Genomic DNA, 113880 nt, shown 5'->3' on the forward strand with positions numbered 1-113880 from the left:
AGTCGGGCCCCGAGGGCGATGCAGGACGGGGACCAGGGGGCCCCGGCGGAGACCGAGGCCGGTGCTCAGTGGGGCCGGGGGCGATTTCCAGTTTCGGATGGGCGCCGCGTCCGACCGCAGCCCTACGACCGCCGCCCGATGCAGGGCGTCGTGGAAGCCGTTAGCGTCCGGGCCATGAAGATCAGCGAGCAGCCCCGCGATCCCGGACAGCGCAAGCGTGACGCCCTCGCGCGGCTGGAGCGGGAGATGGACGTGTGGGTGGCCACGGCGGACACAGACGGACTGCCCTGCCTGGTGCCCCTCTGGTTTCTGTGGGACGGCGAGGCCCTGTGGCTGGCGACGCGGCTGAAGACACCGACCGGGCGCAATCTGCGCGACGCCGGGCGGGCTCGGCTGGCGCTCGGGGACACCCAGGACGTCGTGCTCGTCGACGGTGAGGCGGAGATGTACGCGTCGGACACCGTGCCGCCGGCCGCCGTGGAGGGGTTCCTGGCGAAGACGGGCTGGGATCCGCGGACGGAGAGCCTGCCGTACGTCTGGTTCCGGGTGCGTCCGCGCGCGGTGCAGGCGCGGAACGGTGTGCACGAGATGCGGGGCCGGTATCTGATGCGGGACGGCGACTGGGTCGTGTGAGGCCTACCGCTGTTCGACATTTCGTGTGCGCACGGGAGTTACCTGAGAGTAATCCCCGGTGGTTGGATGTGCGGCGCCACTCAACCCCCTTCACCCTCAGGGAGATCCAGTGACACCTCTCGCACCGCGCCGCACCCTGGGCGCGACCGCAGTCGCAGTCGTGTTCGCGGCCACCGCCGCACCCACCGCGACGGCCGCCGAACCGGCCCCGGCCGTACGGGTGTTGACGTACAACACGTTTCTTTTCAGCAAGACCCTCTACCCGAACTGGGGCCAGGACCACCGGGCCGCGGAGATCGCGAAGGCGGGGTTCTTCCACGGCAATGACGTCGTCGTGCTCCAGGAGGCGTTCGACAACTCCTCGTCGGACGCGCTGAAGAGCGCCGCCGCGGGCGAGTATCCGTACCAGACGCCGGTCGTCGGGCGGTCGAAGGACGGCTGGGACGCCACCGGTGGCGCCTACTCGGCGACCACGCCCGAGGACGGCGGGGTGACGGTGCTCAGCAAGTGGCCGGTCCTGCGCAAGGAGCAGTACGTCTACAAGGACGCGTGCGGTGCGGACTGGTGGTCCAACAAGGGCTTCGCGTATGTGGTGTTGAACGTCAACGGCAGCAAGGTGCACGTCGTCGGCACACACGCCCAGTCGACCGACCCCGGGTGCGACACGGGCGAGGCCGCCGCCATGCGCAGTCGGCAGTTCAGGGCGATCGACGCCTTCCTGGACGCCAAGAACATCCCCGCGGGCGAACAGGTCCTGGTCGCCGGGGACATGAACGTCGACTCGCGCTCGCCGGAGTACGCCTCGATGCTCGCCGACGGCGGTCTGGTGGGCGCCGACGCGCGGGCCGGGCACCCGTACTCCTTCGACACCCAGGACAACTCCATCGCCCACGACCGCTATCCGGACGACCCGCGCGAGGATCTGGACTACATCCTCTACCGCGCGGGTCACGCCCGGCCCACGGCCTGGAAGAACGAGGTCGTCAAGGAGGAGTCGGCGCCCTGGACGGTGTCGAGCTGGGGCACCGACTACACGTACACGAACCTGTCCGACCACTACCCCGTGATCGGGTACGGCGGCTGATCAATCCGCCTGGGCGTGCAGTGAGTTGAGGCGGGTCAGCTCCTCGTCGGTGAGCCGGATCGCGCCCGCCGCCACGTTCTCGGTCAGGTGGTCGGGGTTGCCGGTGCCGGGGATGGCCAGCAGGTGCGGGCCCTGGTGCAGCGTCCAGGCGATACGGATCTGCGCGGGGCTCACACCGTGCGCCTGGGCGACGGCCAGCACCTCGGCGTCGTGGTTCGCGGTGGCGCCGTGTGCGCCCGCGTCACCGGCCACCGCGTAGAACGGGACGTAGGCGATGCCCTGTTCACCGCAGATGCGCAGCAGTTCGTCGGGGTGGTCCAGGGCGTAGCGGTTCTGCACGCTCACCACGGGGGCGATGGCCTGCGCCTCGGCGAGGTGGCGGGGTTCGACGCCGGAGATGCCGAGGTGGCGGATCAGGCCCGCCTCGCGCAGTTCGGCGAGGGCGCCGAAGTGGTCGGCGATGGAGTCCTGGCGCATGCGGCGCAGGTAGACGACGTCGAGGTGGTCGCGGCCCAACTGGCGCAGGTTCTCCTCGACATGGCCGCGCAGGTCCTCCGGGCGGGCGGAGGTGCCCCACTCCCCCGTCCAGTCGCGGAAGGGGCCGACCTTGGTGGCGATGACGAGATCGTCGGCGTACGGCGCCAGCGCGGTGTTGATCAGTTCGTTGGCGGAGCGCAGGGCGGAGAAGTAGAAGGCCGCGGTGTCGATGTGGTTGACGCCGAGCTCGATCGCCTTGTGCAGCACGGCGATCGCCTGCCGTCGGTCGCTCGGCGTCCCGAAGTGGAAGGCGGCGCTGCCCGTCAGCCGCATCGCGCCGAGACCGAGGCGGTGGACGGACAGGTCGCCGAGCTTCCAGGTGCCCGCGGCGTCCGCGGTGATCGTTTCGGTGGTCATCGGTGGAGTGTCACACAGGGTTCGGTGGTGGACGCACCCTTTACGGACACATGGGTCAGTCAGCCGTCCCAGGACCAGTCCGCCACCTCCGGCAGGTCCGTGCCGTGCTCGCGGATCCACTCGTGGTGGCGCAGCCGGGTGTCCTCCATCTCCTGGCGTACGGCGGTGGCGCGGACGGCGAGGCCGGGGACGCGGTCGATGACGTCCATGACGAGGCGGTAGCGGTCGAGGTCGTTGCGGACGACCATGTCGAAGGGGGTGGTCGTGGTGCCGATCTCCTTGTAGCCGCGGACGTGCAGATGGGCGTGGCCGGTGCGGCGGTAGGCGAGGCGGTGGATCAGCCAGGGGTAGCCGTGGTAGGCGAAGATCACCGGCTTGTCCGGGGTGAAGAGGCCGTCGTACTCGAAGTCGCTCATCCCGTGCGGGTGTTCCTCGCTCGGCAGCAGCCGGGCGATGTCGACGACGTTCACGACGCGCACGGCGAGGTCTGGCAGGTGGCGGCGGAGCAACTGGGCGGCGGCCAGCACCTCCTGGGTGGGGACGTCGCCGGCGCAGGCGAGCACCACGTCGGGTTCGCGGGTGCCGTCCTCGGTGCCGGCCCAGTCCCAGACGCCGAGTCCGCGGGCGCAGTGGATGCGGGCCTGGTCCATGGACAGCCAGTCGTAGCAGGGCTGTTTGCCGGCGACGACGACGTTGACGTAGTCGCGGCTGCGCAGCACGTGGTCGGCGACGGAGAGCAGGGTGTTGGCGTCCGGCGGCAGGTAGACCCGGACCGCCTCGGGGCTCTTGTTGAGGATGTGGTCGACGAAGCCGGGGTCCTGGTGGGAGAAGCCGTTGTGGTCCTGGCGCCAGACGTGCGAGGTGAGCAGGTAGTTGAGGGAGGCGATGGGGGCGCGCCAGGGCAGTCGGCGGGTGACGCGGAGCCATTTGATGTGCTGGTTGACCATCGAGTCGACGATGTGGACGAAGGCCTCGTAGCAGGAGAACAGTCCGTGCCGGCCGGTGAGGAGGTAGCCCTCCAGCCAGCCCTGGCAGGTGTGTTCGGAGAGGATCTCCATCACCCGGCCGTGCCGGTCGAGGTGTTCGTCGACGTCGTAGGTGGCGGCCTGCCAGGCCTTGCCGCTGGCCGAGTAGACGGCCTGGAGGCGGTTGGAGGCGGTCTCGTCAGGGCCGACCAGGCGGAAGTCGCGGCGGTCGGCGGTGGCCTGCATGACGTGTTCGAGCAACTCGCCCAGGACGCGGGTGGGTTCGTGGAGGGTGGCACCGGGTTTGTCGACGGGCACGGCGAACCGTTCCAGGGGCGGCAGGGGCAACGACCGTAGGAGGAGGCCTCCGTTGGCGTGCGGGGTGGCGCCGAGACGGTGCGGTCCGTCAGGGACGTGGGTGAGGAGGTGGGGGCGCGGGCGGCCCTGGTCGTCGAAGAGTTCCTCGGGGCGGTAGGAGCGCAGCCAGGTCTCCAACTGCCGTAGGTGTTCTGGGTTGTCGCGTACGGCGGACAGCGGGACCTGGTGGGAGCGCCAGGTATCGGCCACGGGGAGGCCGTCGACCTCGGCGGGGCCCGTCCAGCCCTTGGGTGTGCGCAGCACGATCATCGGCCAGCGGGGGCGTTCGCCGGTGTCCTGTTCGCGGGCGGCGTGCTGGATGGCCGCGATGCGGTCGAGGGCGGTGTCCATGGCGTGGGCCATGGCGCGGTGGACGGTGGCCGGGTCGTCGCCGGTGACATGGAGCGGGTCGTGGCCGTATCCCCTGAGCAGGGCGTCGAGTTCGTCCTCGGGGATGCGGGCGAGGACGGTCGGGTTGGCGATCTTGTAGCCGTTGAGGTGGAGGATCGGCAGGACGGCGCCGTCGTGGATGGGGTCGAGGAACTTGTTGGAGTGCCAGGAAGCGGCCAGCGGGCCCGTCTCGGCCTCGCCGTCGCCGATGACGCAGGCGACGAGCAGGTCGGGGTTGTCGAGTGCGGCGCCGTAGGCGTGCGAGAGGGAGTAGCCGAGTTCGCCGCCCTCGTGGATCGAGCCGGGGGTCTCGGGGGCGACGTGGCTGGGGACGCCGCCGGGGAACGAGAACTGCTTGAACAGCCGGGCCATGCCCTGCGCGTCCCGGGTGATGTCCGGGTACGTCTCGCTGTACGCCCCCTCCAGCCAGGCGTTGGCGAGAACGGCGGGGCCGCCGTGTCCGGGGCCCCAGACGCACAGGGCGTCCAGGTCGCGGGCCTTGATCACCCGGTTGAGGTGGGTGTGGACGAGGTTGAGGCCGGGTGAGGTGCCCCAGTGGCCGAGCAGCCGTGGCTTGACGTGCTCCGGGCGCAGCGGCTCGGTCAGCAGGGGGTTGGCCATGAGGTAGATCTGGCCGACGGCGAGGTAGTTCGCCGCGCGCCAGTGGGCGTCCAGGGAGGTCAGCTCCTCGTCCGTGAGTACGCCGGGCTGCTGCCGGGTGGCGGCGGACATGGGTTCCCCTTCCGGTCGGTGTCGGGGTACGGCGGGCGCGTGCGGGTGGTGGTGTCCAGATTCACCCTGGTCCGTCGCGCCGGGTACCCGACAGGGCCGACCGGGCCACATGAAGGAAGGCCGACGGGGCCCACTCAGGGGGCGAACGGGACGCCGTACATGCCCCGTCCGCCGACGAGGGCGCGTTCGGTGACCAGTTCGGGCTCGATGCGGACGAAGACCTCCCGGGGAACGGGGACCCAGGAGAGGCGGGCCTGAGCGGGACGGCCGTGCGTGTGCGGCCCGGTCCGTGACGACGGCGGCGTGACCGGTGACGACGACACTCCAGCCGACGTGCGCGCCGGCGTCGACCTCGTCGACCTCGTCAGCCTCGAAGGCCACCACGGCACCATCGACGGCCCGGCCGGCTCGGACGCGGCCGCGGTGCGCAGCAGCACGGCTCCGTCACCGTCGAGGGCGAAGTGCACGGGCAGGAGGGCGGGGAGGGCCTGACGGGTGCGGACGATCCGCCCGATGGGCGCGGTCACCAACAGCCGCAGACACTCCTCCCGACCGAGCTCGCGGAATCCGTCGTTGGGGTACACGGGTCACCCTTCGCGAGATGCCGGTGTCTGCGGCCCATCCTCCTGCGCCCACGCGACGGGGTTCAGAGACGACGGACCCTCATCGCACGGACGGCGGTCCCGGGCTGCTGGGCGGCAGCTCCGGATACGGAAAGGACCTGCCGAGCGCGGCCCGGTCCGGCGGAAGCCCGCGGGATGATGGGGCCTTCGACCAGGCAGGGGCGGCGGAGGCTTCGGGTGGGGTACGAGGTGGAGGCGGCGATCGCGGGAGGCGAGCTGCTGCGCGCGGCATCGCGGGACGTACCCGGCGCGCACGTGGTGCCGATGCTCCAAGGCCTGTCGCTGCTGCCGATGATCGATGAGGTTTTGGACGCCGTTACGGACGGCAGCCCCGTGGGTGCCCTCGGGTTCTGGAAGCTGCCCGGCGGGTTCGAGGGGGTGCTCGCCCAGTGGTCCGCGGCCGGGCCCGTCGCCTATGTCGAGGCTGAGTATTTCGGGGGCGTCGGTCAACAGCGCGCCGCCGTCTGGGACGGCGGGACCCTGGCCCTCGGGCCACTGGAGAGAGCCGCCCGGCGCGGGCTTCGCACCGTCAGCCCCGTCAGCCCCGTCTCACAGGCCCTTCGTCTGCTCGGCGTGCGTCGGAGTCTCGGGGAGGACGAGTTCTCGGCTGTCGGGCTGGATCGCAACCGCCGTACCGACGACTGGATCCTGTCCGGTACGAGGTGAGGCCGGGCGGCCCGACGGCCTGCGCCCGCGCCTCAGCCCAGCCGCCCACCCCAACGCCCACGCCCAAGCCCAGCCGCCCACCCCAACGCCCGCGCCCAAGCCCAGCCGCCCACCCCAACGCCCGCCCGCACCGGCTCCTCAGCCCAGCGGCTTGTTCAGGATCGCCTTGCGGTGGCTGAACGTCTCGATGGAGTAGCGGCCGTGGTAATTGCCCATGCCGCTTTCGCCGACGCCGCCGAAGGGGAGGTCGGAGACGGTGAGGTGGGCGAGAGGGAGGCCGTAGCCGAGGCCGCCGGAGGAGGTTTCCGCGGCGAGGCGGTCGCGGGTGGTCCGCGACTCGGCGAAGACGTACAGGGCGAGCGGCTTGTCGCGGTCGTTGATGAAGTCGATCGCGCCGTCGAGGTCCGGCACGGTGACGATCGGGAGGATCGGGCCGAAGATCTCCTCCTGCATGACGGGCGACGCGGGGTCGACGTCCGCCAGGACGGTGGGGGCGATGTACTTCTGGGAGCGGTCGGTGTCGCCGCCCACGACCACGCGGCCCGAGTCGAGCAGGCCGGTGAGCCGGTCGAAGTGGCGTTCGTTGACGATGCGGCCGTACTCGCCGGAGGCGGACGCGTCGGTGCCGTACACCGCCTGGATCGCCTTGGTCAGCAGGGGCTCCAGGGCCGCCGCCGTCTCCGGGTCGGTGAGGACGTAGTCGGGGGCCACGCAGGTCTGGCCCGCGTTGAGGAACTTGCCGCGGGCGAGGCGGTCCGCGACGACGGCGAGGTCCGCGTCGGGGTCGACGAACGCCGGGGACTTGCCGCCGAGTTCGAGGGTGACCGGCGTGAGGTGCTCGGCGGCGGCCCGCATGACGATACGGCCGACGACGCCGTTGCCGGTGTAGAAGATGTGGTCGAAGCGCTCGGCCAGCAGCGCCGTCGTCTCCGGGACGCCGCCCTCGACGACCGCGAAGGTCTCCGTGTCGAGGAACTCCGGCAGCAGCCGGGCCAGGGCGGCCGACGTCGCCGGCGCCAGCTCGCTCGGCTTGACGACCACGGCGTTGCCCGCGGCCAGGGCACCCACGACCGGCGCGAGCAGAAGCTGGGCCGGGTAGTTCCAGGGCGCGATGACGAGGACGACGCCGAGCGGGTCGTACTGCGTCCAGGCGGTCGCGTCGGCACCGAGGTGCGCGGGGACCGGCGCGGACTCGGGGCGCAGCCACTCCTCGAGGTGGTCGAGGGTGTGGTCGATCTCGCGGATCGTGAAGTCGATCTCGGTGCGGTAGGCCTCGGTGGAGCTCTTGCCCAGGTCGGCGTGGAGGGCGGCGGCCAGGTCCGCGCCGCGCTCGGTGAGCATCTCGCGCAGGCGGCGCAGCTGTGTGGTGCGCCAGGTGAGGGGCTTGGTGCGGCCGGTGCGGAAGGCGGCGCGCAGTCGGGCCACGACGTCGGCGGGCTGCTCGGGGGCGGGCTGCTGGTTCACGGTGCCTCACTGGTGCTGCGCGGGCCGCTGGGCACGGCCTCGACGGTTAGATGCAAATGCCAACCTTTTCTGCGCCGGAATACATTCCCGTACCACGTACATAACTTTGCGCTACGACACGATCACACTCGGCTGGTCGCGTCGAGCGTCCCCGCCAGCCGCTCCAGCAGCCCCCGCAACAGCTCCTCGTCCCCGTCGCTCAGCGCGGGCCAGTCGGCGCGGACCGCGCGGTCGACGCGCCGCCAGTACTCCTGGCCGCGCGGGGTGAGGTGGGCGAGGATGCGCCGCCGGTCCAGCGGGTCCACCCGGCGGTGGACGAGGTTCTGGTCGACGAGGTGGTCCACGAGCTTGGTCAGCGTCGGCGGCGGCAGGAAGGCGGCCTCGGCTATCGCCGTCATGTGGTGCCCCTGCCCGTCGGAGAGCAGCCCGAGCACCCGCCAGGCGTCCAGCGAGCAGCCCTCCTCGTCCAGCACCGCCTGGAGGCGTCGCGCCGCCAGCCGCTCGGCCCGGGTCAGAAGCTGCATCAGGTCGCGGGGCTGACGCGGTGATGAGTGGGGCATCGCGCTCCTAGGTCACGGGGTGCGTACATCGTATGAGACAGGCTGGAGTTCACCGGGCGGACCGGAAATCATGACGCCATGTTCCGGCCCCGTCCGCCCGCCCCCGACTGGTTCACCGCCGACGCCTCCGTGCTCGGCGTGGCCCTGGTCTTCCCCTTGCAAGGGCCCGCCGGGATCTTCGGGCCGACCTGCGAGTTGTGCGCGCAGCTCGCGGCCGAGGAGGTCAACCGGGCGGGCGGGGTCCTCGGGCGGGAGCTGAAGCTGGTGCCCGTCGACGGGGGTGCCTCGCCGCGGGAGATCGCCGACCATGTCGAGGCGCTGGTGGACCTGGGGGTCGTGCAGGGCGTCACGGGCTGGCACATCTCCTCGGTGCGGCAGGCGCTGGCGCCGAGGATCGCCCATCGGGTGCCGTACGTCTACACCGCCCTGTACGAGGGCGGCGAGCACACCGCCGGGGTGTTCCTGACGAGCGAGACACCGCGCGACCAACTGCGGCCCGCGATGGGCCTGTTGGCGCACGAGCGTGGGGTGCGCCGCTGGTTCGTCGTCGGCAACGACTACGTGTGGCCGCGGCGTACGGCCCGGGCGGCCCACGCGTACGCCCGCGAGTCGGGCGGAGTGATCGGCGGCGAGGTCTATCTCCCGCTCGGCACGCACGACTTCGAGCCCGTCCTGCGGCGCATCGAACGCTCCGACGCCGACGGGGTGCTGATGCTGCTGGTCGGCAGTGACGCCGTGCGCTTCAACCGGGCGTTCGCCGCCTACGGGTTGGCCGCACGCTGTCTGCGGCTCAGCACGCTGATGGACGAGAACATGCTGATGGCGAGCGGCCCTTCGGCCACCGAGGACCTCTACAGCACCGCCGGCTTCTTCGCCTCGCTCGCCAACCAGGACACCCTCGACCTCCACGGCCAGTACGCCGATCGGTACGGGATCGAGGCGCCCGCGCTCGGCAGCCTCGGCGAATCCTGTTACGAGGGCGTGCTGTTGCTCGCCGCGCTGCTCAAGCGGGCCGGGACGCTCGACGTGACCGCGATCGGGGCGGCGGCCGGGACGGTGTCGTACGAGGGTCCGCGCGGCCTGATGCATCTGCGGGACCGGCATGTGCGGCAGCGGATCTACCTGGCCCGCGCGGACGGGCTGGACTTCGACGTCCTCACCGAGCTCGATCTCCACGGAACCCGCCCTTGACAGGTACCCGGCGACGCCAAGATACTTCCCACAGAAAGTAATTAGAATGCCTCGGGCGAATTGTGATTTCTGTTTCCGAATGCAGATCACACGCTGTCCGGGGCGTTTTTTGTTGCCTCCGGGAAAGTCGAGCGAAACACCCCGGAAACAGGGGGACTTGAGTCTGTGGACCGCACTTCAGCAGGCCGTTCACCCTAGGGGGTTGGTTTGTCCAGCGGTTCCAGCGGTTCCCGCAGTTCCCGTGTTCCTCGCCGTGGCTTCCTCGCCGTCGGCGCCGCCCTCACGGCGGTCGTGACGCTGTCCGCGTGCGGCGCCAAGACCGACGCGGCCGGCTCGTCGTCCGACAAGGCGGCGAAGATCGACGTCAGCGGTGACACCGTCAAGGTCGGTCTGCTCAACTCGCTGTCCGGCACGATGGCGATCAGCGAGGTGACCGTCCGCGACTCGCTGAAGCTCGCGATCGACGAGATCAACGCCTCCGGTGGCGTCCTCGGCAAGAAGATCAAGCCGATCAGCGAGGACGGCGCCTCCGACTGGCCGACGTTCGCCGAGAAGGCGCAGAAGCTCATCAAGGAGGACGGGGTCGCGGCCACCTTCGGCTGCTGGACCTCCGCCAGTCGCAAGGCCGTCAAGCCGGTCTTTGAGAAGAACAAGTCGCTGCTGTTCTACCCGGTGCAGTACGAGGGCCTGGAGGAGTCCCCGTACATCTTCTACACGGGCGCGACCACCAACCAGCAGATCGTCCCGGCCCTCGACTACCTCAAGTCCAAGGGCCTGAAGAAGCTGTACCTGGTCGGCAGCGACTACGTCTTCCCGCGCACCGCCAACAAGGAGATCAAGGCGTACGCGAAGGCCAACGGCATGACGATCCTCGGCGAGGACTACGCGCCGCTGGGCTCCACGGAGTTCTCCACGATCGCCAACAAGGTGAAGGCGTCGAAGGCGGACGCCGTCTTCAACACCCTCAACGGCGACTCCAACGTGGCCTTCTTCAAGGAGTACAAGTCCGCGGGCCTGACCGCCAAGTCCATGCCGGTCGTCTCGGTGTCGATCGCCGAGGAGGAGGTCAAGTCGATCGGAACGCAGTACCTGGCCGGGCAGTTGACGGCCTGGAACTACTACCAGACCACCGCGGGCGCGGCGAACGCGAAGTTCGTGAAGGCGTACAAGGCCAAGTACGGCCAGGACAAGCCGACCAGTGACCCGATGGAGGCCGCCTACACCTCGGTCTACCTGTGGAAGGCCATGGTCGAGAAGGCGAAGTCCTTCGACCCGGAGAAGGTGAAGGCCGCCTCCGACGGCATCACCTTCGACGCCCCCGAGGGCAAGGTCACCGTCGACGGCGCCTCGCAGCACGTCTACAAGACCGCCCGGATCGGCGAGATCGGGACCGACGGCCAGATCAAGGAGGTCTGGAACTCCGGTAAGCCCGTCAAGCCGGACCCGTTCCTCAAGGGCTACTCCTGGGCCTCCGGCCTGTCCTGACCGACCGTCATCCCCCGCGGGGTCCCCAGGGGCCCCGCGGCGGCCGTCCCCCGGAGCCGCCTCATGACCGTGATCCTCGGTCAGACCTTCACCGGCATCAGCATCGGTGCCGTCCTGCTGCTCATCGCGCTCGGCCTCTCGCTCACCTTCGGCCAGATGAACGTCATCAACATGGCCCACGGCGAGTTCATCATGGCGGGCGCCTACACGACGTACGTCCTGCAGAAGTCCATTTCGAGTGCGGGAATTTCGCTGCTCGTCGCTCTTCCCGTCGCATTTCTCGTCTCGGGCGCGCTCGGCGCGTTGCTGGAATGGCTGTTGATTCGCCGCCTGTATCTGCGGCCACTTGACACTCTTCTCGTCACCTGGGGTGTCTCGTTGATGCTCCAGCAGCTCGCCCGGGACATTTTCGGCGCCCCGAATGTGCAGACCCGCGCGCCGGACTGGTTGACCGGCAACATCACGGTCATCGGCGGGGACGACCCGCTCACCTTCGCCAACAGCCGGCTGTTCATCCTGGGGTTGGCGGTCGCGGCGGTCGTCGCGCTGTCGCTGACCCTGCGGTTGACGCCGCTGGGCCGACGCATCCGGGCCGTGGTACAGAACCGGGACCTCGCCGAGGTGTCCGGCATCTCGACCTCGACCGTGGACCGTACGGCGTTCTTCCTCGGCTCCGGGCTCGCGGGCGTCGCCGGGGTCGCGCTGACCCTGGTCGGGCCGATCGGGCCGACCATGGGCACCAACGTCATCATCGACGCCTTCCTGGTGATCGTGGTCGGCGGCATCGGACAGCTCAAGGGCACGGTCATCGTCGCCTTCGTGCTGGGCGTGCTCCAGTCGGTCCTGGAGTACTCCACGACCGTCAGCGTCGCCAAGGTGCTGGTGCTCGTCGCGATCGTCGCGTTCCTCCAGTGGCGGCCCCAGGGGCTGTACACGCTGCGCACGAGGAGTCTCGTATGAACGTCCTGAAAGGCCGCTCGGTGCGGGCGTGGGCCGGGTTCGCCGGTGCCGCGGTCCTCCTCTTCGCGATCGCCCCGCTCGCGCTGTCCGACTTCCGGCTCGGGCTGCTCGCCAAGTACCTGTGCACGGCCATGGTCGCCGTCGGCATCTGTCTGGCCTGGGGCCGCGGCGGACTGCTGACGCTGGGTCAGGGCGTGTTCTTCGGGCTCGGCGGCTACGCCATGGCGATGCATCTGAAGATCGCCGACGCCGGGCCCGGCAACCTGCCCGACTTCATGCAGCTGTACGGCACGGCCACCGAACTCCCCTGGTGGTGGAAGCCGTTCGAGAACCCGGCCTTCGCACTGGCGGCGACCGTGCTGCTGCCGATGGCGGTGGCCGCGCTGCTCGGGTTGTTCATCTTCCGGCGCCGGGTCAAGGGCGCGTACTTCGCGATCCTCAGCCAGGCCCTCGCCGCCGCGCTGGCCATCTGGCTGATCGGCCAGCAGGCCACGACCGGCGGCACCAACGGACTCACCGACATCCAGGGCTTCTTCGGGTACTCCCTCGACGACCCGGTCAACCAGCGGATGGTGTACTTCGTCATCGCCGCGGCCCTGCTGCTGCTCATGGCGATCGCCCGGCAGCTCATCAACAGCCGGTACGGCGAACTCCTCGTCGCCGTACGGGACTCGGAGGAGCGGGTGCGCTTCCTCGGGTACGACCCGGCGAACGTCAAGCTCGTCGCTTACGTGGTCGCCGCTGGCATGGCGGGGCTGGCGGGTGCGCTGTTCGTGCCGGCGGTCGGGATCATCTCGCCCGCGCTGATCGGCATCGTCCCGTCCATCGAGTTCGTGATCGGCGCCGCGGTGGGCGGCCGGGCGAGCCTGGTCGGCGCGGTACTCGGCGCGATCGCGGTCGCCTGGGCCAAGACCGCGCTGTCCGAGGAGTTCCCGGCAGCCTGGACGTACTTCCAGGGGCTGCTGTTCATCGTGGCGCTGGCCTTCCTGCCGGGTGGGCTGGCCTCGCTCGCGGTGCTCGTACGACGTCGTAAGGCCGTGGAACGCAAGACGGCCGTGATTCCCGTGGGAGAGGCGGCATGAGCGAACTGGAGATACGCGGGCTGCGGGTGACCTTCGACGGGTTCACCGCCGTCGACGGCGTGGACCTCGACGTCGCCCCGGGTGACCTGCGGTTCCTGATCGGGCCGAACGGCGCGGGCAAGACGACCCTCGTCGACGCGGTCACCGGTCTGGTGAAGGCCGAGGGCTCGGCGAAGTTCGGCGGCGCGGAGCTGCTCGGGCGGCCCGTGCACCGGATCGCCCGGTCCGGCATCGGACGGACCTTCCAGACCGCCACTGTCTTCGAGGAGTTGACGGTCCTTCAGAACCTGGACATCGCGGCGGGCGCGGGCCGGAGCAGGTGGACCATGCTGCGGCGCCGCAAGGACGTCCCGGAAGCGGTCGCGCAGGCCATGGAGACGGTCGGCCTCACCGACCTCGCCGACTCCCCCGCCGGCACCCTCGCCCACGGGCAGAAGCAGTGGCTGGAGATCGGCATGCTGCTGGTGCAGGACGTGAAGCTGCTGCTGCTCGACGAGCCGGTGGCCGGGATGAGCCACGACGAACGGCAGGCGACCGGCGAGCTGTTGCAGCGGATCAGCGAGGAGCGCACGGTCGTCGTCATCGAGCACGACATGGACTTCATGCGGTCCTTCGCGCGCAGCGTCAGCGTGCTGCACGCCGGCAAGGTGCTCAGCGAGGGGACGGTGGCGCAGGTGCAGGCGGACCCGAAGGTGCAGGAGGTGTACCTCGGGCACGTGGAGGACACCGCCGTGGTGCAGGAGGCGTGATGCTCGAGATCGACGACGTCCGGGTCGGCTACCACCGCAGTACGGTCCTGCACGGGGTGTCCGTGACCGTCCCCAAGGACGGTGTGGCGGCCGTGCTCGGGCACAACGGCGCGGGCAAGAGCACGCTGCTGCGCGCGGCCGTGGGCCTGCTCACGCCGGTCGGCGGGACGATCCGCCTGGACGGCGAGGACATCACCCGCCGCAAGCCGCACGAGCGGGTCGCGCGCGGGATGGCGTACGTCCCCCAGGGCCAGCAGTCGTTCCCGCACCTCACCACCGCCGAGAACCTCCAACTCGTCGCCGACGGCCGCAAACGCGGCAGGGCGGCGGTGGCGGAGGCGCTGGACCTCTTCCCCGCGCTCAGGGCGCTGTCGAACCGTCGCGCCGGGCTGCTCTCGGGCGGCCAGCGGCAGCAACTCGCCATCGCCCGCGCCCTGGTGACGGAGCCTCGGCTCCTGCTGCTCGACGAACCGACCGAGGGCATCCAGCCGTCGGTGGTCGCCGAGATCGAGGAGACGATCCTCGCCCTGGCCGCCCGGGGCGGGCTGTCGGTGCTGCTGGTCGAGCAGCACGTCGGCTTCGCGATGCGGGCCGCCGAGCGCTACTACGTCCTGGAGGCGGGCCGGGTGACCTCCTCCGGCGCCGGCGGCAAGGAGTCGGAACTCGCGGTGCGGGAGGCGCTCAGCGTGTGAGCGGCTCAGGAGCGTTCACCGTAGGAGCCGTGCGCCAAGCGCTCAGCGTGTGAAGCGTTCCAGGTAGGCGCGCTCGGCCGGACTGCGGCTCAAGGCGACGGCGGCCTCGTACTCCTCACGGGCCTCCGCGTCCCGGCCCAGCCGGCGCAGCAGGTCGGCGCGGACGGCGTGGAACACGTGGTAGCGGTCGAGGGCAAGGGTGTCGACGAGGTCGAGGGCCGGTTCCGGGCCCTCGACCTCGGCCACGGCGACCGCCCGGTTCAACGCCACGACCGGGCTGGGGGCCAGCGCCATCAGCTGGTCGTACAGCTGGAGGATCTGCCCCCAGTCGGTGGGCGGCACGTCGCTGTGGACGGCCTGGATGGCCGCCTGGACCTGGTACGGCCCGGGCTGGTTGCGGCGCAGACACCGTCGTACGCGCTCGTGCCCCTCGGCCACGAGCGCGTGGTCCCAGCGGTCGCGGTCCTGCTCGGGCAGAGGGACGAGGACCCCGTCGGCGTCCTCCCGGGCCGCCCTGCGGGACTCGACGAGCAGCATCAGCGCGAGCAGGCCCGTGGCCTCGGGCTCGTCCGGCATCAGCTCGGTCAGCAGCCGGCCGAGGCGGATCGCCTCCGCGCACAGGTCGGCCGAGCCCTCGTTGAAGATCAGGTAGATGACCGCGAGGACCCCCTTGAGCCGGTCCGGAAGGTCGGCGTCCCGGGGCACCCGGTACGGGATGCGGGCGTCGCGGATCTTCGCCTTGGCGCGGACCAGGCGCTGGGCCATGGTCGGCTCGGGCACCAGGAAGGCGCGGGCGATCTGGGGTGTGGTGAGCCCTCCCAGGAGGCGCAGGGTCAGGGCGACCTGCGCCTGAGGGGCGAGCGCGGGGTGGCAGCAGGTGAAGATCAGACGGAGCCGGTCGTCGCGCACGGGGCCCTCCTCGGCCGGTGCGTCGGGGGTGTGCAGCAGGGCGGCCTCGGCGTGCCGGTCGTCCCGTGTGGCCTCGCGGCGCAGCCGGTCGATCGCCCGGTTGCGGGCGGTGGTGATGATCCAGCCCGCCGGGCTCGGCGGCACGCCGGACTCAGGCCAGCGCTGCACGGCCGTGGTGAAGGCGTCCTGGACCGCTTCCTCGGCGAGGTCGATGTCGCCGAGGAAGCGGACGAGGACGGCGACGGCGCGGCCGTACTCCGCACGGAAGACGGCCTCGACGTCGACGGGCTCCGGTGTCACTCCTCCGCCTGGTGCATGAACGGGCGCACCTCGATGGGCAGCGTGGTGGCCCAGGTCGCCTTCCTGCCCCACTCCAGGGCCGCGTCCAGGTCGGGGGCCTTGATCAGGCAGATGCCGCCCAGGTACTCCTTGCCCTCGGCGTACGGCCCGTCGGTGATCAGGACATCGCCGTCGCTCGGGCGCAGCACGGTGGCCGTCTCGGGGCCGTGCAGCCCTCCCGCGAAGACCCAGGCGCCCGCCTCGCGCAGCTCGTCGTGGAAGGTGTCGAGGTTGCGGACGATCTCCGCCATGGCCTCGGGCCCGGGCGGCGTCCCGTCGGTCGGGGTGATCACACTGAGCAGGTAGTACTGCATGACGTCCTCCTTGGCGTCGTGTCGTTCTCTCACCTCCTACACGAACGGCACACCCCCGGATCGACACCGCGCACGACGAGATCGGGAGAATCCTTCCCATGACCACCTCGCCACTGATCGCCCGCGCCCAGGAACTCGCCGACACGCTCCTCGTCCCGAACGCGGAGCGAGTCGACCGGGCGGAGGTGCCCGCGAGCCACCTCGACGCGATCCGCCGCTCGGGCCTGCTCGGGGTGAGCGCGCCGGAGGCGTACGGCGGGGCGGGCGCCCCCGACGCGGTGGCGCGGGAGGTCCAGGAGATCCTGGCCGGGGCGTGCTGCTCGACCTGGTTCGTCCAGACCCAGCACCACACGCCGGTGCGGATGCTGGCGAAGTCCGAACTCCCGGTGCGGGAGCGGCTGTTGCGGCCGCTCGCGACCGGCGAGCTGCTGGCCGGGATCGCGTACGCCCATGTCCGCGCCTTCCCGCGCGTCGTCGTGCGGGCCACGGCGGAGCGCGACGGCTGGCGGTTCGACGGGACCGTGCCCTGGTACACGGGCTGGGGGCTGAACGACGTGATGCTGCTGGCGGGGATCACCGACTCGGACGAGATCGTGTTCGCGTTCGCCGACGCCCGCGAGCAGCCGGGGCTGCGGGCCTCGGCCCCGATGCGGCTGGCCGCGCTGACGGCCGCCCGTACGGTCTCTTTGGAGCTGGACGGGCTGTGGCTGCCGGAGTCGTCGGTGCTGCTGCGCACCCCGCAGGAGAAGTTCGCCCTTCTCGACATCCCCCGCAGCACCAACGCCTCACCGGCCGTCTTCGGGGTGGCGTACGCCGCGCTCCGGGTCGTGGCGGAGAACGGTGAGCCGGAGACGGCCGAGGCGTTGCGCGCCCGTGTCGACGAGGTCCGCCGGAGGGCGTACGCGCTGGCCGACCACCCCGTCCCGCACGAGCACGTCGAGGAGCGGCTCGCCCTCAGGACACGCGCGTACGACCTGATGCGGGCGGCCACGACAGCGGCGGTCGTGTCCGGCGGTGGCCGCACCATGGACCTGCGCAGCCCGGCCCAACGGCTGGCCCGCGAGGGGATGTTCCTGCTGATCCAGGGCCAGACGTCGGTCGTGCGGCGGGCCCATCTGGACGCTCTGAGCGGCTAGTTCAGGAAATCGAGCAGGGCGGCGGTCAGTTGCGCCGGTGCGTCCTCCTGTACGAGGTGGCCGGCGCCGGCGATGAGTTCGAGCCGGGCGCCGGGGATGCGGGCGGCGAGTTCGTGGGCCCTGGCGACCGGGATCCAGGTGTCGTCCTCGCCCCAGCAGATCAGCGTAGGGATCGTGATCTCGCCGTACCGGTCCTGGATCTCGTCGGTGTACGCCTGGTCCGCCTGGGCGATCTGCCGGTAGAAGGCGGCCTGCCCCTGGTCGCCGAGCCAGGGCTGGACGAGCCGGTCGAGGACGGCGGGGTGCAGTCCGGGGCTGCTGGCCGAGGTGACGTACTCGCGGACCAGGGCCCGGTGCAGTGCGGGCGGGAGTTGCTCGAAGACGTCCGAGGACTTGCCGACGAGGCGGAAGAACGGCGAGCCCCAAGGGGCGAGGGCAACCGGGTCGACCAGGGCGAGCGAGTGGTAGCGGGCGCCGTGCAGCAGATGGGCGCGCAGCGACACCGCGCCGCCGAAGTCGTGTGCCACCACCCGGGGTTCGTCCAGGCCCCAGTGCGCAAGGAGTTCGGTGAAGACCCTCCCCTGGGCCGCCAGGGAGACGTCCTGGCCGGCGGACATCTGCGAGCTTCCGTAGCCGGGCATGTCCCACACGAACACCTGGTGGCGGCGGGCGAGCGCGCGGGCCACGGCACGCCACACGTACGAGGAGAAGGGCGTGCCGTGGTTGAGGACGACCGGCGGGCGACCGGGCTCGCCGACGCTGTCCCAGCGGGCCTCCCCGGACGTGCTGCGGTAGGTCCTGGTCAGCCGCCACTCACCCACGGACTTGCTCCTCTCGATGCCCGCCGGAGGACCCGGCGAGCTCAGCTCGCGAACGGCACCTGTGCCGAGGAGGTGACCTCCTTCCCGGACGGGTGGTGCCACAAACCCTGCGCGGCCAGCCGCGGGAGCACTCCCTCACCGAACCAGTACGCCTCCTCCAGGTGCGGGTAGCCGGAGAGGACGAACTCGTCGATGCCGAGGGCGTGGTACTCCTTGATCCGCTCGGCGACCTCGTCGTGGCTGCCGACCAGGGCGGTGCCCGCGCCGCCGCGCACCAGGCCGATGCCGGCCCAGAGGTTGGGGTGGATCTCCAGGCCGTCCCGGCTACCGCCGCCGTGCAGCGCGAGCATGCGCTGCTGTCCCTCGGACTCGCTGCGGGCGAGTCCCGCCTGGACGGACTTCACGGTCTCCGGGTCGAAGCCGTCGAGGAGCCGGTTCGCCTCGGCCCACGCCTCCTCCGAGGTGTCGCGGGTGATGACGTGCAGCCGGATGCCGAAGCGCAGGGTCCGGCCGTGCTGCGCGGCCAGCCCCCGCACCCACGCGATCTTCTCCGCGACCTGGGCGGGCGGTTCGCCCCAGGTGAGGTACACGTCCACGTGCTTGGCAGCGACCTCCCCGGCGATGGGTGAGGAGCCGCCGAAGTACACCTCGGGGACCGGGTCGGGCAGCCGGGCCAGCTTGGCGTCCTCGACCCGGAGGTGCTCGCCCTTCAGGTCGACCGTCTTGCCGTCCCACAACCCCCGTACGACTTCCAGGAATTCGTCGGTACGGCGGTAGCGGTCGTCCTTGTCGAGGAAGTCGCCGTAAGCCCGCTGCTCGTGGCTCTCGCCGCCGGTGACGACGTTGAGCAGGAGCCGTCCGCCGGACTGCCGCTGGAAGGTGGACGCCATCTGCGCGGCGAGGGTGGGTGAGACGAAGCCGGGGCGGAAGGCGACGAGGAACTTCAGGCGCTCGGTGTTCTGGCTGACCATCGCGGTGGTGAGCCACGCGTCCTCGCACCAGGCGCCGGTCGGCGTGAGCGCGCCGACGAAGCCGAGATCCTCGGCGGCCCGGGCGATCTGGCTCAGGTAGGCCACCGTCGGCGGCCGGTCCCGTCCGGAGACGGTGGCCGGGGTGCCGTGGCCGCCGCCCACGACGTGCCGGCTGTCGCCGTTGGTGGGCAGGAACCAGTGGAAGGTGAGGGACACGTGGGGGTCTCCGATCGTGGGGCTAGAGCAGACCGTGCCGGGGTGGCCGGGTGCCGTTGAGCACGTACCGGCCGATGTGCTGGATCTTCCAGCGGGTCGGGTCGTGCAGGGTGTGGGTGCGGGCGTCGCGCCAATGCCGGTGCAGATTGAGGGAGTTGAGGGCGGCGCGGGTGCCGGACACCTCGAACAGGGCGCTGGCCACCTCCACGGCGGTGTTCGCGGCCTGCACCTTGGCGGCGGCCACCGCGATGGACGCCTCGGCGGCGGAGTCGTCGGTGAGCTCGGCCTGGGCCGCTTGAACCACCCGCCCCGCCTCGCGCAACAGCGCCTCCGCCGACCGCACTTGGACGGCGAGTTCGCCGAACCGCTGGATCAGCAGCGGGTCCTCGGCGGCGGTCTCGACGCCGCTCTCGAACCATGGCCTGCTCTTCGTCCGCACGAACTCCGCTGCTTCCGTGAGCGCTCCCCCGGCGATCCCGGTGTCGATGGCCGCGTGCAGCAACTGGGCCACCGCGCCGTGGAGTTGCGGGCCTTCGAAGGTGAGGTGATGCGGCAGGACGCGGTCGGCCGGGACCGGCACGCTCTCCAGGCGGACGGTGCCGCTGGCGGTCGTACGCTGGCCGAGGCCGTCCCAGTCGTCGATCACAGCGACCCCCGGCGCCTCCCGAGGCACGTACGCCACATGGAGCTTGTCCTCCTCCGCGCGGGCCAGCACCGGGATCCAGTCGGCGAACAGGGCGCCGGTCGAGTAGTGCTTGACGCCGTCGAGGACGTACGAGCCGTCCGCCCGCGGTGTCAGGCGGGTGCGGATGTCCTGGACGTGTCTGGTGCCCGCCTCGGACTGGGCGTTGCCGAAGCGGCGGCCGGCGAGGAGTTCGGCGAAGAAGAACTTCCGCTGTGCCTCCGTGCCCTGACGGCGGATCACATTGACGTAGGCGAAGTGGCTCTGCGGGATCTGCGCGAGGCTTCCGTCGGCGGTGGCGAGCAGCCGGAAGATCTCGGCGAGGGTGGACGCGCCGACGTCCGCGCCCCCGTGGTCGGCGGGGACGGTGACGGCGAGCAGACCGGACGCGGAGAGCCGGTCCAACTCCGCGCGCGGCAACCTGCGTTCGGCGTCCCGCGCGGAGGCTCCGGCACGGAACTCGTCGGCCAGGGCCGCCGCGACGGCGAGGGCCTCAGCGTCGTCGGCGATCACATGGGCGGTCATCGTCGGCTCAGCTCGCCGCGGCCAGGACCGGGGTGCGGCCGAGGGCGGCCGAGAACTGGTCGACGACCTGGGTGAGGGCGTCACGAGCGGTCGCGGCGACGGACAGGGTCCCGTCCTCGTGCAGGGTGATGTCCTTGTCGAGGGTGAACCAGCCCTGGACGATGTGGGCGGCGCCCATGGAGTTGAGGACCGGGCGCAGGGCGTAGTCGATGGCCAGGACGTGGGCGGTGGTGCCGCCGGTGGCGAGCGGCAGCACGGTCTTGCCGGTGAGCGCGTACTGCGGCAGCAGGTCGAGCAGTGCCTTCAGGACCCCGGAGTACGACGCCTTGTAGACCGGGGTGCCGACGACGACGCCGTCGGCGCGGGCGAACAGCTCGGTGGCCTCGACGATCGCCGGGTGCTTGAAGTCGGCGCCGAGGAGGGCCTCGGCGGGGATCGTGCGGACGTCGAGCGGGACGACCGTGTGGCCCTGGGCGGTCAGGCGCTGGTCGAGGTGGCGCAGCAGCCGGTTGGTACGGGAGGAGGCGGACGGGCTGCCGGAGACGGACAGGACGGTGGCCATGGGTCCTCTTTCGGGGAGGAGGGGCGGGGCGCCCCCTGTTCAGGAGGGGGCGCCCCTGGGGAAGCGGTCAGGAGTACCAGGTGGGTTCGGGCAGTTCGCCCTCGAGGACCCAGCGGCCGACCTCGCGCCGCTTGTAGGCGACGGGGTCGTGGAGGGTGTGGGTGCGGATGTTGCGCCAGAACCGGTCCAGGCCCTCGGCGGTGGCCGTGGAGCGGGCGCCCGTCACCTCGAAGATCTTGCCGGCGATCTCCAGGGCGACGTCGGTGGCGCGGGCCTTCACGGCCGCCACCCGTACCTCGAAGTCGCCGCGCGTCTGCTCGGTGACCGCGTCGGGGTCGTCGTGCAGCTTCTGTCCCTCGGCGGCAACGGCGTCGGCGAGCGCCTCGACGGCCCAGAGCTTGGCAGTGAGGTCGCCGTAGATGTCGATGACGTACGGCTCGTCGACCGCGCGTTCGTGGCCGCCGTGCAGCCAGGAGCGGGACTTGGTGCGGGTGTATGTGGCGGCCGTCTCCAGGGCGCCGCCCGCGATCCCGAGGTAGAAGTTGACGAAGACCAGTTGGATGGTGGGGACGTTGAGGGTGTTGTAGACCCGCGGCTGGAAGACCTTGTCGACGTAGCCGGCCGCCGACGACCACGGTGTCCGGACGCCGTCGAGAGTGACGCCGCCGCTCTCGGTGAGGCGTTGGCCGATGTTGTCCCAGTCGTCGTGGAAGGTGAGGCCCTCGCTGTCGGAGGGCACGATCGCGAAGACGTGGTCGTCGGTGCCTTCGAGGACGCCTTCCAGGACGGTGACGTCGGAGACCTTGCTGCCGGTGGAGAAGGTCTTGCGGCCGGTGAAGACGAGGTCGTCGCCGTCCTCGGTGACGATCACGTCCTTGTCGCGGGGGTTGACGGCGCCGCCGAAGAACCAGCGGTTGCGCGCGGCCTCGGCCTCCACGTGCTCCCACTGCTCACGGGTGCCGACCAGTCGGGCGGCCCAGTTCCAGAGGTAGTGGTAGCCGAGGAGCTGGCCGATGGAGCCGTCGGCCTTGGCGACCTCGCGGACGACCCGGTACGCGGTGGGCCAGTCCTGGCCCCCGCCGCCGTGCTCCGTGGGGCCGAGCAGGGTGACGAGGCCGGCGTCCTTGAGCAGCCGGACCTCGGCGTACGGGGTGGCGCCGGCCCGGTCGCGGGCGGCGGCGTCGGTGGCGAGGACGGCGGCGACCTCGGTGGCGCGGGTGATCCAGTCCTGCGCGGTCTCGGGGGCGGGACGGTTGTGCCAGTCGGTGTGCGTGGCGGTGCTCATGTCGGTTGCCTCCTCAGACCTGGGCGGGGACGGACTCGGGGAGCTGGGCCTCCAGTTCGCGCACGAGCGGCAGGACGCGCCTGCCGAAGTACTCGACCTCCTCGTGGTAGTGCAGGAAGCCGAGGAGGAGCAGGTCGACGCCGAGCTTCTTGTAGGCGACGATCCGCTCGGCGATCTGCTCCGGGGTGCCGATGAGGCCGGTGCGGAAGCCGTCGTTGTACTGGACGAGGTCCTCGAAGGAGGAGTCCTGCCACATGCCCTTCTTGTCGGCGGTGGACTGGCCCGCCTGCTGCACCGCCGCGCCGAAGCCCTCGACGGCCTCGGTGTCGGCCTTGGCGACGATCTCGCGCAGGGTGTCACGGGCCTCGGCCTCGGTGTCACGGGCGATGAGGAATCCGTTGAGGCCGAACTTCGGTGCCGTACGCCCCACTTCGGCGGCCGACTTGCGGACGTCGGTGAGCTGCTCGACGACCCCGTCGAAGTCCTTGCCGTTGGAGAAGTACCAGTCGGAGACCCGGCCCGCCATCTGGCGGGCGGCGGTGGAGTTGCCGCCCTGGAAGATCTCCGGGTGCGGTCGTTCGGGGGTGTTGAGGGGCTTGGGCTTGAGGGAGAAGTCGCGCAACCGGTAGAAGTCTCCGGCGAGTTCGGTGTGGTCCTCGGTCCAGATCTGGCGCAGGGCGCGGATGAACTCCTCGGAGCGGCGGTAGCGCTCGTCGTGCTCCAGCCAGGGCTCGCCGAGGGCGGTGAACTCGCCCTTGAACCAGCCCGATACGACGTTGACCGCGAACCGGCCGTTCGACAAGTGGTCGGCGGTGGCGCCGAGTTTGGCGAGGACGCCCGGATGCCACAGGCCGGGGTGGACGGCGGCGATGACCTTCAGGCGCTCGGTGGCGAGGAGGAGGGCGAGGCTGAAGCTGGTCGACTCGTGCTGGAACTCGGCGCCGTAGCTGGCCATGTAGCGGACCTGGCTGAGCGCGTAGTCGAAGCCGTTGTTCTCGGCGAGGACGGCGAGTTCGCGGTTGTAGTCGTAACCCCAGTCGGTGCGCTGCTCGATCTTGCTGGTGACGAGTCCCCCGCTGACATTGGGGACCCAGTAGGCGAATTTGACGGGCTCTGCGGGCATGCGGAACTCCTGTTGCGGAATGTTTTCAGGCACGCCGAATTCAGGGAATGCGCGGGCGCGGTGAATTCGGGCGGGAAAACGAAGGGAACGCGGTGAACCTGAGGAGTGATCAGGCCGCGGGGCAACAGGAGGCGCTGGAGACGCGTGCGAGGTCGACATGGCGTCGCCGCGTGAGGTCCAGTCGCATCTTCATGCCGTCGATCGTGACAGTCGCCGGTCGGGGCCGTCAAGGTAAACCCGACCGGTCTCGTATCGCGGACCATTGAATTTCACGAAGGTGTGACAGGGAAACCCTTGAACACGCCGGGAAATGGGCCGCATTCTGCCTGCCATGCGCACCGAACAGCTCGAATACATCGCCGCGGTGACCCGGCTCGGTTCCCTGCGCCGGGCCGCGGAGGAACTGCGCCTTTCACAGCCCGCGTTGAGCGAGACCGTGCGGAATCTGGAACGCGAGCTGGGCGTGGACCTCCTGGAGCGCAAACGCTCGGGCGCGACGATGAGCTCGGAGGGCCGGGAGCTGCTGCCGCACATCGTCAACGTGCTGGACGCGGTGGACCGGCTCAGGGCGGCGGCGGGCGAACAGCACCGCATCAGCCGGATGGTGCGGGTCGGCACGGTGAACGCGGCGACCGTGCCGCTGCTCATCCCGGCCGTGCGCGACTTCCGCGCCTCCCATCCGCACACCCAGGTAGAGGTGGTCGGCGCGCAGCAGACCGAGATCCACCGGGCACTGGACGAGGGCGGATTCGATCTCGGGCTCGTCAATCACCTGGAGGGCGACGACGTCCCGGCCGGGCTGGAGGGTACGGAGCTGCTGCGGGGCCGCCCGGTGGTGTGTCTGCGTCCGGACAGCCCCCTCGCCGCACGCGACACCGTGTCGGTGGCCGACCTGCTGGACGTGCCGCTCATCGCGATGCGCTCCGGCTATGTGATGCACCGCTATGTGCACCGGCTGCTGAACGGGCGGGCGCCGTCGTTCTCGTACTCCACCGACGGCGCCGAGATGGGCAAGCTGATGGTCGCGGAAGGGCTGGGCGTGACGGTCCTGCCGGACTTCAGCGTGATCGACGATCCCCTCGTACGCGGTGGCGTCCTCACGTACCGCCCGATCGCCGGGGACGCGACGCGGGTCCTGCTGATGCTGCAGCGGCGCAGGGCGGACCCGGTGCCGCGTGCGGTACTGGATCTGCACGAGGTGTTCGTGTCCCGGGCCCGGCTGCTCGGCGGCACCCTGGCGGCGGACGCCTGAACAGCGGTCAGCCCCGTGTCCGCTCGTCCTCCCCGCCCGGCACCACGACGAGGAACGCGTCCGACTTCAGGTCCATCACGACCGTCGCCGGCTCACCCGCCGCGCGCCGCCGTTCCGCGTACTCCTCCGCCGGCCACGATCCGCGCGGAGCGCCCGCCGGGAACCGCTCCAACACCTTCGCGCCCATAGCGGCGATCACCTCCGGTATCGATCTTCCGTCCCGTACGACGGCGGAATGACGGTCCACCGTCACACTGTCCGCTTGCCCGGGAACGCCGCGGACAGTCCACCTGCAAAAGAGACCGCATCCGGCACGGCCCCTCGCGTGGAAGTGATCACAGGGGGACGTGACACGAAGGGTCTGCGGCAGATGAACGACGAAGACACCGGAGCGGCGCCGCGCTGTCTGGTGACCGGCGCGACGGGCTACATCGGCGGCCGGCTCGTGCCCGAGCTGCTCGCCGCCGGGCATCAGGTGCGTTGCCTGGCCAGGTCCCCCGGCAAGCTCCGCGACCAGCCGTGGTCGGGTGACGTGGAGGTCGTACGCGGGGACGTGCTGGACCCCGACGCGGTCGTCGAGGCCCTGCGCGGCACCGATGTCGCCTACTACCTGGTGCACGCGCTGGGCACCGGCGCCGGCTTCGAGGAGACCGACCGGCGGGCCGCCCGGATCTTCGGGGAGCAGGCCCGTGCCGGGGGCGTGCGCCGCATCGTCTACCTGGGCGGGCTCACCCCCGCGGACGTGCCTGAGCGGGAACTGTCGCCGCATCTGCGGTCCCGGGCCGAGGTGGGCCGCATCCTGCTGGCCTGCGGGGTGCCCACCACCATGCTGCGGGCCGCGGTCGTCATCGGCTCGGGCTCGGCCTCCTTCGAGATGCTGCGCTACCTCACCGAACGCCTACCGGTGATGGTGACCCCGGTCTGGGTGCGCACCCGCATCCAGCCGGTGGCGGTGCGCGATGTGCTGCGGGCCCTGGTGGGCAGCGCCCGGATGCCGTCCGACGTGAGCCGCGCCTTCGACATCGGCGGGCCGGAGGTGCTGACGTACCGGGAGATGATGATCAGGTACGCGGCGGTCGCGGAGCTGCCGCGCCGGCTCATAGTGTCCCTGCCCATGCTCAGCCCCGGCCTGTCCAGCCACTGGGTCGGGCTGGTGACGCCCGTACCGGCGTCCATCGCCCGCCCGCTGACGGAGTCCCTGCGGCACGAGGTCGTCTGCCGGGAGCGCGACATCGCCCGGTACGTGCCGGATCCGCCGGGCCACCCGCTCGGCTTCGACGAAGCGGTCCGGCTGGCCCTGCGCCGGGTCCGCGACGCACAGGTGGCGACCCGCTGGTCCTCGGCAGCCGTCCCGGGTGCCCCCAGCGACCCGCTGCCCACCGACCCCGCCTGGGCGGGCGGCAGCCTCTACACCGACGTACGGGAGATCGACGTCGACGCCCCGCGCGCTGCCCTGTGGCAGGTCATCGAGGGGATCGGCGGGGAGAACGGCTGGTACTCCTTCCCGCCGGCCTGGGCACTGCGCGGCCGGCTGGACCGTCTCGCCGGCGGGGTCGGCCTGCGCCGGGGGCGCCGGGACGCGGCCCGGCTGCGGGTCGGCGACTCGCTGGACTTCTGGCGGGTCGAGGAGATCGAGCCGGGGCGGCTGCTGCGGCTGCGCGCCGAGATGCGACTGCCGGGGCTCGCCTGGCTGGAGATGCGCGCGCAGACCGACGACGTCGGCCGCACCCGCTACCACCAGAGGGCCCTGTTCCACCCCCGCGGCCTGTTCGGGCACGCCTACTGGTGGAGCGCCTCCCCCTTCCACGCCCTTGTGTTCGGCGGCATGGCCCGCAACATCGCCCGCGCCGCGGCCCGGACGCAGGCCGAACCCGCCCCCACCCGCTGACCACCTCCCCCACACCCTCTCCCCCGGAGCTCACCATGCACGTCTCGATCGTCCTGTTCACCTCCGACCTCCGCCTCCACGACCACCCGCCGCTGCGCGCCGCGAGCGAGGCACGCCACGTGGTGCCGCTGTTCGTGCGCGACCGGGGGGTGACGGACGCCGGGTTCGCCGCCCCGAACCGGCTGGCCTTCCTCGCCGACTGTCTGCGGGACCTCGACGCGGGCCTGCGCGAGCGGGGCGGCCGTCTGGTGGTCCGCAGCGGTGACGTCGTCGAGGAGGTGTGCCGGGTGGCCACGGAGACGGACGCGGACGAGGTGCACATGGCGGCCGACTTCAGCGCCTACGCGCAGCGACGTGAACAGCGGCTCCGGGGCGCCCTGGAGGCGGACGGCCGCCGCCTGCACGTCCACGACACGGTGACCTCGGCGGTCGCCCCCGGCGCCCTGGCCCCGGCCGCCTCCGACCACTTCGCCGTCTTCACCCCGTACTTCCGGCACTGGAGCGGCGTACGGCTGCGGGAGCCGCTGGCCGCGCCGAGCACGGTCCGGGTCCCGGACAGGGTCGGCTCGGAGGAACCGCCCTCGCGGGCGGGGCTGTCGGGGGTGTCGGCGGGCCTGGCCGGCGGCGGCGAGGCGGCGGGCCGCGAGCGGATGACGTCCTGGCTTCGCGACGGCGTCGGCGGGTACGAGGACCGTCACGACGACCTGGCCGACGACGCCACCTCCCGCTTCTCGCCGCACCTGCACTTCGGCACCCTCTCCCCGGTGGAACTGGCCCACCGGGCGCGCAAGGTCGGCGGACCGGGCGCCGAAGCGTTCGTACGGCAGCTCGCCTGGCGGGACTTCCACCGGCAGGTGCTCGCCGCGCGCCCGGCCGCCGCCCTCGCCGACTACCGCACGAAACACGACCGTTGGCGGTCCGGACGCACGGCCCGCGAGGACCTCGAGGCCTGGAAGGAGGGCCGCACCGGCTACCCCGTGGTCGACGCGGCGATGCGCCAACTGCGTCACGAGGGCTGGATGCACAACCGCGGCCGGCTCCTGACCGCGAGTTTCCTCGCCAAGACGCTGTACGTCGACTGGCGCGAGGGCGCACGCTACTTCCTGGAGCTGCTGGTCGACGGCGACATCGCCAACAACCAGCTCAACTGGCAGTGGATGGCGGGCACCGGCACCGACTCGCGCCCCAACCGGGTCCTCAACCCGGTCGCCCAGGCCAAGCGGTACGACCCGGACGGCGCGTACGTACGGCGCTGGGTGCCCGAACTGGCGGACGTGGACGCCCCGTTGGTGCACGAGCCGTGGAAGCTGCGCGGCCTGGACCGGGCCGCCGTCGGCGACTACCCGGACCCGATCGTCGCCCTCTCCGACGGCCTCGCCCGCTTCAAGCGGTCCCGCGGACTCGATTGAGCGTGGCCTGCATCAAGGGCCCGTTGCGGCGGCGGACAGCAGCTCGACGGCGTCCTTGAGGGCCGCGGGCCACGGCATCTCGCGCGCCGCCGCGCCCGACCAGCCGGGCCCGCCGACGACCACCACGGGCCGCCGGCGAGCGCCCTTCACGCCCCAGCGGGTGGCGGCGACATGACGGGCGAGCGGCAGGTTCGCGGTGGAACGCGCCTGCGCCCACAGGAACACCGCGGACGGCCCGAGTCGCCGCACCGCCGCGGTGAGCGCCTCCCCCGGCACCGCCGCGCCGAACATCCTGGTGGGCAGCCCGAGTTCACCCAGCGCGGCGTTGAGGGCTTCGAGGGGCAGGGTGTGCTGTTCGCCGGGCACACAGGCCAGGACGACGGGGCCGGCCGCCGTCTGCGGCACCGCGGGGGTGCGGCGGCGCAGAGCAGTGGAGACATGCCAGGACAGCAGGTGTTCGACCTCGACGTAACGGTCGCCGGAGGACGCCCACTTGCGCCCCACGGCGTGCAGGGTGGGCATCATCACCTCGTGCCAGGCGGCGACCACCCCGTGCTGCTCCACGGCCGCGGCGAGCAGCTCCTCGACGGCCGGGGCGTCGAGCCGGACGGCGGCACGGGCCAGCCCGCGGCACTCCTGGCGCACATCCCCGAGCGGCAGCGTGCCGGCCGCCCGCGAGCGCGGCGTCTCCCGCGCGGCCACCTCGGCGTCCGGGTCGAGGCCACCGGTACCGGACCGGGCGGCGCGGGCCGCCTCGGCGGGCGGCACCCCGGACGAGGTCAGCCGGCACATCGTCTCCAGGACCTCGATGTCCCGGGGGCTCCAGCGCCGGTGCCGTCCTTCGTCCCGTACGGCGGGCCCGATGCCGTAGCGGCGGTCCCAGGAGCGCAGCGTGGTCGGCGACACGCCCAGCCGCCGGGCGACGGCGCCGGTGGTGAGCGGGGCGTCGGCGGTCAGGGAGGCCGGCTCGGCCCTCTCCGCGGGGCTTCGGTGCGGGGGCGGCTCACTCATGGCGCGAATATACGACGCAGAACCGATGCAAGTTGATGACCTTGGTCGACGGCTCCCACGATGAGTGCACCGGGCCGAGTGCCGGTGAGGCGTTCCGATGGGTGAGGAGCCGTCGCCATGACCGAGCAGCCGATCGCCGCCCCGGCGTCCCGATGGGCGCCCGGGGAAGCGGCCCTCGCCGATGAGGAGGTCGCCCGAGGGCTCGTGGCGGGCGACGAGGCGTGTCTGGCGGAGGCCTACCGTCGCTGGTCCGGGCTGGTGCACGCGCTGGCGCGCAGGTCTCTGGGTGACGCCGAGGAGGCCGCGGACGTGACCCAGCAGGTGTTCCTCGGGGTGTGGCGCGGGCGCGGGGGTTTCCGCCCCGACCGCGGGGCGATCGGCGGCTGGATCGTCGGCATCACCCGGCGCAGGATCGCGGACGCGCTGTCCGCCCGTACTCGCCGTACGGAGCTCGTGGCGGCCGTGGGTTCGGCGTACGGGCCGGCCGCGCCCGCCACCGGGCACGCCGAGGCGGTCCTGGACCGGGTCGTGGTGCAGCACGGGCTGGCCAGGCTGCCGGCCGCCCAGCAGCGCGTGCTGCGGCTGACGTTCTACGCGGACCTCACCCAGACCCAGATCGCCGACCGCACCGGCTGGCCGCTCGGCACCGTGAAGAGCCACGCCCGGCGCGGGCTGCGTCAGTTGCGCGGGTTCCTGGAACAGGACCCGCATCCGGAGCCCTGACGGCGGCGGAAGAAGGGGCGGGGCGAGGCGTGCGCACCGGCGCCGCCCGCGCCTGTTCCGTGGTGGCCTCCGGGGAGAGTCGGTGCTCCCCGGGGGCCACCACCTCACCCTCGGCGGGACGCAACAGCCATCTACACATAAAGGAAAAATAAGAGCAGAATGTACGCAGGCGGCGCTTACCGCACACCGCACCAGACGCGGTCAGCCTGCGAGTCAGAAGGAGACGAGTCATGGCCAACGTCTCGCCCACCAGAGGTGACATGACCGGTCACCCCGATGTTTCCGAAATGCGGGCCCGGTACGCCCGTATGCTCGGCGGTCGCGATGTGGCGCTCGTGGACGGACCGGTGTTCCTGCTCGGTCTGTACTGCGCCGTGTCCCCCTGGATACTCCACTACACGACGAGCCAGCCCGCCCTCGTGACGCACAACCTCATCGTCGGCATCGCGATCGGTCTGCTCGCCCTCGGGTTCACCCAGACCCCGGAGCGCATGTACGGCCTGAGCTGGGCGTTCTGCGCGGTCGGCATCTGGATGATCGTCGCCCCGTGGGTCGTCGGCGACAGCCCGGACACCGGCGTCGCGCTGAACAACATCATCATCGGCGGTCTCGCCGTGATCCTGGGGCTGCTGTGCACCAGCGCGTCGGCGAAGAGCGCCACCAGGACGTGACAGCCCCCTGCTCCCGAGCACTCCGAGAGGACGGCACGACGGCCGGTCCGCCCCCGCGGACCGGCCGCTTCGCGTGCGGCTCAGCCGTTCGGCACCAGCCACGGCTCCTGAGGCAGCGGACTGCCGGTCTCCAGGAGCGACTTGAGGTTGGACAGCACCGCCGGCCAGCCCTGGGACACATCGCTCAGCGCGCCCTCGTCGGCCAGGTCCTCGTGGGTCACGGTGAGGCGGACGATGTCGCCGTGCGGCTGGATGTCGAAGGTCACCCGGGAGTGCTTGTCGTCCCGCCCCTCGTCCTCGGGCGCGGCCCAGCTGGTGACGAGGCGGCGGGGGCGGTCGCTCTCCACGACGGTGCCGACGACGTCGGCGACGCCGGAGCCGTCCGTGCGGACGTGTTCCCAGCGGGAGCCCTGCTGCCAGTCGGAGACGTTGCTGTGGCCCCAGTAGGCCGCGGTGAGGTCCGCGTCGGTGAGCGCGTCCCAGACCTTCTCGGGGGCGCTCCGGATGTAGGTGACGTACACGAACGTGGGCTTGTCGGTCATGGCTTCCTCGGCTCGTCGTTTCACGGCGCCGAGCGCGCTCAGGCGTGGGCGCTCGAACTTGTCGATCCACCGCTCCTGGATCTCGTGGAGCGGGACCGGGTTGAGGTAGTGCAGCTTTTCCCGCCCCCGCCGCACGGTGCTGACCAGGTTGGCGGCCTCCAGGACGGACAGGTGCTGGGTCACGGACTGCCGGGTCATGGCGATGCGCTCGCACAGCTCGCCGAGCGTCTGGCCGTTCTCCTCGTGCAGCCGGTCCAGCAACCGTCTGCGCGTCTCGTCGGCCAGCGCCTTGAAGATCTTGTCCATCCCCGGGTCGCTCTCTGATCGCACACTCAACGTTATGCAGGTAATTGCCTGCATGTCAATGCGACCAATTTGAACAATATGTGCCATATGCCTGTTACATGATGTATGGGGTGCCTTGATGAAGGGTCCGTAGCTTCGAATGCGTCGGAACGAACCACACCGAAGGACACCCCCTCTGATGCGTGCCCCCCACACCCTCCGCACCGCCCTCGTCGCCGCCGGCGTCACCGCCGCGCTCGGCATCTCGGCCGCCGGTGCCGTCGCCGCCCCCGCCCACGCCACCGAGTCCGTCGCCTCGGCGCACGCCCACACCTCGGCGAAGCGGGTCTATGTCAAGACGGTGAAGCTCGCGGACAAGGTGTCGAAGGCGAAGGTCTACAAGACCGGCAAGCACCGCTACCAGGCGGAGATCTGGGCCAAGGGCGTGAAGTACGGGACCCTGTACGCCACCGGCAGGACGGCCCACGGGAACCACAACGGCCTCCATGTGTCGCTCACCGCGAACGGGAAGGTCACGTCCTGGGTCGAGCGTGCCAAGCCCAAGCCCAAGCCGAAGCCGAAGCCGGTGGTCAAGCGCGTCTTCGTCTCCTCCCAGACGCTGGCGGACGGCGCGTCGACGGCGAAGATCTACAAGCTCACGGCCGACCACTACCAGGCCGACATTTTCGCGAACGGCACCAAGATCGCCACCCTCGACGCCAACGGCCGTGCGGCGTACGGCGAGAACAACGGTCTGCACGTCGCCCTCCAGCCGGACGGCGGGCTGACCTCGTGGGTCGACGAGGCACCGGCCCCGGACCCGACGCCGCAGCCCGACGACTCCGACGAGCCGCTCCCCGAACCGGACACCACGGTCACGCCTCCGGCGGGCGACGTCCAGAGCACGCAGAACCCGGTGACGGACCCCGCGCCCACCCCCTGACACCCGCAGGTCCCAGCGCGTCGCGGAGCCCCCTTGAAGGCTCCGCGGCGCGACAATCCGCCCAGATCGCGCCGATGCCCGGTCAAAAGGCTCCGCGACGCATCGTCGGCCCAGCAGTTCGCCCAGAGCCCGCCGATGCCTGGTCGAAAGGCTCCGCGGCGCGTAGTCGACCCAGCAATCCGGCCAGACCCACCGACACTGGTCGAAAGGCTCCGCGGCGCGCAGTCCGGCCAGATCCCGCCTATGCCTGGTCGGAGAGGCTCCGCGGCGCGTAGTCGGCCCACCAGCCCGGCCAGTCCCGCCGATGCCGGTCGAATATCTTCGCGGCGCGCCGTCAGCGCAGCCGCGCGTCCAGTTCCCGGCGATGCCGGTCGACCCACTCGTACGCGGCCCGCACCTCGTCCACGGCGCCGCGCTCGCGCAGGCCGACCAGGGCGGGCTCTCCGCGTTCGGCGCCGGCCTCGATGCCGCGCCGGCACCGGTCCTGCCACCACAGGACCGCCTCCACCAGTCCGGCCCCGCCGGTCAGCCCGTAGGCGTCGCGGACCAGCCGCATCCCGCGCGCCGCCTCCGCGACGTCCGTCACGCCCGGGCCGAGGTCCAGGTACTGCCAGCAGACGTGGGCCACGTCGTGCACCCGTTCGCCGGGGGCCGCGAGGTCCCAGTCGACGAAGGCCAGCGGCCGCCATCCGGTGCCGTCGACCGCGTAGACGGTGTTCTTCGGCGCGAGGTCGTTGTGGCAGACGACGTCATGGTCGCCCGCCAAGGGGGTGCCGTGGGTGAGGTCGTGGAACTCCCGCACGAGCCGGGCGACACGGACGAGCGTCTCGTCACGTCGAGCGGCGGCCCGCTCCTGCGGGGTCACGGCCGCGCGCCCCTCCAGATAGCCGAGCACCTCCCGGCCCTGCTCGTCCGTCCCCAGGAGCCGGGGAGCACCCTCCCAGCCCCGCTCCGCGAAGAGCGCCAGCAACTCGCGGACGTACTCCGATCCGGCCGACGGGGCGCGGCGCACGGTCGATCCGATCCGTACGGCCCCACTGACGGCTCCGCCGTCCAGCGACGTCTCCTCCACGATCTCCTCCACGGAAAAGAAGTATCCGGCCCTCGCCGCCGGCTGGCACGCTCGCCCCATGGATCACTCCGAGGTACTGCTCATCGGCGGCCGAGCCGGGGTCGGGAAAACGACCGTGGGCTGGGAGGTGTCGGCGCAGCTGCGGGGCGCGGAGGTCGCGCACGCCGTGATCGACGGGGACTTCATGGGGGCGGTGCACCCCGCGCCGGCCGACGATCCGCATCGGGCCCTCGTCGCGGAGCGCAACATCACTGCCGTGTGGGGCAATTACGCCGAACTCGGCTGTCGGAGGCTCGTCTACACGAACACCGTGTCCGTGCTGGCGGAGGCGACCGGCATGTGGCGGCGGGTCATGGGCGACGACGTGCGGATCGTACGGATTCTGCTCACCGCCACCGACGAGACGGCCGGACAGCGGCTGACCGGGCGGGAGTTGGGGTCCGAGTTGGAGCAGGAACTGCTCGGCAGCGCGCGCAAGGCACGGCTGCTGGACGAGCGTGCGCCCGCCGACACCCTGCGGGTGGTGACGGACGGGCGCACGGTGATCGACATCGCGGCCGAGGTGGTGGCCGCGACCGGATGGGCCACGACGAGGGTCAGCTGACGTTGAGCGCCGTGTCGTCGATGACGAACGACGTCTGGAGCGTGGAGCCCTCCGTGCCGGTGAACTTGAGGGTCACGGTCTGGCCGGCGTAGCTCGCCAGGCTGAAGCTGCGCTGGGTGTAGCCGCTCGCGGCGTTGAGGTTGGAGTAGGTGGCCAGGGTGCCGAGGACCGTGCCGGAACTGTTGAGCACCTGCACCTTGAGGGTGTCGTAGGCGGTGCTGGTGGTGGTCTCGGCGGTGTCGACGTGCAGGTAGAAGCTGAGCGTGGCGGTGGTGCAGGCCGACGGGATGGTCACCGACTGCGCGAGCGTGTCGGTGTGCGCGGAGCCGTAGCCGTCCAGCCAGGCGTAGTAGGAGCCCGAACGGGCGGACTGGCTGCTGGAGTTGGTGATCACGCCGCTGCTGGCGCTCCAGGTGGTGCTGCCCGACTCGAAGCCGTTGTTGCCGAGGAGTTGGGCGGCGGTGCAGGTGGTGCCGCCACCGCCGCCGTCCCCGCTGCCGCTTGCGCCGGCCAGCCATTCGGTGGCGTTCAGCGCGAGGGCGGCGTTGGTGGCGCCGGTGTCGTTCCAACCGTCGTAGAGCGTGTTGCCGGACTGGCCCGTGTCGTCGTCGATGGGCGAGCTGTCACCCCAGAACGCGACCCGGCCGCTGCCGAAGGTGCTGGTGGCGAAGAAGGCGCCGGTGTTGCCCGAGTAACCGGTGCGGTAGAGAAGGCCCTTGACGGAGGAGTTGTCGGCGGGCTTGAGCGTGGCCGTCGTACCGCTGGCGATCAGACTCTTGGTGACGGTGCCGAACGAGCCGTGCAGCACCGGGTTGGTGCTGTCGCTGATCGCGCTCGGATAGTCGGAGCTGATGCTGAGCGAGTCGATGGAGAAGCCGAACGGGTCGGTGGAGTCGACGCTGTTGTTGGTCATCAGGTCGTTGAGGATCTCGACCGCGTCCTCGCCGTCGTTGTTGCGGTCGGCGCCGGTGTGGTCGGAGATCATGAACAGACCCCCGCCGTTCTGCACGAAGTTCATGATCGCCGTCTTCTCGGCCGTCGTGAACAGCGTGTTCGGCTCCGGCAGCACCAGCGTGTCGAAGTTCGCCAGGTCCTGGGCGCCGGAACCGCCGTACGTGAGGCTGGAACCGGAGGGCAGCGTCTTCAGGCTGTAGTCGCCGGTCTTCTGGAGCGCGACGCCCCAGGAGGAGATGGCCCCGGTCCAGTCGGTCTCCGACGACGGCGAGGAGTCCTCGCCCAGCGGGTCGGGCTGACTGGTGGAGATGATCCAGTCGGCGTTGCCGGCCGTCTCCGCGTGGGCGTTGTCGAACAGGATGCGGTGCGGAGTGGCCGCGGCGGCCGGGATGGCCGTGGACGTCTCGACGGCGGCGCCCGTGACGAGCAGGCCGAGGATCGCGAGGGCGGTGGTGAGTCTGTGGCGGGATCTGGGGCGCTGGGGCATCCGGCTTACCTCCGAGTGGGGTTGGGGCAGGAGCGGGTGCGGGGCCGGGCTACACGCGTAGACGCAGGACAGATCTGCGCGCGTAGAACTTCGGTCGCAGGCATGCCTGGACCGCTGCCTTGAAAGGTACATGGCAGGCAGGACACTGAACAGACGTCACTTCGAACACCGGGCCAACGTTTGACCCCACATTGGCCGTTGGTTGAAACGGCACGGACTGTCCCCGGCTCCCGGGGGCATTCGAACGAGTGCGGGGGTCTGGAGAAGAGGGGCTGAGATGGAGATCTCGGGCATCATCAGTGCCATCGTGATCGGCATCGTCATCGGCGTGCTGGGCCGGCTCGTGGTCCCGGGCCGGCAGCACATCGGCATCCTGCTGACCATCGTCGTCGGCATCGTCGCCGCGCTGCTCGGCTCGGCGATCGCGGCGGGGCTCGACGTGGCCGACACCAAGGGCGTGGACTGGGTCGAGTGGCTCATCCAGATCGGTCTCGCCGCGGTGGGTGTCGCGGCGCTGGACCGGTCGAGGGTGCGGCGCTGAGGAGGAGGAAAGGCGGGCTGAGGACAGGCAAGCGGCTGAGCACGGGTGACGGGCAGAGCACGGGTGACGGCTCGATAACCCATTGCGGACGGAGTCGGGCGGCGGCTAGCTTCGGCGGGCCCGCCGCCCGAACCCGACCGTGACGGAGCCCCGTTGAGCCTGCACATCACGCCACTGGCCGACCCCGAACCCGGCACGTCGAGCCGCAGGCTGGCCTGGCTCGCCTCGGCCGCCGACGGAGCACCGGTCGGGTCCGCCTTCCTCCGGCTGTTCACCAAGGAGGGCCAGGAGCATCTCGCCGAGCTGGAGATCGCGGTGCACGCCGTCGAGCGACGGCACGGGGTCGGCACCCGGCTGCTGGACGCCGCCGTGGCCGCGGCCCGGACCGAGGGCCGGCGGTCGGTCATCGCGCAGGCCGAACAGGGCTCCGCCGCCGACGAGTTCCTCGCCGCGCGGGGCTTCCGCCGGGTGCTGTCCCTGACGTACGCGAGGCTCGCACTGAAGGACGTCGACCTCACGGCGCTCACCGAACAGGACAGGCCGGGCTATGAGTTGACCGAGTGGGACGGCACGGTTCCTGCCGAACTCGCCCAGTCCTACGCCGATTCGCGGCGCGCCATGGACGACATGCCCATGGAGGGCACCGACTACGGCACGGTCGTGTGGGACGTGGAGCGCGTGGTCGCGGCCGCCGACGCGGTCGCGCGGCGCGGGGATCTGCTGCACACGGTCGCCGCGGTCGACACGGCGGACGGGTCGATCGTCGGCTTCTCGGAGCTGGTGGTGCCCGGTGACGGACTCGGCGACGGCCAGCACTACGGCACGGCCGTCCTGCCGGAACACCGCGGCCGGGGCCTCGCCCGCTGGATGAAGGCGACGTCGGTCCGCCGGGCCCGCGAGCGGCACCCGGACCTCGCCGGTCTCCTCACCGACACCGCGGACAGCAACGCGCCGATGCTCGCGGTCAACGCGGCCCTCGGGTACGTACCCACGCACAAGGCGGTCGAGTACCAGCTGGACCTCTGAGTCAGCCCCGCGCCACCCGCAGCGCCGCCAGCCCCTCCCGGGCCGACGGGTACACCGGCGTCCAGCCCAGTTCGCGCTCCGCCTTCGCGATGGACACCCGCAGTGTCGACGCCATGATCGCGTGGGCGTACGACATCGGGCGCATCATCCACAGGGGCGCGGGCAGCGGCTTCGGGAGGTCGAACTCCTCGGCCACGGCGAGGAGATGGGCCCGGAACCCGAGGGGCGTGCGGTCGGCGATGTTGTAGGCCTGGCCGGGGCGGCCGTGCTCGACGGCGGCGACCATGGCGCGGGCCGCGTCGGTCAGCTCGATCCAGGGCACGACGTGACCGTGGTCGGCGGGGGCGGGGAGTTGCCGCTTGCGCAGCATGGGCAGGAGGTTCTCGGTGCCGCCGGGGCCGTAGAACGCTCCGTAGCGCAGGGCCACGCCCTCGAGACCGGTGGCCTCGAAGGTCAGCCGCTCCTTGGTGCGCATCCCGGCGAGGTGCCGCTCGAACTCCGGGTTCGTGCCGCGCGGGCCGAAGGCGTCGTCCTCGGTGAGCTCCCGGTCGCCGTGGTCGCCGTAGCCGTAGCCGAAGACCATCGACTCCGCGACGAAGCGGCGGGCGCCGGTCGCCTGTGCGGCCTCGATGAGGTGGGCGGTGCCCTCGATGCGCAGTGCGTTGGTGGCGTACATGTCGCGGTGGCGCAGGGGCGGCTTGCTCAGGGCCGTCACGGCGTGGATCACGGTGTCGAAGTGGTGGCCGTCGACGGCGCGGAGCACGGCGTCGCGGTCCATGAGGTCGGCCCGCACGCCGTTGTCCCGGCCACGGCCGAGGCCGGTGACCTTGTGGCCCGCCTCGGTCAGAGCGCGGGTGATGTGCCGGCCGAGGACACCGCTGGCGCCCGCGAGCAGGATGCTCTGGCTCTGGCTGCTGGGGTTGCTCTGGTTCGTCGTCATGCCTCTGCGACGGATCGGGCGGGCGCCGGCGTGACATCCCGCCCGTGTGCGCTAGGTCACGGTGTGTACAGGTACGGCGTCGTCGTGGTCAGCGGTTCGAAGCCGAGGCGTTCCAGGATGGGACGGCTGGTGCTCATGGCGTCGACCTGGAGGTAGCGGTAGCCGCGTTCCACGGCCTCGCGGGCCCGCAGGGCGACCAGGGCGCGGTAGATGCCGCGGCCGCGCCAGGCCTCGACGGTGCCGCCGCCCCAGAGGCCGGCGAACCGGGTGCCGGGGACCAGCTCCATCCGGGCCGCGCTGACCGGGGTGTCCCCGTCCAGGGCGACGACGGCGACCACGCTGTCGGGGTCGGCGGTGAGCTGGGCGAGGAGCTGGTGGCGCAGCCGGGTGCTGTCGGTGCCGAAGGCCGCCTCGTGGACGTCGGCCACGAGGTCGACACCGGCCCGGTCGGTGACGGGCAGGACGCGGATGCCCTCGGGCGGCTCGGCGTCCAGGGTGAGGTCGTTGACCTCGCCGATCATCAGGGTCTCCTCGGGCTGCGGGGTGAACCCGGCCGATCTGAGCCGCTGTCCGAGGTCCACGGGCAGGTCGTGACCGTAGAGCTTCCACTCGAACTCGTGGCCGAGTCCGGAGTAGTACGCGATCTGCTCGGCGATCGCGGCGTCCGCGCCGGCGTCGTCCAGGTCGGACCACACCACGCCGTTCCAGCCCTGCGCGGTGGAGACCTGCCGGACCACCTTCCCCGTCCGCTCGATCCGGGACTCCGGGCTGTCCGGCTGTGCGCCCTCGCGCATGTCCCGGTCGTACAGGGCGAGCACCGCGGCATGATCCATGGGTTCACTCCAGCACCAGGAGGCACCCGGGGCAACACCTTTACGGGCCATGATGTCCGGGAACATTCCGCAGCCGCCCGGTCGAGGAGGGCCGTACACCATGGTCGTGAAGGACGAGGAGCTGCCGTATCTGCGCCGCTGTGTGGAGTTGGCCGCCGAGGCGCTGGAGGCCGGGGACGAGCCGTTCGGCTCGGTCCTGGTGGGCGGGGACGGCGTGGTGCTCGCCGAGGACCACAACCGGGTGGCCTCGGGGGACCGCACCCGGCACCCCGAGTTCGAACTGGCGCGCTGGTCCGCGGCCCATCTGACGCCCGAGGAGCGGGCGGCGGCGACCGTGTACACCTCCGGCGAGCACTGCCCGATGTGCGCCGCCGCGCATGCCTGGGTGGGCCTCGGCCGCATCGTGTACGTGGCCTCCTCCGAGCAACTGGTCGAGTGGCTCAGCCAGTTGGGCGTGCCTGCGGCTCCGGTGCGCGCCCTGCCGATGCGGGAGGTGGCGCCGGACGTGGTGGTGGACGGGCCGGTGCCGGAGCTCACGGAGGAGGTGCACGCGCTGCACCGCCGTTTCCACGAGCGGTGAGGCCCCTGGGGCTCGGGATGCAGCCGTCCGGGTGAGGTGCCTACGATCGGAAAGGATCCCGGACCAGGTAGGACGGCCCGGTCTCCGCCACAGGGGGAGGCGCTTGCCCTTGCTGCCGGCACATCGGCTGATGGCGGCCTACATCTCGGCGGTCGCCGTCGCCACCCTCGTCTATCTGACGGTCCCCGTCGCGCGTACGCCGCTGTGGGCCGTCATCGGACTCTCCGGTGTCGCCGCCGTACTCACCGGTAGCCGGCTGCACCGGCCCGCGCACCGCTGGCCCTGGTGGGTGCTCGCCGCGGGGCTGCTGACCTTCATCGCGGGCGACACGTACTACAACGTGATGGAGGACTACTTCGACGCCTCCAATCCGTTCCCCTCCCCCGCGGACGCCTGCTACCTCGCCACCTACCCGCTCTTCGCGATCGGTCTGTCCGGTCTCATCCGCTACCGGTGGTCGGGGCACGACCTGCCCAGCCTGCTGGACGCGCTGATCCTCACCAGCGGTCTCGCGCTGCCGGTGTGGGTGTACCTGGTGCAGCCGCTGACCGAGGTGGAGGGGCTGACCTGGGAGCAGCGGGCGATCAGCATCGCCTACCCGCTCGGGGACGTGCTCGTCCTCGCGCTGCTGGCCCGGCTGCTGACGCCGAGCCCGGTGGACGGCCCCAACCGGTCGGTGCAGCTGCTGTTCGTCGGCACCGCCACACTGCTGGGCTTCGACATCGCGTACGGCATCCTCCAGCTGAACGCGATGTGGGAGACCGGCACCCTGCTGGACACCGGGTGGATCGTCTTCTACACGGCGTGGGGTCTGGCCGCCCTGCACCCGTCGATGGTGGCGCTGACCGCGGCCGTACCGCAGAAGGTGTCGCTGCTCCCCCGGCCGCGCCGTCTGCTCCTGCTGGCCGCCGCGACCCTCATCGCGCCCGGCATCCTGCTCTACGAGGGGCTGAGCGGCTCGCCCCACCACGCCTCCGTGATCGCCGCCTTCTCCAGCGTGCTGTTCCTGCTGGTCATCCTGCGGCTGGCGGGCATCGTCGTGGTGCACCGCAAGGCGGTGGCGCGGGAGCTGGCGCTGCGCCGGGCGGGGGCCTCGCTGGTCTCGGCGGTGCGGATGGAGGAGGTCGCCCGCTCGTGCGAGACGGCCGTCGACACGCTGCTCGGCCCCACGGTCCGGCACCGCACCCTGCTGCTGCCCGCCGAGCGGGCCGCGGAGTTCACCCCCGACGGCAGCCGCATGATGTCCCGCGCCGGTATCGACCGCGACGTCGCGGCCGGCTTCGCGGGGCTGTCCGCCGTCCTCGCCTGCCCGATGACGCCGCCGGACCGTCCCGCGGGGCAGATCCCGGGGGTGCTGCTGGTCGCGGGGCCGCCCCAGCCGCTGCACGAGACGCGGGCCTCGCTGGAGATCCTCGCCTCCCACGCGGGCCTGGCCGTCGAGCGTGTCGCGCTGCGTCAGGAGATCATCCGCCGCGAGAGCGAGGCCTACTTCCGCACCCTCGTGCGCAACACCTCCGACGTCATCCTGATCGTCGAGGACGACAACACCGTCCGTTACGCCAGCCCGTCCGCGGCCTCCGTCTTCGGCCACACGGACCTCGTCGGGGCGTCCCTGCCGGACCTGGTCGACCCCCGCGACCGCAGTCGGGCCGCGCGGGAGCTCGACGCCGTACGGGAGAGCGGGCCGCGGGCCACGCACGACCACTGGTGGGTGCGGCACCGGGACGGCCGGGTCGAGGTGGAGGTGCGGTGCAGCGACTTCCGGGACGAGCGCACGGTCGCCGGGCTCGTCGTCACCCTGCGCGACGTCACCGAGCAGCGGCGCCTGGAGCACGAGCTGACCCAGCGGGCCTTCCACGACTCCCTGACCGGGCTGCCCAACCGGACGCTGCTCCTGGAGCGCATCGAGCGGGCCCTGCTGCGCGGCCGCCGTGAGTCGTCCCTGACCTGTCTGCTCTTCATCGACCTGGACGACTTCAAGCTGGTCAACGACACCCTCGGGCACTCCGCGGGCGACCATCTGCTGATGGCCGTCGGCAGCCGGCTGTCCAGGGCGCTGCGGCGCACCGACACGGCGGCCCGGCTGGGCGGCGACGAGTTCGCGGTGCTGATGGAGGACGCGCGCGAACCGCTGGACGCGGAGCTGCTGGCGGCGCAGGTGATCCAGACGCTGACCCGGCCGTTCGTGCTGGGCGAGGAGTCGGTGACCGTCTCCGCGAGCGTCGGGGTGGCCACGGCCCGGGACAGCACCGACGCGGAGGAACTGCTGGGCCACGCCGACCTCGCGCTGTACGCGGCGAAGGCGGCCGGCAAGCGGCAGTGGCGGCGCTTCCAGCCGCTGCTGCACAGCCGCATGGTCGAGCGGCACGACCTGCAGAGCCGGCTCGCCCAGGCGGTCGCCGGGAAGGAGTTCGCGCTGCGCTACCAGCCCGTCGTGGACATCACCGCGGGTGAGGTGGTCGGCTTCGAGGCGCTGGTGCGCTGGCCCTCCCCGCGCCGCCGGCCGGTGTCGCCGGAGCAGTTCATCTCGCTGGCCGAGGAGACCGGGCACATCGCGGTGCTGGGCTCCTGGGTGCTGGAGAACGCGGTCCAGGACATCGCGGGGCTGCAACGGCTGCCGGGGCCGGGCGAGCCGCCGTACGTCAGCGTCAACGTCTCCGCCCGGCAGTTCCGCGACGCCGGTTTCGTCGACCAGGTCGGCGAGGCGCTCAGGACGCCCGGCCTGGCGCCGGGATCACTCCAACTGGAGCTCACCGAGACGCTGTTGCTGCGCCACGACATCCAGATCCAGGGGGTCCTTCAGGCGCTCAAGGAGCTGGGCGTGCACATCGCCGTGGACGACTTCGGCACCGGCTTCTCCTCGCTGCGCTATCTCCGGGACTTCCCGATCGACGTGCTGAAGATCGACAAGACGTTCATCGACGACATCACGCGCGACCCGCAGCAGGTCGCGCTCGTCGAGGGCATCGTGCGCATCGCCGACACGCTCGGGATGCAGGTGATCGCCGAGGGGATCGAGGAGCCCGGGCAGCGGGACCTGCTGGCGGGGATGGGGTGCCGGTTCGGGCAGGGCTATCTGTTCGCCCGGCCGATGACGGTGCAGCAGAGCGAGCGGGTGCTGCGGGAGCGGGAAGGCGTCCGGCGCGCGACGGTCACCAACGGGGCGCCAGCCGCCGGGAAGACGCCGGTACGGGGTGAACGGGCGGTGCGCTGGGCCGACCTGGAGCATCTGCGGCGCACCAGCCTGATGACCGACGCGGTCCTCGACGAGGTGCGGGGCCGGCACATCCGCAGCCGCGGCCACTGGCTGATCGACTTCGCCTCCTGCAACTACCTCGGCTTCGACTGGGACCCGGAGATCGCCGCCCGCATCGAGCCCATGGTGCGCCGCTGGGGCACCCACCCGAGCTGGTCGCGGCTCATCGGCAGCCCGCGGCCGTACCCGGAGATCGAGGAGCGGCTGGCCGGACTCCTGGGCGCCCCCGACACGTTGCTGCTGCCGACGCTGACGCTCATCCACTCCTCCGTCATCCCGGTGCTCGCCGAGGGCGGCCATGTCTTCGTCGAGGCGACCGCGCACCGGACCGTGTACGACGGGTGCGTCGCCGCCCGCAGCCAGGGCGCCACCCTGCGCCGCTTCCACGCCGAACGCCCCGAGGAACTGGACGCGTTGCTCGCCGCGGTCCCCGGCAGCGGACCCCGTCTGGTGTGTCTCGACGGCGTCAACAGCATGAGCGGCAACGTGCCCGACCTGCCCGCGCTCGCGGCCGTGTGCCGCAACCGGGGCGCGACGCTCTACGTGGACGACGCGCACGGCTTCGGGGTGATCGGCGAACGCGGACCCGACGAGAGCTGCCCGTACGGTTCGCGCGGCAACGGCGTGGTGCGGCACACCGGGGAGACGTACGACGGGATCATCCTCGCCGCCGGCTTCTCCAAGGCGTACTCGTCGCTGCTGGCGTTCCTCGCCCTGCCGACCGAGTTGAAGCAGCGGCTGAAGACGGCCGCGGCCCCCTATCTGTACTCGGGCCCGTCTCCGACCGCGTCCCTGGCCACGGTGTTGGCCGGGCTGGACGTCAACGACCGCCGCGGTGACGGCATACGGGCCGATCTGTACCGCAAGACGGTCCGCGTGCTCGACCATCTCGACGACCTGGAGGTGCTGACCCTCAACACGGACCGGCTGCCCATCGTGGAGATCCCGCTGGCGGACCCCGCCGACCTCGACGCGGTCGCCGCGTTCCTGTGGGAGGAGGGCATCTACGTGACCCTCGCCGCCTATCCCCTCGTACCGCGTGACCGGGTCGGTTTCCGCGTCCAGATCACGGCGCTCAACTCCGACGAGGACATCGAGCGACTCACGGCGACACTGTCACGGCTGGCCGCCAGGTTCCGGCTGCGGTCGAAGGGGTGAGGCGGTGATGACGACGCACAACGACGACGTGGACTGGGACCGTTGGCCGGTCGCGGACTACCTCGCGGAGAACTACCGCGAGCTGCACCCGTCGGACGCCGCCGTCATCGCCCACCACTCGGCCTTCTACCGCAGGTTCGCGCCGGGCGAGATCGCGCGGTCGGTGGAGTTCGGCGCGGGGCCCAACCTCTACCCGCTGATCCTCGCGTCGGCCGCCAGCCGCCGGATCGAGGCCGTGGAGGCGGGGGCCGGCAACGTCGCCTATCTGGAGCGGCAGATCCTGTGCGGACCGGAGGCGAGCTGGCTGCCCTTCCACGCGTTCTGCCGGCGCCTGAACCCCGATCTGCCGACCACGCTGGCCAGGTCGCTCGCGCGCGTGCACGTGGTCCACCAGGACGTCCGGACCCTCGAACGGGGCGGGTACGGGCTGGCGTCGATGCACTTCGTCGCGGAGGGGGCCACCGAGGACCGCGCGGAGTTCGCGGACTTCTGCCGGGCGTTCGTGCGGTGCGTCGCGCCGGGCGGGTATCTGGTAGCGGCGTTCATGGAGAACATGCCGACGTACCGGATCGGGCCGGCGTCCCGGTGGCCGGGCTGCCCGGTGGACCCGGAGACCGTGAGGACCGTGTTCGCGCCGCTGACCAGCGAGTTGACGGTGCGTCACATCGATTCCGATCCGACGCTGCCGGACTACGGGGACTCGGGGATGGTGCTGCTGACGGCCACCGTGGCACCTCGGTGAGCACGGCGCACGGCGGAGACCCCGCCGGTCGCCATTCCGGCAGGGTCTTCCGTCGTCCTCGCAAGAAGTGTCGTCCTCGCAGGGAGAGGGGTCAGCGATCCGCGCCTGGGCGGAACCGGCGGTACAGGGCCGCTCCGCCGAGCAGCAGCGCGGCGCTGCCCGCCGCGGCCGGGAGCGTGAGGTCGGTGCCGGTGTGGGCGAGGGAGGCCACGGGCTGCCGGGGTGCGGGCACGGTGGCCTCGGGGCCCGGGTGCGTCTTGGGCGGCGCGGGCGGCTTCGGGGCGGGGTGCTGCGGGGTCTCGCCGGGTTCGTCGCCGGGGGTGTTGACGGAGGTGTTGCCGGTGGCCGGGTTGCCGACGCCGACCACGTTCACGCTGTTGCCCGTGACGTTCACGGGGAGGTGGACGGGGAGCTGGACGCCGTTGCCGGAGATCACCCCGGGCGAGTCCTTCTCGTCGCCCTGGGCCGCGGCGCCCGCGGGTGCCCCGGAGTCTCCCCCGCCCTCGTTGGCGCAGCTGTTGCCCGCGGCCGGGTTCAGGAGCCCCACCACGTTCACGGTGTTGCCGCACACGTTGACCGGCACGTGCACCGGCAGCTGGATCGTGTTGCCGGAGATCACCCCGGGCGAGCCGGCCGCGGTACCGTCCGCCGCCGAGTCGGCGTACGCCGGCATCGACACCGCCATGGCGCCGGACACCGCGGCGACGGCGATCACACCGTTTCGGGTAACCCGTTTCATAGGTTCCCTGCCTTCCAGACTTGGTCACGGGCAGTCGCCCGCACCGGATAAAACGCCGGTGAACCATCCGAGTTATGGCTAATCGGCCTTTCACCCCATCGAGCGGCACGGTTGTCGAACTAGCAGTAAAACCGTCGAATGTGCATGGAGCGGCGCAGGATAAGGCACTTCATATGATCCCGCCCGTCCGGAGGCGTCCCTTCCGGAGGCCGCCTATCGTGAGCGTGGGTGCCGTTCTCCCCGGTCCGCGACGGGCGCCCTTGGAGGCTTCGATGCTGGCCAAGCTGTCTGGGCGGCCCCTGCTCCGGCACTGCGCGGTCACCGGGGCGGTCGGACTGGCGCTGCTGGGCGCGGGGCTGCCGACGGTGACCGCGGACAAGGACAAGCCGGACCTGTCGCGGTTCTACGACCAGAAGGTCACCTGGTCCAAGTGCAAGGGGCTGGACGCGCCCAAGAACCTGCAGTGCGGCAAGGTCACGGTCCCCCTCGACTACTCCCGGCCCAAGGCGGGCACGCTCGAACTGGCCCTGGCCCGTTATCGGGCGACCGGCGAGTCCCGGGGTTCGCTGCTGCTGAACTTCGGTGGTCCGGGCGGCGCCGGGGTCAGCGAACTCGCCGCCGGTGGCGACGAGTTCATGGGCCTGGCCAAGGGCTACAACGTGGTGTCCTTCGATCCGCGCGGCGTCGGCCGGTCCTCGCCGGTCAGTTGCGGGGACGGCACCGACGAGGCGCTGGCGGCGACCGACGACGGTTCCGAGGTGAGCGAGGATCCGCGGTCCGTGCTCACGCAGTTGAAGAAGGCCGCCGCCGCGTGCGCCGAGCACTCCGGGCCCGTCCTGCCCCACATCGGCACGGTCGACGCGGCGCGCGACCTCGACGTGATGCGCCAGGCGCTCGGCGACAAGAAGCTCAACTACCTCGGTTTCTCGTACGGAACCCGGCTCGGTGCGGTGTACGCGGCCCAATTCCCCAAGAAGGTCGGGCGGTTGGTCCTCGACGGCGTCGACACGCTGACCGAGCCCATGACGGAGCAGGCCCTCGTGGGCGCCGAAGGGCAGCAGAGGGCGCTGGACGACTTCATCGACTGGTGCGCCGAGGACATCGCCTGTCCGTTCGGCCAGGACCCGCGCAGCGCCCGGGACCAGGTCGTACGGCTGATCGACTCGTTGGACGAGGACCCGGTGCCGACCGACTGGGGCGACACCTTCTCCGGCCAGGACCTCGTGAGCGCCATCTCCCAGGCCCTCTACAGCAGGGAGCTGTGGCCGTCCCTGGAGCGGGCGATCGCCCAGCTCGTCGAGGACGGCGACACCCGTGGCGTCGTGATGTTCTCGGGCGGCGGCTACGCGCTGCCGCGCCGGGCGGCCGACGACGACGGCGACGGCGAGCTCGCCGACGAGGAGGACGTCCCGCTGGACAACCTGCCGGCCGCGCTGATGGCGATCAACTGCGCGGACGACCCGGACCGGCCCAGCGCCGACGAGATCACCCGCAACCTCGGCCGGCTGCGCGCCGAGTACGAGCAGGTGTCCCCCGTCTTCGGCCGCTACCGCCTGACCGAGGTGCTGATGTGCTACGGCCGCCCCAAGGGCACCGACTACATCCGCGAGGACGTCCGGGACGTCCACGGCCCGAAGATGCTCCTCGTCGGCACCCGCGGCGACCCGGCGACGCCGTACCGCTGGACGGTGGAGACCGCGAAGCGGCTGGGCGACGCCGCCGTGGTGCTCGACAACAAGGGCGACGGCCACACCGGGTACGGCTCCTCGAAGTGCGTGCAGCGCAAGGTCGACGCCTTCCTGCTGTACGGCTCCCTGCCGCCCAGCGGCAGCTCCTGCGGCTCGGAGGAGGACGACCATTGAGCGCCTTCACCGTCCTGGCCCTGACCGCCACACTGCTCACGGCCGCCCCGGCGAGCCCCGGCGCCTCCCCCGCCTGCCCGGAGCGGGCGCTCACGCTGCGGGCCGAGGCCGCGGCGGCCGACCCGGCGGTCGTGCGCGTCAGCGTCACCAACCGCGGCGACCACACCTGCACCGTGGCCCGTACTCCCACCGTCACCTTCGCGGACCTCGACGGCTCGGCCCAACCGGTGCCCGAGGGCGCCACCGGGCGCTATGGCCTCGGCGCGGGCGGTACGGCGTACGCGACCGTCCGCACGGTCGCCGACCCCTCCGATCCCCAGGCCCGTCGGGCGGACGCGCTGGCGGTCTCCGCGGACCCCGCCCGGTGGGGCCGCGCCTTCACCGCCGCCGAGCTCGGCACGGGCGACACGATCCGGGTGTGGGAGCCGGTGACGAGCTGGTGGCAGATCTCGCCGGCCGCCGCGGACCGGGCACTCGGCCTCGGCTGAACCCGTCCGCCCCGCACCTTTCGCCGTTTGCCCCCGCCTGCGTTTGACTCGTGGTGTGCGTCGGTTCCTGTTGCTCGTGTCGGTCATCCTGGCCGCAGCCGGGGCCCTGGTCCTGTCCCTCGCCGTCTCTCCCTGGTGGTGGTGCGCGGCGGGGCCGCTGCTCGCCCTCACCGCGCTCGGCGCCTGGGATCTCGTGCAGACCCGCCACTCGGTGCTGCGCAACTACCCCCTGCTCGGGCATCTGCGCTTCCTGATGGAGAAGCTGCGGCCGGAGATGCAGCAGTACTTCGTCGAGCGGAACTACGACGGCCGGCCCCTGCCGTCGATGCGGCCGGTCAAGGTGCCGGAGGACGTGCCGACGGTGCGGGTCGGCGGTCCGGACTGCACGGCGCCGTACGACATGGCGCTGCTGAACGTCTCCGCGATGAGCTTCGGCTCCCTGTCCTCGCACGCGATCCTCGCCCTCAACCGGGGTGCGGCGCTCGGGGGTTTCGCGCACGACACCGGCGAGGGCGGCCTGTCCGAGTACCACCTGCGGGGCGGCGGTGACCTCATCTGGGAGATCGGGACCGGGTACTTCGGTTGCCGCACCCCCGAAGGGCGGTTCAACGGGCGGGAGTTCGCGGACAAAGCGGCGCTGCCCGAGGTGAAGTGCGTGTCGCTGAAGCTCTCCCAGGGCGCCAAGCCGGGGATCGGCGGGGTGCTGCCGGGCGCCAAGGTGAACGCCGAGATCGCGCGGGCCCGGGACGTGCCGGAGGGCGAGACGGTGGTGTCGCCGCCGTACCACCAGGTGTTCACCACTCCGCGCGAGCTGGTCAAGTTCCTCGCACTGATGCGGGAGTTGGCGGGTGGCAAGCCGACCGGGTTCAAGTTGTGCGTGGGGTCGCGGCGGCAGTTCCTGGCCGTGTGCAAGGCGATGCTCGCGGAAGGGGTGACGCCCGACTTCATCGTGGTGGACGGCGCCGAGGGCGGGACGGGCGCGGCGCCGCTGGAGTTCGCCGACCATCTGGGGATGCCGCTCACGGAGGGGTTGATCACGGTGCGCAACGCCCTCGTCGGCACCGGCCTGAAGGACCGTGTCCGGATCGGCGCGAGCGGCAAGGTGGCCACGGGCTCGGACATCGTGAAGCGGCTGATCCAGGGCGCCGACTACACCAACGCGGCCCTGGCCATGATGTTCGCGGTCGGCTGCATCCAGGCCCAGCGCTGCCACACCAACACCTGCCCCGTCGGCGTCACGACCCAGGACCGGCGCCGGGTCCGCGCACTGGACGTGACCGACAAGTCGGCGCGCGTGCACCGGTTCCAGCGGGCGACGGTCAAGAGCGCGGTGCAGATCATGGCGGCGATGGGAGTGAGCGATCCCACCGACCTGACCACCGGGATGCTGGTGCGGCGCCTCGATCCGACGACGGTCACGCCGTACGCCGAACTGTACGAGTGGCTCGCCCCCGGCGAGCTGCTCCGGCAGCCGCCCGCCTCCTGGGACGCCGACTGGCGGGCGGCGGACCCGGACACCTTCGCCTGAGGCTCACGCCTCCCAGTACGCCAACCGCCGCAGCGCCTGCGCGGCCTGGCCGAAGCCGTCGTCGCCGAGCACGGCACGCAGCTCGGCGTTGAAGCGGTCGATCTCCGGCTGCGCGGCGGTCAGCGCCGTCGCGCCGGCCTCGGTCAACTCCAGGACCACGGCCCGGTGTTCACGCGGGTGCGGCGACTTCGCGACGAGCCCCGCCCCGGTGAGCCGGGCGACCAGCGCGGTGACGGCCGATTCGCGCAGGCCGAGCGTGCGGGCGAGCTGCTGCTGGGTCTGCCGGGGCTCGTCGCGCACCGCGAACAGCGCGCCGATCTGGGCCGTGGTCACCCCTGCGGCGGCCAGACAGCGCCGGTCGGCGCTCGTGCGCAGGCGGTGGGCCGCCCGCTGGAGCAGGAAGTAGAGGCGCAGGTCGGGCTCGGCGGACATGGGCCGATGTTGACAGAGGACACCGGCTCGCGCCACTCTCACTTCACTGATGAAGTGAGGTGTGCGGTGAGCGACACGATGGATCTGGAGCTGGCCCGGAAGGTCCTCGGGGAACAGCCCTTCAGCAGACTGCTGGGCGCCCGGGTGACGGCCTTCGGGGACGGTGAGGCCTCCCTGGAGCTGGACATCCGTGAGGAACTGCTCCAGCAGTACGGCTTCGTCCACGGCGGGGTGCTCTCCTACGCGGCCGACAACACGCTCACGCTCGCCGCGGCGACCGTCGCGGGGCCGGGCCTGATCACGTCCGGGTTCACCATCGACTACCTGCGTCCGGCGACCGGCACGGTCCTGCGCGCGCACGCCCGGGTGGTGCGGGCCGGCCGCACCCGGGTGGTGACCCGCTGCGACGTCGTCACGGTCGACGACACCGGCGCGGAGAGCCTGTGCGCGGTGGCCCAGGGGAACATCGCCGTGCTCGAAGGACCGGGCGGGAAAAGCTAGTTCAGAACTCGACCGGGTCCCGCACGATCGGGCAGGTCATGCAGTGGCCGCCGCCCCGGCCGCGGCCGAGTTCCGCGCCGACGATGGTGACGACCTCGATGCCGGCCTTGCGCAGCAGGGTGTTGGTCTGGGTGTTGCGGTCGTAGGTGAACACCACGCCGGGCTCCAGGGCGACCGCGTTGTTGCCGCTGTCCCACTGCTGGCGCTCGGAGGCGTAGACGTCCCCGCCGGTCTCCACGACCCGCAGCCCGGGCAGGCCGAGCGCCTTGGCGACGACGTCGACGAAGGGGGTCGAGCCCTCGTCGATCAGTTCGATGCCGGGCGCCTTGTCGCTGGGGCGCAGGGAGAAGGTGTGGACGCCGTCCATGATGGTCGGGTAGAGGGTGACCAGGTCGCGGTCGGCGAAGGTGAAGACGGTGTCGAGGTGCATCGCGGAGCGCAGCTTCGGCATGCCGGCGACGATGACGTGCTCGGCGGCGCCGTTCTTGAACAGCGCGGCGGCCACCTGGGTGATGGCCTGGCGCGAGGTGCGCTCGCTCATGCCCATCAGGACGACGCCGTTGCCGACCGGCATGATGTCGCCGCCCTCGAACGTGGCCTGGCCCCAGTCGAGTTCGGGGTCGCCCCACCAGACGGTGGAGCCCACGTAGTCGGGGTGGAAGCTGTAGACCGCCTTCATCAGCAGCGTCTCGTCGTGCCGGGCGGGCCAGTACAGCGGGTTGAGGGTGAGGCCGCCGTAGAGCCAGCACGTGGTGTCGCGGGTGTAGAGGGTGTTGGGCAGCGGCGGCATCAAGTACTCGCGTACGCCGGTGGATTCACGGGCGAGTTCGAGATAGCCGGAGCGGAAGTCATCGGGCAGGTCGGTGGTGGCGAGGCCGCCGATCAGGTACTTGGCGAGGCGTTCGGGTTCGAGGGACTCCAGGTAGGCGCGGGTCTGCTCGACGAGGCCGAGGCCGACCTCGTTGGCGACGATCTTCCGGTCCAGGAGCCAGTCCCGGGCGCCCGGCACGGCCATGGTCTGGGCGAGCAGATCGTGCAACTCGACGACCTCAACGTCCCGTTCGCGCAGCTTGTTGACGAAGTCGGCGTGGTCGCGCTGGGCGTTCTCCACCCACATGACGTCGTCGAAGAGCAGGTCGTCGGAGTTGGTGGGGGTGAGCCTGCGATGGGCGAGCCCGGGGGCGCAGACCAGCACCTTGCGGAGTCTGCCGACCTCGGAGTGGACGCCGTACGCGGGACGGGTGTCTTGGCTACTGGTCACGGTGCACCTTCCGGGTCTTCACAGGCTGATCCAGCCCACTGCCAGGGCCACGACGCCGAGGACCGCGCCGGCCACCCACACGGCGAGGATCACCAACTCGCGCGGCGAGAACAGGCGTCGGCCCTGTTCCTTGCGGGCCATCACGAACAGCACGGTGGCGGGGGCGTAGATGATGAAGGAGACGAGGACGAACTTCAGGCCCGCCGCGTAGATGAGGAACGCGGTGTACACGGTGGCGATGACGGCGATCGCCAACTGGCCGCGCGGCCCGCCCCAGCCGATCTTCACCGCGAACGCCGCGGCCAGCAGGAACGGGATCAGCGTCAGGGCGCTGGTCAGGTCGAGGGCGAAGTTGAAGGCGTCGTCGGAGAACAGGGTGACGACGAGGACGATCTGACTGAGCACCGTGGACATCACGAGCGCGGGCACGGGCACGTCGGCGGCGGTGGCGCGCTTGAGGAAGCGGGGCATGTCGTCGTCCTTGGCGGCCACGTACAGCACTTCGGCCGCCATCAACGTCCAGGCCAGATAGGCGCCGAGGACGGAGACGATGAGGCCGACGCTGACGAAGACCTTGCCCCAGGTGCCGACCGCGTGCTCCAGCACCTCGGCCATGGAGGGCTGGCGCAGTTCGGCGATCTCCGCCATCGGCATGATGCCGTACGACACGATCGTCACCGAGGCGAAGATCGCGAAGACGCTCACGAAACCGAGGATCGTGGCCCGGCCGACGTCCTCACGGCGCCGCGCGTGCCGGGAGTAGACGCTCGCGCCCTCGACACCGAGGAACACGAACACCGTGGCCAGCATGGTGCCTTTGACCTGGTTGAACAAGGAGCCGGCATAGTCGGCGCCGCCGAAGTTGTCGGCGAAGACGCTCGGCTTGAGATAGAAGAGCGCCAGGATGACGAAGACGATGATCGGCACAACCTTGGCGACCGTGACGATCCGGTTGATCGCCGCCGCTTCTTTCACTCCCCGGCTGATGAGCGCGAAGAACAGCCAGAGCCCGACGGAGGAGAGCACCACCGCGAGGACGGTGTCGCCGTCGCCGAGCGCGGGGGCGATCGCGCCGATCGTCGACATGATCAGCACCCAGTACGTCACATTGCCGACGCAGGCACTCGCCCAGTAGCCGAACGCCGAGAAGAAGCCCAGGTATTCACCGAAACCGGCCTTGGCGTACGCGTACACGCCCGCGTCGAGATCGGGCCTGCGCACCGCGAGGGTCTGGAAGACGAAGGCGAGCATCAGCATGCCGGTACCGGCCACGGCCCAGGCGATCAGGGCGCCCGCCACGCCGGTCTCCTGCGCGAACCGGCGCGGCAGGGAGAACACACCGGCGCCGACCATCGAGCCGACCACCATGGTGGTGAGCGTCGGCAGGGACAGTTTGGCGGCGGGGGGCGCCTGGGTCTTGGTGTCGGCCTGACTCATCGGAGACCTACCGTCCGTCATGAGGAGACCCCAGCGACGCTAACAGCGAAATGCCCTGTTTGCCTGACTTGGTTGCCCCTAATGCCCTATCCGGCAATCAGTCCTATCGTGCTGATATGGAGCACGCACTCAGTCCCACGACCCTTTCCGAGCTGCGGCGCCCGCGCCCCTATCCGGCGGTGTCCGTGCTGACTCCGACCCATCGCCGGGAGCCCGAGAACACCCAGGACCCGGTCCGGCTGCGCAATGTCGTGGCCGAGGCCAAGAAGCAGTTGGAGGCCGATCCGGCCGTTCCCCGGGAGCGGCGCATCGACGTCGCCCGCCAGCTCGACCAGGCCCTCACCGAGGTCGACCTCACCCACGCCGAGGACGGCCTGGTGATCTTCGCCGCGCCGGGTGAGCACCAGGTGTGGTCGCTCGCCCGTTCGGTGCCCGAACGCGTCGTGCTGTCGGACACCTTCCTGACCCGCAACCTCGTCTCCGCGCAGGCCTCCGAGCGCCCCTTCTGGGTCCTCTCGGTCGCCCCCGACCGCGCCACGCTCTGGAACGGCGGCACGGACCGGGTCGTCGAGGACCATCTGGCGGGCTTCCCGCTCACCAGGGACCACCGCGAGAACTTCGACGCCGAACGCCAGGAACGCATCGGCGACATGCCGAGCACGTTCCGGGACGAGAGCACCCGCCACTTCCTGCGCGACGCCGACACCGCGATGGCCAAGATCCTCAGGGATCAGCCACGCCCGCTCTACGTCACCGGCGAGCAGGCCGCGCTGTCCGTCCTGGACGAGGTCGGCAGCGTCACGAAGGAGGCCGTGCACGTCCCGCACGGCGGCCTGGCCCACGGCACTCCGGACGCCGTGTGGCAGGCGGTACGGCCGCTGCACGAGGCCGAGAACCGCAAGAACACCGCCGCCGTGGCGCGCGAGCTGGAGACGGCGCGCGGCAGGCGGGCGTTCGCGGCAGGCGTCGACGAGGTCTGGCAGAACGCCCGGGAGGGCCGTGTCCGGCTGCTGGCCGTCGAGGAGAACTACCGCATCACCGTGCGTGACGCCGGTGGCGATCACCTGGTACCGGCCGCGAGCGACGACCTCGACGCCCGCGAGGACATCGTGGACGAGATCGTCGAGCAGTGCCTGGAGACGGGCGCCGACGTGCGCTTCGTCCCGGACGGCACGCTGGGCGACGCCCGGGGCATCGCGGGGGTGCTGCGGTACTGACGCCGACCTCGGGGACGACCACACCGCACGGAAAGGCCCTGAAATGGCGCAGACATCCAGCGGGGTCCGACGCCCCGACCTCAGCGCACGACGCCTGGGCGGAGGCCTCACCCTCTTCGCCGGCTGGGCGCTGGAGCTCAGCGGAACGCTCAGCATCCTCCTCGGCGTCGTCGGCGTCACGAGCGACACCATCTTCAGCTCGCCCGACTACACCTACGAGTTCAGCCTGACGGCCTGGGGCTGGATCCACATCGTCGTCGGCATCGGACTCGTCGCCGCCGGCCTCGGCGTACTGCTCGGCAAGAGCTGGGGCACGGGGGCCGGTGCCGCCCTGGGCGCGATCAGCCTGATCACCCAGTTCATGTTCATCCCCTTCTATCCCCTGTGGTCGATCAGTGTGATGACGCTCGACATCGTCGCCGTCTGGACGCTGGCCAGAGCCATGGCGGTGGACGACCGGCAGCCCTGAGCGACAGGTCCTCTTCAGACGCTCCCGAACAACGCGCTCAGGCCCCGCTCGACCTCCGCCCCGACGTCCTCCTGCCCGGCCGCCACCACCGCGTACGTGCGCAGCAGGAAGCGGCGCAGCGCGGACGTGTCGAACTGGAGCAGCGCCAGCCCGTACGGCGAGTGCAGCTCCACGACGGTGCGGGCCCGGCCGCACGGCCACAGGTGCACGTCCCCGCTGCCCGCCGGACCGCGCAGGCCCGCCTCCAGCAGACTCCGCGCGAAGGTCCAGGTGACCACGTCGCCGTCGAGGGAGATCTCGGGCGGGAAGTCGATGTGCACCGCGAGCGGGTCGGCGGCGGTGTAGCGGAAGGTCGCGGCGACGGGCAGCTCCTGCTCGTCGGCCGTGACCAGACGGCCCTGGGCGGGCTGCTCGATGGTGATGTCCATGGTCGGTCCCCACTGCGGGTCGGAGGTCGGCCGTATTGCCGATGTCTTTACGACCTCGCAGGTGCCGTCTGCATTACGCGGAAGCCCCCACCAATTGCTGTGACCTGCATCACCCCCAAAAGGTGCATTGGTCATTTAAGGTTACGAACTTGTCCGAACCCACCGCAGGGGACGGGAGAGTTCCTGCCATGTCCGACGGCCCCGCCGCCATAGCCGCGTACACCCGCGTCTACGAGGAGGAGCAGCCGCGCCTGGTCGCCTACGCCCGCTCGCTGACCTGCGACCCCTGGGTCGCCGAGGACCTGGTGGCCGAGGCGCACTTCCGGGTCTGGCGGCGGCTGTCGGCGGGCCACGAGGTCGACAACGTCCCGGCGTACCTGACGACGACCGTCCGGCATCTCGCCGCGACGGTGGGCAGCGCGGCGGCGCGTGAGACCCCGCAGGACCCGTGGGTCGCCGAGGGCATCCAGGTCGAGGCCACGGACGACGACCCGGCCGAGCGGATCTCCTCCGTAGACCTGCTGTCCCGCGTGCTCGGCCAGCTCCCGCAGCGCTGGGTCGAGGCGCTGTGGCTCGCGGAGGCGGAGGACGTCCCGCTGGAGGACATCGGCCGTCGCATCGGCACCAAGCAGGGCGCGACCGCCGTACTGCTGCACCGGGCCCGCGAGGGCATGCGCCAGGCGTTCCTGCGTGCGCACCCCGGCACGCCGGCCGACCCTGCCTGCGAGGCCCACTGGGCCCGCATGCCTGCCTACGTGCGCGAGACATCCACACCCCGCCAGTCCGAGCAACTCCTCACCCACCTCGCCGACTGCACCGACTGCCGGTCACGCCTCGCGACACTGACCCGCACCAACGACCGACTACCGGCACTGGTGGGTCCGGCACTGCTGATCTTCGTCCTGGGCGGCTCGGGCAAGTTCCTGTTGCCGTTGGCGGCGGGGGCGGCGGGTGCGAGCACGGCCGGGACGGCAGGCGCGAGCACGGCCGGGACGGCAGGCGCGAGCGCCGGTGCGGCCGGGTCCGCGGGCGCGGGTGCCGGTATCGCCGGGACGGCAGGCTCAGTTTCGGGCGCCGCCTCGGGCTCCGGAGCGCACGGGGGTGGTGGGCTGTTGCATGTCGTACGTCATGTCGTGACCGGCGGGTCCAAGGTGCCGGCCGCGGCGATGACCGCGGTCGGGGCGACGGTGGCGGGCGCGGCGATCGCCGCCGGGATCGTGCTGAGCAGCGCGGGCCACTCGACGCCGGCGCCTGAGCCACGAGCGGCCGCGGTGCAGAGCGCGCCTGATCAGACGCGGGAGGCGGCGCCGTCGGAGGCGCCAACGGCCAAGGCGGAAGGGGGCGAGGACGAGGACGCGAGCGACGGTCCCGAACCCGCCGCCGATGCGCCGAGGGCGGCCGCGGCCGGTGTGAGCCCGGCGGCACCGGAGGCGACCGCCGCGGAGGAGCGGACCACGGCGGAAGCCCCCGCGGAGGCGGAGGAGGCACCGGTGCGGGACGTTCCCACACAGGACCCGGCGGCACCCAAGCCCCAGGCTGCGACGCCCGACGCCGTGACGCCCGAGGCTGACGTGGCCGCACCCGCGGCGACCGCTCCCTCGGCTGCGGCGACACCGCCCGCGTCCACACCCACGCCGACACTGGTCACACCGACACCTCCGCCCACGCCGGCACCGGTCACACCGACACCCACGCCCTCGCCGACTCCGTCACCGCGCGTAGTGCCCCCGACGCCCACACCCGCGCCGCCGACGCCCGTCACCCCCACCCCGACCCCCGTCGAGCCGTCGCCGGAGCCGGTCACCCCGACGCCCACCCCGGTGACCCCCACCCCGATCGACAGCCCCACCCCCGTCGACCCAACACCCGTCGATCCCACCCCCGTTGAGCCCACTCCCGAGCCCACTCCCGAGCCCACCGCCCCGCCGCAGATCTGCGTCTGGCACGGCCCTGTCCTGATCTGTTACGCCTCTTAGAACATTCGCCCGTCGAACACACAAATGAATCCGCGCCCGAAGCCCCCGACGCTCCGTCAACTCACGTACGCTGACTACGACTTGCCCCACCAGGCGACGTACAGCAATGACACGGCGAAACCCCTCCGTGAAGACTGTGGCATATGCCAGAAGCACCACCGTATCGTGTGTTGCCAAATCCCTTACAGGGCGTCGCGGGCTGTGCAACAGTCGTAACGGTCCCTCCGCCCGCCTTGGTCGTACCGTCCCGCATCGGAGTGCGTCATGCCGTCCCACCTCTCCGCGGACCGCCCAGCCGCCCAGCCACCCGGGCGCGGCTCGGTCGACGCGCTGATATCGCAGGCGCGGCGACTCAAGGGCGACGTGGACGCCGTACGGCGGGACGCACAGGAGGAAGGATCGGACCCGCAGGGACGCTGGCAGCGCGCGCTGTGCGACCTGGCGCTGCACCAACTCAACGACCTGGACGAGCACTTGGCCCAGCTGCGGGACGGCCCGTCCGTGCCGGCGTCCGCCGGGCCGGTGCCCGCCGAGCAGTCCGCGCCGACCGCTCCCCGGCGCGGCTCCCTGCTCAGCCGCGTGGGCAGCGCGGAGTGGAACCTGCTGACGGACGAGGCGAGTTGGTCCGGTGAGCTGTACCAGATCCTGGGCCGCGACCCGGCCCATCCCCCGCTCACCCTCGACGAACTGCCCGCCCTGGTCCTCGACGAGGACCGGCCGAAGCTGACCTCGATGGTCACGGACTGTCTCGTCGACGCGCGGCCCATCGACGGCGAGTTCCGGGTGCTGCACGCGGACGGCACCGTGCGCACGGTGCACATGATGGGCGAGCCCGTGCTCGACACTGACGGCAGCACCGCCTCGATGTGGGCCGTGCTGCGGGACGTCAGCGAACTGCGCCGCAGTCAGAGGGTGGTGAGCGAGACCCGTGACTCGCTCCAGCGCCACCGGCACCGCGCGCAGACGGAGCACCGGCTCGCGGTCGAGCTGCAGGAGGCCGTGCTGCCGCCGTGGCGCGGTTCCCTGCGGCTCCCGCAGCAGGGACCGGAAACCCTCGATCTGGCGGCGCACTATCTGCCGTCGTCGACGAGCGCGCTCATCGGCGGCAACTGGTACGACGCCCTCCAACTCGCCGACGGCGACATGCTGCTCAGCGTCGGCGACCTCACCGGACACGGCGTCGCCGCGACATCCGGCATGGCGACCCTGCTCGGCGCCGTACGCGGTATGGCGATGGCGGGCACCGGGCCGGGCCAACTGCTGTCCTGGCTCAACCAGTTACTCGACGCCACCGTCCAACCGGCCCTGGGCAGCACGGTCTGCTGCCGCTACCGGCCCGAGACCCGCACGCTCACCTGGGCGCAAGCCGGACACCCCGCCCCGCTGCTGTTCCGCGGCGGGACGGGGCGCAGGCTGAGCGCACCCGACGGTGTCCTGCTCGGCGCGACCCCGGGTGCCGTCTACGAACAGGCCGAGGAGCCCCTCGAAGCCGGCGACCTGCTGGTGCTGCACACCGACGGACTGGTGCCCGGGCATGACAGCACGGAGGCCGTGAACCGTCTCCTCGACCTGGCGCCACGCTTCGGCGAGGCCGCCACCGCACAGGACTGCGTACGGCTGGTCGTGGCGGAGTTCGGCGGGACCGAGCGCGCGGACGACGCCTGCGTGCTCATCGCCAAGCTCACCAACTGAGAATGCTCATCGACTGAGAGTCGGTTTCAGCGCACAAACCCCCTATGCCCGTGCGCTGTTGCCGCCCTTCACCTGCTTCGGCAGGGCCAGCTTGATCTCCTCCCTCAGCTCGTGGATCTTCGGATAGCTGGAGTACTCGGCGGTGAGCCGGTACATCTGGCGGAGCCGGTCCCAGGTGCGGTGCGAGGAGTTGGACCCCATCGACACCAGGGCCAGCCGGGCGTAGGTGCCGCCCTGTTCCGGGTCGTCGGCGATGAAGCAGGCGGAGGCCATCGACAGGAAGTCGAAGATCTTCGACCGCTGCCGTCCGTCGACCCGCAGGGCCAGGGCCTTCTCCGCGTAGTGCTGGGCGTGCACGGCCGCGCCGGGCTCGTGCTCCGCCAGCGTGCGGTAGGCCAGGGCCTGCATGCCGTACAGGTCCTCCTCCTTGAACATCTGCATCCAGCTCGGCGGCGGCACATCGCTGCGGTCGGAGACGAAGAGGTCCTCCGCCTGGCCGAGCGTGCGGCGCATCGCCTGCCCCTTGCCCATGGACGCCTGTGCCCAGGCCTCCACGGTGTAGAGCATCGCCATGGTCCGCGGCAGCACCTCGTCACCGGAGCCGGACTGGGCGAGCTTCATCAGGTCGAGCGCGTCGTCGGGCCGGCCGAGGTGCACCATCTGGCGAGCCGCTCGGGAGAGCGCCTCCCCGGCGCGCGGCCGGTCACCGCCCTCACGGGCCGCATGGGCGGCGATGACGAAGTACTTCTGGGCCGTGGGCTCCAGGCCGACGTCGTGCGACATCCAGCCCGCGAGGACGGCGAGGTTGGCGGCGACGCCCCACAGGCGCCGCTGGAGATGGTCGGGGTGTCGGTAGGCGAGCATGCCGCCCACCTCGTTGAGTTGGCCTACGACTGCCTTGCGCTGCAGCCCGCCGCCGCGGGCCGCGTCCCACGCCCGGAACACCTCGACCGAGCGCTCCAGTTCCTCGATCTCCTGCGACCCGATGGGGGCGGCCTCGTAGCGGTCGAACCCAGCGGGGTCGGCGTGCAGAGGATCGTCGAACTGGGGGGCGTCGGCCGTGAGGGCCGGATCGGTGTGGAGCCAGTCGTGCATGGCGCTGCTGAGTGCGGATCCCGCGGCGAGCGCGGCACCCGCGCCCACCAAGCCGCGTCGGTTGAGCATGAGGTCCATTCCCGTGAATTCGGTGAGGACCGCAGCAGTCCGCTCGGGCGCCCACGGCACACCGTCGGGATGTTCCGCATTCCCGCCGTCCTGCCGTTTCCCCGCACGCCCGTGCCGGACCAGACCGAGGTCCTCGATGGTCACGACACGGCCGAGACGCTCGGTGAACAGGGCAGCCAGCACCCGGGGCACCGGATCGCGCGGGATCTCTCCCATGTCGATCCACCGCCGCACCCGCGAGGTGTCGGTCGACAGCTGGGGGTGGCCCATGGCCGCCGCCTGCCGGTTGACCAGCCTCGCGAGTTCACCCTTGGACCAGCCGGCCAGGCCGAACAGGTCCGAGAGTCGGGTGTTGGGTTGTCCGCTCACGTCAAGCCCCCAGGTTCTCGGCTGAGTTGACAGTAGCCCGGTGGGAGGTGCCGGGCGACTATTCGCCAGGGTTCGCCAGGGTGCGCCAGATGGTGTGCCACTGGGCATCGGGTGTCAGGTAGGAACGCGCCACCCCGACCCGGTCGCTGCCATATGACGGGTGCATTCCCCAGGGTGCACCCGGGCGACCGGGCCGGGTAGCGCGACAGCGCAACGCATGCGATTGCGCAGGCACACCTGTCCGTGCAGACACGACCTGTTGCGCAGACACACCTGTACTGCTGGCACACGAAGGGATCTGTTTCGCCCATGTACGCAGCATCGTCCTCCGTGTCCGCCCCGCCCCGGTCGCTGCACCCCCGCCCGGCGGGCAGCGGCCCCTACCTCGATCCCGCCCGCCCGGCGGCCCCCGTTCTCGGTGCCGGCAGGACGCGGCGTGTTCCGGGGATCGGTACCCAACCGCTCAGCGGGAGACTCGACTTGTCCGGCCCTCAGGGCGCGCAGTTGCGTACGGCGATCGCGTCGGTGCACCGGATCTGCCCGGAGTTCGCTCCGGTCCAGGTGCTGCGCCGCAGCGGACGCTCCGTCCTCCTGGTGGGGACGACCGGGCGCAGCACGGCCGTCGCGAAGTGTTTACTGGACCACTCCCCGGTGTGGGCCGAGCGGATCCGCCACGAGATAGCGGCATACCGCTCGTTCGTCCGGCAGCGCCCGCCCGTGCGGGTGCCCCGGCTGATCGCGGCGGACCCGGACAACTGCACTCTCGTGATCGAGCGGATGCCCGGCCGGGTGGCGGCGCTGCACCGGCATCCGGCGGAGGCGCCGCCGCGGGCGGACATCAGGGCGGCACTCGGCGCGATCTGCCGGCTCAACGCCTGGCGGCCCCCGGCGGGCACCTTCGACGCCCCGCTGGACTACGCGGCCCGGATCAACCGCTACCACGAGCTGGGCCTGCTGACCGACCGGGACATGGGCGACCTGCAGAAGCTGCTGCACGGCATCGCGCTCTCGGCGGGCCGGCAGGGCATGGGCCAGTTCTGCCACGGCGACGCACTGCTCTCGAACATCCTGCTCTCACCGGCCGGTCCAGTGCTGGTGGACTGGGAGCACGCGGGCTGGTACCTGCCGGGGTACGACCTGGCGACGCTGTGGTCGGTGCTCGGGGACGCGCCGGTGGCCCGGCGTCAGATCAGCCAGATCGCGCAGTCGGCGGGCCCGGCCTCGCGTGACGCGTTCCTGGTGAACCTGATGCTCGTACTGACCCGTGAGATCCGTACGTACGAGACGGCCGTGCAGCGTTCGATGCACGACACGACCCCGGCGGCACCGGGAGTGGCCCACCCGGGTGCTGCGCCGTCCGGCGAGGAACAGCGGCTGCTGCTGAGGCGGCTGCACGACGACTGCCAGCTGGCCCGGCGGGCCGTACGCGCGGCGGTCGGCACTCGCTGACGGGGACGAGGGTCCGCGGTGCGCCAGGGACAGCGGCGCACCGCGGACCTTCGTATGTCCGCTCACCGACCACCGGTGAGCAGGCCATTGGTGTACGCCACTGACGCCCCGCAGGCACGCGGGCCGCCGCCACGAAACTCCCGCACCCCCTGGTTGACAAGGGAATTCGCCCTTCCCTGGGCATGATTGACGGATCGTCGGCAAGCCGGTACCACTGACGCACGCCCGGCCCCGCACGGCTCATCGCGCCCGACCGTCCCAGGAGGCTGCTTTGCGAGTCCCTGCCCACAGTGCCTCCGGGCACAGACGTACGCGTACCGTCATCGCGACGGCGGCCCTGCTGCTCCCCCTCCTCGGCGCGGCCCCGTCCGGCGCGCAGACGTCGGCGAACGGCCTCCAGTTGGCCTTCGCCTCGGCGGCTGCCGAGTATCACGTGCCGCAGAGCGTCCTGCTCGGTGTCTCCTACCTCCAGTCCCGTTGGGACGCGCACGCCGGGGCGCCGAGCGTGACCGGCGGTTACGGCCCGATGCATCTCACCGACGCGCGCACCGCGCTGGCCGGTGCCGCCACGCATCACGGCGAGGGCACGGAGGACGCGCGCGGCGACAGCGCCCGCACGCCTCTCCTCCCCACCGCCGAGGTGCCGACGCCCACCGAGCTCCCGGCCCGGCTGAAGACGCTGCCGAAGGCGGCGGAACTGACCGGCCTGAGCGCGGAGGAGCTGCGCACCGACCCGGCGGCGAACGTCGCCGGTGGCGCCGCGCTGCTGGCCGACGCCCAGAAGGACCTGGGCGAGCCGCTCAGCGACGACCCGGCGGACTGGTACGCGGCGGTGGCCCGCTTCTCCGGCGCGGACGACACCGCGACGGCGGCGGCGTACGCCAACGACGTGTACGACGTGATCCGCACCGGCGAGGAGCGCACCACGGACGCCGGCCAGCAGGTCGCCCTCGCGCCTCAGCCCGGCCTCTCCCCCGCCACCGCGCAGCTCGCGGAGACGGGTCTGCGCACGCTCGACACCGGTGACACCGAGTGCCCGAAGTCGGCGTCCTGCGAGTGGATCCCGGCGCCGTACGAGGAGTTCGGCGACAACGACTACGGCAACCACGACCTGGGCGACCGCCCGGCCGCGCAGAGCATCAAGTACATCGTCGTCCATGACACGGAGGGCGCCTGGGACGGCGTCCTCAACCTGGTCCAGGACCCCACCTACGTGTCGTGGAACTACACCCTGCGCTCCACCGACGGCCACATCGCCCAGCATGTGAAGGCCAAGGACGTGGCCTGGCACGCGGGCAACTGGTACGTCAACGCCAAGTCGATCGGTCTGGAGCACGAGGGCTTCCTGGCGAACCCGGACGCCTGGTACACGGAGGCGATGTACCGCTCGTCGGCGCGGCTGGTGAAGTACCTGGCGAAGAAGTACGGCATCCCGCTGGACCGGCAGCACATCCTCGGCCACGACAACGTGCCGGGCCCGACCACGTCGACGGTCCCCGGTATGCACACCGACCCCGGCCCGTACTGGGACTGGCGGCACTACTTCGCACTGCTCGGCCGGCCCTTCAAGGCCACCGCGAAGAAGGACTCCGGGGTGGTGACGATCCGTCCCGACTACGCGACGAACCAGCCCGAGTACACCGGCTGCGTCACCAAGGACGTGCCGTGCGCGGCGCACGGGTCGAGCGAGGTGCGCCTGTACTCCGGCCCCGGCGAGAGCTACCCGCTCATCAAGGACATCGGCCGGGGCACCGCACCGACGACCGGGGTGAACGACATCTCCTCGCGGGTCTCCACCGGCCAGCAGTACGCGGTCGCCGACCGCGACGGGGACTGGACGGCGATCTGGTACCTGGGCCAGAAGGCCTGGTTCAGGAACCCGGCGAAGGGCCCGACCGCGGTGCCCGCGTCCGGCCAGGTCATCACGCCCAAGGCCAGTCTGAAGGACATCCCGGTGTACGGGCGCGCCTACCCCGAGGCCTCCGCGTACCCGGCGGGGGTGCCCGCGCAGGCGGTGTCGCCGTTGCCGTACAAGGTGCTGGAGAACCAGAAGTACGTGGTCGGCGACAAGGTGCCCGGCGAGTACTACTACGCCGTCACCTTCACCACGGACTCCCACAAGGTCGTGGTCGGCAAGGACCTCTACTACGAGATCCAGTACGGCCACCGCGTGGCGTTCGTACGGGCCGCCGACGTCGACGTGCGGCCGTCCCGCTAGGGGACGGCCGGTTCAGCCCTGCTGGAACAGCTCCGCCGGGAGCGGTTTCAGCAGGGCGTACAGGTCGTCGGTGATGGGGCGGTCCCAGGCGGCGATGGTCACCAGGACGTTGTCACTGCGGTCGAACTGCACGCAGGAGATCCGGCTCTCGGAGAGCTTGAGGCGGCGCACGATCATGAGGTTGTCGCCCTGCATCACGGGCATGTCCTCGGTCTCGGTGACGGTCACCTCCTCGTCGTTCTCCAGCGCGATCAGCAGCTGGGCGACCTCAAAGGGGATCTCGCCCTCGGCTAGGTCACGGGCCGGGGAGCCCTCGGGGAGGTTGCCGATGATCATCGCGGGGCCGCGGCCGCCGAAGAGGTCGTAGCGCAGGAAGACGCCCTGGCAGGTGCCGTCAGGGGCGGGCAGCAGGCCGGCGCCGAGGTTTCCGGGCCAGTCACCCGGGTCCATGGCCAGTACGTCGAAGTCTGGGCCGGCGGGAGTCGCGCTGCGGCGGCGGAGGAACGACATGCGCCAATGGTAATGGGGGGTAGCCGTTGTCGTGCGACTGCGGGTGGGTGGGGGCTGGTCGCGCAGTTCCCCGCGCCCCTTGAGGGCGTTGCCCTCAGGTCCCTTCCAGCGCCTCCCTCAGTCCACTGCTGTCCGTGCCCATCTTCCGGTAGACCGCTGACAGCAGGCGTACCACGGTCTGCTCATCTGTGTGCAATTTCTTCGCGATCTCCGACCTGCTCAAGCCTTCCACCGTCAGGTTGGCTGCCATGCGCTCCCGGGACGTGAGCGTGTCCGTCTCCGTGCTGTGCAGCCGGCGTGGGCGCAGGCCCGCCGCGGCCAGCTCGTCGCGGGCCTCCTCCACCAGCCCGTCGGCGCCGCACTGCACTGCCGCGTCCAACCCCCGGTACAGGTACTCGGCAGCCTCCGCCGCCCGCCCCGTCCGCCGCAGCTCGGTGCCCAGGGCCACCAGCGCACACGCCAGCTCGTACCCGGCCGGGGAGCATTCCAGGTGGGCGACGGCCTCCTCCAGGTACTTCACCCGCGCTGAACCCGACGAGACCTCGGCTGCCGTGCGCAGCGCCTGGCCGATGGCCGAGGGGGTGCCGAACTGGCGGGCTCGGGAGAGGGCCTCGAGGGCGGTGGTGACCGCGCGTTCGGGGGTGTCGTGGCTCTCCGCTCGGGCCAGGTGGAGCTGCCAGGGGCACCAGGCGGGGTTGCGGATGCCGCGTGGGTCGAGGCGGCGGCCCGCGGAGGCCAGCTGGTTCACCGCGTCCTTGGTGAGGCCGCGGGCGAGGAGCAGTTCGCCGTACACGGTCTGGGCGTCGGGGAAGACGACGGCGGCCGGGAAGGGCTCGCTGAAGGCGTAGTCCTCGGCGGTCTGCGCGGCCTCCGTGACGCGGCCGCGGGCGAGGAGGACCTCGATGAGGATGCCGACGGCGTACCAGTGGGCGGGGGTGCCGGGGCCGACGCGTTCGGCCAGCCGCAGTCCCGCGCGGACGAAGTCCTCGGCCTCGGCGAGGCGCCCTCGGCGGTAGCGGACGTAGGCGAGGAGCGTGTAGCCGAAGGAGAGGTGGGCGCCGCGCCAGCCCTGGCGTTCGAAGTCGGCGATGCCGGCGGCGAAGAGTTCCTCGGTGCGGCCGGGGCGGTCGGCGTACATGAAGGCGAGCGCGACCAGGACCGGTACCTCGAAGCCGCGGTCGGGTTCGGCCCAGCCGAGGCCGCCGGCGAGGGCGCGTTCGGCGTGGTGGAGGGCGACGTGGGCGGGTTCGCCGCGCAGGACGGCGTCCCAGGTGCGCAGACCGATGATGTACCGCTCGGTGAGGTCGCGGCCCTTGAGGCGGTCGGCGAGTTTGGTGAGGCGGCGGGAGCGGGAGGGGTGGTCGGGTTCGTCGGCCCGGAAGGCGTCCCACATGAACTGCTCGGAGACCATGCGCAGCTTGACGCGGGCGTCGTCGGTGACGCGGATCTCGCGGGCGAGGGTGTCGGAGGCCTCGGCGAGGCGGTCGCTGTGGGCGAGGACCTGGGAGAGGCGGTAGACGATGCGGTGGCGCAACTCCCGGTCGGCTATGGGTTCTTCGAGGGCGGCGCGCAGATGGTTGACGGTGGTGGCGGGTTCGGTGAGCAGGGAGGCGCTGCCGAGTTCGTGGAGGACGGCGGCCCGGTCCTCGAAGGGCGGGGGTTCGCGCAGGGCGCGGGCGAGGTAGCTGCGGGCGGCGTCGGGGGCGCCGGAGCGGAGGGTCTCGGCGGCGGCGGCGCGCAACTGCTGGACGACCCAGGTGTCGCCGTCGGGGTGGGTCTCCAGGAGGTGGCGGGCGGCGGCGGAGGGGCCCTGTCCGTCGTTGATCAGGCACCAGGCGGCCTGGCCGTGCAGGGCGACGCGGACGCCGGAGGGGATGGCCCGGTAGACGGCGGTGGCGATGAGGGGGTGGACGAACTCCAGGGTCTCGGCGCCGGTGAGGATACGGGCGCCGCGCAGGGCGTCGGCGGCGTCCGCGGCTTCTTCGTGGCCGAGGCCCGCGACGGCGGCGGCGAGCATGGGGTGGATCTCGGTGCCGAGGACGGCGCAGGCCCAGGCGAAGCGGACGGTGGAGGTGCCGAGGCGTTCGAGGCGGGCGATCAGACCGCTGCCCTTGACGGCGGCGGCGAGGTCGCGCAGGAGATGGGCGCCGGCCTCGGTGGGGTTGAGGCCGCGGTCGTGGACCTTGGCGGTGAGCTCGACGGTCTCGAAGGGGTTGCCCGCGGTGACGGCCCAGCACTCGCGGCAGAACGCGTCGTCGGCGTGCGTGCCGAGGGCCTCCCGGACGAGACCGGCCACGGCGACGGCGCTGAGCGGTTCGAGGTCGATGGGGCGACCGCCCGCACGCCCCGGCAGTCCCCTGAACGACTCGGCGTGATCGGGGAGTTCGTCGGGCCGGTACGCCACGACGACCAGCAGCGGCAGTTCCTCGGCGCGGGGCGCGAACGCGGCGAGCCAGCCCAGGGATTCCGGGTCCGCCCAGTGCGCGTCGTCGAGGGCGAGGACCATCGGGGCGCGCTGCACGGCGAGATGGGTGAGCACCCAGTCGAGGCCGTCGCGCAGGCCCTGCGGGTCGGGCGGGGCGCCGTCGGTCGGGGCGCACAGGCCGAGGGCGGGGCCGACGATGTCGTACCAACTGCCCAGCTGGGCGCGGAGATCGGCCTCCGCCGCGCCGGCGAACTGGGGTTGCAGCAGTTGCCGGGCGACGTGGAAGGCGACGCGCTGTTCCTGGTCGCCGCCGCGGGCGGAGAGGACGGTGCAGCCGCGGGCGGCGGCGCGGCGGCGGACCTCGGCCATCAGGGTCGTCTTGCCGAGTCCGGCGGGTCCGGCGAAGGCGAGGAGGGCGCCGCGGGGCTGCCCGGCCGGTTCGGCGCCGTCCGGGCGCAAGCCGGTGAGTTCTCCCAACGCCTCGTCCACTGCGGCGAGTTCGCTCTCGCGCTCGAAGAGCGTTCGGTTGATCCGCATGCTGCGCCGACCCATGGCACACCCCCTGCCGCGGTGGTACGTCCGCGCGGGGAGCGGGCGCACACCGTGACCTACAGGCACCTCAGCGTACGCCTCACGGGGGTCGCGCGACCCGGTTCGGCCGTTACTGCCCGAGGCTGTCGGCGGGTTTCCGGTGCCGCTCGTGATGCCGGGCCACCCGCGCCCGGTTTCCGCAGGCCGGCTTGCACCACTCCTGCCGTGGATGGTCCTTGAGGAAGTACCGCACACAGCGCGGCGCGTGGCAGGCGCGCAGGCGGTTTCGGTCGGGACCGGCGAGGAAGGAGATCGCTGCGCGCGCGAGCACGGCCGTGAGGTCGTCCTCACCGTCCGACACCCGGTGCTCCACGACGGGTTCGGCGTCCTCGGGCCAGTGCAGCACCGGGACCGTGGGCGTGCGGGCGGCCGCCGTGTTGAGTAGATCGACGGCGTCCGGCACCGGCATCAGCCGGGCCGCGTCGGCGGGGCTCGGGGCTCCCGGGCGTACCGCGCGGGCGAACAAGGCTCGCACCGCCGCGCGCAGTTCGCGTACGGCGGCCACCTCCGCGTCCCCGGCGGTGAAGCCCGGCGCCACGGTGTCGGGGTGGGCCTGGACCCAGGTCGTGAGGCCTGCCGGGTCGGTCAGGTCGTCGGCGACGCCGCCATGGCCGTCGTGGCGGATGGTGAGGGCGAGGTCCAGGGCGAGGCGGGCGTCCCTGCTGAGCGAGTCCGGCATGGATCTAATGATAAGGGGCGGGTTTACCCATTAGCGGCCTCGGGCGGCACCACCGCCACCGGGCTCGCCGCGTGCAGCAGCACCGCCTGCGTCACCGACCCCATCATGCGGGCCGGTGCCAGCAGCCTGCGCCGGTGGCGGCCGACGACGACCAGCTCGGCGTCCTTCGAGGCGGCGACGAGATGCCCGGCTGCGTCGCCCGGCGCGGCGTGGATGTCGACCGGCACGTCCGGGTGGCGCTTGCGGTGCGGAGCGAGGAAGCCCTCGGCGAGCGTACGGGTCTCGTTCTCGACGGCGTCCTGGTCGACGATCGGCGGGACGAGTTCGCCGGGGACGGCCCAGGCCTGGAGTGGCCACTGGTAGGCGGCGACCACTTGGAGGCGGGCGCCGCGCAGGCCGGCCTCGGTGTGGGCGAAGGCGAGCGTCGCCTCGTCGGGGGCGTCGACCTGGAGGCCGACGACCACGCGGGGTCCCGGCTCGACGGCCATGCCCTCATCGTCGTGCACCTCGCGGTCCGGGCGGGGCACCACGACCACCGGGCACTCCGCGTCGCGGGCCGCGGCCATGCCGTTGGAGCCGAGCAGCAGACTGGCGAAACCGCCGCGTCCCCGGGAGCCGAGCACCAACAGCTGGGCCGAGGAGCCGAGTTCGGGCACCACGGCACTCGGCGCGCCCTCCTGCGCGAGGTACTCCACGACGGGCCGGTCGGCGATGTCCGCGAGGCGTTCGCGCACGTCGTCGAGGACCGGGTCGTCGTCCGGCGCGGGCGGCCCGGCGACCAGCACGTCGGGCTGGGCCCAGGCGGCGTACTGCCGCACATGAACCACCCGCAGCGGCGCCCGGCGTCTGCGGGCGGCGTCCACGGCCCAGTCCAGGGCGCGCAGGCTGTCGTCCGAACCGTCGACCGCAGCGATGACCGGCAGGGTGCTCATGGGTTCCTCACCTCCGGGATACGACCGTCCCCCGGGGCCAGCCTCGCTCAGGCGGTCACCCCGGGGGTGTGCTCACGGTCGCGTGTCCGGAAAAACGGGTGGAACACCCCCGGATCAGCGGCGCGCTTCGAGCCGCGCCACCTCGCCGTACCTCATCTCACGTGAGGTCGAACTCCCCTTCCCTCGCGCCCGACACGAAGGCACCCCACTCGGCGGGTGTGAAGATCAGGGAAGGGCTCTCCGGGCGGCCGCTGTTGCGCATCGCGATGAATCCCTCGACAAAGGCGATCTGGACATCCCCCAGGCCACGGCTGCTGGACTGCCATTCGGCGGTGCTGAGGTCCAGCTCGGGCTTGTCCCAGCCCATGAGCGGCTGCTGCTGGATGGTGGTCTCGGCCACGTCCGTGCTCCTCCCGATTGCGTCGTCCGCGGGCCAGCCTAGCGATCGACTCCGACCGCCGACAGGCCACGTGAGGGGGACCTTTCAACGACCTTCCGGGTGGCGTTTCACGCATCAGGGGGTTCGGACCCCACGAGCCACATCGAGAAGAACTGCGAGCCGCCGCCGTAGGCGTGCCCGAGCACCTTCCGCGCCCCGTCCACCTGGTGCTCCCCGGCCTGCCCGCGCACCTGGAGGGCCGCCTCCGCGAAGCGGATCATGCCGGAGGCGCCGATGGGGTTGGTGGACAGCACGCCGCCCGACATGTTGACGGGAAGGTCGCCGTCGAGTTCCGTCACGCCCGACTCGGTGAGCTTCCAGCCCTCGCCCTCGTCGGCGAATCCCAGGTTCTCCAGCCACATCGGCTCGTACCAGGAGAACGGCACGTACATCTCGACCGCGTCGATGTCCCGGCGCGGGTCGGCGATCCCGGCCTGCCGGTACACGTCCGCCGCGCAGTCCTTCCCGGCCTGTGGCGACACCGCGTCCTTGCCGGCGAAGAGGGTGGGTTCGCTGCGCATGGCGCCGCCGAGCATCCAGGCGGCCGGGCGGGGCGCGCGGGCGGCCCCGGCACGGCCGGTGAGCACCATGGCGCAGGCGCCGTCGGAGGACGGGCAGGTCTCGGAGTAGCGGATGGGGTCCCAGAGCATGGGCGAGGCCTGGACCTTCTCCAGGGTGATGTCGTGCTCGTGGAGGTGTGCGTAGGGGTTCTTCAGGGCGTTGCGCCGGTCCTTGTACGCGACCAGGGAGCCGACCGTGTCGGGTGCGCCGGTGCGGCGCATGTAGGCGCGCACGTGCGGCGCGAAGAAGCCGCCCGCCCCGGCCAGCAGGGGCTGCTGGAAGGGGATGGGCAGGGACAGCCCCCACATGGCGTTGGACTCGGACTGTTTCTCGAACGCGAGGGTGAGCACGGTGCCGTGGACGCGGGCCGCCACCAGGTTCGCCGCGACCAGTGCCGTGGACCCGCCGACCGAGCCCGCCGTGTGCACCCGCAGCATCGGCTTGCCGACCGCGCCGAGCGCGTCGGCGAGGTACAGCTCCGGCATCATGACGCCCTCGAAGAAGTCGGGTGCCTTGCCGATGACGACGGCGTCGATGTCGGCCCACGTCAACTCGGCGTCGTCGAGGGCGCGTTGCGCCGCCTCCCGGACGAGCCCGGCGATCGACACGTCCCGGCGGGCAGCGACGTGCTTGGTCTGGCCGATGCCTACGACGGCCACGGGCTCCTTGCTCATCGCGGATCCCCTTCGAGTACGGCGACCAGGTTCTGTTGCAGACAGGGGCCCGAGGTGGCGTGGGCGAGAGCCCGGTCAGACTCACCTCGGTGGATGCGGGAAGCCGCCTCACCGATGCGGATCAGTCCCGCGGCCATCATCGGGTTGGCGGCGAGGGCGCCACCGGACGGATTGACCCGCACGTTCCCGTCCAGCCCCAGCGCCTTGCACAGCACGACCTCCTGCGAGCTGAACGGCGCGTGCAACTCCGCGGTGTCCAGGGGCCGTTCGAAGGCGCCCGCCTTCTCGGCGGCCAGGCGGGTGGAGGGCGAGTCGGTCAGATCGCGCACGCCCAGGCCGTGGGCCTCGATGCGGTGGTCGATGCCGCGGATCCAGGCGGGGCGTGAGCAGAGTTCGCGGGCTCGCTCCCCGGCCGCGAGGATCACGGCGGCGGCGCCGTCGCCGACGGGCGGGCAGTCACCGGTGCGCAGGGGTCGTACGACATAGTCCCCTTGCGGCACCGAACCCCGCAGCTGGGCACGGGTGTTGTCGGTGGCGCGGCTGCGGGCGCCGATCCCCGCCAGCGCGGGCTCGTCGGTGTCGCCCGCGTCGATGAGTGCCTGCGCCTGGAGGGCTGCGAGGGCGACGGAGTCGGGCCAGAGGGGCGCCACGTAGTACGGGTCGAGTTGCCGGGTCAGTACGTCGCGGACGGAGCCGGGCGAGGACTTGCCGTACGAGTACACGAGCGCGGTGTCCGCGTCCCCCGACAGGAGTTTGGTCCACGCCTCGTACAGCGCCCACGCGCCGTCCATCTCCACGTGCGACTCGGAGATCGGCGGCCAGGCGCCCACGCCGTCGAGGGCGAGGGTGAAGGAGAAGGCGCGTCCGGCGAGGTAGTCGCAGGAGCCGGAGCAGGTGAAGCCGATGTCGCCGGTCTTGAGGCCGGTCCGGTCGAGGACGTCGTGCAGGACCGGCATGAGCATCTCCACCTCGGACTGTTCCGCGGTGGAGCGCAGGACGTCGGACTGGGCGAAGGCGACGACGGCGATGTCCCTGGTCACGGCTGTCACAGCAGCTCCTTGTAGATCTCGTAGTCCGCGTCAGGTTCGCCGGTGGGCCGGTAGTGGTCGGGGTAACGGCCCCCCTCGGTCCACACCGGTTCGACCCTGAGGCCCATCCGCACCTGGTCGTACGGGATGCCGCCGATGCGTCCATGGAGGGCGAGGTCGGCGCCGTCGAGGGCGATGTGGGCGTAGACGTAGGGGACTTCGATGTCGAGGTTCTTCGCCTTGATGTTGACGATGCAGAAGGTGGTGACCGTGCCCGCCGGGCCCACCTCGACCTGTTCCGAGGTGGCGACGCCGCAGGTGGGGCACGCGCCCCTCGGGGGGACATAGACCTTGCGGCAGGACGGGCAGCGTTCGCCCACGGCGCGGCGGTCGGCGAGGGCGTTGATGTAAGCGGTCTGGGCGCGGCCGGGCGAGTAGGTGTAGTCGAGGCGGGCGGGGGCGACGATGCCGGTGACGGGGGCCTCGAACTCGCCACTGTGGCCGGTGGGTTGGGCGGGATCGCCGTCGTACGGCTCGAAGCAGGCGATGTCGGTGATCGCGCCGACGCGGTCCTCGGCCCAGCGGACGCGGACGCGCATGCCGGTGCGGACGGCGTCGGGGCCGGGGGCGTCGAGGACGTGGAGGAGGGCGGTGTCGGCGCCGTCGAGGCGGACGAGCACCCAGGCGAAGGGCGACGACAGGGGCTGACCGCGGCGGGGTTCGTGGTTCCAGGCCCAGGTGGTGACCGTGCCGGTGGGGGCGACCTCGACGAGGTCGCGGATCTCCTCGGCGGTGACGGGGTCGTACTCGACGGGTGGGACCAGGGTGCGGCCGTCGCGGGTGCGCACGCCGAGGACTACGCGTTCGCGCAGGCCGGTCAGGAAGGCGCTCTGGACCGGGCCGAGGGAGCGGGTGAAGGGGAACTCGACGACCAGCGGGGCTTTCAGGACTTCCGGCATCGCCGGCCTCCTTCAGTGGCGCTTGTAGACGGGCGGGCGCTTCTCCGCGAAGGCACGGGCGCCTTCCTTGGCGTCGGCGGTGTCGAACACCGGCCAGCCGCGCTTGAGTTCGGCGGCGAGGCCGTCGGTCTCGGTCAGTTCGGCGGTCTCGTAGACGGACGCCTTGACGGCCTCCACCGCCAACGGGGCGCAGGCGTTGACCTGTTCGGCGATCTCCAGGGCCTTGGTCAGGGCCGTGCCGTCGGGAACCACGTGCCCGATCAGACCGATGTCCGCCGCCTCGCGGGCGCTGTACGGGCGGCCGGTGAGCAGCATCTCCAGGGCGTGGGTGCGCGGGATCTGGCGCTGGAGGCGGACGGTGGAGCCGCCGATCGGGAACAGGCCGCGTTTGACCTCGAACAGGCCGAAGGTCGCGGATTCGCCGGCGACACGGATGTCGGTGCCCTGGAGCATCTCGGTGCCGCCCGCGACGCAGTACCCCTCGACGGCGGCGATGACCGGTTTGCGGGGGCGGTGGTGGCGGAGCATCGCCTTCCAGTGCAGGTCGGGGTCGGCCTTGAGGCGGTCGCGGTACTGCTCGCCCTCCATGCCCTTGCCGGCCAGGGCCTTGAGGTCCATGCCGGCGCAGAAGGAGCCGCCCGCGCCGGTGAACACGATCGAGCGGACCGTGTCGTCCGCGTCGGCTTCCAGCCAGCCGTCGTACAGGCCGACGAGCATCGCCAGCGAGAGCGCGTTCTTGGCCTCCGGCCGGTTGAGCGTGAGCACCAGTGTGGCGCCCTCGCGCCGCACGGTGAGGTGTTCCGTCCCACCCATTGACCGTCTCCCCTCCGAGCATCTCTCCGCCGAGCATCTCTCTGCCGAGCATCTCTCTGCCGACAGACCGGCAGAACGAGAACAGGTTGCAGGAGTGGACCGACCTCTTCAAGAGTTTTCTGACAGACAGTCAGATTTGTTGTGCGCGGACCCTTCACAGTTGTGCCGCCCTTTGCTCTGATGACCGGCAGCCGGTGATGGGCGGGGTCAGGAGGAGCTGTGGAGTACAACCTTGCCGACCTGTTCGAGTCGGTCGTCGACGTGGTCCCTGACCGCGAGGCGCTGGTGTACATCGACATCCCCGGAACGGGTGCGGAGCGCCGGTTGACGTACGCGGAGCTCGACGCGGCCGCCAATCGCATCGCCCACCATCTGATCGACCAGGGAATCCGGCCCGGTGAGCACGTCGGGCTGCACCTCTACAACGGCATCGAGTACCTTCAGGCCGCGATCGGCTGCCTCAAGGCGCGGATCGTGCCGGTGAACGTCAACTACCGGTACGTCGAGGACGAGTTGGTGTACCTGTACCGGGACGCCGACCTGGTGGGGCTGTTCTTCGACGCGGAGTTCGGCGACCGGGTGGCGGCGGCGCTGCCGCTGACGGAGAAGCTGCGGCATCTGGTGCGGGTCGGGGACGGGGAGTCGGGGCCGGACGCCGTGGCGTTCGCGGACGCCGAGGCCGCAGGCTCGCCCGAGCGGGGATTCCCGCGGCGCTCGCCCGACGACCAGTTCATCATCTACACCGGCGGCACCACCGGGATGCCCAAGGGTGTGATGTGGCGTCAGGAGGACCTGTTCTTCTCGGGGATGGGCGGTGGCGCGCCGACCGGTGAGCCGGTGAAGAAGCCCGAGGAACTCGCCGAGCGGGTCGCCGCGGGCGGCTCGGGGATCACCTTCTTCCCCACTCCCCCGCTGATGCACGGCACCTCCACGCTGACCGCCTTCATCGGCTTCAACTTCGGCCAACGCATCGTGATCCACCGCAAGTTCGTGCCCGAGGAGGTGCTGCGGACCGTCGAGAAGGAACGCGTCACCAGCATGTCCCTGGTCGGCGACGCGATGCTGCGCCCGTTGATCGACGCGCTCGAAGGGCCCATGAAGGGCACGGACATGTCGTCGATGTTCAGCGTGTCGTCTTCAGGGGCGATCATGTCGGACACCGTGCGCCGGCAGTTCCAGGCCCTCGTCCCGAACGTCATGTTGCTCAACAACTTCGGCTCCTCGGAGTCCGGCTTCAACGGCACCGCGACGGACGACTCCGGCCCCGAGCGAGGCTTCCGGGTCCGGGTCAACTCCCGTACCCAGGTGGTCGATCCGGCCACCCACGAGCCCATCGCGCCGGGCGAGGTCGGCCGGGTCGCACAGTGCGGCCACGTCCCCCTCGGCTACTACAACGACCCGCGGAAGACGGCCGAGACCTTCTTCGAGAAGGACGGTGAGCGCTGGGTGCTGCTCGGCGACATGGCCACCGTCGACGAGGACGGAGTTGTGGTGGTCCTCGGGCGGGGGTCGCAGTGCATCAACACCGGGGGCGAGAAGGTGTACCCCGAGGAGGTCGAGCAGGCGCTCAAGTCCCATCCGGACGTGTACGACGCCCTGGTGGCCGGGGTGCCGGACGCGAAGTGGGGCCACCATGTGGCAGCCGTCGTACAGCTGCGGGACGGCGCGGCCCAGCCGTCGCTCGACGACATCCAGACGCACTGCCGGTCCCACCTCGCCGGGTACAAGATCCCCCGGCAACTGGTGATCGCGGAGTCCATCCGGCGCTCCCCGAGCGGCAAGGCGGACTACCGGTGGGCGCGGGAGGTGGCGGTACGGGCGGACGGATGAATTCCGCTCGCCTCGATTGAACCGTCGGTGACGCACGGACGTACTGGTGGTGGCAGGCTCGCTCTGAGGGCTTTGTTCGTCATGCTCAGGGCTTTGCTCGTCATGCCATCGCAAGACCGTACGGAAGGACCGCCGGGTGTCGCTCTTCACACCTCGCTCTCGTCAGTCGTCGGACAGCACCGAGATGTCGGACGCCACCGGGAGCGAGGAACCGGCTGAGGCGGAAGCGACGGAAGAGCCGGAGGATGCGGCGCCCGCCGGGAAACCCGGCTGGTTCCGCTGGCGCCACCGCTACCCCCGTACCGCACGCGGCGTGACCATCGGGACGACCGTGCTGGCCGCGGCGCTGGTGCTCGGCGCGCTGCTCGTGCCCAACCGCCTCGACTGGATCAGGTTCGAGTCCTTCCTGCGCCTCCCGGTCGAGGCGATCCTCCTGGCGGGCCTGCTCCTCGCACTGCCCCCGAGGGCGCGCCGGATCACCGCCGTCGTCTCGGGCGTGTTCCTCGGCCTGTTCACGGTCGTCAAGTTCCTCGACATGGGCTTCCGGCAGACCCTGGCCCGCCCCTTCGACCTGGTCTTCGACTGGATCCTGCTGGACGACGCGGCGGACTTCGTCCGGGAGTCGTACGGCCGTTCTGGGGAACTGCTCGCGATCACCGCGGTGATCGTGCTGTTCGTGTCCGTGCTCTCGCTGTGCACGCTCTCCGTGGTGCGGCTGGCGAACCTCATGGCCCGGCACCGCGCGGTGGCCGCCCGTACGACGCTCGTCCTGGGCACCGTATGGATCGTCTGCTTCACCATGGGCGTGCAGTTCAGCGGGCTCACGTTCGCCACCAAGGGCAACATCCAGTTCGTCGCCAACCGGGTCCAGCAGGTGCACGACGGGCTGGTCGACGCCAAGGTCTTCGAGAAGCAGGCCAAGGTCGACGCCTTCGCGAACACCCCGCCGGACCAGTTGCTGACCGGGCTGCGCGGCAAGGACGTGCTGTTCACGTTCATCGAGAGCTACGGCCGGGTCGCGATCGACGATCCGGCGATGGCCCCGCAGATCAACGCCGCGCTTCAGGACGGCGACAACAGGCTGAAGGCGGCCGGTTTCCAGTCCCGCAGCGGCTGGCTCAGCTCGCCCGTCACCGGCGCGGGGAGCTGGCTCGCGCACTCCACGTTTCTGTCCGGTCTATGGGTGAAGAACCAGCAGCGGTACCGCAGCCTGACCACCGGCGACCGCGCCACCCTCACCAGCTACTTCCAGAAGACGGGCGCCTGGCGCACGGTCGGGATCGTGCCGGGGGTGCGCAAGTCCTGGCCCGAGGGCAAGTACTTCGGGCTCGACCACATCTACGACTCCACCCACCTCGGCTACAACGGCCCCTACTTCAGCTGGACGCCGGTCCCTGACCAGTTCAGCCTCGAATCCTTCGAGCGCCTCGAGCACGGCAAGGAGAACCGCGACCCGATCATGGCGGAGATCATCCTGGCCTCCAGCCACAACCCCTGGTCGCCGATCGCCCACATGATCGACTGGGACCAGCTCGGCGACGGGTCGGTGTTCGAGCAGATCAAGAAGGAGGGGACGGACCCCAAGGAGGTCTGGAAGAGCGCGAAGCGGGTGCGCACCGAGTACCGCAAGGCCATCGAGTACTCGTTGCAGAGCCTCACCGAGTGGGTCGAGCGCTACGGCGACGACAACACGGTCCTCGTCTTCCTCGGCGACCACCAGCCCGTCCCGACCGTCACGGGTGGCGACACCAACAAGGACGTGCCGATCACGATCGTGGCCCGTGACCCGAAGGTGCTGGACCGGATCTCCTCCTGGGGCTGGACGGAGGGCCTCAAGCCGGCCGGGAACGCGCCGGTGTGGGGCATGGACAAGTTCCGGGACCGGTTCATGACGGCGTACGCGAAGTGAAGTAGCGGGTCACTCCGCGAGGAAAGGTAACACCGCCGCGAGGAACTCCTCCGGGCGGCTCTCGTGCACGAGATGTCCGGCCCCGTCGACGGTGACGAACCGTGCGTCGGGGATCGCGGCGGCGACCGCGGCGACCTGATCCTGCGGAATCAGGCTGGTGGCCCCGCCCCCGATCACCAGCGTGGGCATGGTGATCCGCCCCATGTGGTCCCACCACACAGGTTCGGGGGCGTTCCGCTGCCGGTCGGTGTCCCGCACCATGTCCCAGTCGAACGGCAGGTCGCCGTAGGGCCGTTCGGCGGGTGGGCGGGGCGGGTCGAGGGGGAAGGGCGCCGGTACGTCCTCCAGGACGAGACGCCGTACGAGGTCGGGGTCGTGCTGGGCGAGGAGGTAGGCGACGGTGCCGCCGAGGGAGTGCCCGACGAGGTCGGTCCGCCGGATGCCGAGCGCGTCGAGAAAGCCGAGGACGTCATCGCGCATCGCCTCGCACGCATAACCGCCCGGCCAGTCACTGCGCCCGTGACCGCGCAGGTCGGGGGCGTACACCCGGCGTGGCCCGGCGGCGAGGCGTTCGGCGATCGGGGCCCAGTCCGCGCCGTCGGCGCCGCGGCAGTGCAGCAGGAGGACGGGCGGCGCGTCCTCGGGGCCCCAGGTGCGGTAGGCGAGGGTGATGCCGTTGGCCTTGAGGGTGTTCATGCGGGGAAACGTATCCGGGAGCCCGCGTTTCAGGTGGCTGCTCTGCCGTGGGCAGAGTGGGTATCGGGGACCCGGCGCTCCACGCCACCCCGCTGCCGTGAGCAGAGGGGCTATCGGGGCCCCGGGGACTCTGCCGTGGACAGAGCCGGCGCCCCGCTCCCGTCGAGGAACGCGCTGACCCGTCGTACGAACCACTCCGGATCGTCGAGCCACGGATAGTGCGCGGCGCCGGGCTGGACGGTGAACTCGGCGTGCGGGAAGACGTCGGCGGTGTGGCGGGCCAGCTCGGGGCGAGGGGCTCCGTCGAGTTCGCCGGCGAGGACGAGGACCGGGGCGGGCAGGCGGGTGAGGGTGGCGCGGGTGGCGGGCGCGTCGTAGGCACCGGCGGAGCCGTAGACGTCCGCGGCCGCGTCGTTGAACTCCTCGTCGCCGCGGGCGTGGTGCTCCTCGGCGGCCTGGTCCCAGCGGCCGTAGAAGAAGGGTGCGATGGCCGGATCGTAGTCGGGCGCCCCGCTCAGCCAGGCCTCGAAGGCCGGGAACGCGGCCGGGAACCACGGTTCGTCCTTCCGCAGGAGGGCCGCGGCCAGCCGGTCCTCGGGCGTGGCCGCCGTCCCGAGCGCCCACGGATTGGCGGTGATCAGCACCAGCCGCCGCACCCGCTCCGGGTACCGGGCCGCGTACAGCATGGCGAGACTGCCACCGGCCGAGTGCGCGAGGAGGTCCATGCGCTCCAGCCCCAGATGAACCCGCAGCGCCTCCACGTCGCCCACGAGCCGGTCGCACCGGTACGTCGCCGGGTCCACCGGCACGGCGGAGTCGCCGGTCCCCCGCAAGTCGAGCAGCACGAGCCGACGATGCGCGGCGAGCCCACCCAGGTCGCCGAGATAGCGGGAGGCCTGCATCGGCCCACCGGGCAGCACGACGAGCGGGGCACCCTCCCCCTTCAGGTGATAGGCGAGCCGGGTCCCGTCGGGCGCGGTGAAGGTCGACATACCGCCGATCCTCATGACGGACCACGGCCACCGCAACGGATTTCCGTCACAGGGCGATGGGACGGTAGGCCTGGGCCACGTCCACGATCCGCTCGGCGGAGGCGTCCTCCAGGCCAGCGGGTGGATGGAAGATCAGATCCGAGGCGCCCGGATCAGCCACGTTCGTCGTGAAGAGCAGCAGGAACCAGGGTTGGTCCGGTCCGGGCTCCCGAGCCGCGCGGACGACCTCGACGAGTTCCTCCCGGGTGATGTCCGGGAGCCGTGGGTACGCCGGGCGGGCCGCTTCCCGCGCGAACTCCTCCGCGCTCCGCGATCCGGCGTAGGAAAGGAAGGAGTATGGGCCGTAGGTGTGCCCGGTGTCCGCGTTGAACGCGGCGATGGCCGCCTCCGCTTCCTCCTGTGGGCCGCGGTGCAGCAGTTCCTCGATCCGCACGATCTCACGCACCAGTTCACGCAGCCGTGCTGCCGGCACCGGGGCCGGGCGGAGTTCGGGTCGTAGGTCCACCAGTCCATCCTGCCGCCCCGGTGCCGGCGGAAAAGTGTCGGCTCACCTCTTGCTTGATCCCCGGTGGACTGGATTACTGATCCCCGAGACCTCGACCGAATGATCGGTCGCCCGGATTGGTGTGGTTGGTGAGGTGGACGTGGCGATGGCGGATGCGGCGGAGTTGCTGGACGCGGGGGAACGGCTGGACGGGGCGGCGTTGCGGGCGCTTCAGTTGGAGCGGTTGCGGGCGTCGCTGCGGCACGCGTACGACCATGTGCCGTTCTACCGGGAGTCCTTCGACAAGGCGGGCGTCCACCCGGACGACTGTCGCTCCCTCGCCGACCTCGCCCGCTTCCCCTTCACCACCAAGGCCGACCTGCGCGAGAACTACCCGTACGGGATGTTCGCCGTGCCCCAGGACCGCATCCGGCGCATCCACGCCTCCAGCGGGACGACCGGCCGCCCGACCGTCGTCGGCTACACCGACGGCGACCTCTCCCTGTGGTCGGACATGGTGGCCCGCTCCCTGCGCGCCGCGGGTGCCCGGCGCGGCGACATCGTGCATGTCGCGTACGGATACGGCCTGTTCACCGGCGGACTCGGCGCGCACTACGGTGCCGAACGGCTCGGCTGTACGGTCGTCCCCGCGTCCGGCGGCATGACCGCCCGCCAGGTCCAGCTGATCCAGGACCTCAAGCCCCGCGTCATCATGGTGACGCCGTCGTACATGCTGACGATCCTCGACGAGTTCGAGCGGCAGGGCCTGGACCCGCGCGGCACTTCCCTGGAGGTGGGCGTCTTCGGTGCCGAACCGTGGACGGAACAGATGCGCCGGGAGATCGAGGAGCGGTTCGCGATCGACGCGGTCGACATCTACGGGCTGTCGGAGGTGATCGGCCCGGGCGTGGCACAGGAGTGCGTCGAGACCAAGGACGGACTGCATGTGTGGGAGGACCACTTCTACCCCGAGATCGTCGACCCCATCACCGGCGAGGTACTGCCGGACGGCGAGCAGGGCGAGCTGGTCTTCACCTCGCTCACGAAAGAGGCGATGCCCGTCATCCGGTACCGGACCCGGGACCTGACCCGTCTGCTGCCCGGCACCGCCCGCGTCTTCCGCCGCATGGAGAAGGTCACCGGTCGCAGCGACGACATGGTGATCCTGCGGGGCGTCAACCTCTTCCCCACCCAGATCGAGGAGATCGTGCTGCGCACGCCGGGTGTCGCGCCCCACTTCCAGCTGCGGCTGACCCGGGAGGGACGGCTCGACGCCCTCACCGTGCGAGCGGAGGCGCGACCCGATGCCACGCCGCAGGACCGGGACGCCGCCGCGCGCTCCATCGCCGCGGCCGTGAAGGACGGCATCGGTGTGTCGGTCGGCGTCGAGATCGTCGAACCGGAGTCGCTGGAGCGATCGGTGGGGAAGATCCGGCGGATCGTCGACCTCCGCGACCGCCGATAGCCCTCCGCGCGCCCGCTAGGAGAACCTGTCCCGCAGCTCCCGCTTCAGGATCTTCCCGCTCGCGTTCCGCGGCAGCTCGTCCACGAACACCACCCTCTTCGGTGCCTTGAAGTGGGCGAGCTTCTCGCGGGCGTGGGCGATCAGTGCCTCCTCTGTGACCTCGCCGCGCGGTACGACCACCGCTGTCACCGCCTCGATCCAGCGTTCGTCGGGGAGACCGATCACCGCGACCTCGGCGACGCCCTCGTGTGTGTAGAGCGCGTCCTCGACCTGTCGTGAAGCGACCAGTACGCCACCGGAGTTGATGACGTCCTTCACCCGGTCGACGATGGTGAAGTAGCCGTGCGCGTCGCGGACCGCGAGGTCGCCGGAGTGGAACCAGCCGTCGCGGAAGGCCTCTTGGGTTTCCTCGGGCTTGTCCCAGTAGCCCTCGCACAGTTGGGGGGACTTGTAGACGATCTCACCGGGGGTGCCGTCGGGGACGTCCTTGCCGTCCTCGTCCACGACCCGTGCGTCGACGAAGAGGACCGGGCGGCCGCAGGAGTCCATCCGGCCCTTGTGTTCGTCGGGGGCGAGGACGGTCGCCAGCGGGCCGATCTCGCTTTGACCGAAACAGTTGTAGAAGGCGAGCTTCGGCAGCCGTTCCCGCAGCCGCTCCAGGACCGGTACCGACATGATCGAGGCGCCGTAGTAGGCCTTGCGCAGGCCGCCGAGGTCGCGGGTGGTGAAGTCGGGGCGGTTGGACAGGCCGATCCAGACCGTGGGCGGTGCGAAGAGGCTGTCGGCGCGGCCCGCTTCGATGAGGTCGAAGAGGCGGTCGCCGTCGGGGGCGTCGAGGATGATGTTCGTCGCGCCGACCGCGAGGTAGGGCAGCAGGAACACATGCATCTGCGCCGAGTGGTACAGCGGCAGCGAGTGCACGGGGCGGTCGCCGGCGCTCAGATCGAGGGCGGTGATCGCGCTCAGGTACTCGTGCACCAGGGCGCGGTGCGTCATCATCGCGCCCTTCGGGAGGGCGGTCGTACCGGAGGTGTACAGCAGTTGGACGAGGTCCTCGCTGCGCGGCTCCGGGCCGTCGTACGCGGGGGACGACGGGAGGCGGGCGAGCAGGGAGTCGTCAGCGTCCCGGAGGGGCAACGTCCGTACGCCGTCCGGGAGTCGGGCGGCGAGGTCGGGGTCGGTGAGGACCAGCGTGCTGCCCGACTGGCCGACGATGTACGCGAGGTCGTCGCCGGTCAGGTTCTGGTTGACCGGGACGTGCACGAGGCCCGCGCGGGCGCAGGCGAGGAAGGCGATGAGGTAGGCGTCGGAGTTGTGGCCGTAGGCGCCGACCCGGCCGCCGGGCGCGAGGCCCTCGCCGAGGAGGACACTCGCCGCGCGGGAGACGGCCGCGTCGAGTTCCTCGTACGTCCATGAGCGGTCGCCGTACTCCACGGCGACCCGCGCCGGGGTGCGCCGGGCGGTGCGTCGCAGCACCCCGTCAACCGTGCTGCCGTGTCCGGGCGTCATGACACATGATCCTCGGCCCGCCGTCGCGCGAGGTCAAGCACCTTGTCGCGGACCGGGTCGCGGACGCATACCCGTTGGTACGCTCAACCGCTCCTTCCCTCAATGACGTTGGGAGGCACCATGCGCACCCGCCTCAGACGAGCCGTCGTCGCGGCCGTCGCCCTGCTCACCGCCACCTCGGCCCTGCCGGCAGCCGCCGCTCAGGGCCAGGACCGTCAGGAACACCCCTCGCACGGCGGTCTGTCCGCCACCATCCGCTACACCGAGTACGGCATTCCGCACATCGTCGGCAAGGACTACGCGGACCTCGGCTTCGGCACCGGGTGGGCGCAGGCCGCCGACCAGGTGTGCACGCTCGCCGACGGTTTCGTGACCGTGCGCGGCGAGCGGTCCCGCTTCTTCGGGCCCGATGCCGCGCCCGACTCCTCACTCTCCTCCGCGACGAAGAACCTGTCGAGCGACCTCTATTTCAAGGGAGTTCGCGAGTCCGGCACGGTGGAGAAACTGCTCGCCGAACCGGCGCCGGTGGGCCCGAGCCGGCAGGTGAAGGACCTGATGCGGGGCTTCGCCGCCGGGTACAACGCCTGGCTGCGGCAGAACCGGATCACCGACCCGGCGTGCAGGGGTGCCGCCTGGGTCCAGCCGGTGACCGAACTCGACGTCGCGGCACGCGGGTTCGCGTTCGCCGTGCTCGGCGGCCAGGGCCGGGGCGTGGACGGGATCACGGCCGCCCAGCCGCCGACGACGGCCGCGGCGGGCGCTCCGAACGCCCAGGACACCGCTCGGTCGGCCCGTGAGCTGCTGGCCGCCGACTCCGCGGACATGGGGTCCAACGCCGTCGCCTTCAGCGGCGCGACGACCGCGAACGGCCGCGGCCTGCTGCTGGGCAACCCGCACTACCCCTGGCAGGGCGGCCGGCGCTTCTGGCAGTCGCAGCAGACGATCCCGGGTGAACTGAACGTCTCCGGCGGCTCGTTGCTCGGCTCGGCGACGATCTCCATAGGCCACAACGCGCGGGTGGCGTGGAGCCACACCGTCGCGACCGGCGTCCCCCTCAACCTCCACCAGCTGACGCTCGATCCGGCCGACCCGACGACGTATCTCGTGGACGGCAAGCCGGAGCGGATGACGAAACGCACGGTCACCGTCGAGACGAAGGACGGCGCCCCGGTCACCCGTACCCAGTGGTGGACGCGGTACGGCCCCGTCGTCACTTCGCTCGGCGCGTCCGTCCCGCTGCCCTGGACGACCACGACGGCGTACGCCCTCAACGACCCGAACGCGGCCAACCTGCGCGCCTCCGACACCGCGCTCGGCTTCAGCAAGGCGCGCGGCACGGCGGACGTCCTGAAGTCGCTGCGGCGGACGCAGGGGCTGCCGTGGGTGAACACGATCGCCGCCGACGCGGCCGGTCACTCGCTGTTCACCCAGTCCCAGGTGCTCCCCCGCATCACCGACGAGCTGGCCCAGCGCTGCTCCACCCCGCTCGGCAAGGTCACCTACCCGTCGGCGGGGCTCGCGGTCCTCGACGGCTCGCGCGGTGACTGCGCGCTCGGCGGCGACGCGGACGCCGTACAGCCCGGAATCTTCGGCCCGGCGAAGATGCCGACGCTCACGGACGCCCCGTACGCGGAGAACTCCAACGACAGCGCCTGGCTGGCCAACGCCGAGCGGCCGTTGACCGGGTACGAGCGGATCTTCGGCACGATCGGCACGCAGCGGTCGATGCGGACGCGCGGGGCGATCGAGGACGTGGCGGCGCTGGCGGGTCGCGGCGAGCTGACCGTGAAGGACCTTCAGCGGCAGCAGTTCGCCAACCGGGTGCCCGCGGGGGACCTGATCGCGGCCGACGCGGCGAAGGCCTGTGCGGCGTTGCCCGGCGGCACGGCAACCGGCAGTGACGGCAAGGCTGTTGACGTCACCGAGGCGTGCGGGGTGCTCGCGGCGTGGGACCGTACGGCCAACACCGACAGCCGGGGCGCGCTGCTCTTCGACCGCCTGTGGCGCCGCATCCCCGCGGCCCAGCTGTGGAAGGTGCCGTTCTCGGCGGCCGACCCGGTCGGCACCCCGAACACCCTCAACACGGACACCACGGCGTTCACCACCGCATTGGCGGACACGGTCACCGAGCTGCGCACGGCGAGCATCCCGCTCAACTCCCCCTTGGGAGACCACCAGTTCGTCGTCCGGAACGGCAAGCGCATCCCCGTCCCGGGCGGCACCGAGTCCCTCGGCGTCTGGAACAAGGTCGAGCCCGTGTGGGACGCGGCGGGCGGCGGCTACACCGAGGTCTCGACCGGCTCCAGCTACATCCAGGCGGTCGGCTGGGACGGCAGCCGCTGCCCGGTGGCCCGCACCCTCCTGATGTACTCCCAGTCCTCGAACCCCAACTCCCCGCACTACAGCGACCAGACCCGCCTCTTCTCCCAGGAGCGCTGGGTGACGTCCCGGTTCTGCGAGAAGGACATCCTGTCGTCGCCGGGGCTGAAGATCGTGCACGTGCGCGAGCGTTGACGGAACGGTGGTCCCGTCCGGCACCGGACGGGACCACCGTTCCGCACCGACAGGGCTGTGTGTTCAGCCCTCCTCGGCGAGAAACGCGCTCAGCTCGGCGTGTGTGCGCACATAGAAGTGGTCCCAGTCGTACGGCCGCATGTCCGCACTCAGCTCGATCAGACGGCTCGACAAGGTCACCGGTGGCAGCTCCGCGAGCCCGGCAAGTCCGAAGAGTTCGTTGGCGACCCTCAGAATCGCGTTGCGTCCGACGTCCACCCGGTCCATGAGTTCGATCGCGTCCCGCACATACCGCTGGGACACGCTGCCCGAGGAGATGAGGCCCCCCAGGTAGAACTCCATGTGCCAGATCTTGCCGTCGTCGGTCCCGGGCGCCCGCTTGCCGATCTCGAGGGCGACCTTGTCCGGGGCCGCGAGATGACTGTGCAGGTGAGCCACCGCCCGCTCCAGGGCGGCGAGATGGTGCCTGATCCGGTCGAGCGACGACACGAACGGTTCGGTTTCGAACTCGCTGCGCTTGGCGATCTCGTAGAGGTTTCCCTCCCAGGCGGGGGTGCGGACCTGTCCCGTCAGCATCGCCAGGCTGATCTGGTTGCAGGCCCGGTCCACCGCCTCCAGCGACGCTTCGAAGATGCACGGCATGGCGAACGCGGGGCGGTCGAGGAGGTGCCGGTATCCCCGGATCCTGTCCAGGTCGCGCGAGCGTGCGGGAGTGAGCTCGTGCTCGACCGCGTCCCTCCTGCGGGGCCGGTCCTCCGCGGCGAGGCGCGTCACCGCCCTTCTGATTCCGGCGGCCACGTCGGCGAAGGCGTCGTCCCTGTCCCCCCACGACGTCACCGGCCGGGCGCCGGAGGGCAGCGCCTGGAGGGACATGAACGGCGCTCCCACGAGGTCGACCGGCCGCAGCAGCACCGGAATGACCACGCACTCACCGAGATCATGACGGCGCAACGCCTCGGTCATTTCCACGTCATGGCAATAGTCCGAGGCCATGAAATCCGGACTCACCAGCAGCAGGACGACATCCGCCGTCCCTAGATTCCGGTCGATCTCCCCCTGCCATTGCGCGCCGGCCGAGATCTCGCGGTCGTGCCAGCCCCTGATGACCCCCTGGCGTTCCATGGTCCGCAGATGCTTCGACAGCTCGTCACGGAGTGCCTCGTCCTCATGTGCGTACGAGTAGAAAAGACTGAAGCCCTGTTCTCCCATGGAAGCCCCCGCAGCGCCGACGCACAGAACCAGCGCCTCGTACTGTAGGACGCGCAGGCCCGCGGCGCGGCGGCTCCGGTCAGACGGCTCGTGTGCGGCCCTCCCAGTACGGGTCCCGCAACCTCCGCTTGTACAGCTTGCCGTTGGGGTCGCGGGGCATCTCCGTGATGAAGTCGACGGTCTTGGGGCACTTGTAGCCGGCGAGTTGTCCGGCGCAGTGGGCGAGGAGGGCGGCGGCGAGGTCCGGGCCCGGTTCCTGACCGGGGGCCGGTTCGACGACCGCCTTGACCTCCTCGCCCCAGTCGTCGTGCGGGATGCCGAAGGCGGCGGCGTCGGCGACGGCGGGGTGGGAGAGGAGGGCGGACTCGATCTCGGCGGGGTAGATGTTGACGCCGCCGGAGATGATCATGTCGATCTTGCGGTCGCGCAGGAAGAGATAGCCGTCCTCGTCGAGGTAGCCGAGGTCGCCGACGGTGAAGAAGTCACCGATGCGGTTCTTCTTCGTCTTGGTCTCGTCCTTGTGGTACGAGAACCCGCCGGTGTTCATCTTCAGGTACACGGTGCCGAGTTCACCCGCCGGCAGCCGGTTGCCCTCGTCGTCGAAGATCGCCAACTCGCTGATGGGCCAGGCCTTTCCGACCGTGCCGGGCTTCTTCAGCCAGTCCTCCGCCGTGGCGAAGGCGCCGCCGCCCTCGCTGGCCGCGTAGTACTCCTCCACGCACGGGCCCCACCAGTCGAGCATCGCCCGCTTGACGTGGTCGGGGCAGGGGGCGGCGCCGTGGATGGCGTGGCGCATCGAGGAGACGTCGTAGCGTGCGCGGGTCTCCTCGGGCAGCGCCAGCAGACGGTGGAACTGGGTGGGGACCATGTGGGTGTGCGTGCAGCGGTGGGTGTCGATCAGGCGCAGCATCTCCTCGGGCGTCCACTTGTCCATCAGGACCAGACGGTGGCCGATGTGCAGGGACGCGCTCGCGAACTGGAGGACCGCCGTGTGGTAGAGCGGCGAGCAGACGAGGTGGACGTTGTCGTCGTACGGCTTGATGCCGAAGATGCCGAGGAAGCCGCCGAGGTAGGCCTCCTCGGGGGCCTTGCCGGGCAGTGGGCGGCGGATGCCGCGGGGGCGGCCCGTGGTGCCCGAGGTGTAGTTCATGACCCAGCCGAGCTCGCGGTCCTGCGGCGCCGACTCCGGTTGTCCGTCGAGGAGTTCGGCGTACGGCCGGAAGCCCTCGACCTCGCCGACGGCGTACCGGTGCGTGGCCGGGAGGCCCGCCTCGTCGGCGGCGTGGCGGGCGGGCGCGGCGAAGCGCTCGTGGGCGAGGAAGACCTTGGCACCGGAGTCGGCGACGATCCAGGCGATCTCGGGGCCGACGAAGTGGTGGTTGATCGGGACGAGGTACAACCCGGCCTGGGTGGCGGCGAGATGAGCGGTGAAGAGCTCGACGCCGTTGGGCAGGACGACGGCGAAGGCGTCACCGCGACGCAGTCCGGCGGCGCGCAGGCCGTGGACGAGACGGTTGGCGGCGGCGTGCAGCCGACCCGCGGTCCACTCCTCGCCGTCCGGGGCGACGAGGGCGGTGCGATCGGGGTCGACGGCGGCCTGCGCCCAGAATCCGGCGGGGGGTGTGCTCGTGGTGCTGGTCATCGGCCGCTCCTTCCGGTGGGGGGTTGGGTCGTCGCCGGGCGCCTTGCGGAGAGGGGGTTCCGTGTCATTGGCCGCCGTACGGAAAGGGGGTGGCGTGTCACTGGCCGCCGTACGGAAAGGGGGTGGCGTGTCACTGGCCGTCTTGCGGAGTGGGGGTTCCGTGTCATTGGCCGCCTTGCGGAGAGGCGGTAGCGGCTTGCTGGCCGCTTTGCGGCGAGCGGTCGGCGCGTCACCGGCCGCTCCTTCCGGCGATGCGGTTGATGCGGTCGACCGCCCGCTCGAAGCCTCGCGTGAGGTCGTCGAAGACGTCCTGGACGCTGCGTTCGCGGTTCATCCGGCCGACGATCTGCCCTACGGGGGTGCCGAGCAGCGGCTCGACCTCGTACTTCTGGATGCGGGTGAGGGCGTCGGCGACGAGGAGGCCCTGGAGCGGCATGGGGAGGGTGCCGGGGCCGTCGGGGTCGTCCCAGGCGTCGGTCCACTCGGTGCGCAGCTGGCGGGCGGGCTTGCCGGTCAGGGCGCGGGAGCGGACGGTGTCGGAGGAGGTCGCGGCGAGGAGTTTGCGGGTCACCGCGGGCGAGGACATGTCGGCCTCGGTGCAGGTGAGCCAGAGCGAGCCCAGCCACACGCCCTGCGCGCCGAGGGCGAGCGCGGCCGCCACCTGCTGTCCGCTGCCGATGCCGCCCGCGGCCAGCACGGGCAGCGGGTCCACGGCGTCCACGACCTCCGGGGTCAGCACCATGGAGGCGATCTCGCCGGTGTGGCCGCCGGCCTCGTAGCCCTGGGCGACGACGATGTCGATGCCGCCCTCCTTGTGCTTGAGCGCGTGCCGGGCGCTGCCCGCGAGCGCGGCCACGAGGACGCCCCGGCCATGGGCGCGCTCCACGACGTCGGCGGGCGGTGAGCCGAGGGCGTTGGCGAGCAGCTTGATCGGGTAGTCGAAGGCGACGTCGAGCTGGGTGCGGGCGACCTGCTCCATCCAGCCGGTGATGCGCCACCCGGACGCCTCGCCCTCGGCCAGCTCGGGCACGCCGTACTTGGCGAGGGTGTCCCGCACGAACTGCCGGTGCCCCTCGGGGATCATCGCCTCGACGTCCGCCTCCGTGACGCCTTCCACCTTCTTGGCGGGCATGACGACGTCCAGGCCGTACGGCATGCCGTCCACGTGCCCCTCGATCCAGTCGAGGTCGCGTTTGAGGTCGTCGGGGGCGGTGTAGCGGACCGCGCCGAGCACCCCGAACCCCCCGGCCCGGCTGATGGCCGCAGCGACGGCGGGGAACGGCGTGAAGCCGAAGATGGCGTGCTCGACTCCCAGTTTCTTGCTCAGCTCCGTCTGCATGGGCGCAGGATGCCGCAGTCCTCCGGAGGACGGAAGAGGTTTCCTGATGCTCCGTCAGATTCCGGGCCGGGGCTGAAGTCACCTGCCGGGGATAGAGTTTCCCGATGACTGATGAGGCGCACACCGGACTGTCCCGCCGTCAGCTCACCCGAAGAGTCCTCGCACTCGGGGGCGCCCTCGCCATCGCCCCGTTCCCGGCCGGCCCCGCGTCGGCGGCGCCCCAGGGCGGCCGCCCCACCCTCCGCCACGGATCGGCGCGGCAGGCCGGCCTCCTGGAGGATCACCTCCGTCAACTCGTCACCGACGCCGAGGTGTTCCTCGGCCCGTCCCCCAAACACCCCTGGTACGCGGGCGCCGTGCTCCTCGCCGGGCGCGGCGGCACCGTGGCCCTGCACCGGCCGATCGGGACGGCGGTGCGCTACTCGGCGTACGACGAGAAGACGGACACGGGCGTGGAGTTCCCGCCCGCCGACCAGATCCCCATGGCCGAGGACACCGTCTTCGATCTGGCCTCGGTCTCCAAGCTGTTCACCTCGATCCTCGCCGTCCAGCAGATCGAGCGAGGCCACCTGGAACTGGAGGCGACCGTCGCCTCCTACCTCCCGGAGTTCGGCGCCGCGGGCAAGCAGGATGTGACTGTCCGTCAACTCCTCACGCACACCTCGGGATTCCGCGCCTGGATCCCGCTCTACAACGCGCCGACGTACGAGGAGAAGCTGCGCCTCATCTGGAACGAGGCGCCGCTCAACCCGCCCGGCACCAAGTACCTCTACTCCGACCTGAATCTGATCTCGCTCCAACTGGTCCTGGAGAAGCTCACCGGCCGCACCCTGGACGCCCTCCTCCACGACGAGATCACCGCCCCGCTCGGCATGCACCGCACCCGCTACAACCCACCCGCCTCCTGGAAGCCGAGGATCGCGGCGACGGAGGACGCCCGTAAGCCGTGGTCGGGTCTCGACCGGGGTCTGGTGTGGGGCGAGGTGCACGACGAGAACGCGTTCAGCCTGGGCGGAGTCGCCGGTCACGCGGGCGTCTTCTCCTGCGCCTGGGATCTGGCGGTATTGGGGCGGACGCTGCTCAACGGCGGCGTGTACGGCCGGACGCGCATCCTGCGCCCTGAGTCGGTGGAGCTGATGTTCACCGACTTCAACACCGCCTTCCCCGGCGACGAACACGGCCTCGGCTTCGAGCTCTACCAGCACTGGTACATGGGCGCGATGGCCACCCCGCGCACCGCGGGCCACACCGGTTTCACCGGCACGTCACTGGTCCTCGACCCGACGACCGACTCGTTCCTGATCGTCCTGGGCAACTCGGTGCACCCGGTGCGCAGTTGGCGCTCGGGCTCGGCGCCCCGGGTCGCCGCCGCCAACAACCTGGCGCGCGCGGTCCCCGTCCGCCCACGGCACGGCCGTACCGCCTGGTTCTCCGGCATGACGAACGCCACGACGGCCACCCTCACGCTCCCCGCGCTGGACACCTCCTCCGGCGACACGCGCCTGCGCTGCGCCCTGTGGTGGGACACCGAACCGCAGGCGGACACCCTGACGTTGGAGGCCTCGACGGACACCGGCACGACCTGGCAGCCGGTGCCCTTCACCACGAACACCGAGAACCACCCTTCCGGCACGGTCACGGGCTGGTCGGGCCGGGCGTGGCACCGCCTGACGGCCGCCCTCCCGGCACACCGGCAGCTGATCCTGCGCTGGCGCTACGCCACGGACCGGCTGTACGTGGGGCGCGGGGTGTATGTCGACGGGCTGCGCGTGGAGACCGCCGACGACACCCTCTTCGACGAGGCCCGTCCGGCGGACGCGGCGCGCCTGACGGCGGCGGGGTGGACGGCCTCGGCGGACTAGCCCTGTTCTGCTTCCAGTACGGCCATCGCCGCGTTGTGCCCCGGCACCCCGCTCACCCCACCCCCGCGCACCGCGCCCGCGCCGCACAGCAGGACGTTGGGGTGACGGGTCTCGACGCCCCAGCGGCCGGTGTCGTCCTGGGCGTAGGGCCAGGACAGGTCGCGGTGGAAGATGTTGCCGCCGGGGAGGCGCAGGTCGCGTTCCAGGTCCAGTGGGGTCTTGGCCTCGATGCAGGGGCGGCCCTCCGCGTCGGTCGCGAGGCAGTCGGTGATGGACTCGGCGAGGTGGGCGTCGAGTTGGGCCACAGTCGCCTTCAACAGGTCCTCGCGCACGGCGGAGTTGTCGGCGTCGAAGAGGCGCGCCGGCGTGTGCAGTCCGAAGAGCGTGAGGGTCTGGTAGCCCTGCTCCACCAGCTCTGGCGCCAGGATGGACGGGTCCGTGAGCGAGTGGCAGTAGATCTCCGACGGCGGTGCGGAGGGCAGCCGGCCCGCGGCGGCCTCCGCGTGGGCGACTGCCAGCTGCTCGTAGCTCTCGGCGATGTGGAAGGTCCCCGAGAACGCCTCGCGCGGGTCGACGGCGGTGTCCCGCAGCCTCGGCAGCCGCTTGAGCAGCATGTTCACCTTGAGCTGGGCGCCCTCGGCGGGGGTGGGGGGCGCGTCGCCGGTCAGCTCGGCCAGCGCCTGCGGGGAGGCGTTCACCAGGACGTGCCGGGCCGCGACGACGCTCTCGTCGTCGGCCGTCCGGTACGTCACCTCCGCCGTACGGCCATCCGTGGCGATTCGCACCGCCTCGTGGCCGGTGGCGAGGACCGCGCCCGCGTCCCGTGCCGCCGCGGCCAGGGCGTCCGTGAGGGCGCCCATGCCGCCCACGGGAACGTCCCAGGCACCGGTGCCGCCGCCGATCACGTGGTAGAGGAAGCAGCGGTTCTGCTTGAGGGAGGGGTCGTGGGCGTCGGCGAAGGTGCCGATGAGGGCGTCGGTGAGCACGACTCCGCGGACCAGGTCGTCGGCGAAACGGTCCTCGACCGCGACGCCGATCGGTTCCTCGAAGAGGGTCCGCCAGGCCTCCTCGTCGTCCACCCGGCGGCGCAGCTCCTCGCGGGTGGGCAGCGGTTCGGTGAGGGTCGGGAAGACCCGCTCGGCGACGCGGCCGGTCATGCCGTAGAACCGCTGCCAGGCCTGGTACTCGCCCTCACCGCCGGTGAGCCGCGCGAAGGCCTCCCGGGTGCGCCGCTCGCCGCCGCCGACCAGGAGGCCGGTCGGCTGTCCGTCCCGCTCCACGGGGGTGTACGACGAGATCGTGCGCGTACGGACCCGGAAGTCCAGGCCGAGATCGCGCACGATCTTCTTCGGCAGCAGGCTGACCAGGTAGGAGTAGCGCGACAGACGGGCGTCGACGCCGGCGAAGGGCCGGGTGGAGATCGCGGCGCCGCCGGTGCGGTCCAGCCGCTCCAGGACCAGGACGGACCGTCCGGCCCGGGCCAGGTAGGCAGCGGCGACGAGGCCGTTGTGTCCGCCACCGACGATGACGACGTCGTACGTGTGTCCAGGGAGTGCAGGCATGCCTCTTCGTAACACGCGTTGATCGCGGACGACCAGGGGTGGACGGCGTCGGGGTCGGCCTGTCCACGCCTCCGACCACACGCCCCTCAGGACCCACCCGCAGCATGCTGTTGGCGCAGCACCGCCACCCTGCGGTACAGCTCCACCGCCTCCGCGCCGCGGCCGAGCTGTTCCAGGCAGTGGGCCTCGTCGTTGCGGCTGGCGAGGGTGTCGGGGTGGCCGGCGCCGAGGACGCGTTCGCGGGCGGTGGCGACGCGGCGGTACTCGGTGAGCGCGTCGGCCCAGCGGCCCAGCCAGCCTAGGCCCACGGCGACCTCGCGGCGGCTGACCAGGGTGTCGGGGTGCTCGGGGCCGAGGACGCGTTCGCGGATGGCGCACACGTCGCGGGACTCGGCGAGGGCCTCCTCCCAGCGGCCGAGGCGGCCGAGGTTGACGCCGAGGCCGTGGCGGGCGCGCAGGGTCTCGGGGTGGGCGGGGCCGTTGACGCGGGTGCGGTCCTCGATGAGGTCGCGGTAGAGCTGGAGGGCCTCGGCGCTGCGGCCGAGGCGGCCGAGGCTGATGCCGACCTCGTAGCGGGCGGCGAGGGTGTCGGGGTGATCGGGCCCGAGGGCCTGGGCGCGGGCCTCGGCGACCTCGTGGTACGTCTGGAGGGCCTCCGGCCAGCGGCCCAACTGGCCAAGCGCGTACGCGACTTCGTAACAGGTGACCAGGGTGTCGGGGTGGGTCGGGCCGAGGACGCGGGTGCGGGCGGCGGCCACGTCGCGGGCCATGCGGTAGGAGTCCTCCAGGCGGCCGAGGCGGCTGAGGTTGAAGGCGAGGTTGTGACGGCAGCGCAGGGTGTCGGGATGGTCGGCGCCCATGGTGCGCTCGCGGGCGGCGAGGACGGACGAGTAGACCTGGTGGGCGTCGAAGTGGCGACCCAACTGCCCCAGTACGTAGGCCATTTCCTGGCGGGCGGCGAGGGTGTCGGGGTGGTCGGGGCCGAGGGCGAGGCTGCGGGCGCGGGCGACGTGTTTGTACTCGCGCAGGGCGTCGGCGGCGCGGCCCGTGCGGGAGAGGGTGAAGGCGACCTCGTAGCGGCTGGCGAGGGTGTCGGGGTGGTCGGGGCCGAGGAGGTGCTCGCGTTCGGCGGCGACCGCGCGGTGCACCTCGCCCGCCTCCGCCCAGCGCCCGAGGCGGCCCAGGCTGAGCCCGGCGTTGTGCCGTCCGGCCAGGGCGGTGATCGCCTCCTGGGACGGCGCGGGCGGTTCGTCGGGGACGGGCTCGGGGGGCCTGGCGACGACCGTGCGCGGAATCCACTCACCGGTCAGAGCGGCGCCTTCCCCGGGCGGCGCGGGACCGGCGCCGGGGCCGATCGCCTTGTGTCCGGTGGTCATCCCCCGCGTCCAGGAGGGCAGGCGGGTCTCGCGGGACGGCGGTTCGAGAGCCGGGCGGAGCGTCGGCTGCGGGGTCACCACGGTGGGCACGTACGTCGGTGTGGTGCGGCCCAGGCTGATGCGGCGCCCCAACTCGCGGGCGTCGTGCGGGCGTTGTTCGGGCAGCTTGGCCAGCAGGTCGAGGATGATCTTCTCGAAGTAGGCGGGCACCTCGGCGCGATGGCTGCGCGGCGGGCGGGGCGGGGTGTCGCGGTGGCCGACGAGGATCGCCCACGCGTCGTCGAGGTCGAAGGGCGGCACGCCGGTGGTGATCTCGTACAGCACGCATCCCAGCGAGTACAGATCGCTGCGCTGGTCGACCTCGGAGCCGCCGATCTGCTCCGGCGACATGTAGTGCGGGGTGCCCATCGCGATGCCGGTGCCGGTGAGCCGGGAGGTGAAGCCGATGTCATGGCCGAGCCGGGCGATGCCGAAGTCGCAGATCTTCACGGTGCCGTCGGTCAGCCGCATGATGTTCGCGGGCTTCAGGTCGCGGTGCACGATGCCCTGCTGGTGGGTGTAGGCGAGCGCGGCGGCCACCTGGTCGGCGATCTCGACGACATCGGAGACGGGCAGCGGATGCTGTCGGTTGTCCTCCAGGAGCTGGCTGAGGTTGCGGCCCTCCAGCAGTTCCATGACGAGGTAGAGGATGCCGTCGTCCTCGCCGAAGTCATGGACGACGGTGACCCCGCGGTGCTGGAGGGCGGCGGCGACGCGGGCCTCCCGCCGGAACCGCTCGCGCAGGACGCGGGTGAACGTCTGGTCGTGGGAAGGGCCGAGCGGCTTGAGGCACTTCACGGCGACATGGCGGCCCAGCGACTCGTCGCGGGCCCGCCACACCTCGCCCATGCCGCCGCGCCCGATCAGGTCGAGCAACCGGTAGCGGCCCTGGATCAGCTTGCTGTCCCCCATCTGCTGCGATCGCCCCCGTCGAAGTCGCGCCGCCCCGCCCCTGGTCCCGTCCAGTATGGCGAGCTATCTCCCGACTTTGTACGGTGCCGGGCGGGAGCCGGGGCCGAGCCGTGACATGGCGCGGAGGATGTGTTTGGGCGGCAGTTGCCAGCGCAGACGTGCGGGAACACAGCGCAACAGGGTGCCGGTGACACGCAGTTGGCGGGTGACGGTGGTGGGCCGCGGGGCCGGTCTGCCGTACAGGTCGTGGGCGTACGGCGGCAGAGCGGCGTACGCCAGGTGTGCCACGCGCCGCCACAGCATCTCGCGCGCCGGGACGAGCAGGGGGTGCGTCGGCGGACGGAGCAGGAAGTCATCGACCGCGCGTGCCTCCGGTCCGGCGGCGAGTTCGGGCCGGACCTTCTCGAAGTAGGCGGCCATCTCGGCCTGGTTCGCCGGTACGGCGTCGGGGTCGAGGCCCACCAGGCGGGCGCTGACCCGGTGTTCGGCGATGTAGCGGTCGGCGAGCTCGTCGGTGAGGCGGAATCCGGAGCGGCGGGCGACCTGGAGGTAGGAGTCGATCTCCGCGCAGTGCACCCACAGCAGCAGCTCGGGTTCGTCGACGCCGTACGTCTCGCCGGTGTCGGGGTCGGTCGCGGACAGCATGCTGTGAATCTTCCGGACCCGGGCGCCGGCCCGCTCGGCGGCCTCCGTGGTGCCGTACGTCGTGGTCCCGACGAAGTTCGCGGTCCGCAGCAACCGCCCCCAGGCGTCCTGCCGGAAGTCGGAGTTCTGCATGACCCCGCGCACGGCACGCGGATGCAGTGCCTGGAGATACAGCGCCCGGACACCGGCCACCCACATCATCGGGTCACCGTGCATCTGCCAGGTGACCGAGTTCGGCGTGAACAGCCCGGCGTCACCTGCTCGAAGGGGGTCCATACCCGTCAGTGTGACCAGGTGGCGCGGGCGTCATCAAGCGGCCCGACGGGGCCTCATTCGGTGACGGCAGGCTGGGGGCGGACGTAGGTGACAGTCAGTACGGCTATGTCGCGGGCGCTGAGCACTACGAGGTTGACGTTCGGCAGGGCTGCCGCAACCCGGCCGCGGGCCGTCCGGTAGGTGATCTCGCCGCGCAGGGTGAGGTCCCGGTCGCCGTGTTCGGCGGAGGCCCTGCTGTAGCTGTGCAGGATGCCCGCGACGTACGAGCCGTCGTGCAGGATGCAGCCGACGTGCACCGTGGCGTCGGGGTGCTCGTGGAAGGCCAGCCACCAGGCGGACTGCTGGGCCTCGGTGAGCCGTCCACCGAACCGCTGCGGCGGACGCGAGGCCAGGGCGTGCCCCAGCAGCGCGGCGACGGCCAGGAAGGCGGCCGACCAGAGGACCACGGCGAGGAAGTGACCGGCCGCGTAACGGTTCGGGTCGTCGAGCAGCCGCGCCGGGTCGAGCGTCGCACGGGGGAGGAAGTGGGCAAGGAACGCGAAGGCGGCCAGTACGACCCAGTCGACGACCACGCTCACGAAGACCACCGACAGCGTCTCGGTGAACGCGGTGTGCTCCCGTTCGGGCACCGCCCGCGCTCGGCGGCGCTGGTACGCATATCCGGGGACGAGCAGGGCCACGAACAGTACGAGTCCGGCCAGAGTACTGGGCATCGGCCCCTCCCCCGCTTGGTGATCGATGGCACAGTTGCAGGGCCACCGGTCGTCGAAGTCCGGCATACCGGAGTCATCATGACGTGTCCGTGCACAAGGAGGTGCTCGTGAGCGACGACGAGAGCGGCGCGGTCCCCGAACTCCCTCCCCTCCCGCCCCTCTTGGACGACGACGGTGAGCACCGGGGCGGGCAGATCCTCGCGGACGAGACCGCGCTTCCGGACACCTCACCGGCTCCGCCACCACCCCCGCCGTCCCCGGGCGGGGACGACTGAGGCGGGGCGCGTGGCTCCCGACGAGGACGTGACCGACCTGTGCCAGGAATTGGTCGACCGCATGGAGGGATACCGTGCGACCGGTGACGTCCGGCATGTGCTGGGCGACAGCGCGCTCGACACGGCCTCACGCCTGGCGGAGGCGCTCCCCGGCCACTCGTCCGTCGGCCTCGGGCTTCTGATGACCCTCATCCCGTTTCACCTCCTGCGCGCCCGGCTGGGAGCGGGGCCCCAGGCCGAGCTGGACGCCGAGCGGGCGGCAGCCCATCGGCAACGGCTACAGGAGGAGTACGGCATCGCTTTCGTGGAGGACGGCGACGACGACTTCGATCCGGAGTCCACGCTCGTCGTGAACCTCGACGAGCCGGAGCCGGAGGACGAGGGGGTCGACGACGAGGTCATCCGGCTGTGGAACCTGTTCATGCTCACCGGCGACACCCGGCTGCTCGTCCACGTGGTCGACCTGCTGCGGGACGTCGTCCAGGACACCGCGCCGGACGATCCGCTGCTGGTCGAGCGGGTCGCGAAGCTCGGGACGGCGACGGGCCGCCTCGCCGCCGTGACCCACGACGCCGCCCTGTCGGACGACGCGGTCGCGCTGCTGGACCTCGCGGTCCGGCTGGAGCCCGACAACGCCAGGAACCTGGACCGGCTCGGCGTCCAACTCCAGCAGAACGTCGAGCAGACGGGCCGCTGGGAACACCTCGACCGCGCGGTCGCCGTGTCGCTCGCCGCCGTCAAGGCCACGGCCACCCTCTCGCCCGACTACCCGGTCAGGCTCGGCAACCACTGCGCCGCGCTGTGGACCCGGGGCCGCTACGCCAACCACGTCGAGTCCTTCGACGACGCGATCAGGCTGCTGCCGCTCGTGCTGGACCACCCGTACCTCGACCCGTCACTGCGGGCCGGCCACCGGACCAACCTGGGGAACGCGCTCCGCGACCGGGGGCAGCTCGTCGGCGATCGCCACGCGATGAGCGAGGCCATCCTCGTCCAGGAACAGGCCCTGGCCGAGATGGCCGACGACCCGACGCCGTACGTCAACACCATCGGCGTCCGGATGAACCACGCGTCCACCCTCCTGCTGTGGCACAAACACACCCACCACCCGGACGCCCTCACGGACGGCATCGGCCTCCTCCTCGACTGTCTGAACGAGGCGGGGCCGGACCATCCGATGCGCCCCATGCTGCTCTGCGACCTCGGCAACGCGCTGGACCAGGCCGACGAGGGCGACATCCGGACACGCCTGGAGTCGGCAGACGTCTTCCGTGAGGCGATCGACCTGCTGCCACCAGGACACCCGGTCGCGCCGCTCGTACGCTCCAACCTCGTCGCCACCCTGCTACCGACCGAGATCCCGCCGGACGGGATGCCCGCGGAGGTGGTCGCCGAGGCCATGCGGCACGCCGAGCAGGCCGTGAACATGACGACCCGGGACGACCCGGAGGCGGGGCACCGCCTCAATCACCTGGGACTCGCGCACCGGCACCGGCACCGTCTCTCCGGCGACCCCGACGACCTCTCGGCGGCGGTGCGGGCCTACCGCGCTTCGGCGCTGCTGGAGACGGCTCCCCTGTGGGTGCGGTGGAACTCCTACGAGGCGTGGGGCGAGGCCGCGGCGCTGGCCGGCGACTGGGCGGGGGCTCTCGCGGGCTTCGGCGGGATCGCCGCCCTGTTGCCGCTGGCCGTGGGCGAGTTGACCTCCCGCCGCAACCGCGAGATGCAGCTCATGCGCCTGGGGTCCGGCATCCGGGACGCCGCCGCCTGCGCCCTGCGGCTCGACCGCCCGGAGGAGGCCGTGCGACTGCTGGAGGAGGGGCGCGGTGTGCTGCTGCGTCAACTCGTCGAGCAGCGGACGGCGATCGACGACCTCCAGGAGCGCGCGCCCGATCTCGCCGACGAGTACCGGCAGTTGCGCGAGGTCCTCGGCTCCGCGTCCGCGAGCCGGATCGACGCCGACCACGGGCTCACCCTGGCACGGCAACGCGCGGCACACCGGTTGACCCGGTTGACCGAGGAGATCCGGCAACGACCCGGTCTGAGCACCTTCCCCCGGCGCCTGGCCCCCGACCCTTCCGCGGCGGCGGCCGACGGTCCGGTGGCGGTCGTCAACATCAGCCGGTACCGCAGCGACGCCCTCGCCGTCACCGGGCACGGCATCGTCGTCGTGCCGCTCCCGGACGCGACACCGGAGGCGGTCTCGGCGCGGGTCTCCGCGCTCTACGAGGCACTCGACCGCCGTTCCGCCGCGCGCGGTGACGCCGCCGCCCGACGTCGTGTCGAGGCGGACGTGGAAGAGGTGCTGGCCTGGCTGTGGGACGCCGTCGTCGGCCCGGTCCTGGCCCGGCTGTCACTGGACCGTGCGGCCGAGCCCGGCGCCCGGCCTGCCCTTTGGTGGTCGCCGACCGGTGAACTCACCCTGCTTCCCCTGCACGCCGCACAGCGCCGCGGTACGGCGGACGCCGCCCGGCTCTGCGCCCTGGACTGCGTGGTCTCCTCGTACACCCCGACCCTGCGGACGCTCACCCCGTCCGCACCCGCCTCGGCGAGGCGCCCGATGATCGTCGCCATGCCGCACACCGAGGGGCACGGCGATCTGCCGGGGACCGAGGACGAGGCGGGCCGGGTGCGTGCCCTGCTGGGTGGCGGACAGTTGCTCGTCGGGGCCGAGGCGACCCGGGAGGCGGTGCTGGGCGCCCTGTCGACGGCGACCCACGCGCACTTCGCCTGCCATGCCGTGTGCCGACCGCAGGACCCGTCCCGTAGCGGGCTCATCACCGCGGACGGACCGCTGACGCTCGCCGAGCTGGCCGGGCTGACGCCGGAAGGAGCCGAGCTGGTCTATCTGTCGGCCTGTGAGACGGCCCGGGGCGGCGATGTGCTGACCGATGAGGCCGTCCACCTGTGCGCCACGCTCCGGCTCGCCGGGTTCCGGCACGCGGTGGGCACGCTGTGGCCGATCGGCGACCAAGTGGCCGTGTACACAACGGACGCTTTCTACCGGGCACTTGTGGGCAACAAGGGAAGCGAGGCCTCACCCCGGGTAGTGGTCAACGAGGTGAGCAGCCGACTGCGGAACGAACACCCGGACCTGCCGACCCGCTGGGCCACGCTGATCCACGTCGGCGGATGACCGGCCCGGCCGTCGGCGCCGCCCTAGGGGGGACATGGACGACAACGACGGCCGTAGGACCGCACCGGCGCGGGTGATCCGCGACCCGGAGCAGATCGCGGGCCTGTCGCGCGCCGAACTGGCCGCGCTGCAGCCGGTGTTGGCAGAGTTCGAGTTCCGGGTCTCCCCCTACTACGCCTCACTGGTGGACTGGGGCGACCCCGCGGACCCGCTGCGCAGACTGGTCCTGCCGGACGCGGGCGAGCTGGGCGGCGACTTCTCCTACGACGCCAGTGACGAGGCGGCCAACACGCACGTGCCCGGTCTGCAGCACAAGTACCCGCGTACGGCACTCCTGCTGCTGACCGGGGTCTGCGCCGCGTACTGCCGCTTCTGCTTCCGCAAGCGTTTCACCCTCGCCGCCGACGACACGCACCACATTTCCGCGGGCGACGACGGCCCGGAGACCCGGCTGGACGTCTCCGCGGGCATCGACTACATACGGCGCCACCAGGAGATCGACAACGTCCTGCTGACCGGCGGCGACCCGCTGATGCTGTCCCCCGCCCGCCTGAACCGAGTCCTCGAGGCACTCTGCGACGTGCCGCACGTCCGCACCGTACGCATCGGGACGAAGGTGCCGGCCTTCGACCCCGACCGCCTGACCACGGAGCTGTTCGCTTCGTTCGACGCGGTGCGGCGCACCGGACGCCGGGTCGTCGTGGTCGCACACTTCAACCACAGCCGGGAGCTGACACCGCCCGCGCTCGACAGGACCGAGCGGCTGCTGGACCGTGGGGTGTCGGTGATCAACCAGACGCCGGTGCTGCGCGGAGTCAACGACGATCCGGCCGAACTGGCGCGCCTGCTCAACGGGGTGACGGCGGCGGGCATCGCCCCTTACTACCTGTTCCAGTGCCGTCCCGTGCACGGCGACGAGTCCTTCCAGGTGTCCGTCCAGGACACTCTCCGTCTGCTGGAGCGGACCCGCCCGAGCCTCAACGGCCTGGCTCGGCGCTTCCGCTACGTCGCCTCGCACGCCCGGGGCAAGATCGAGGTGCTCGGACAGTACGGGGACGAGCTGCTGTTCCGCTTCCACGAGGCGCGGGACCCTGCCGACGACGGGCGGGTCTTCACCATGCCCGCCGCCGAACCGGTCCTGTGGCCCCGCCCCCCGGTCAGCGACGGACCCGCGGCATCCCCAGACCGATCCACGAGATGATCTCCCGCTGGATCTCGTTGTTGCCGCCGCCGAAGGTGAAGATGACCGCGGAGCGGTAGCCGCGTTCCAGTTCGCCGTGGAGGACCGTGCCCGCGGAGCCCTCCTTCAGGGCGCCGGCCGCGGCGACCACTTCCATGAGCCAGGCGTAGGCCTCGCGGCGGGCCTCGGAGCCGTAGACCTTGACGGCGGAGGCGTCCTGGGGGGTGAGCGTGCCGTTCTGGACGGCGTTGACCATCTGCCAGTTGAGCAGTTTCATCGCGTCGAGCTTCACATGGGTCTGGGCGAGGCGGCGGCGTACCCAGGGCAGGTCGACGACGCGGCGGCCGTCGGCGAGTTTGGTCTCCATGGCCCAGCGCTGGACGTCGTGCAGGGCGCGGATCGCCATGGTGCCGTGGGCGGCGAGGGTGACGCGTTCGTGGTTGAGCTGGTTGGTGATCAGCCGCCAGCCCTGGTTCTCCTCGCCGACGCGGCGGGAGACGGGGACGCGGATGTCCTCGTAGTAGCTGGCGGTGGTGTCATGGCCGGCGAGGGTGTTGATGACGGTGCAGGAGTAGCCGGGTTCGGTGGTCGGGACGAGGAGCATGGTGATGCCCTTGTGGGGCGGGGCGCTCGGGTCGGTGCGGGTCGCCAGCCACACCCAGTCCGCGGTGTCGCCGTTGGTGGTCCAGATCTTCTGGCCGTTGACGACGTATTGGTCGCCGTCGCGCACCGCACGCGTCTTCAAGGACGCCAGATCCGTGCCGGCGTCGGGCTCGCTGTAGCCGATCGCGAAGTCGATCTCGCCGGAGAGGATCTTCGGCAGGAAGTAGGCCTTCTGCTCGTCGGTGCCGTACCGCATGATCGTCGGGCCGACCGTGTTCAGGGCCATCAGCGGCAGCGGGACGCCGGCCTGGGCGGCCTCGTCGAAGAAGATGAACTGTTCCATCGCGGTCAGGCCGCGGCCGCCGTACTCCTTCGGCCAGCCGACGCCCAGCCAGCGGTCGGCGCCCAGCTTCCGGATGATCTCGCGGTAGAAGCGCTTCTGCTCCCGCCGGTCGCCGTGCCGGGCGTTCGCGTCGTCCGGCACCAACCCGGCGAAGTACGCGCGCAGTTCGGTGCGCAGCCGCTGCTGCTCGGGTGTGTATGCGAGATGCACGGCGCCTCCAGGCTCCCCGGGACCGGTCCTGACGGCGCACACGGTAGAACGTGTTCCAGAAATAGGGAATGGCAAGGCCGCACCGAGGCACACGAAAGGGCCCCCGCCAGGCGAGGGCCCTTCAACCGGTGTCGTGAACCGCTCAGTGGGCGACGGGAGTCGGCCGATTCCCGGCGCCCGCCGACCGCTCGGCCGGCTTCGGCGCCAACTGCCGCTCCGCCAGCAGCCCGAAGACCAGCCCGAAGGCGGTCCACAGGGTCACCTGCACGGCGAGTGCGGCGAGCCGGTACTGCCACAACAGGGCGGCCGGGAAGTGCTCCGGCACCTCGTTGAACGACGGCAGGAACGCGTACGCCAGCCCGACGACGAGGACGAAGAACGCGCCCGCGGCGAGGGTGGCGTTCCAGTTGCCGAGGCGGGGTGCGAGACGCTTGCCCAGGATGACCGTGCCCACCGTCAGCAGCACGCTGAGGACGATCATCAGGAAGAACAGCGCGGTCCGCTGGTTGAGCGTGTCGGGGTCACCGACGGCCGGCGGGTTGGCGGGGTACTTGAGGAACGGGACGACGTACACCGCGACCAGCCCGGCGACCGCCAGGAGCAGCGCGCTCGCGCGCGGCCCGAAGCGGCCGATCCGGCCGAGCGCGAAGCAGTACGCGAGTGCTGCGATGCCGCCGAAGGCGACCCCGTAGACGAGGACGCCGGTGGACAGGCCCGCGGTGGACTGGAGCGTACGGCTGAACAGTTCCTCGCCGCCGTGCTCGTGCGCGTGGGCCTCCTCGAAGGCGATGGCCTGATCAACGCGCGGCTCCCCGAGGAAGTACGCGACGACGAGCGCGGCCAGGCCCGCGACGAGGCCCGCGAGCATGCCGCGGACCAGGAGGTTTCTGACAGTTGCGGAGTTCATGCGCGGATACGCTTCCTCGCCGCTGTCAGTGGCAGGGGAAGCCGAGCAGATGGCGGGCGTCATGCACCCACTCGTGGACCCCCTCGCCGGAGAGGAGGGAGGTGGCGCCCTGTTCGGCGCCGACGAAGTAGAGCAGGACCAGCATCAGGACGCCGAAGAAGACCGCCCAGGGGACGATGGCGCCGATCGGCAGCTTGGCGGGTACGGCGGTGGAGCTGGTTGTCGGCTGAGCGACGGTCTGCGCCATGGCAGGACCTCCTGGGGGAACTCGCGTCCCGTCTCGGTGGTGCACAGGACGACGGGGCGGGTCTGACTCACCCGGCCCGCCCTTCAGGAGCGTGCCCGGCATACAGTGGCGCGACCGTGCCGGAATCCCACCGGCTTCCACCGAACCGTCGTCGATATCGACGAGAAGGTACCGCGTGGGAGAGGTGCGGCCAAGAGCGCGTGGTTCGGCCACGAGCGCCCCTCGAGCGCTGTGCGCATGTCAAATACGCGGTACGGAAAGGATGTTGAGCGGGGGAATGGGCGGATGACCAGCCGAGTGATGTTGATCTCACCCGCGATCAGCGAGGCCCTGCGGGAGGCCCGCTTCGACGACGGTTGCCCGTTGGACGCCTCCGGCCTGCGGAGCGCGAAGGCCGCCGCGGGCACGCTCCCGACGGCGCACCGGGTCTGTTCCTCCCCCACGCTGCGCTGCCGCGAGACGGCCGGCGCGCTCGGCCTCGACGCCCTGGACGCACCGGAGTTGGCCGCCCTCGACACGGGGCGCTGGCGCGGGTCGACGCTGGCCGAGGTGGGCGCCGCGGAGCCGGAGGCGCTGACGCGCTGGCTGTCCGACCCCGAAGCGGCCCCGCACGGCGGGGAGCCGGTGGCCGCGCTGTGCGAACGGGTCGGGGCGTGGCTGGACCGGCTGGCCGAGGTCGACTCGGAGTCGGTCCGTACGATCGCCGTGGCGGAACCCGAGATCGTCCGCGCGGCCCTGGTCCACGCGCTGGGAGCGCCGAGGTCGGCCTTCTGGCGGACGGACGTGCCGCCGCTGACCGCCGTCGAGCTCAGCGGAAGGGCGGGGCGCTGGAACGTCCGGATGGGGCGGCCTCTGTGAGAGGTGCCCCGCCCCTCAGTTCAGCGTGGCGATGAAGTCCGTGCACGCCTGGGCGCACTCCCGGCAGGCCTTCGCCGCGTCCTCCGCTCCCGGCTGGTCGTCGAAGGCGTGGGCGCACTCCAGGCAGACCGTCCGGCACCACTCCAGCTGGACGCGGATGCCGCTCTCGTCCAGCCGGTTCTGCTCGGACAGCACCCGGCACGTCGCGTCGCACACCTCCGCGCACATGATGCCCTTGCGTCGTACGAGTTCCTGTTGCTCGGTCCCGTCCGGATCCACGAGGCTGGCACGCACCGCGCATGCCCGGGCGCATTCGGTGCACGCCTGCGCACACGCGAAACGGTCCTCCAGGAACCGGAAGAGCTCCTGTTGGGATGTCGTCGCTGTCACACCGCGCGGGTAGCCGCCACAGATCGCGTCAAACCCCCTCACCGGAGGTTTCCGCCGGTCGCGGCGGTCGGGTTCACCCCGGACGCCGGGGGTACTCGCGGGATCATGACTACCGCATGGATGGAGATGGCCGCGGGCCGCGGCGCCCTGGGCGTCGGGCTGATCGTGGCGGGCCTGGTCGTCGTCGCCCTGCTGCTCGGCGCGTTCTGGATGGGCGCGCGCGTGCGTCGCCGGGAGCCTCCGCCGCCGAGCCCCGAGGAGCAGCCGCGGCTGCCGGAGGGCGGCCCCGTGCGCGAGGTCGCGGAGAACAGGGAACCCGACGAGGTGCCCCGGAGCGACCACCGGCTCACCCCGCACGAGATGCCCGCGTTCGGCAACAGCAGCACCCGGACGGGGTCCGAGAAGTCCCGCCGCCGGTGGACCGACGGCAAGAGCGGATCGTTCGGCAGCGGGTAGCCGGGCGGTCGTCGTTCCGCGGCCCGCGGGCCCGTACAGAGCACAGCACCGAGGGAAGTGAGTTTCATGGCCGACGGCGGTCGCAGCGCCCTGCCGCTGCCCGACTACGACCATCTGCCCATCGGCGGCCTGGAGAGCCGCGTGCGATCACTGGCCCCGGAGGAGGTGGAGACGCTCCTCTCCTACGAGCGCACCCACGCCGACCGGCTCCCGGTGACCGAGTTGCTGACCGCGCGCCTGGAGCAGCTGGAAGCCGGCGCCGAACCGACGTCCGGCGATCCCCAGGCGCTGCGCCCCGAGGCACGCGCGGGACGCCACGGCTCCCCCGTGTCCCCGACGACGTCACCGGAACCGCACAACCCGCCCCCGCACGGCACCCCCGACCAGCGGGGCAGGCCGAAGGGCGACCGCACCTAGGGCCCAACCGGTCAGGCCGTGAGCGGCAGCGCCTCGAAGGTGTGTCGCTCCCACAGTCGGCGTGAGGACTCCTCCGGGTAGGCGGTCACCGTCGGTTCGGTGTCGAGGAGGCGGGTGAGGCGGCTCTCGGGGTCGTACGCGGGCCAGCCGGGGTCACCCGTGCCCGCGAAGGCGGTCCACGCGGACCGTACGTACGCGGAGAGCTGTTCGGTCTCGGGCGTGGGCTCGGGGCCGATCAGCATGCTGCCGAGTCCGCCGCCCTGGGGGCCGAAGACCAGGGGGACGTCCAGTGCGTGGCAGGCCCCGAGGGCACCACCGTGGACCGGGGCGGACCAGGTGAGTTCGTACAGGTACGCCCGGCCGCCACCGGCCGTCTGCGCGTCGGCCAGGTGGAGGGAGGGCATGCGGAACAGCCAGTCGGACTGGACGAGTTCGAAGAGGTGCTCCGCCGAGGCGTCCGGGAACGCGGCGCGGTAGGCCTGTCCGGCGTCGGGCGCCGGTCCGAACGCGGCCAGTGCGGCGGACGCCAACTGGTCGTCGACCTTGCCGAGCAGCCCGCCCATCATCAGGAAGAGCCGGAACTCGTCACGGTTGTGCCCGACGATCAGGTCCACGTCCCGAGCCGCGCCCTCCGCCAGCGCCGTCCACGGCGTCACGGGCAGGACGTCCCCGTCGACGACCGGCGAGTACGGGCTGGCGGTGAGGGCGACCGTCCCCCAGCGGGGCAGGAACTCGCGCATACGGCCGCCCAGCGCGGCCCCCGCCTCGGGCAGCTTGCGCGGGTCCACTCCCGCCAGGTCGGCGACGGTCGCGCGCAGCCCGAGCTCACCGGCGACGGCCGCGCCGATGTCCCGGGCCAGCGCGTCCGAGAAGTACGTGCCCGGCACGCTCTGTGCGATCGCCCGGCGGAAGAGACCGCGTGCCCGCGGCATGGCCAGCAGCGCGGCGACGGACCCGGCGCCGGCCGACTCGCCGAAGACGGTGACCTGGTCGGGGTCCCCGCCGAAGGCCGTGATGTTGTCACGCACCCACTCCAGTGCGGCGACCTGGTCCAGCAGCCCCCGGTTCGCGGGCGCGCCCTCGATCCGCAGGAACCCTTCGACGCCGACCCGGTAGTTGAGGGTGACGACGACCAGGTTCCCGTCCCTGGCGAGCCGGCCGCCGTCGTAGGTGGGGTCGTCGGTGGCGCCCAGCTTGTAGGCGCCGCCGTAGATCCACACCATCACCGGGCGGCGGGCCGCCGGGTCCGCCTCGGGGGTCCAGACGTTGACGGTCAGCCAGTCGTCGCCGGTCGGCAGGGACCAGGGCGCGACGGCTGGAGCGCCGGGGCCGAACGGCTCCTGCGGGGGCGGCGGTCCGAAGGCGGTCGTCTCCCGCACCCCCTCCCACCGCTCCGCCGGCCGCGGCGCCGCGAACCGCGCCTCCCCCACCGGGGGCTGCGCGTAGGGGATGCCGCGGAAGACATCGAGACCGGACTCGCGGCGACCGCGGACCACACCGGCCGTCGTACCGGCCTCGGGAGACTCGCTCCTGCTCATCGACGACTCCTTGAAGGATCTGTGTTGCGCCGAGTGTCACACCGGGGGCCACACTTGACCAGCCCCCGGTGAAACACCCTTCACCAGGCGAACACGCCTCTCCCTCCGTACGACGTCACGGATAGCTCACCAGGTTGGCCACGTTCGTCGAGGAGTTGGACGGGCCGCCCCGGTCGTTGATCACGTGCCGGATCGTCCCGGTGCCGCCGAGCGAGACGGTCACCATGTTCTGGAAGCGCACGTTCGGGGTGTTGGGGACCTCGAAGGCGTGCTCGGCGGTGACGCTCGGGTTGACGTTGAAGTAGCAGTAGCTGCCGAGTCCGTAGGCCTGGTGGCTGGTGACCGAGTTCGCGACCTTGTAGGCGGCGTAGCCCTGCGTGGAGCCGTTCATCCAGGACGCCTGGTTGGGCGGGTCGTAGGGCATCTCGTTCTGGTAGAAGTACGTCCGGCCGCCGTTGCCGTTCCAGACGGTCTGGTGCTTCTGGTAGTGCTCGACGAACAGGCCGTACATGGTGACGTCGTCGCCGTTGACGACCAGCCCGGTGTCGGCGGTGTTGGTGGTCCAGCCGACGCCGGTGCCGTGGTCGGCGCGCCAGATCCACATGTGGTCGCCGATGACGTCGTCGCTGTTGACGACGAGGCTGGTGGTGGCCTTGCCCACGGCAGCGCCGCCGACGCGGAAGTAGACGTCGTGCAGCGAGGTCGGGTCGGCCGCGTGGTCGGCGGCGGCGCCGGACGGGCCGATCTCCACCAGCGTCTGGGAGTTGGTGGTGCCGGCGTCGAAGAGGAGGCCCGCGAGCTTCACTCCGTCGACGTCGGCGACCGTCATGGCGGTGACGCCGTTGTCGGGGACGAAGGTGGCGAGTCCGAGGCCGAGCACGACGGTGTCGGGGCGGGTCACGCGCAGGGTCTGGTCGAGGTGGTAGACGCCGGGGGTGACCAGGAGGTTCTTCCCTTCGGCCAGCGCCGAGTTGATCTGCGCCGCGGTCGCGCCCGGCTTGACGACGTAGAACTGGTCGATGCCGAGCGAGGTGCCCGGGGCGTTGCCGCTCGCCCAGCTGGTCGCCGAGGAGTTGGTCCGCATGCCGGGCACGAACACCTTGTAGGCGCCCGCGCCGTCGACGTACAGGAAGGGCTTCTCGCGGACGGTCGGTGTCTGGTTCACCGTGGTGTAGGGCGGGTTGGGGAAGCTGTTGCCCGGGACGCCCTGGCTGCCGACGAACACCATGTTCCAGTTGGAACCGGTCCAGCTGCCGAGCTGGGAGTTGCGGGTGAGCCACTGCTGCTGGGTGCCGGAGCGGACCTGGCCGTCGATCTTGCTGTCGGCCATGAAGCCGCCGCTGGACCAACCGCCGTCACTCAGCTCCAAGTTGCCGCGCACATGCATGCGCCGGTACCCGGAGGCCTGCGAGACCGCCCAACGGTCCGTGCCGCCCGTCGGGTTGACGGACAGGTTCTCGGCGCCGCGCCAGAAGTTCTGGGTGGCGTTCTGCGGCGGGAACCAGTCGGCCTCCACATGGACGGCCCCGTTGATCGTGACCGAGTCGGGCGACTGCCCGAGCCCCAACACCTGGGTGTAGAAGCCGACGTTGACGTCGTTGCTGTAGGTGCCGGGCTTGAACATCACGGCGTAGCGCTGGGCGCCGAACTGGTTGGTCTCCTGCTGCTGGAAGATCTGGTTCAGGCGGCTCTGGATCGTGGACGACGGCATCGAGGGGTCGAAGACGACCACGTTCGGACCGAGGTCGACGTCGCCGGGCGCGGTGCTCACGGGTGCGACCTCGAAGCGCTGGGCGCCCGTGCCGTTGCAGGTGTATTGCACGAGTTGGACGCTGTCGGCCGTGGACGCGGCGGGGACGTCGAGGCATTTGCCGCTGTTGCGGTTGACGAAGTGGTAGGCGCCGCCGCCCTCGTCGACCGGCAGCCACTGCTGGTTGGCGCCGCCGCCGTAGGTCCACAGGTGCACGGCCGCGTTGTCGGCGGTGGACACGTCGCTGACGTCGGCGACCTGCTGGGCGTCGTTGCGGTTGTTGATCCGGACGTAGCCGTCGCCGGTGGCGGTGAAGCTCCACTGCTGGGCGGTGGTGTTGTTGCAGGCGTACTGCTGGACGGCGGTGCCGTTGACGGTGGCCGCCGAGCGGGCGTCCAGGCACTTGCCGCTGCCGGCGTTGACGACCGTGGCCCAGCCGGTGGGCAGGGCGGCGGCCGCTGCCTCGGCGGGCTGGAGGCCGGTGAGGATCGAGGCGGCGAGGGCGGCGGCCACACCGGTTGCGGCGATACGAGGTCTGGGGAGTCGGAGCACGTCATCTCCTGCGCCGGCGCGGCGGCGTGAAGTGGGGGGCGGGGAGGCTTAGTTCACTGCGTGATTTAAGAAGTGAGAGATGGACATGTCAAGAGTTTGGTATGGACCAGTTGCCGACGCGGGGGGACACAACGGGCCGCACCGGTCGCCCGTCGTGACCTTCGCTGCCGCACGTTCGATACTGCATGCATCAGGTATCCCGTTCACGTTCGGCCAGGAGGTACCCATGCGGATGCTCATCAACGTCCCCGAGACCGTCGTCGCGGACGCGCTGCGCGGACTGGCGGCAGCCCATCCCGAACTCACCGTCGACGTGGAGAACCGGGTGATCGTACGGCGGGACGCCCCCGTGGCCGGGAAGGTGGGCCTGGTCTCCGGCGGTGGTTCCGGGCACGAGCCGCTGCACGGCGGGTTCGTGGGCCCCGGCATGCTCTCGGCGGCCTGCCCCGGCGAGGTGTTCACCTCTCCCGTGCCCGACCAGATGGTGCGGGCGGCGGCGGCCGTGGACAGCGGCGCCGGCGTGCTGTTCATCGTGAAGAACTACACCGGCGACGTCCTCAACTTCGACATGGCCGCCGAACTCGCCGAGGACGAGGGCATCCAGGTGGCGAAGGTCCTCGTCAACGACGACGTGGCCGTCACCGACAGCCTCTACACCGCCGGCCGGCGCGGCACCGGCGCCACCCTCTTCGTCGAGAAGATCGCCGGAGCCGCCGCCGACGAGGGGCAGCCGCTGGAGCGCGTGGAGTCGATCGCCCGTCAGGTCAACGAGAACTCCCGCAGTTTCGGCGTCGCGCTGAGCGCCTGCACCACGTACGCCAAGGGCAGCCCCACCTTCGACCTGCCGGACGGGGAACTGGAACTGGGCATCGGCATCCACGGCGAACCGGGCCGGGAGCGGCGGGCGATGATGACCTCGCGCGAGATCGCCGACTTCGCGGTCAACGCGATCCTGGACGACATGAGCCCGCGCAACCCGGTCCTGCTGCTGGTCAACGGCATGGGCGCGACCCCGCTCCTGGAGCTGTACGGATTCAACGCCGAGGTGCAGCGGGCGCTGGACGAACGCGGTGTAGCCGTCGCCCGCACCCTCGTCGGCAACTACGTCACCTCCCTCGACATGGCGGGCGCCTCGGTCACCCTGTGCCAGATCGACGAGGAGACGCTGCGGTTGTGGGACGCGCCGGTGAAGACCGCGGGGCTGCGCTGGGGCATGTGAGCGTCACCGTCAACCGACCTACCACGCAAGGAGATCCAGTGCTCGACGCCGACTTCTTCCGCCGTTGGATGACGGCGACCGCCGCGTCCGTGGACCGTGAGGCGGAACGGCTCACCGCCCTCGACTCCCCCATCGGCGACGCCGACCACGGCAGCAACCTCCAGCGCGGGTTCCACGCCGTCACGGCCGTACTGGAGAAGGAGGCCCCGGCGACCCCAGGTGCGGTGCTCATCCTCGCCGGACGGCAGCTGATCTCCACGGTCGGCGGGGCGTCGGGGCCGCTGTACGGCACGCTGCTGCGGCGCACCGGCAAGGCGCTCGGGGACGATGCGGAGGTGAGTGAGGGGCAGTTCGCCGAGGCGTTCCGTGCGGGGGTGGACGCCGTCATGGCCCTGGGCGGGGCGGCACCCGGCGACAAGACCATGATCGACGCACTGGTGCCGGCCGTGGACGCGCTCGGCGACGGGTTCGGCGCCGCGCGGGCCGCCGCGGAGGAGGGCGCCCTGGCGACGACACCGCTCCAGGCCCGCAAGGGCCGGGCGAGCTATCTGGGCGAGCGCAGCATCGGGCACCAGGACCCGGGCGCCACGTCATCGTCGTTGCTGGTCGCGGCGCTCGCGGAGGCGAACGGTGAGTGACGGCAAGCTCGTCGGGATCGTGCTGGTCTCGCACAGCGCGGCGGTGGCCGCGTCGGTGGCGGAGTTGGCCAAGGGCCTGGCCGGGGGTGGCGTGGACGTTCCCGTCGCGCCGGCGGGCGGCACCGAGGGCGGCGGGTTCGGCACCAGCTCCGAGCTGATCGCCGCGGCCGCCGCTTCGGTGGACCGGGGCGCGGGCGTCGCCGTCCTCACCGACCTCGGCAGTGCTGTCCTCACCGTGAAGGCCCTGCTCGCGGAGGGCGACGAACTCCCCGACGGCACCCGCCTGGTGGACGCGCCGTTCGTCGAGGGCGCCATCGCCGCCGTCGTCACCGCGTCGACGGGCGCCGACCTGGCAGCTGTGGAGGCGGCGGCAGCGGAGGCCTACACGTACCGCAAGGTCTGAGAGAGACCCCTCTAGGAGAGCCCCCGCGCCGCGACGGCGAGGGCCGAGCGCATGGTGTCCGCCAGCTCGGCCTCCGCCCTCGCGGCGTCCGTCTCCTCGCCCTCGACGCGCCAGGCGTAGTGCTCCACCGCCGCGCGCAGGGCCGCGTTGAACATCGCCGCCTGGATCGTGGGCCGCAGGTCGTCCGCGGGCAGCCCGGCCCGCTCGCCGAGGGCACGGGCGAACGCCGGCTCGGCCTCGTCGTACGTCTGGAGCCAGATCGCGCGCAGGCCGGGTTCGGTGCGGGTCAGTCGTACGAGCGCCCCGACCGTCGCCCGCTCCGGGCCGGCGACGAAGGCGGGGTCGGTCGCGAGCCAGCGGTCGAAGAGGCGGTCCAGGGGCTGGCCCGGGCGCCACTCCCGCAGACAGTCGGCGATCACGTCGATGCCGGCCGAGAACAGCGGCCGTACACAGCTCTCCTTGCTCGGGAAGTAGCGCCAGACGGTGCGGGCGGAGACGCCGACCGCCTGGCCGATCTGTTCGCCGGTGGTGGCCGCGACGCCTTGCCTCACGAACAGGTCCACCGCGGCCCGGGCGATCTCCAGCCGGATCTCGGCCCTGCGCTCCTCGGTGAGCGGCGGTCGTCCCGTGCGTCCGCGGGCTGCGGTCATGTCGTCCTCCGGCTGGCGGTGATCGTCTTCCGGAATTCTCCACCACGACTTTATGTCACTCACAGACATTAAGTCGTAGAGTGAGGGCATCAAGGCACACCGGGCGCGCCACGCTCGTACGTCGCCCTCGCACCGCACAGACAGGGAACCGCCATGGCCACTGGACTCGACGGACGCAGCGTCATCGTCACCGGAGCGGGCTCGGGCATCGGGCGGGCCGCCGCCCTGGCCTTCGCCGCGGAGGGCTCGAAGGTCGTGGTGGCGGATCTCAACGCCGAGGCGGCGGAGAAGGTCGTGGGCGAGATCGAGGGGGCGGGCGGCACCGCGGTCGCCGTCACCGGCGACCTGAGCGAGCAGGCCGTCGTCGACCGCGTGACCGCGACCGCCGTGGAGCGCTTCGGGGGTGTGGACGTGCTGGTGAACAACGCCGGGATCATGGACAAGATGTCGGCGGCGGCGGACGTGAGCGACGCGGAGTGGGAGCGGGTCATCCGGGTCAACCTCACCGCGCCCTTCCTGCTCACCCGGGCCGTCCTGCCGCACATGCTCTCGGCGGGCAAGGGCGCCATCGTGAACACCGCGTCCGAGGCCGGGCTGCGGGGCAGCGCAGCGGGCGCCGCCTACACGGCCTCGAAGCACGGCGTCGTGGGCCTGACCAAGAACCTGGCCGTGATGTACCGCAACCAGGGCATCCGGGCCAACGCCATCGCCCCGGGCGGCACGGCGACGGGGATCGCCGTCGACGTCGACCGCGAGGCCCACGGCCCGCAGGCGCTGGGCCCCTACTTCGGCAACGTCGGCCGCGTCTCCGAGCCCGAGGAGCAGGCCGCCGCGATCGTGTTCCTCGCCTCGGACGCGGCGAGCAACATCAACGGCGTGGTACTGCCCGTGGACAACGGCTGGTCGGCGGTCTGACCGAGCCGCGCGGGGTCATCGTCCGCGGACGAACAACCGCGCCAGCCGCTCCCCCGTGGCGATCGCGGCGGCGTGGTCCTCGATGGGTTTGACCTGGGAGTCCTTGAAGACGATATAGGTCACCCCGGAGGGCGTGCCGCCGCCGTGGGGGTCGGGGCGGATGCCGAGGGCCTTGGCGCTCGCGTAGGAGGCCTCGCCGATGATGCCGCGGGGGCCCACGTCGCCGACGACCGCGTACTGCACGCGGTCCTTGTAGATCACCGCCGCGACCGAGCCGCCCCGGATGCCGCCGGCGCGGTAGTCCCAGACGCGGCTCGGGGTGGGCACCACGATGTACGGCAGGCGTTCGGCGCTCAGGTAGCGGCCGTCGGCCTGCTGGTAGGCGGTGGCGGCGGAGAACAGCGGGTCGGTGCGCCGGTTGCAGTACCGGCCGGGCCGGCCGTCGCAGTCGATGTCCATGTCGGCCTTCCAGAACACGGCCTCGTCGGTGCCGCAGACCGGGACGGTGGCGGGCAGGCCGTCGTCGGTGGCGTACCGGCCCCGGGAGACGGGGGCGCAGTCACGCACCTTGGCCAGCAGGTCGGCGGCCCGGACGTCGCCCTCGTGGCGCACCACCGACTCCCGGAAGGCGAGGGGCTCGACGGCGGGCGACGTCGTCGGGGCGAGCAGGGCGACGCCTGCCGCGGCCAGCGTCAGCGACTGGACACGCACGATAAGGAACCCTCTCCTGGGGGACACTGACGGACACTCAGCCCAATCTGGTGCCGTATCGCAGACCCGGCCACCCTGAGGGGGCCGGACGGGGGCGTGTGCATGTCCGCCCGAACTTCCGACAGGGGCCGGGCGCCTGAGCCTGCGTCGGCTCCGGCTGCCCGGCCGCCCGCGTCCGGCGCGGGGACAGCGACGACAGCGGCCCGCGCCAACGGCATGAACTCCCGAGCCCTCGAAGGGAGTTCGCCGTGAGGTGGTTCAGCATACGTAACCGTCCGCCGCGTTCACCAATACCGCCCTCTTGATGCGACCACGACAGCAGCTGCATAGTGAGTGACGC

At 71.5% G+C, this 113880-nt stretch carries 101 protein-coding genes and 1 pseudogene; 47 read left to right on the top strand and 55 right to left on the bottom strand.

What is annotated here, in order from left to right:
• Window positions 1-174: 174 nt before the first annotated feature.
• The gene (locus IQ210_RS04425) at window positions 175-633 is read left to right on the top strand and encodes a pyridoxamine 5'-phosphate oxidase family protein (RefSeq protein WP_194077213.1); all 459 of its coding nucleotides are present in this window, start codon (window positions 175-177) and stop codon (window positions 631-633) included.
• Between the two features lie 109 nt (window positions 634-742).
• Window positions 743-1717 carry a sphingomyelin phosphodiesterase gene (gene sph / locus IQ210_RS04430; RefSeq protein ID WP_194077214.1) on the top strand — a complete coding sequence of 325 codons (975 nt, stop codon included), beginning with the start codon at window positions 743-745 and terminating at the stop codon, window positions 1715-1717.
• Here sph and IQ210_RS04435 read toward each other — a convergent pair whose 3' ends face one another.
• The 3 genes and pseudogenes from IQ210_RS04435 to IQ210_RS04445 form a co-directional block, all read right to left on the bottom strand.
• A complete protein-coding gene (locus IQ210_RS04435; protein ID WP_194077215.1) occupies window positions 1718-2611 on the bottom strand; it encodes an aldo/keto reductase in 894 nt (297 codons plus the stop codon).
• 59 nt (window positions 2612-2670) lie between these two features.
• Window positions 2671-5055, bottom strand: a complete 2385-nt coding sequence (locus tag IQ210_RS04440) for a phosphoketolase family protein (protein WP_194077216.1) — start codon at window positions 5053-5055, stop codon at window positions 2671-2673.
• Between the two features lie 134 nt (window positions 5056-5189).
• Window positions 5190-5639: pseudogene (locus tag IQ210_RS04445) on the bottom strand (pyridoxamine 5'-phosphate oxidase family protein).
• Between the two features lie 216 nt (window positions 5640-5855).
• On the opposite strand from IQ210_RS04445, the gene IQ210_RS04450 reads away from it, so the two are divergent.
• Window positions 5856-6344, top strand: coding sequence for a hypothetical protein (locus IQ210_RS04450; protein ID WP_194078229.1), 489 nt, complete (start codon window positions 5856-5858; stop codon window positions 6342-6344).
• Between the two features lie 138 nt (window positions 6345-6482).
• Here the strand turns inward: IQ210_RS04450 and IQ210_RS04455 are convergent, their stop codons facing one another.
• Both IQ210_RS04455 and IQ210_RS04460 read right to left on the bottom strand, forming a co-directional pair.
• Entirely contained in the window at window positions 6483-7808 is a 1326-nt protein-coding gene (locus IQ210_RS04455) for an aldehyde dehydrogenase family protein (RefSeq protein WP_194077217.1), read from the bottom strand.
• Between the two features lie 122 nt (window positions 7809-7930).
• Window positions 7931-8368 (bottom strand): MarR family winged helix-turn-helix transcriptional regulator, encoded by a 438-nt coding sequence (locus IQ210_RS04460; RefSeq protein WP_194077218.1) that lies wholly within the window; start codon window positions 8366-8368, stop codon window positions 7931-7933.
• A 78-nt stretch (window positions 8369-8446) separates the two neighbouring features.
• On the opposite strand from IQ210_RS04460, the gene IQ210_RS04465 reads away from it, so the two are divergent.
• From IQ210_RS04465 to urtE, 6 genes are all read left to right on the top strand, one after another.
• Window positions 8447-9559 (top strand): substrate-binding domain-containing protein, encoded by a 1113-nt coding sequence (locus IQ210_RS04465; RefSeq protein ID WP_194077219.1) that lies wholly within the window; start codon window positions 8447-8449, stop codon window positions 9557-9559.
• A 207-nt stretch (window positions 9560-9766) separates the two neighbouring features.
• Window positions 9767-11044 carry an urea ABC transporter substrate-binding protein gene (urtA, locus tag IQ210_RS04470; RefSeq protein WP_390897618.1) on the top strand — a complete coding sequence of 426 codons (1278 nt, stop codon included), beginning with the start codon at window positions 9767-9769 and terminating at the stop codon, window positions 11042-11044.
• A 63-nt stretch (window positions 11045-11107) separates the two neighbouring features.
• Window positions 11108-12004: an urea ABC transporter permease subunit UrtB gene (urtB, locus tag IQ210_RS04475; protein ID WP_097260091.1), complete on the top strand. Its 897-nt coding sequence runs from the start codon at window positions 11108-11110 to the stop codon at window positions 12002-12004.
• Window positions 12001-13086: an urea ABC transporter permease subunit UrtC gene (urtC, locus tag IQ210_RS04480; protein ID WP_194077220.1), complete on the top strand. Its 1086-nt coding sequence runs from the start codon at window positions 12001-12003 to the stop codon at window positions 13084-13086. Before urtB ends, urtC begins: the two co-directional genes overlap by 4 nt.
• Window positions 13083-13835 (top strand): urea ABC transporter ATP-binding protein UrtD, encoded by a 753-nt coding sequence (gene urtD, locus IQ210_RS04485; RefSeq protein ID WP_194077222.1) that lies wholly within the window; start codon window positions 13083-13085, stop codon window positions 13833-13835. Before urtC ends, urtD begins: the two co-directional genes overlap by 4 nt.
• Window positions 13835-14527, top strand: a complete 693-nt coding sequence (gene urtE / locus IQ210_RS04490; protein ID WP_194077224.1) for an urea ABC transporter ATP-binding subunit UrtE — start codon at window positions 13835-13837, stop codon at window positions 14525-14527. The genes urtD and urtE overlap by 1 nt, the downstream gene beginning before the upstream one ends.
• A gap of 42 nt (window positions 14528-14569) precedes the next feature.
• Here urtE and IQ210_RS04495 read toward each other — a convergent pair whose 3' ends face one another.
• Both IQ210_RS04495 and IQ210_RS04500 read right to left on the bottom strand, forming a co-directional pair.
• Complete coding sequence (locus tag IQ210_RS04495; protein WP_194077226.1) at window positions 14570-15736, bottom strand: RNA polymerase sigma factor; 1167 nt, start codon at window positions 15734-15736, stop codon at window positions 14570-14572.
• A complete protein-coding gene (locus IQ210_RS04500) occupies window positions 15733-16089 on the bottom strand; it encodes a YciI family protein (RefSeq protein WP_194078172.1) in 357 nt (118 codons plus the stop codon). Before IQ210_RS04500 ends, IQ210_RS04495 begins: the two co-directional genes overlap by 4 nt.
• 98 nt (window positions 16090-16187) lie before the next feature.
• On the opposite strand from IQ210_RS04500, the gene IQ210_RS04505 reads away from it, so the two are divergent.
• The gene (locus tag IQ210_RS04505; RefSeq protein ID WP_194077228.1) at window positions 16188-17225 is read left to right on the top strand and encodes an acyl-CoA dehydrogenase family protein; all 1038 of its coding nucleotides are present in this window, start codon (window positions 16188-16190) and stop codon (window positions 17223-17225) included.
• Here the strand turns inward: IQ210_RS04505 and IQ210_RS04510 are convergent.
• From IQ210_RS04510 to IQ210_RS48440, 7 genes are all read right to left on the bottom strand, one after another.
• Window positions 17222-18046: an alpha/beta fold hydrolase gene (locus tag IQ210_RS04510; RefSeq protein ID WP_194077230.1), complete on the bottom strand. Its 825-nt coding sequence runs from the start codon at window positions 18044-18046 to the stop codon at window positions 17222-17224. The two genes, IQ210_RS04505 and IQ210_RS04510, sit on opposite strands and share 4 nt — an antisense overlap.
• 41 nt (window positions 18047-18087) lie before the next feature.
• Window positions 18088-19233, bottom strand: coding sequence for an LLM class flavin-dependent oxidoreductase (locus IQ210_RS04515; RefSeq protein ID WP_194077232.1), 1146 nt, complete (start codon window positions 19231-19233; stop codon window positions 18088-18090).
• A 22-nt stretch (window positions 19234-19255) separates the two neighbouring features.
• Window positions 19256-20440 (bottom strand): SfnB family sulfur acquisition oxidoreductase, encoded by a 1185-nt coding sequence (locus IQ210_RS04520; RefSeq protein WP_194077233.1) that lies wholly within the window; start codon window positions 20438-20440, stop codon window positions 19256-19258.
• A 7-nt stretch (window positions 20441-20447) separates the two neighbouring features.
• Window positions 20448-21002, bottom strand: a complete 555-nt coding sequence (gene ssuE, locus IQ210_RS04525; protein WP_194077234.1) for an NADPH-dependent FMN reductase — start codon at window positions 21000-21002, stop codon at window positions 20448-20450.
• Window positions 21003-21069: 67 nt separating this feature from the next.
• A complete protein-coding gene (locus IQ210_RS04530) occupies window positions 21070-22287 on the bottom strand; it encodes an acyl-CoA dehydrogenase family protein (protein WP_194077235.1) in 1218 nt (405 codons plus the stop codon).
• A gap of 13 nt (window positions 22288-22300) precedes the next feature.
• A complete protein-coding gene (gene sfnG / locus IQ210_RS04535) occupies window positions 22301-23410 on the bottom strand; it encodes a dimethylsulfone monooxygenase SfnG (protein WP_194077236.1) in 1110 nt (369 codons plus the stop codon).
• A 109-nt stretch (window positions 23411-23519) separates the two neighbouring features.
• Window positions 23520-23603, bottom strand: a complete 84-nt coding sequence (locus IQ210_RS48440; RefSeq protein WP_356352894.1) for a putative leader peptide — start codon at window positions 23601-23603, stop codon at window positions 23520-23522.
• A gap of 138 nt (window positions 23604-23741) precedes the next feature.
• On the opposite strand from IQ210_RS48440, the gene IQ210_RS04540 reads away from it, so the two are divergent.
• Entirely contained in the window at window positions 23742-24662 is a 921-nt protein-coding gene (locus IQ210_RS04540) for a LysR family transcriptional regulator (RefSeq protein WP_194077237.1), read from the top strand.
• Window positions 24663-24669: 7 nt separating this feature from the next.
• On the opposite strand, the gene IQ210_RS04545 is transcribed toward IQ210_RS04540, so the two are convergent.
• Window positions 24670-24849 (bottom strand): hypothetical protein, encoded by a 180-nt coding sequence (locus IQ210_RS04545; protein WP_228047129.1) that lies wholly within the window; start codon window positions 24847-24849, stop codon window positions 24670-24672.
• A 183-nt stretch (window positions 24850-25032) separates the two neighbouring features.
• Between IQ210_RS04545 and IQ210_RS04550 the strand changes: the two genes are divergently transcribed.
• Both IQ210_RS04550 and IQ210_RS04555 read left to right on the top strand, forming a co-directional pair.
• A complete protein-coding gene (locus tag IQ210_RS04550; protein ID WP_194077238.1) occupies window positions 25033-26550 on the top strand; it encodes an SDR family oxidoreductase in 1518 nt (505 codons plus the stop codon).
• A gap of 35 nt (window positions 26551-26585) precedes the next feature.
• Window positions 26586-27959: a cryptochrome/photolyase family protein gene (locus IQ210_RS04555; protein WP_194077239.1), complete on the top strand. Its 1374-nt coding sequence runs from the start codon at window positions 26586-26588 to the stop codon at window positions 27957-27959.
• A gap of 12 nt (window positions 27960-27971) precedes the next feature.
• Here IQ210_RS04555 and IQ210_RS04560 read toward each other — a convergent pair whose 3' ends face one another.
• Window positions 27972-28970, bottom strand: a complete 999-nt coding sequence (locus IQ210_RS04560) for a MerR family transcriptional regulator (protein ID WP_194077241.1) — start codon at window positions 28968-28970, stop codon at window positions 27972-27974.
• Between the two features lie 117 nt (window positions 28971-29087).
• Here IQ210_RS04560 and IQ210_RS04565 point away from each other — a divergent pair, with 117 nt between their 5' ends.
• Both IQ210_RS04565 and IQ210_RS04570 read left to right on the top strand, forming a co-directional pair.
• On the top strand, window positions 29088-29693 hold the full coding sequence (locus tag IQ210_RS04565; protein ID WP_194077243.1) for a sigma-70 family RNA polymerase sigma factor: 606 nt from the start codon (window positions 29088-29090) through the stop codon (window positions 29691-29693).
• 230 nt (window positions 29694-29923) lie between these two features.
• Window positions 29924-30364: an SPW repeat protein gene (locus IQ210_RS04570; protein WP_194077244.1), complete on the top strand. Its 441-nt coding sequence runs from the start codon at window positions 29924-29926 to the stop codon at window positions 30362-30364.
• An 80-nt stretch (window positions 30365-30444) separates the two neighbouring features.
• Here the strand turns inward: IQ210_RS04570 and IQ210_RS04575 are convergent, their stop codons facing one another.
• Complete coding sequence (locus IQ210_RS04575; protein ID WP_194077246.1) at window positions 30445-31212, bottom strand: ArsR/SmtB family transcription factor; 768 nt, start codon at window positions 31210-31212, stop codon at window positions 30445-30447.
• Window positions 31213-31390: 178 nt separating this feature from the next.
• Here IQ210_RS04575 and IQ210_RS04580 point away from each other — a divergent pair, with 178 nt between their 5' ends.
• On the top strand, window positions 31391-32134 hold the full coding sequence (locus IQ210_RS04580; RefSeq protein ID WP_194077248.1) for a hypothetical protein: 744 nt from the start codon (window positions 31391-31393) through the stop codon (window positions 32132-32134).
• A gap of 334 nt (window positions 32135-32468) precedes the next feature.
• On the opposite strand, the gene IQ210_RS47860 is transcribed toward IQ210_RS04580, so the two are convergent.
• Window positions 32469-33218, bottom strand: coding sequence for a phosphotransferase (locus IQ210_RS47860; protein ID WP_322656309.1), 750 nt, complete (start codon window positions 33216-33218; stop codon window positions 32469-32471).
• 46 nt (window positions 33219-33264) lie between these two features.
• On the opposite strand from IQ210_RS47860, the gene IQ210_RS04590 reads away from it, so the two are divergent.
• Window positions 33265-33810 (top strand): ATP-binding protein, encoded by a 546-nt coding sequence (locus IQ210_RS04590; RefSeq protein ID WP_194077252.1) that lies wholly within the window; start codon window positions 33265-33267, stop codon window positions 33808-33810.
• Here the strand turns inward: IQ210_RS04590 and IQ210_RS04595 are convergent.
• The gene (locus IQ210_RS04595; protein WP_194077254.1) at window positions 33803-35251 is read right to left on the bottom strand and encodes a M6 family metallopeptidase; all 1449 of its coding nucleotides are present in this window, start codon (window positions 35249-35251) and stop codon (window positions 33803-33805) included. The two genes, IQ210_RS04590 and IQ210_RS04595, sit on opposite strands and share 8 nt — an antisense overlap.
• Window positions 35252-35528: 277 nt before the next feature.
• On the opposite strand from IQ210_RS04595, the gene IQ210_RS04600 reads away from it, so the two are divergent.
• On the top strand, window positions 35529-35792 hold the full coding sequence (locus IQ210_RS04600; protein ID WP_059197029.1) for a GlsB/YeaQ/YmgE family stress response membrane protein: 264 nt from the start codon (window positions 35529-35531) through the stop codon (window positions 35790-35792).
• Between the two features lie 153 nt (window positions 35793-35945).
• Window positions 35946-36818: a GNAT family N-acetyltransferase gene (locus tag IQ210_RS04605; RefSeq protein WP_194077256.1), complete on the top strand. Its 873-nt coding sequence runs from the start codon at window positions 35946-35948 to the stop codon at window positions 36816-36818.
• Window position 36819: 1 nt separating this feature from the next.
• Here IQ210_RS04605 and IQ210_RS04610 read toward each other — a convergent pair whose 3' ends face one another.
• On the bottom strand, window positions 36820-37758 hold the full coding sequence (locus tag IQ210_RS04610) for an NAD-dependent epimerase/dehydratase family protein (protein ID WP_194077258.1): 939 nt from the start codon (window positions 37756-37758) through the stop codon (window positions 36820-36822).
• Window positions 37759-37814: 56 nt separating this feature from the next.
• A complete protein-coding gene (locus IQ210_RS04615; protein ID WP_194077261.1) occupies window positions 37815-38591 on the bottom strand; it encodes a GNAT family N-acetyltransferase in 777 nt (258 codons plus the stop codon).
• Window positions 38592-38691: 100 nt separating this feature from the next.
• Here IQ210_RS04615 and IQ210_RS04620 point away from each other — a divergent pair, with 100 nt between their 5' ends.
• The 3 genes from IQ210_RS04620 (at window position 38692) to IQ210_RS04630 (ending at window position 44327) form a co-directional block, all read left to right on the top strand.
• Entirely contained in the window at window positions 38692-39171 is a 480-nt protein-coding gene (locus tag IQ210_RS04620) for a nucleoside deaminase (protein WP_194077263.1), read from the top strand.
• A 130-nt stretch (window positions 39172-39301) separates the two neighbouring features.
• Window positions 39302-43585, top strand: a complete 4284-nt coding sequence (locus IQ210_RS04625) for an aminotransferase class I/II-fold pyridoxal phosphate-dependent enzyme (protein WP_194078174.1) — start codon at window positions 39302-39304, stop codon at window positions 43583-43585.
• A gap of 7 nt (window positions 43586-43592) precedes the next feature.
• Window positions 43593-44327, top strand: coding sequence for a class I SAM-dependent methyltransferase (locus tag IQ210_RS04630; RefSeq protein WP_194077265.1), 735 nt, complete (start codon window positions 43593-43595; stop codon window positions 44325-44327).
• A 91-nt stretch (window positions 44328-44418) separates the two neighbouring features.
• Here the strand turns inward: IQ210_RS04630 and IQ210_RS04635 are convergent, their stop codons facing one another.
• Window positions 44419-45042, bottom strand: a complete 624-nt coding sequence (locus tag IQ210_RS04635) for a chaplin (RefSeq protein WP_322656310.1) — start codon at window positions 45040-45042, stop codon at window positions 44419-44421.
• 296 nt (window positions 45043-45338) lie between these two features.
• Between IQ210_RS04635 and IQ210_RS04640 the strand changes: the two genes are divergently transcribed.
• From IQ210_RS04640 to IQ210_RS04650, 3 genes are read left to right on the top strand one after another with little or no spacing between them, the layout of a single operon-like run.
• Window positions 45339-46928, top strand: coding sequence for an alpha/beta hydrolase (locus tag IQ210_RS04640; RefSeq protein WP_194077269.1), 1590 nt, complete (start codon window positions 45339-45341; stop codon window positions 46926-46928).
• A complete protein-coding gene (locus IQ210_RS04645) occupies window positions 46925-47416 on the top strand; it encodes a DUF4232 domain-containing protein (protein WP_194077270.1) in 492 nt (163 codons plus the stop codon). The genes IQ210_RS04640 and IQ210_RS04645 overlap by 4 nt, the downstream gene beginning before the upstream one ends.
• A 55-nt stretch (window positions 47417-47471) precedes the next feature.
• The gene (locus tag IQ210_RS04650) at window positions 47472-48944 is read left to right on the top strand and encodes an FMN-binding glutamate synthase family protein (RefSeq protein ID WP_194077271.1); all 1473 of its coding nucleotides are present in this window, start codon (window positions 47472-47474) and stop codon (window positions 48942-48944) included.
• A 3-nt stretch (window positions 48945-48947) separates the two neighbouring features.
• Here IQ210_RS04650 and IQ210_RS04655 read toward each other — a convergent pair whose 3' ends face one another.
• The gene (locus IQ210_RS04655) at window positions 48948-49376 is read right to left on the bottom strand and encodes a MarR family winged helix-turn-helix transcriptional regulator (protein WP_194077272.1); all 429 of its coding nucleotides are present in this window, start codon (window positions 49374-49376) and stop codon (window positions 48948-48950) included.
• A gap of 78 nt (window positions 49377-49454) precedes the next feature.
• Here IQ210_RS04655 and IQ210_RS04660 point away from each other — a divergent pair, with 78 nt between their 5' ends.
• Window positions 49455-49877, top strand: coding sequence for a PaaI family thioesterase (locus IQ210_RS04660; RefSeq protein WP_228047135.1), 423 nt, complete (start codon window positions 49455-49457; stop codon window positions 49875-49877).
• Window position 49878: 1 nt separating this feature from the next.
• On the opposite strand, the gene IQ210_RS04665 is transcribed toward IQ210_RS04660, so the two are convergent.
• Both IQ210_RS04665 and IQ210_RS04670 read right to left on the bottom strand, forming a co-directional pair.
• Entirely contained in the window at window positions 49879-51138 is a 1260-nt protein-coding gene (locus IQ210_RS04665; protein WP_194077274.1) for an arginine deiminase, read from the bottom strand.
• An 18-nt stretch (window positions 51139-51156) separates the two neighbouring features.
• Complete coding sequence (locus IQ210_RS04670) at window positions 51157-52575, bottom strand: basic amino acid/polyamine antiporter (RefSeq protein ID WP_194077275.1); 1419 nt, start codon at window positions 52573-52575, stop codon at window positions 51157-51159.
• Window positions 52576-52691: 116 nt separating this feature from the next.
• On the opposite strand from IQ210_RS04670, the gene IQ210_RS04675 reads away from it, so the two are divergent.
• Both IQ210_RS04675 and IQ210_RS04680 read left to right on the top strand, forming a co-directional pair.
• Window positions 52692-53792 (top strand): baeRF3 domain-containing protein, encoded by a 1101-nt coding sequence (locus IQ210_RS04675; RefSeq protein ID WP_194077277.1) that lies wholly within the window; start codon window positions 52692-52694, stop codon window positions 53790-53792.
• A gap of 43 nt (window positions 53793-53835) precedes the next feature.
• Window positions 53836-54261, top strand: a complete 426-nt coding sequence (locus IQ210_RS04680; protein WP_228047040.1) for a DUF7144 family membrane protein — start codon at window positions 53836-53838, stop codon at window positions 54259-54261.
• A 14-nt stretch (window positions 54262-54275) separates the two neighbouring features.
• Here the strand turns inward: IQ210_RS04680 and IQ210_RS04685 are convergent, their stop codons facing one another.
• Window positions 54276-54689 carry an SsgA family sporulation/cell division regulator gene (locus IQ210_RS04685; protein ID WP_194077279.1) on the bottom strand — a complete coding sequence of 138 codons (414 nt, stop codon included), beginning with the start codon at window positions 54687-54689 and terminating at the stop codon, window positions 54276-54278.
• A gap of 188 nt (window positions 54690-54877) precedes the next feature.
• On the opposite strand from IQ210_RS04685, the gene IQ210_RS04690 reads away from it, so the two are divergent.
• Window positions 54878-56665: a sigma-70 family RNA polymerase sigma factor gene (locus IQ210_RS04690; protein ID WP_194077281.1), complete on the top strand. Its 1788-nt coding sequence runs from the start codon at window positions 54878-54880 to the stop codon at window positions 56663-56665.
• A gap of 264 nt (window positions 56666-56929) precedes the next feature.
• Window positions 56930-58357, top strand: a complete 1428-nt coding sequence (locus tag IQ210_RS04695; protein WP_194077283.1) for a PP2C family protein-serine/threonine phosphatase — start codon at window positions 56930-56932, stop codon at window positions 58355-58357.
• A gap of 42 nt (window positions 58358-58399) precedes the next feature.
• Here IQ210_RS04695 and IQ210_RS04700 read toward each other — a convergent pair whose 3' ends face one another.
• Complete coding sequence (locus IQ210_RS04700; protein ID WP_194077285.1) at window positions 58400-59890, bottom strand: DNA-binding protein NsdB; 1491 nt, start codon at window positions 59888-59890, stop codon at window positions 58400-58402.
• 309 nt (window positions 59891-60199) lie between these two features.
• Between IQ210_RS04700 and IQ210_RS04705 the strand changes: the two genes are divergently transcribed.
• Together IQ210_RS04705 and IQ210_RS04710 are read left to right on the top strand one after the other, a co-directional pair.
• Entirely contained in the window at window positions 60200-61339 is a 1140-nt protein-coding gene (locus IQ210_RS04705) for an aminoglycoside phosphotransferase family protein (protein ID WP_194077287.1), read from the top strand.
• 271 nt (window positions 61340-61610) lie between these two features.
• Window positions 61611-63557, top strand: a complete 1947-nt coding sequence (locus tag IQ210_RS04710) for an N-acetylmuramoyl-L-alanine amidase (protein ID WP_228047041.1) — start codon at window positions 61611-61613, stop codon at window positions 63555-63557.
• A gap of 12 nt (window positions 63558-63569) precedes the next feature.
• Here IQ210_RS04710 and IQ210_RS04715 read toward each other — a convergent pair whose 3' ends face one another.
• The 9 genes from IQ210_RS04715 to IQ210_RS04755 form a co-directional block, all read right to left on the bottom strand.
• Window positions 63570-64067 (bottom strand): hypothetical protein, encoded by a 498-nt coding sequence (locus tag IQ210_RS04715; RefSeq protein WP_097260169.1) that lies wholly within the window; start codon window positions 64065-64067, stop codon window positions 63570-63572.
• A 94-nt stretch (window positions 64068-64161) separates the two neighbouring features.
• Entirely contained in the window at window positions 64162-67029 is a 2868-nt protein-coding gene (locus tag IQ210_RS04720; protein WP_228047043.1) for an ATP-binding protein, read from the bottom strand.
• A gap of 124 nt (window positions 67030-67153) precedes the next feature.
• The gene (locus IQ210_RS04725) at window positions 67154-67762 is read right to left on the bottom strand and encodes a CGNR zinc finger domain-containing protein (protein ID WP_194077300.1); all 609 of its coding nucleotides are present in this window, start codon (window positions 67760-67762) and stop codon (window positions 67154-67156) included.
• 23 nt (window positions 67763-67785) lie between these two features.
• Entirely contained in the window at window positions 67786-68694 is a 909-nt protein-coding gene (locus IQ210_RS04730; protein ID WP_194077302.1) for a universal stress protein, read from the bottom strand.
• A 157-nt stretch (window positions 68695-68851) separates the two neighbouring features.
• The gene (locus tag IQ210_RS04735; protein ID WP_097260181.1) at window positions 68852-69094 is read right to left on the bottom strand and encodes a DUF397 domain-containing protein; all 243 of its coding nucleotides are present in this window, start codon (window positions 69092-69094) and stop codon (window positions 68852-68854) included.
• Between the two features lie 107 nt (window positions 69095-69201).
• The gene (locus IQ210_RS04740; protein ID WP_194077305.1) at window positions 69202-70368 is read right to left on the bottom strand and encodes a thiolase domain-containing protein; all 1167 of its coding nucleotides are present in this window, start codon (window positions 70366-70368) and stop codon (window positions 69202-69204) included.
• Window positions 70365-71408 carry a thiolase domain-containing protein gene (locus tag IQ210_RS04745; RefSeq protein WP_194078177.1) on the bottom strand — a complete coding sequence of 348 codons (1044 nt, stop codon included), beginning with the start codon at window positions 71406-71408 and terminating at the stop codon, window positions 70365-70367. Before IQ210_RS04745 ends, IQ210_RS04740 begins: the two co-directional genes overlap by 4 nt.
• 5 nt (window positions 71409-71413) lie before the next feature.
• On the bottom strand, window positions 71414-72355 hold the full coding sequence (locus IQ210_RS04750; protein ID WP_194077315.1) for a Zn-ribbon domain-containing OB-fold protein: 942 nt from the start codon (window positions 72353-72355) through the stop codon (window positions 71414-71416).
• A 12-nt stretch (window positions 72356-72367) separates the two neighbouring features.
• On the bottom strand, window positions 72368-73168 hold the full coding sequence (locus tag IQ210_RS04755) for a crotonase/enoyl-CoA hydratase family protein (RefSeq protein WP_194077317.1): 801 nt from the start codon (window positions 73166-73168) through the stop codon (window positions 72368-72370).
• Between the two features lie 219 nt (window positions 73169-73387).
• On the opposite strand from IQ210_RS04755, the gene IQ210_RS04760 reads away from it, so the two are divergent.
• Window positions 73388-74998, top strand: a complete 1611-nt coding sequence (locus IQ210_RS04760) for an acyl-CoA synthetase (RefSeq protein ID WP_194077319.1) — start codon at window positions 73388-73390, stop codon at window positions 74996-74998.
• Window positions 74999-75182: 184 nt separating this feature from the next.
• Window positions 75183-76907 (top strand): alkaline phosphatase family protein, encoded by a 1725-nt coding sequence (locus IQ210_RS04765; RefSeq protein ID WP_228047045.1) that lies wholly within the window; start codon window positions 75183-75185, stop codon window positions 76905-76907.
• A gap of 9 nt (window positions 76908-76916) precedes the next feature.
• Here the strand turns inward: IQ210_RS04765 and IQ210_RS04770 are convergent, their stop codons facing one another.
• From IQ210_RS04770 to IQ210_RS04780, 3 genes are all read right to left on the bottom strand, one after another.
• Window positions 76917-77603, bottom strand: a complete 687-nt coding sequence (locus IQ210_RS04770; protein WP_194077325.1) for an alpha/beta fold hydrolase — start codon at window positions 77601-77603, stop codon at window positions 76917-76919.
• A gap of 110 nt (window positions 77604-77713) precedes the next feature.
• Complete coding sequence (locus IQ210_RS04775; RefSeq protein ID WP_194077327.1) at window positions 77714-78595, bottom strand: alpha/beta fold hydrolase; 882 nt, start codon at window positions 78593-78595, stop codon at window positions 77714-77716.
• 46 nt (window positions 78596-78641) lie between these two features.
• Window positions 78642-79100, bottom strand: a complete 459-nt coding sequence (locus IQ210_RS04780) for a hypothetical protein (protein WP_194077329.1) — start codon at window positions 79098-79100, stop codon at window positions 78642-78644.
• Window positions 79101-79245: 145 nt separating this feature from the next.
• Between IQ210_RS04780 and paaK the strand changes: the two genes are divergently transcribed.
• The gene (gene paaK, locus IQ210_RS04785; RefSeq protein ID WP_194077332.1) at window positions 79246-80544 is read left to right on the top strand and encodes a phenylacetate--CoA ligase PaaK; all 1299 of its coding nucleotides are present in this window, start codon (window positions 79246-79248) and stop codon (window positions 80542-80544) included.
• Between the two features lie 15 nt (window positions 80545-80559).
• Here paaK and IQ210_RS04790 read toward each other — a convergent pair whose 3' ends face one another.
• The gene (locus IQ210_RS04790; RefSeq protein WP_194077334.1) at window positions 80560-82053 is read right to left on the bottom strand and encodes an acyl-CoA synthetase; all 1494 of its coding nucleotides are present in this window, start codon (window positions 82051-82053) and stop codon (window positions 80560-80562) included.
• A gap of 120 nt (window positions 82054-82173) precedes the next feature.
• On the opposite strand from IQ210_RS04790, the gene IQ210_RS04795 reads away from it, so the two are divergent.
• Window positions 82174-84567 (top strand): penicillin acylase family protein, encoded by a 2394-nt coding sequence (locus IQ210_RS04795; RefSeq protein WP_194077336.1) that lies wholly within the window; start codon window positions 82174-82176, stop codon window positions 84565-84567.
• Between the two features lie 63 nt (window positions 84568-84630).
• Here the strand turns inward: IQ210_RS04795 and IQ210_RS04800 are convergent, their stop codons facing one another.
• From IQ210_RS04800 to IQ210_RS04810, 3 genes are all read right to left on the bottom strand, one after another.
• Window positions 84631-85776: a toll/interleukin-1 receptor domain-containing protein gene (locus IQ210_RS04800; RefSeq protein ID WP_194077338.1), complete on the bottom strand. Its 1146-nt coding sequence runs from the start codon at window positions 85774-85776 to the stop codon at window positions 84631-84633.
• Between the two features lie 79 nt (window positions 85777-85855).
• Window positions 85856-87418 carry an acyl-CoA synthetase gene (locus IQ210_RS04805; RefSeq protein ID WP_194077340.1) on the bottom strand — a complete coding sequence of 521 codons (1563 nt, stop codon included), beginning with the start codon at window positions 87416-87418 and terminating at the stop codon, window positions 85856-85858.
• A gap of 229 nt (window positions 87419-87647) precedes the next feature.
• Window positions 87648-88757, bottom strand: a complete 1110-nt coding sequence (locus tag IQ210_RS04810) for an NAD(P)H-dependent flavin oxidoreductase (RefSeq protein ID WP_194077342.1) — start codon at window positions 88755-88757, stop codon at window positions 87648-87650.
• A gap of 104 nt (window positions 88758-88861) precedes the next feature.
• Here IQ210_RS04810 and IQ210_RS04815 point away from each other — a divergent pair, with 104 nt between their 5' ends.
• The gene (locus IQ210_RS04815; RefSeq protein ID WP_194077345.1) at window positions 88862-90619 is read left to right on the top strand and encodes a serine hydrolase domain-containing protein; all 1758 of its coding nucleotides are present in this window, start codon (window positions 88862-88864) and stop codon (window positions 90617-90619) included.
• On the opposite strand, the gene IQ210_RS04820 is transcribed toward IQ210_RS04815, so the two are convergent.
• The 4 genes from IQ210_RS04820 to IQ210_RS04835 form a co-directional block, all read right to left on the bottom strand.
• A complete protein-coding gene (locus IQ210_RS04820) occupies window positions 90616-92181 on the bottom strand; it encodes a phytoene desaturase family protein (protein ID WP_194077347.1) in 1566 nt (521 codons plus the stop codon). The genes IQ210_RS04815 and IQ210_RS04820 overlap by 4 nt on opposite strands.
• Before the next feature lie 86 nt (window positions 92182-92267).
• The gene (locus tag IQ210_RS04825) at window positions 92268-94508 is read right to left on the bottom strand and encodes a serine/threonine-protein kinase (RefSeq protein WP_194077349.1); all 2241 of its coding nucleotides are present in this window, start codon (window positions 94506-94508) and stop codon (window positions 92268-92270) included.
• A gap of 63 nt (window positions 94509-94571) precedes the next feature.
• Window positions 94572-95429, bottom strand: a complete 858-nt coding sequence (locus IQ210_RS04830; protein ID WP_194077351.1) for an oxygenase MpaB family protein — start codon at window positions 95427-95429, stop codon at window positions 94572-94574.
• 53 nt (window positions 95430-95482) lie between these two features.
• Window positions 95483-96142, bottom strand: coding sequence for a DUF6338 family protein (locus tag IQ210_RS04835; RefSeq protein ID WP_194077353.1), 660 nt, complete (start codon window positions 96140-96142; stop codon window positions 95483-95485).
• Between the two features lie 107 nt (window positions 96143-96249).
• Between IQ210_RS04835 and IQ210_RS04840 the strand changes: the two genes are divergently transcribed.
• Genes IQ210_RS04840 through IQ210_RS04850 form a run of 3 tightly spaced genes read left to right on the top strand, consistent with a single transcriptional unit; the run spans window position 96250 to window position 100754 of the window.
• Complete coding sequence (locus tag IQ210_RS04840) at window positions 96250-96417, top strand: hypothetical protein (RefSeq protein ID WP_194077355.1); 168 nt, start codon at window positions 96250-96252, stop codon at window positions 96415-96417.
• A 10-nt stretch (window positions 96418-96427) separates the two neighbouring features.
• A complete protein-coding gene (locus IQ210_RS48175; RefSeq protein WP_194077356.1) occupies window positions 96428-99553 on the top strand; it encodes a CHAT domain-containing tetratricopeptide repeat protein in 3126 nt (1041 codons plus the stop codon).
• Window positions 99554-99587: 34 nt separating this feature from the next.
• Entirely contained in the window at window positions 99588-100754 is a 1167-nt protein-coding gene (locus IQ210_RS04850; protein WP_194077357.1) for a KamA family radical SAM protein, read from the top strand.
• Here the strand turns inward: IQ210_RS04850 and IQ210_RS04855 are convergent.
• The 3 genes from IQ210_RS04855 to IQ210_RS04865 form a co-directional block, all read right to left on the bottom strand.
• A complete protein-coding gene (locus IQ210_RS04855; protein ID WP_194077358.1) occupies window positions 100711-101889 on the bottom strand; it encodes an acyl-CoA dehydrogenase family protein in 1179 nt (392 codons plus the stop codon). The two genes, IQ210_RS04850 and IQ210_RS04855, sit on opposite strands and share 44 nt — an antisense overlap.
• A gap of 142 nt (window positions 101890-102031) precedes the next feature.
• Window positions 102032-102796, bottom strand: a complete 765-nt coding sequence (locus tag IQ210_RS04860) for a CbtA family protein (RefSeq protein WP_194077359.1) — start codon at window positions 102794-102796, stop codon at window positions 102032-102034.
• Window positions 102797-102821: 25 nt separating this feature from the next.
• Entirely contained in the window at window positions 102822-103043 is a 222-nt protein-coding gene (locus tag IQ210_RS04865) for a CbtB domain-containing protein (RefSeq protein WP_109493873.1), read from the bottom strand.
• 285 nt (window positions 103044-103328) lie between these two features.
• Here IQ210_RS04865 and IQ210_RS04870 point away from each other — a divergent pair, with 285 nt between their 5' ends.
• A complete protein-coding gene (locus IQ210_RS04870) occupies window positions 103329-103901 on the top strand; it encodes a histidine phosphatase family protein (RefSeq protein WP_194077360.1) in 573 nt (190 codons plus the stop codon).
• A 15-nt stretch (window positions 103902-103916) separates the two neighbouring features.
• Here IQ210_RS04870 and IQ210_RS04875 read toward each other — a convergent pair whose 3' ends face one another.
• On the bottom strand, window positions 103917-104291 hold the full coding sequence (locus IQ210_RS04875; RefSeq protein WP_194077361.1) for a ferredoxin: 375 nt from the start codon (window positions 104289-104291) through the stop codon (window positions 103917-103919).
• A 105-nt stretch (window positions 104292-104396) separates the two neighbouring features.
• Here IQ210_RS04875 and IQ210_RS04880 point away from each other — a divergent pair, with 105 nt between their 5' ends.
• Complete coding sequence (locus IQ210_RS04880) at window positions 104397-104747, top strand: DUF6479 family protein (RefSeq protein ID WP_194077362.1); 351 nt, start codon at window positions 104397-104399, stop codon at window positions 104745-104747.
• Between the two features lie 66 nt (window positions 104748-104813).
• Window positions 104814-105164 carry a hypothetical protein gene (locus IQ210_RS04885; protein ID WP_194077364.1) on the top strand — a complete coding sequence of 117 codons (351 nt, stop codon included), beginning with the start codon at window positions 104814-104816 and terminating at the stop codon, window positions 105162-105164.
• Window positions 105165-105175: 11 nt separating this feature from the next.
• Here the strand turns inward: IQ210_RS04885 and IQ210_RS04890 are convergent, their stop codons facing one another.
• Complete coding sequence (locus tag IQ210_RS04890; protein WP_194077366.1) at window positions 105176-106702, bottom strand: carboxylesterase/lipase family protein; 1527 nt, start codon at window positions 106700-106702, stop codon at window positions 105176-105178.
• A 115-nt stretch (window positions 106703-106817) separates the two neighbouring features.
• The gene (locus tag IQ210_RS04895; protein ID WP_194077368.1) at window positions 106818-109004 is read right to left on the bottom strand and encodes an RICIN domain-containing protein; all 2187 of its coding nucleotides are present in this window, start codon (window positions 109002-109004) and stop codon (window positions 106818-106820) included.
• 226 nt (window positions 109005-109230) lie between these two features.
• Here IQ210_RS04895 and dhaK point away from each other — a divergent pair, with 226 nt between their 5' ends.
• From dhaK to IQ210_RS04910, 3 genes are read left to right on the top strand one after another with little or no spacing between them, the layout of a single operon-like run.
• Entirely contained in the window at window positions 109231-110223 is a 993-nt protein-coding gene (gene dhaK, locus IQ210_RS04900) for a dihydroxyacetone kinase subunit DhaK (RefSeq protein ID WP_194077370.1), read from the top strand.
• Between the two features lie 38 nt (window positions 110224-110261).
• On the top strand, window positions 110262-110861 hold the full coding sequence (dhaL, locus tag IQ210_RS04905) for a dihydroxyacetone kinase subunit DhaL (RefSeq protein WP_194077372.1): 600 nt from the start codon (window positions 110262-110264) through the stop codon (window positions 110859-110861).
• Complete coding sequence (locus IQ210_RS04910) at window positions 110854-111264, top strand: PTS-dependent dihydroxyacetone kinase phosphotransferase subunit DhaM (protein WP_194077374.1); 411 nt, start codon at window positions 110854-110856, stop codon at window positions 111262-111264. Before dhaL ends, IQ210_RS04910 begins: the two co-directional genes overlap by 8 nt.
• An 11-nt stretch (window positions 111265-111275) precedes the next feature.
• On the opposite strand, the gene IQ210_RS04915 is transcribed toward IQ210_RS04910, so the two are convergent.
• Window positions 111276-111914: a TetR/AcrR family transcriptional regulator gene (locus tag IQ210_RS04915; protein ID WP_194077376.1), complete on the bottom strand. Its 639-nt coding sequence runs from the start codon at window positions 111912-111914 to the stop codon at window positions 111276-111278.
• A 153-nt stretch (window positions 111915-112067) separates the two neighbouring features.
• Here IQ210_RS04915 and IQ210_RS04920 point away from each other — a divergent pair, with 153 nt between their 5' ends.
• Entirely contained in the window at window positions 112068-112829 is a 762-nt protein-coding gene (locus IQ210_RS04920; protein WP_194077378.1) for a glucose 1-dehydrogenase, read from the top strand.
• Between the two features lie 15 nt (window positions 112830-112844).
• Here IQ210_RS04920 and IQ210_RS04925 read toward each other — a convergent pair whose 3' ends face one another.
• Complete coding sequence (locus IQ210_RS04925) at window positions 112845-113540, bottom strand: glycoside hydrolase family 75 protein (protein ID WP_194077380.1); 696 nt, start codon at window positions 113538-113540, stop codon at window positions 112845-112847.
• Between the last annotated feature and the right edge of the window lie 340 nt (window positions 113541-113880).

The organism is Streptomyces justiciae (assembly GCF_015163075.1).
Lineage (GTDB): Bacteria > Actinomycetota > Actinomycetes > Streptomycetales > Streptomycetaceae > Streptomyces > Streptomyces justiciae.

Coding starts and splice junctions, on each gene's coding strand:
- IQ210_RS04425 (WP_194077213.1), top strand. CDS start 175: ATGAAGATCAGCGAGCAGCCCCGCGATCCCGGACAGCGCAAGCGTGAC.
- IQ210_RS04435 (WP_194077215.1), bottom strand. CDS start 2,611: ATGACCACCGAAACGATCACCGCGGACGCCGCGGGCACCTGGAAGCTC.
- IQ210_RS04440 (WP_194077216.1), bottom strand. CDS start 5,055: ATGTCCGCCGCCACCCGGCAGCAGCCCGGCGTACTCACGGACGAGGAG.
- IQ210_RS04460 (WP_194077218.1), bottom strand. CDS start 8,368: ATGCCCCACTCATCACCGCGTCAGCCCCGCGACCTGATGCAGCTTCTG.
- IQ210_RS04465 (WP_194077219.1), top strand. CDS start 8,447: ATGTTCCGGCCCCGTCCGCCCGCCCCCGACTGGTTCACCGCCGACGCC.
- urtB (WP_097260091.1), top strand. CDS start 11,108: ATGACCGTGATCCTCGGTCAGACCTTCACCGGCATCAGCATCGGTGCC.
- urtC (WP_194077220.1), top strand. CDS start 12,001: ATGAACGTCCTGAAAGGCCGCTCGGTGCGGGCGTGGGCCGGGTTCGCC.
- urtD (WP_194077222.1), top strand. CDS start 13,083: ATGAGCGAACTGGAGATACGCGGGCTGCGGGTGACCTTCGACGGGTTC.
- urtE (WP_194077224.1), top strand. CDS start 13,835: ATGCTCGAGATCGACGACGTCCGGGTCGGCTACCACCGCAGTACGGTC.
- IQ210_RS04500 (WP_194078172.1), bottom strand. CDS start 16,089: ATGCAGTACTACCTGCTCAGTGTGATCACCCCGACCGACGGGACGCCG.
- IQ210_RS04505 (WP_194077228.1), top strand. CDS start 16,188: ATGACCACCTCGCCACTGATCGCCCGCGCCCAGGAACTCGCCGACACG.
- IQ210_RS04520 (WP_194077233.1), bottom strand. CDS start 20,440: ATGACCGCCCATGTGATCGCCGACGACGCTGAGGCCCTCGCCGTCGCG.
- ssuE (WP_194077234.1), bottom strand. CDS start 21,002: ATGGCCACCGTCCTGTCCGTCTCCGGCAGCCCGTCCGCCTCCTCCCGT.
- IQ210_RS04530 (WP_194077235.1), bottom strand. CDS start 22,287: ATGAGCACCGCCACGCACACCGACTGGCACAACCGTCCCGCCCCCGAG.
- sfnG (WP_194077236.1), bottom strand. CDS start 23,410: ATGCCCGCAGAGCCCGTCAAATTCGCCTACTGGGTCCCCAATGTCAGC.
- IQ210_RS48440 (WP_356352894.1), bottom strand. CDS start 23,603: ATGAAGATGCGACTGGACCTCACGCGGCGACGCCATGTCGACCTCGCA.
- IQ210_RS04540 (WP_194077237.1), top strand. CDS start 23,742: ATGCGCACCGAACAGCTCGAATACATCGCCGCGGTGACCCGGCTCGGT.
- IQ210_RS04545 (WP_228047129.1), bottom strand. CDS start 24,849: ATGGGCGCGAAGGTGTTGGAGCGGTTCCCGGCGGGCGCTCCGCGCGGA.
- IQ210_RS04550 (WP_194077238.1), top strand. CDS start 25,033: ATGAACGACGAAGACACCGGAGCGGCGCCGCGCTGTCTGGTGACCGGC.
- IQ210_RS04555 (WP_194077239.1), top strand. CDS start 26,586: ATGCACGTCTCGATCGTCCTGTTCACCTCCGACCTCCGCCTCCACGAC.
- IQ210_RS04560 (WP_194077241.1), bottom strand. CDS start 28,970: ATGAGTGAGCCGCCCCCGCACCGAAGCCCCGCGGAGAGGGCCGAGCCG.
- IQ210_RS04565 (WP_194077243.1), top strand. CDS start 29,088: ATGACCGAGCAGCCGATCGCCGCCCCGGCGTCCCGATGGGCGCCCGGG.
- IQ210_RS04570 (WP_194077244.1), top strand. CDS start 29,924: ATGGCCAACGTCTCGCCCACCAGAGGTGACATGACCGGTCACCCCGAT.
- IQ210_RS04575 (WP_194077246.1), bottom strand. CDS start 31,212: ATGGACAAGATCTTCAAGGCGCTGGCCGACGAGACGCGCAGACGGTTG.
- IQ210_RS04580 (WP_194077248.1), top strand. CDS start 31,391: ATGCGTGCCCCCCACACCCTCCGCACCGCCCTCGTCGCCGCCGGCGTC.
- IQ210_RS04590 (WP_194077252.1), top strand. CDS start 33,265: ATGGATCACTCCGAGGTACTGCTCATCGGCGGCCGAGCCGGGGTCGGG.
- IQ210_RS04595 (WP_194077254.1), bottom strand. CDS start 35,251: ATGCCCCAGCGCCCCAGATCCCGCCACAGACTCACCACCGCCCTCGCG.
- IQ210_RS04600 (WP_059197029.1), top strand. CDS start 35,529: ATGGAGATCTCGGGCATCATCAGTGCCATCGTGATCGGCATCGTCATC.
- IQ210_RS04610 (WP_194077258.1), bottom strand. CDS start 37,758: ATGACGACGAACCAGAGCAACCCCAGCAGCCAGAGCCAGAGCATCCTG.
- IQ210_RS04615 (WP_194077261.1), bottom strand. CDS start 38,591: ATGGATCATGCCGCGGTGCTCGCCCTGTACGACCGGGACATGCGCGAG.
- IQ210_RS04620 (WP_194077263.1), top strand. CDS start 38,692: ATGGTCGTGAAGGACGAGGAGCTGCCGTATCTGCGCCGCTGTGTGGAG.
- IQ210_RS04625 (WP_194078174.1), top strand. CDS start 39,302: ATGGCGGCCTACATCTCGGCGGTCGCCGTCGCCACCCTCGTCTATCTG.
- IQ210_RS04630 (WP_194077265.1), top strand. CDS start 43,593: ATGACGACGCACAACGACGACGTGGACTGGGACCGTTGGCCGGTCGCG.
- IQ210_RS04640 (WP_194077269.1), top strand. CDS start 45,339: ATGCTGGCCAAGCTGTCTGGGCGGCCCCTGCTCCGGCACTGCGCGGTC.
- IQ210_RS04655 (WP_194077272.1), bottom strand. CDS start 49,376: ATGTCCGCCGAGCCCGACCTGCGCCTCTACTTCCTGCTCCAGCGGGCG.
- IQ210_RS04660 (WP_228047135.1), top strand. CDS start 49,455: ATGGATCTGGAGCTGGCCCGGAAGGTCCTCGGGGAACAGCCCTTCAGC.
- IQ210_RS04670 (WP_194077275.1), bottom strand. CDS start 52,575: ATGAGTCAGGCCGACACCAAGACCCAGGCGCCCCCCGCCGCCAAACTG.
- IQ210_RS04675 (WP_194077277.1), top strand. CDS start 52,692: ATGGAGCACGCACTCAGTCCCACGACCCTTTCCGAGCTGCGGCGCCCG.
- IQ210_RS04680 (WP_228047040.1), top strand. CDS start 53,836: ATGGCGCAGACATCCAGCGGGGTCCGACGCCCCGACCTCAGCGCACGA.
- IQ210_RS04685 (WP_194077279.1), bottom strand. CDS start 54,689: ATGGACATCACCATCGAGCAGCCCGCCCAGGGCCGTCTGGTCACGGCC.
- IQ210_RS04690 (WP_194077281.1), top strand. CDS start 54,878: ATGTCCGACGGCCCCGCCGCCATAGCCGCGTACACCCGCGTCTACGAG.
- IQ210_RS04695 (WP_194077283.1), top strand. CDS start 56,930: ATGCCGTCCCACCTCTCCGCGGACCGCCCAGCCGCCCAGCCACCCGGG.
- IQ210_RS04705 (WP_194077287.1), top strand. CDS start 60,200: ATGTACGCAGCATCGTCCTCCGTGTCCGCCCCGCCCCGGTCGCTGCAC.
- IQ210_RS04715 (WP_097260169.1), bottom strand. CDS start 64,067: ATGTCGTTCCTCCGCCGCCGCAGCGCGACTCCCGCCGGCCCAGACTTC.
- IQ210_RS04720 (WP_228047043.1), bottom strand. CDS start 67,029: ATGCGGATCAACCGAACGCTCTTCGAGCGCGAGAGCGAACTCGCCGCA.
- IQ210_RS04725 (WP_194077300.1), bottom strand. CDS start 67,762: ATGCCGGACTCGCTCAGCAGGGACGCCCGCCTCGCCCTGGACCTCGCC.
- IQ210_RS04730 (WP_194077302.1), bottom strand. CDS start 68,694: ATGAGCACCCTGCCGGTCATCGCTGCGGTCGACGGTTCGGACGACAGC.
- IQ210_RS04740 (WP_194077305.1), bottom strand. CDS start 70,368: ATGAGCAAGGAGCCCGTGGCCGTCGTAGGCATCGGCCAGACCAAGCAC.
- IQ210_RS04750 (WP_194077315.1), bottom strand. CDS start 72,355: ATGCCGGAAGTCCTGAAAGCCCCGCTGGTCGTCGAGTTCCCCTTCACC.
- IQ210_RS04755 (WP_194077317.1), bottom strand. CDS start 73,168: ATGGGTGGGACGGAACACCTCACCGTGCGGCGCGAGGGCGCCACACTG.
- IQ210_RS04765 (WP_228047045.1), top strand. CDS start 75,183: ATGTCGGACGCCACCGGGAGCGAGGAACCGGCTGAGGCGGAAGCGACG.
- IQ210_RS04770 (WP_194077325.1), bottom strand. CDS start 77,603: ATGAACACCCTCAAGGCCAACGGCATCACCCTCGCCTACCGCACCTGG.
- IQ210_RS04775 (WP_194077327.1), bottom strand. CDS start 78,595: ATGTCGACCTTCACCGCGCCCGACGGGACCCGGCTCGCCTATCACCTG.
- paaK (WP_194077332.1), top strand. CDS start 79,246: ATGGCGGATGCGGCGGAGTTGCTGGACGCGGGGGAACGGCTGGACGGG.
- IQ210_RS04790 (WP_194077334.1), bottom strand. CDS start 82,053: ATGACGCCCGGACACGGCAGCACGGTTGACGGGGTGCTGCGACGCACC.
- IQ210_RS04795 (WP_194077336.1), top strand. CDS start 82,174: ATGCGCACCCGCCTCAGACGAGCCGTCGTCGCGGCCGTCGCCCTGCTC.
- IQ210_RS04800 (WP_194077338.1), bottom strand. CDS start 85,776: ATGGGAGAACAGGGCTTCAGTCTTTTCTACTCGTACGCACATGAGGAC.
- IQ210_RS04805 (WP_194077340.1), bottom strand. CDS start 87,418: ATGACCAGCACCACGAGCACACCCCCCGCCGGATTCTGGGCGCAGGCC.
- IQ210_RS04810 (WP_194077342.1), bottom strand. CDS start 88,757: ATGCAGACGGAGCTGAGCAAGAAACTGGGAGTCGAGCACGCCATCTTC.
- IQ210_RS04815 (WP_194077345.1), top strand. CDS start 88,862: ATGACTGATGAGGCGCACACCGGACTGTCCCGCCGTCAGCTCACCCGA.
- IQ210_RS04820 (WP_194077347.1), bottom strand. CDS start 92,181: ATGCCTGCACTCCCTGGACACACGTACGACGTCGTCATCGTCGGTGGC.
- IQ210_RS04825 (WP_194077349.1), bottom strand. CDS start 94,508: ATGGGGGACAGCAAGCTGATCCAGGGCCGCTACCGGTTGCTCGACCTG.
- IQ210_RS04830 (WP_194077351.1), bottom strand. CDS start 95,429: ATGGACCCCCTTCGAGCAGGTGACGCCGGGCTGTTCACGCCGAACTCG.
- IQ210_RS04835 (WP_194077353.1), bottom strand. CDS start 96,142: ATGCCCAGTACTCTGGCCGGACTCGTACTGTTCGTGGCCCTGCTCGTC.
- IQ210_RS04850 (WP_194077357.1), top strand. CDS start 99,588: ATGGACGACAACGACGGCCGTAGGACCGCACCGGCGCGGGTGATCCGC.
- IQ210_RS04860 (WP_194077359.1), bottom strand. CDS start 102,796: ATGAACTCCGCAACTGTCAGAAACCTCCTGGTCCGCGGCATGCTCGCG.
- IQ210_RS04865 (WP_109493873.1), bottom strand. CDS start 103,043: ATGGCGCAGACCGTCGCTCAGCCGACAACCAGCTCCACCGCCGTACCC.
- IQ210_RS04870 (WP_194077360.1), top strand. CDS start 103,329: ATGACCAGCCGAGTGATGTTGATCTCACCCGCGATCAGCGAGGCCCTG.
- IQ210_RS04880 (WP_194077362.1), top strand. CDS start 104,397: ATGACTACCGCATGGATGGAGATGGCCGCGGGCCGCGGCGCCCTGGGC.
- IQ210_RS04885 (WP_194077364.1), top strand. CDS start 104,814: ATGGCCGACGGCGGTCGCAGCGCCCTGCCGCTGCCCGACTACGACCAT.
- IQ210_RS04890 (WP_194077366.1), bottom strand. CDS start 106,702: ATGAGCAGGAGCGAGTCTCCCGAGGCCGGTACGACGGCCGGTGTGGTC.
- dhaK (WP_194077370.1), top strand. CDS start 109,231: ATGCGGATGCTCATCAACGTCCCCGAGACCGTCGTCGCGGACGCGCTG.
- IQ210_RS04915 (WP_194077376.1), bottom strand. CDS start 111,914: ATGACCGCAGCCCGCGGACGCACGGGACGACCGCCGCTCACCGAGGAG.
- IQ210_RS04920 (WP_194077378.1), top strand. CDS start 112,068: ATGGCCACTGGACTCGACGGACGCAGCGTCATCGTCACCGGAGCGGGC.